This is a genomic window from Actinoallomurus spadix (assembly GCF_024055725.1).
In the GTDB taxonomy this organism is placed as follows: domain Bacteria; phylum Actinomycetota; class Actinomycetes; order Streptosporangiales; family Streptosporangiaceae; genus Actinoallomurus; species Actinoallomurus spadix.
This window is the reverse complement of sequence record NZ_JAMXMX010000012.1, coordinates 1-115,069: the sequence shown is the minus strand read 5'-3', so window position 1 is coordinate 115,069 and position 115,069 is coordinate 1. Positions and strand designations below refer to the sequence as shown.

At 72.0% G+C, this 115,069-nt stretch carries 106 protein-coding genes and 1 riboswitch; of the genes, 39 read left to right on the top strand and 67 right to left on the bottom strand.

Annotated features, from left to right (window positions below; all coding sequences use genetic code 11):
• Positions 1-291: 291 nt before the first annotated feature.
• The 3 genes from NE235_RS19670 (at position 292) to NE235_RS19660 (ending at position 3,431) form a co-directional block, all read left to right on the top strand.
• Complete coding sequence (locus tag NE235_RS19670) at positions 292-1,047, top strand: glucose 1-dehydrogenase (protein ID WP_252805002.1); 756 nt, start codon at positions 292-294, stop codon at positions 1,045-1,047.
• 203 nt (positions 1,048-1,250) lie between these two features.
• The gene (locus NE235_RS19665) at positions 1,251-2,360 is read left to right on the top strand and encodes a glycoside hydrolase family 3 N-terminal domain-containing protein (protein WP_252805000.1); all 1,110 of its coding nucleotides are present in this window, start codon (positions 1,251-1,253) and stop codon (positions 2,358-2,360) included.
• Positions 2,361-2,528: 168 nt separating this feature from the next.
• Positions 2,529-3,431, top strand: coding sequence for a sulfotransferase family protein (locus NE235_RS19660; protein WP_252804998.1), 903 nt, complete (start codon positions 2,529-2,531; stop codon positions 3,429-3,431).
• Positions 3,432-3,727: 296 nt separating this feature from the next.
• Here the strand turns inward: NE235_RS19660 and NE235_RS19655 are convergent, their stop codons facing one another.
• The 4 genes from NE235_RS19655 to NE235_RS19640 all read right to left on the bottom strand — a co-directional run bounded on the left by NE235_RS19655 (position 3,728) and on the right by NE235_RS19640 (position 7,177).
• Positions 3,728-4,150 carry a hypothetical protein gene (locus NE235_RS19655; RefSeq protein WP_252804996.1) on the bottom strand — a complete coding sequence of 141 codons (423 nt, stop codon included), beginning with the start codon at positions 4,148-4,150 and terminating at the stop codon, positions 3,728-3,730.
• 26 nt (positions 4,151-4,176) lie between these two features.
• Positions 4,177-4,656: a hypothetical protein gene (locus NE235_RS19650; protein WP_252804994.1), complete on the bottom strand. Its 480-nt coding sequence runs from the start codon at positions 4,654-4,656 to the stop codon at positions 4,177-4,179.
• A gap of 175 nt (positions 4,657-4,831) precedes the next feature.
• Positions 4,832-5,014 carry a hypothetical protein gene (locus NE235_RS19645; protein WP_252804987.1) on the bottom strand — a complete coding sequence of 61 codons (183 nt, stop codon included), beginning with the start codon at positions 5,012-5,014 and terminating at the stop codon, positions 4,832-4,834.
• A gap of 228 nt (positions 5,015-5,242) precedes the next feature.
• The gene (locus NE235_RS19640; RefSeq protein ID WP_252805275.1) at positions 5,243-7,177 is read right to left on the bottom strand and encodes an ABC transporter ATP-binding protein; all 1,935 of its coding nucleotides are present in this window, start codon (positions 7,175-7,177) and stop codon (positions 5,243-5,245) included.
• A gap of 278 nt (positions 7,178-7,455) precedes the next feature.
• On the opposite strand from NE235_RS19640, the gene NE235_RS19635 reads away from it, so the two are divergent.
• Entirely contained in the window at positions 7,456-9,324 is a 1,869-nt protein-coding gene (locus NE235_RS19635; protein WP_252804985.1) for a Xaa-Pro dipeptidyl-peptidase, read from the top strand.
• Positions 9,325-9,375: 51 nt separating this feature from the next.
• Here NE235_RS19635 and NE235_RS19630 read toward each other — a convergent pair whose 3' ends face one another.
• From NE235_RS19630 to NE235_RS19610, 5 genes are all read right to left on the bottom strand, one after another.
• Positions 9,376-10,170: an aldo/keto reductase gene (locus NE235_RS19630; protein ID WP_252805273.1), complete on the bottom strand. Its 795-nt coding sequence runs from the start codon at positions 10,168-10,170 to the stop codon at positions 9,376-9,378.
• A 165-nt stretch (positions 10,171-10,335) separates the two neighbouring features.
• Positions 10,336-11,394 carry a biotin synthase BioB gene (gene bioB / locus NE235_RS19625; RefSeq protein WP_252804983.1) on the bottom strand — a complete coding sequence of 353 codons (1,059 nt, stop codon included), beginning with the start codon at positions 11,392-11,394 and terminating at the stop codon, positions 10,336-10,338.
• A 193-nt stretch (positions 11,395-11,587) separates the two neighbouring features.
• Positions 11,588-12,373: an enoyl-CoA hydratase/isomerase family protein gene (locus NE235_RS19620; RefSeq protein ID WP_252804981.1), complete on the bottom strand. Its 786-nt coding sequence runs from the start codon at positions 12,371-12,373 to the stop codon at positions 11,588-11,590.
• A gap of 120 nt (positions 12,374-12,493) precedes the next feature.
• The gene (locus NE235_RS19615) at positions 12,494-12,706 is read right to left on the bottom strand and encodes a helix-turn-helix domain-containing protein (RefSeq protein ID WP_141961196.1); all 213 of its coding nucleotides are present in this window, start codon (positions 12,704-12,706) and stop codon (positions 12,494-12,496) included.
• A gap of 126 nt (positions 12,707-12,832) precedes the next feature.
• Complete coding sequence (locus tag NE235_RS19610; RefSeq protein ID WP_252804979.1) at positions 12,833-14,431, bottom strand: ABC-F family ATP-binding cassette domain-containing protein; 1,599 nt, start codon at positions 14,429-14,431, stop codon at positions 12,833-12,835.
• A gap of 278 nt (positions 14,432-14,709) precedes the next feature.
• Between NE235_RS19610 and NE235_RS19605 the strand changes: the two genes are divergently transcribed.
• The 4 genes from NE235_RS19605 (at position 14,710) to NE235_RS19590 (ending at position 18,097) form a co-directional block, all read left to right on the top strand.
• Entirely contained in the window at positions 14,710-14,949 is a 240-nt protein-coding gene (locus tag NE235_RS19605; protein WP_252804978.1) for a hypothetical protein, read from the top strand.
• Between the two features lie 313 nt (positions 14,950-15,262).
• A complete protein-coding gene (locus NE235_RS37540; protein WP_289848878.1) occupies positions 15,263-16,321 on the top strand; it encodes a DUF2330 domain-containing protein in 1,059 nt (352 codons plus the stop codon).
• A 56-nt stretch (positions 16,322-16,377) separates the two neighbouring features.
• Positions 16,378-16,773: an ABC transporter permease gene (locus NE235_RS19595; protein WP_252805271.1), complete on the top strand. Its 396-nt coding sequence runs from the start codon at positions 16,378-16,380 to the stop codon at positions 16,771-16,773.
• A 184-nt stretch (positions 16,774-16,957) separates the two neighbouring features.
• Positions 16,958-18,097, top strand: a complete 1,140-nt coding sequence (locus tag NE235_RS19590; RefSeq protein WP_252804977.1) for an EAL domain-containing protein — start codon at positions 16,958-16,960, stop codon at positions 18,095-18,097.
• 175 nt (positions 18,098-18,272) lie between these two features.
• Here the strand turns inward: NE235_RS19590 and NE235_RS19585 are convergent, their stop codons facing one another.
• Positions 18,273-19,619 carry an aminotransferase-like domain-containing protein gene (locus NE235_RS19585; RefSeq protein WP_252804975.1) on the bottom strand — a complete coding sequence of 449 codons (1,347 nt, stop codon included), beginning with the start codon at positions 19,617-19,619 and terminating at the stop codon, positions 18,273-18,275.
• 95 nt (positions 19,620-19,714) lie between these two features.
• On the opposite strand from NE235_RS19585, the gene NE235_RS19580 reads away from it, so the two are divergent.
• Positions 19,715-20,530, top strand: a complete 816-nt coding sequence (locus tag NE235_RS19580) for an alpha/beta fold hydrolase (RefSeq protein WP_252804973.1) — start codon at positions 19,715-19,717, stop codon at positions 20,528-20,530.
• Positions 20,527-21,288: an SDR family NAD(P)-dependent oxidoreductase gene (locus NE235_RS19575; RefSeq protein WP_252804971.1), complete on the top strand. Its 762-nt coding sequence runs from the start codon at positions 20,527-20,529 to the stop codon at positions 21,286-21,288. The genes NE235_RS19580 and NE235_RS19575 overlap by 4 nt, the downstream gene beginning before the upstream one ends.
• Here NE235_RS19575 and NE235_RS19570 read toward each other — a convergent pair.
• Together NE235_RS19570 and NE235_RS19565 are read right to left on the bottom strand one after the other, a co-directional pair.
• Positions 21,283-21,768 carry an SRPBCC family protein gene (locus NE235_RS19570; protein ID WP_252804969.1) on the bottom strand — a complete coding sequence of 162 codons (486 nt, stop codon included), beginning with the start codon at positions 21,766-21,768 and terminating at the stop codon, positions 21,283-21,285. The genes NE235_RS19575 and NE235_RS19570 overlap by 6 nt on opposite strands.
• Before the next feature lie 23 nt (positions 21,769-21,791).
• Positions 21,792-22,376 (bottom strand): HD domain-containing protein, encoded by a 585-nt coding sequence (locus NE235_RS19565; RefSeq protein WP_252804967.1) that lies wholly within the window; start codon positions 22,374-22,376, stop codon positions 21,792-21,794.
• A gap of 96 nt (positions 22,377-22,472) precedes the next feature.
• Between NE235_RS19565 and NE235_RS19560 the strand changes: the two genes are divergently transcribed.
• Positions 22,473-22,985, top strand: coding sequence for a hypothetical protein (locus NE235_RS19560; protein ID WP_252804965.1), 513 nt, complete (start codon positions 22,473-22,475; stop codon positions 22,983-22,985).
• A 19-nt stretch (positions 22,986-23,004) separates the two neighbouring features.
• On the opposite strand, the gene NE235_RS19555 is transcribed toward NE235_RS19560, so the two are convergent.
• The 10 genes from NE235_RS19555 to argF all read right to left on the bottom strand — a co-directional run bounded on the left by NE235_RS19555 (position 23,005) and on the right by argF (position 32,057).
• Entirely contained in the window at positions 23,005-23,325 is a 321-nt protein-coding gene (locus NE235_RS19555; RefSeq protein WP_252804963.1) for a metal-sulfur cluster assembly factor, read from the bottom strand.
• Positions 23,322-23,768 (bottom strand): Fe-S cluster assembly sulfur transfer protein SufU, encoded by a 447-nt coding sequence (sufU, locus tag NE235_RS19550; protein ID WP_252804961.1) that lies wholly within the window; start codon positions 23,766-23,768, stop codon positions 23,322-23,324. Before sufU ends, NE235_RS19555 begins: the two co-directional genes overlap by 4 nt.
• 40 nt (positions 23,769-23,808) lie before the next feature.
• Positions 23,809-25,089: a cysteine desulfurase gene (locus NE235_RS19545; RefSeq protein ID WP_308206113.1), complete on the bottom strand. Its 1,281-nt coding sequence runs from the start codon at positions 25,087-25,089 to the stop codon at positions 23,809-23,811.
• Complete coding sequence (sufC, locus tag NE235_RS19540) at positions 25,086-25,838, bottom strand: Fe-S cluster assembly ATPase SufC (RefSeq protein WP_252804959.1); 753 nt, start codon at positions 25,836-25,838, stop codon at positions 25,086-25,088. The genes NE235_RS19545 and sufC overlap by 4 nt, the downstream gene beginning before the upstream one ends.
• Before the next feature lie 7 nt (positions 25,839-25,845).
• Entirely contained in the window at positions 25,846-26,160 is a 315-nt protein-coding gene (locus NE235_RS19535) for a non-heme iron oxygenase ferredoxin subunit (protein ID WP_252804957.1), read from the bottom strand.
• Positions 26,157-27,272: a Fe-S cluster assembly protein SufD gene (gene sufD / locus NE235_RS19530; protein ID WP_252804955.1), complete on the bottom strand. Its 1,116-nt coding sequence runs from the start codon at positions 27,270-27,272 to the stop codon at positions 26,157-26,159. The genes NE235_RS19535 and sufD overlap by 4 nt, the downstream gene beginning before the upstream one ends.
• A complete protein-coding gene (sufB, locus tag NE235_RS19525; protein WP_252804953.1) occupies positions 27,272-28,684 on the bottom strand; it encodes a Fe-S cluster assembly protein SufB in 1,413 nt (470 codons plus the stop codon). The genes sufD and sufB overlap by 1 nt, the downstream gene beginning before the upstream one ends.
• Complete coding sequence (locus NE235_RS19520; protein ID WP_406567601.1) at positions 28,681-29,448, bottom strand: helix-turn-helix transcriptional regulator; 768 nt, start codon at positions 29,446-29,448, stop codon at positions 28,681-28,683. Before NE235_RS19520 ends, sufB begins: the two co-directional genes overlap by 4 nt.
• Positions 29,449-29,583: 135 nt before the next feature.
• On the bottom strand, positions 29,584-30,957 hold the full coding sequence (locus NE235_RS19515; protein ID WP_252804951.1) for an MFS transporter: 1,374 nt from the start codon (positions 30,955-30,957) through the stop codon (positions 29,584-29,586).
• Positions 30,958-31,040: 83 nt separating this feature from the next.
• On the bottom strand, positions 31,041-32,057 hold the full coding sequence (argF, locus tag NE235_RS19510; protein WP_319946970.1) for an ornithine carbamoyltransferase: 1,017 nt from the start codon (positions 32,055-32,057) through the stop codon (positions 31,041-31,043).
• Between the two features lie 99 nt (positions 32,058-32,156).
• Here argF and NE235_RS19505 point away from each other — a divergent pair, with 99 nt between their 5' ends.
• From NE235_RS19505 to NE235_RS19485, 5 genes are all read left to right on the top strand, one after another.
• Complete coding sequence (locus tag NE235_RS19505) at positions 32,157-33,068, top strand: ABC transporter ATP-binding protein (RefSeq protein WP_252804950.1); 912 nt, start codon at positions 32,157-32,159, stop codon at positions 33,066-33,068.
• Entirely contained in the window at positions 33,065-33,832 is a 768-nt protein-coding gene (locus NE235_RS19500) for an ABC transporter permease (protein WP_406567600.1), read from the top strand. Before NE235_RS19505 ends, NE235_RS19500 begins: the two co-directional genes overlap by 4 nt.
• Positions 33,833-33,835: 3 nt before the next feature.
• Positions 33,836-34,777 carry an EamA family transporter gene (locus NE235_RS19495; protein ID WP_252804948.1) on the top strand — a complete coding sequence of 314 codons (942 nt, stop codon included), beginning with the start codon at positions 33,836-33,838 and terminating at the stop codon, positions 34,775-34,777.
• 153 nt (positions 34,778-34,930) lie between these two features.
• Positions 34,931-35,518, top strand: coding sequence for a Uma2 family endonuclease (locus tag NE235_RS19490; RefSeq protein ID WP_252804946.1), 588 nt, complete (start codon positions 34,931-34,933; stop codon positions 35,516-35,518).
• Positions 35,519-35,559: 41 nt separating this feature from the next.
• Positions 35,560-36,567, top strand: a complete 1,008-nt coding sequence (locus NE235_RS19485; RefSeq protein ID WP_252804943.1) for a COX15/CtaA family protein — start codon at positions 35,560-35,562, stop codon at positions 36,565-36,567.
• Between the two features lie 66 nt (positions 36,568-36,633).
• On the opposite strand, the gene NE235_RS19480 is transcribed toward NE235_RS19485, so the two are convergent.
• The 3 genes from NE235_RS19480 to NE235_RS19470 form a co-directional block, all read right to left on the bottom strand.
• Positions 36,634-37,701: an alpha/beta hydrolase gene (locus NE235_RS19480; RefSeq protein WP_252804941.1), complete on the bottom strand. Its 1,068-nt coding sequence runs from the start codon at positions 37,699-37,701 to the stop codon at positions 36,634-36,636.
• Between the two features lie 221 nt (positions 37,702-37,922).
• A complete protein-coding gene (polX, locus tag NE235_RS19475) occupies positions 37,923-39,635 on the bottom strand; it encodes a DNA polymerase/3'-5' exonuclease PolX (protein WP_252804933.1) in 1,713 nt (570 codons plus the stop codon).
• 20 nt (positions 39,636-39,655) lie between these two features.
• Positions 39,656-40,273, bottom strand: a complete 618-nt coding sequence (locus NE235_RS19470) for a GntR family transcriptional regulator (RefSeq protein WP_252804931.1) — start codon at positions 40,271-40,273, stop codon at positions 39,656-39,658.
• A gap of 144 nt (positions 40,274-40,417) precedes the next feature.
• Here NE235_RS19470 and pdhA point away from each other — a divergent pair, with 144 nt between their 5' ends.
• Genes pdhA through NE235_RS19455 form a run of 3 tightly spaced genes read left to right on the top strand, consistent with a single transcriptional unit; the run spans position 40,418 to position 43,765 of the window.
• On the top strand, positions 40,418-41,476 hold the full coding sequence (gene pdhA, locus NE235_RS19465; RefSeq protein ID WP_252804929.1) for a pyruvate dehydrogenase (acetyl-transferring) E1 component subunit alpha: 1,059 nt from the start codon (positions 40,418-40,420) through the stop codon (positions 41,474-41,476).
• 10 nt (positions 41,477-41,486) lie between these two features.
• Positions 41,487-42,473 carry an alpha-ketoacid dehydrogenase subunit beta gene (locus NE235_RS19460; protein WP_252804927.1) on the top strand — a complete coding sequence of 329 codons (987 nt, stop codon included), beginning with the start codon at positions 41,487-41,489 and terminating at the stop codon, positions 42,471-42,473.
• An 8-nt stretch (positions 42,474-42,481) separates the two neighbouring features.
• Complete coding sequence (locus tag NE235_RS19455) at positions 42,482-43,765, top strand: pyruvate dehydrogenase complex dihydrolipoamide acetyltransferase (RefSeq protein WP_252804925.1); 1,284 nt, start codon at positions 42,482-42,484, stop codon at positions 43,763-43,765.
• Positions 43,766-44,028: 263 nt separating this feature from the next.
• On the opposite strand, the gene NE235_RS19450 is transcribed toward NE235_RS19455, so the two are convergent.
• The 5 genes from NE235_RS19450 to NE235_RS19430 all read right to left on the bottom strand — a co-directional run bounded on the left by NE235_RS19450 (position 44,029) and on the right by NE235_RS19430 (position 48,831).
• Positions 44,029-44,472: an aldo/keto reductase gene (locus NE235_RS19450; RefSeq protein ID WP_289848908.1), complete on the bottom strand. Its 444-nt coding sequence runs from the start codon at positions 44,470-44,472 to the stop codon at positions 44,029-44,031.
• 342 nt (positions 44,473-44,814) lie between these two features.
• Entirely contained in the window at positions 44,815-45,807 is a 993-nt protein-coding gene (locus tag NE235_RS19445) for an LLM class flavin-dependent oxidoreductase (protein WP_252804923.1), read from the bottom strand.
• Between the two features lie 163 nt (positions 45,808-45,970).
• The gene (locus tag NE235_RS19440) at positions 45,971-47,068 is read right to left on the bottom strand and encodes a glycosyltransferase family 4 protein (protein WP_252804921.1); all 1,098 of its coding nucleotides are present in this window, start codon (positions 47,066-47,068) and stop codon (positions 45,971-45,973) included.
• 3 nt (positions 47,069-47,071) lie between these two features.
• A complete protein-coding gene (locus NE235_RS19435) occupies positions 47,072-47,923 on the bottom strand; it encodes an ABC transporter permease (RefSeq protein ID WP_252804919.1) in 852 nt (283 codons plus the stop codon).
• Positions 47,920-48,831, bottom strand: a complete 912-nt coding sequence (locus tag NE235_RS19430) for an ABC transporter ATP-binding protein (RefSeq protein WP_252804917.1) — start codon at positions 48,829-48,831, stop codon at positions 47,920-47,922. Before NE235_RS19430 ends, NE235_RS19435 begins: the two co-directional genes overlap by 4 nt.
• A 133-nt stretch (positions 48,832-48,964) precedes the next feature.
• Between NE235_RS19430 and NE235_RS37535 the strand changes: the two genes are divergently transcribed.
• Genes NE235_RS37535 through NE235_RS19410 form a run of 4 tightly spaced genes read left to right on the top strand, consistent with a single transcriptional unit; the run spans position 48,965 to position 52,810 of the window.
• Positions 48,965-50,167 carry a sensor histidine kinase gene (locus tag NE235_RS37535; RefSeq protein WP_289848876.1) on the top strand — a complete coding sequence of 401 codons (1,203 nt, stop codon included), beginning with the start codon at positions 48,965-48,967 and terminating at the stop codon, positions 50,165-50,167.
• Positions 50,164-51,312: a sensor histidine kinase gene (locus NE235_RS19420; protein ID WP_252804915.1), complete on the top strand. Its 1,149-nt coding sequence runs from the start codon at positions 50,164-50,166 to the stop codon at positions 51,310-51,312. Before NE235_RS37535 ends, NE235_RS19420 begins: the two co-directional genes overlap by 4 nt.
• Positions 51,309-51,965 (top strand): response regulator, encoded by a 657-nt coding sequence (locus NE235_RS19415; RefSeq protein WP_252804913.1) that lies wholly within the window; start codon positions 51,309-51,311, stop codon positions 51,963-51,965. The genes NE235_RS19420 and NE235_RS19415 overlap by 4 nt, the downstream gene beginning before the upstream one ends.
• Complete coding sequence (locus NE235_RS19410; protein WP_252804911.1) at positions 51,962-52,810, top strand: carbon-nitrogen hydrolase family protein; 849 nt, start codon at positions 51,962-51,964, stop codon at positions 52,808-52,810. Before NE235_RS19415 ends, NE235_RS19410 begins: the two co-directional genes overlap by 4 nt.
• Positions 52,811-52,894: 84 nt before the next feature.
• On the opposite strand, the gene NE235_RS19405 is transcribed toward NE235_RS19410, so the two are convergent.
• From NE235_RS19405 to NE235_RS19395, 3 genes are all read right to left on the bottom strand, one after another.
• Positions 52,895-56,185, bottom strand: coding sequence for a GH92 family glycosyl hydrolase (locus tag NE235_RS19405; RefSeq protein ID WP_252804909.1), 3,291 nt, complete (start codon positions 56,183-56,185; stop codon positions 52,895-52,897).
• A 209-nt stretch (positions 56,186-56,394) separates the two neighbouring features.
• Positions 56,395-57,861, bottom strand: coding sequence for a PrsW family intramembrane metalloprotease (locus tag NE235_RS19400; RefSeq protein WP_252804907.1), 1,467 nt, complete (start codon positions 57,859-57,861; stop codon positions 56,395-56,397).
• A 16-nt stretch (positions 57,862-57,877) separates the two neighbouring features.
• A complete protein-coding gene (locus NE235_RS19395; protein WP_406567599.1) occupies positions 57,878-58,822 on the bottom strand; it encodes a heme o synthase in 945 nt (314 codons plus the stop codon).
• 362 nt (positions 58,823-59,184) lie between these two features.
• On the opposite strand from NE235_RS19395, the gene tkt reads away from it, so the two are divergent.
• The 6 genes from tkt (at position 59,185) to pgl (ending at position 68,035) form a co-directional block, all read left to right on the top strand.
• Positions 59,185-61,305: a transketolase gene (gene tkt / locus NE235_RS19390; protein ID WP_308206112.1), complete on the top strand. Its 2,121-nt coding sequence runs from the start codon at positions 59,185-59,187 to the stop codon at positions 61,303-61,305.
• A gap of 8 nt (positions 61,306-61,313) precedes the next feature.
• The gene (gene tal / locus NE235_RS19385; RefSeq protein ID WP_252804905.1) at positions 61,314-62,408 is read left to right on the top strand and encodes a transaldolase; all 1,095 of its coding nucleotides are present in this window, start codon (positions 61,314-61,316) and stop codon (positions 62,406-62,408) included.
• Positions 62,409-62,646: 238 nt separating this feature from the next.
• Entirely contained in the window at positions 62,647-64,281 is a 1,635-nt protein-coding gene (locus NE235_RS19380) for a glucose-6-phosphate isomerase (protein ID WP_252804903.1), read from the top strand.
• 385 nt (positions 64,282-64,666) lie between these two features.
• Positions 64,667-66,202, top strand: a complete 1,536-nt coding sequence (gene zwf / locus NE235_RS19375) for a glucose-6-phosphate dehydrogenase (protein ID WP_252804901.1) — start codon at positions 64,667-64,669, stop codon at positions 66,200-66,202.
• Position 66,203: 1 nt separating this feature from the next.
• A complete protein-coding gene (locus NE235_RS19370) occupies positions 66,204-67,262 on the top strand; it encodes a glucose-6-phosphate dehydrogenase assembly protein OpcA (protein ID WP_252804899.1) in 1,059 nt (352 codons plus the stop codon).
• Positions 67,259-68,035 (top strand): 6-phosphogluconolactonase, encoded by a 777-nt coding sequence (gene pgl / locus NE235_RS19365; RefSeq protein WP_252804897.1) that lies wholly within the window; start codon positions 67,259-67,261, stop codon positions 68,033-68,035. The genes NE235_RS19370 and pgl overlap by 4 nt, the downstream gene beginning before the upstream one ends.
• Positions 68,036-68,062: 27 nt before the next feature.
• Here pgl and NE235_RS19360 read toward each other — a convergent pair whose 3' ends face one another.
• Positions 68,063-68,827, bottom strand: coding sequence for a class I SAM-dependent methyltransferase (locus NE235_RS19360; protein ID WP_252804895.1), 765 nt, complete (start codon positions 68,825-68,827; stop codon positions 68,063-68,065).
• Between the two features lie 72 nt (positions 68,828-68,899).
• Here NE235_RS19360 and NE235_RS19355 point away from each other — a divergent pair, with 72 nt between their 5' ends.
• Positions 68,900-69,700 (top strand): (2Fe-2S)-binding protein, encoded by an 801-nt coding sequence (locus NE235_RS19355; RefSeq protein WP_252804894.1) that lies wholly within the window; start codon positions 68,900-68,902, stop codon positions 69,698-69,700.
• A 53-nt stretch (positions 69,701-69,753) separates the two neighbouring features.
• Entirely contained in the window at positions 69,754-70,962 is a 1,209-nt protein-coding gene (locus NE235_RS19350; protein WP_252804892.1) for a Gfo/Idh/MocA family protein, read from the top strand.
• Positions 70,963-70,985: 23 nt separating this feature from the next.
• Here NE235_RS19350 and NE235_RS19345 read toward each other — a convergent pair whose 3' ends face one another.
• From NE235_RS19345 to uvrC, 12 genes are all read right to left on the bottom strand, one after another.
• Positions 70,986-71,660, bottom strand: coding sequence for a ClpP family protease (locus NE235_RS19345; protein ID WP_252804891.1), 675 nt, complete (start codon positions 71,658-71,660; stop codon positions 70,986-70,988).
• Between the two features lie 43 nt (positions 71,661-71,703).
• On the bottom strand, positions 71,704-72,912 hold the full coding sequence (locus NE235_RS19340; protein ID WP_252804889.1) for a GNAT family N-acetyltransferase: 1,209 nt from the start codon (positions 72,910-72,912) through the stop codon (positions 71,704-71,706).
• 153 nt (positions 72,913-73,065) lie between these two features.
• Positions 73,066-74,331 carry a serine hydroxymethyltransferase gene (locus NE235_RS19335; protein ID WP_252804887.1) on the bottom strand — a complete coding sequence of 422 codons (1,266 nt, stop codon included), beginning with the start codon at positions 74,329-74,331 and terminating at the stop codon, positions 73,066-73,068.
• Between the two features lie 23 nt (positions 74,332-74,354).
• Positions 74,355-74,437: riboswitch (ZMP/ZTP riboswitch) on the bottom strand.
• Positions 74,438-74,535: 98 nt separating this feature from the next.
• A complete protein-coding gene (locus tag NE235_RS19330) occupies positions 74,536-74,907 on the bottom strand; it encodes an RNA polymerase-binding protein RbpA (RefSeq protein ID WP_308206111.1) in 372 nt (123 codons plus the stop codon).
• Positions 74,908-74,985: 78 nt separating this feature from the next.
• Positions 74,986-75,228, bottom strand: a complete 243-nt coding sequence (gene secG, locus NE235_RS19325; RefSeq protein ID WP_252786007.1) for a preprotein translocase subunit SecG — start codon at positions 75,226-75,228, stop codon at positions 74,986-74,988.
• A 129-nt stretch (positions 75,229-75,357) separates the two neighbouring features.
• Positions 75,358-76,164 carry a triose-phosphate isomerase gene (gene tpiA / locus NE235_RS19320; protein ID WP_289848901.1) on the bottom strand — a complete coding sequence of 269 codons (807 nt, stop codon included), beginning with the start codon at positions 76,162-76,164 and terminating at the stop codon, positions 75,358-75,360.
• Positions 76,161-77,351, bottom strand: coding sequence for a phosphoglycerate kinase (locus NE235_RS19315; protein WP_289848900.1), 1,191 nt, complete (start codon positions 77,349-77,351; stop codon positions 76,161-76,163). Before NE235_RS19315 ends, tpiA begins: the two co-directional genes overlap by 4 nt.
• A gap of 153 nt (positions 77,352-77,504) precedes the next feature.
• Positions 77,505-78,509 carry a type I glyceraldehyde-3-phosphate dehydrogenase gene (gap, locus tag NE235_RS19310; RefSeq protein ID WP_252804883.1) on the bottom strand — a complete coding sequence of 335 codons (1,005 nt, stop codon included), beginning with the start codon at positions 78,507-78,509 and terminating at the stop codon, positions 77,505-77,507.
• A 406-nt stretch (positions 78,510-78,915) separates the two neighbouring features.
• The gene (gene whiA, locus NE235_RS19305; protein WP_252804881.1) at positions 78,916-79,896 is read right to left on the bottom strand and encodes a DNA-binding protein WhiA; all 981 of its coding nucleotides are present in this window, start codon (positions 79,894-79,896) and stop codon (positions 78,916-78,918) included.
• Positions 79,897-79,929: 33 nt separating this feature from the next.
• The gene (locus tag NE235_RS19300; RefSeq protein ID WP_252804879.1) at positions 79,930-80,907 is read right to left on the bottom strand and encodes a gluconeogenesis factor YvcK family protein; all 978 of its coding nucleotides are present in this window, start codon (positions 80,905-80,907) and stop codon (positions 79,930-79,932) included.
• Between the two features lie 6 nt (positions 80,908-80,913).
• Positions 80,914-81,816 (bottom strand): RNase adapter RapZ, encoded by a 903-nt coding sequence (rapZ, locus tag NE235_RS19295; protein WP_308206110.1) that lies wholly within the window; start codon positions 81,814-81,816, stop codon positions 80,914-80,916.
• Positions 81,813-83,774 carry an excinuclease ABC subunit UvrC gene (uvrC, locus tag NE235_RS19290; RefSeq protein WP_252804877.1) on the bottom strand — a complete coding sequence of 654 codons (1,962 nt, stop codon included), beginning with the start codon at positions 83,772-83,774 and terminating at the stop codon, positions 81,813-81,815. The genes rapZ and uvrC overlap by 4 nt, the downstream gene beginning before the upstream one ends.
• Positions 83,775-83,927: 153 nt before the next feature.
• Between uvrC and NE235_RS19285 the strand changes: the two genes are divergently transcribed.
• Positions 83,928-85,004, top strand: coding sequence for a mechanosensitive ion channel family protein (locus tag NE235_RS19285; protein ID WP_252804875.1), 1,077 nt, complete (start codon positions 83,928-83,930; stop codon positions 85,002-85,004).
• Between the two features lie 294 nt (positions 85,005-85,298).
• Here the strand turns inward: NE235_RS19285 and NE235_RS19280 are convergent, their stop codons facing one another.
• A complete protein-coding gene (locus tag NE235_RS19280; protein WP_252804873.1) occupies positions 85,299-85,802 on the bottom strand; it encodes a Rieske (2Fe-2S) protein in 504 nt (167 codons plus the stop codon).
• A 65-nt stretch (positions 85,803-85,867) separates the two neighbouring features.
• On the bottom strand, positions 85,868-86,287 hold the full coding sequence (locus NE235_RS19275; protein WP_252804871.1) for a Rieske (2Fe-2S) protein: 420 nt from the start codon (positions 86,285-86,287) through the stop codon (positions 85,868-85,870).
• Between the two features lie 376 nt (positions 86,288-86,663).
• On the opposite strand from NE235_RS19275, the gene NE235_RS19270 reads away from it, so the two are divergent.
• Positions 86,664-87,392 carry a hypothetical protein gene (locus NE235_RS19270; protein WP_252804869.1) on the top strand — a complete coding sequence of 243 codons (729 nt, stop codon included), beginning with the start codon at positions 86,664-86,666 and terminating at the stop codon, positions 87,390-87,392.
• Complete coding sequence (locus NE235_RS19265; RefSeq protein WP_252804867.1) at positions 87,392-88,687, top strand: S8 family peptidase; 1,296 nt, start codon at positions 87,392-87,394, stop codon at positions 88,685-88,687. The genes NE235_RS19270 and NE235_RS19265 overlap by 1 nt, the downstream gene beginning before the upstream one ends.
• Positions 88,688-88,905: 218 nt before the next feature.
• Here the strand turns inward: NE235_RS19265 and uvrA are convergent, their stop codons facing one another.
• Both uvrA and NE235_RS19255 read right to left on the bottom strand, forming a co-directional pair.
• Positions 88,906-91,752: an excinuclease ABC subunit UvrA gene (gene uvrA / locus NE235_RS19260; protein ID WP_252804864.1), complete on the bottom strand. Its 2,847-nt coding sequence runs from the start codon at positions 91,750-91,752 to the stop codon at positions 88,906-88,908.
• 166 nt (positions 91,753-91,918) lie between these two features.
• Positions 91,919-92,737, bottom strand: coding sequence for an MBL fold metallo-hydrolase (locus NE235_RS19255; RefSeq protein WP_252804862.1), 819 nt, complete (start codon positions 92,735-92,737; stop codon positions 91,919-91,921).
• 128 nt (positions 92,738-92,865) lie between these two features.
• Between NE235_RS19255 and NE235_RS19250 the strand changes: the two genes are divergently transcribed.
• Positions 92,866-93,519: an MBL fold metallo-hydrolase gene (locus tag NE235_RS19250; protein ID WP_252804860.1), complete on the top strand. Its 654-nt coding sequence runs from the start codon at positions 92,866-92,868 to the stop codon at positions 93,517-93,519.
• Between the two features lie 205 nt (positions 93,520-93,724).
• Positions 93,725-94,180, top strand: a complete 456-nt coding sequence (locus NE235_RS19245) for a MarR family winged helix-turn-helix transcriptional regulator (RefSeq protein WP_252804859.1) — start codon at positions 93,725-93,727, stop codon at positions 94,178-94,180.
• 9 nt (positions 94,181-94,189) lie between these two features.
• On the opposite strand, the gene NE235_RS19240 is transcribed toward NE235_RS19245, so the two are convergent.
• The 11 genes from NE235_RS19240 to NE235_RS19190 form a co-directional block, all read right to left on the bottom strand.
• On the bottom strand, positions 94,190-94,693 hold the full coding sequence (locus NE235_RS19240) for a hypothetical protein (protein ID WP_252804857.1): 504 nt from the start codon (positions 94,691-94,693) through the stop codon (positions 94,190-94,192).
• Positions 94,694-94,783: 90 nt separating this feature from the next.
• A complete protein-coding gene (locus NE235_RS19235) occupies positions 94,784-95,968 on the bottom strand; it encodes a TerC family protein (RefSeq protein ID WP_252804855.1) in 1,185 nt (394 codons plus the stop codon).
• A 189-nt stretch (positions 95,969-96,157) separates the two neighbouring features.
• The gene (locus tag NE235_RS19230) at positions 96,158-97,387 is read right to left on the bottom strand and encodes a glycosyltransferase (RefSeq protein ID WP_252804853.1); all 1,230 of its coding nucleotides are present in this window, start codon (positions 97,385-97,387) and stop codon (positions 96,158-96,160) included.
• Entirely contained in the window at positions 97,387-99,096 is a 1,710-nt protein-coding gene (gene murJ, locus NE235_RS19225) for a murein biosynthesis integral membrane protein MurJ (RefSeq protein WP_252804851.1), read from the bottom strand. The genes NE235_RS19230 and murJ overlap by 1 nt, the downstream gene beginning before the upstream one ends.
• Entirely contained in the window at positions 99,093-100,004 is a 912-nt protein-coding gene (locus NE235_RS19220; protein ID WP_252804849.1) for a hypothetical protein, read from the bottom strand. The genes murJ and NE235_RS19220 overlap by 4 nt, the downstream gene beginning before the upstream one ends.
• A gap of 6 nt (positions 100,005-100,010) precedes the next feature.
• Positions 100,011-100,979 (bottom strand): copper transporter, encoded by a 969-nt coding sequence (locus NE235_RS19215; protein WP_252804847.1) that lies wholly within the window; start codon positions 100,977-100,979, stop codon positions 100,011-100,013.
• Complete coding sequence (steA, locus tag NE235_RS19210) at positions 100,976-102,205, bottom strand: putative cytokinetic ring protein SteA (protein ID WP_252804846.1); 1,230 nt, start codon at positions 102,203-102,205, stop codon at positions 100,976-100,978. The genes NE235_RS19215 and steA overlap by 4 nt, the downstream gene beginning before the upstream one ends.
• 100 nt (positions 102,206-102,305) lie before the next feature.
• Entirely contained in the window at positions 102,306-104,003 is a 1,698-nt protein-coding gene (gene recN / locus NE235_RS19205) for a DNA repair protein RecN (RefSeq protein WP_252805246.1), read from the bottom strand.
• Between the two features lie 269 nt (positions 104,004-104,272).
• Positions 104,273-105,172, bottom strand: a complete 900-nt coding sequence (locus NE235_RS19200; protein WP_252804845.1) for an NAD kinase — start codon at positions 105,170-105,172, stop codon at positions 104,273-104,275.
• Positions 105,169-105,981 (bottom strand): TlyA family RNA methyltransferase, encoded by an 813-nt coding sequence (locus tag NE235_RS19195; RefSeq protein WP_252804844.1) that lies wholly within the window; start codon positions 105,979-105,981, stop codon positions 105,169-105,171. Before NE235_RS19195 ends, NE235_RS19200 begins: the two co-directional genes overlap by 4 nt.
• 106 nt (positions 105,982-106,087) lie before the next feature.
• A complete protein-coding gene (locus NE235_RS19190) occupies positions 106,088-106,255 on the bottom strand; it encodes a hypothetical protein (protein ID WP_252804842.1) in 168 nt (55 codons plus the stop codon).
• 74 nt (positions 106,256-106,329) lie between these two features.
• On the opposite strand from NE235_RS19190, the gene NE235_RS19185 reads away from it, so the two are divergent.
• Complete coding sequence (locus NE235_RS19185; RefSeq protein WP_308206109.1) at positions 106,330-106,701, top strand: SCP2 sterol-binding domain-containing protein; 372 nt, start codon at positions 106,330-106,332, stop codon at positions 106,699-106,701.
• A gap of 155 nt (positions 106,702-106,856) precedes the next feature.
• Here NE235_RS19185 and NE235_RS19180 read toward each other — a convergent pair whose 3' ends face one another.
• Both NE235_RS19180 and NE235_RS19175 read right to left on the bottom strand, forming a co-directional pair.
• Complete coding sequence (locus NE235_RS19180; protein WP_252804840.1) at positions 106,857-107,837, bottom strand: HAD-IIA family hydrolase; 981 nt, start codon at positions 107,835-107,837, stop codon at positions 106,857-106,859.
• Position 107,838: 1 nt separating this feature from the next.
• The gene (locus NE235_RS19175) at positions 107,839-108,246 is read right to left on the bottom strand and encodes a tetratricopeptide repeat protein (RefSeq protein WP_252804839.1); all 408 of its coding nucleotides are present in this window, start codon (positions 108,244-108,246) and stop codon (positions 107,839-107,841) included.
• Between NE235_RS19175 and NE235_RS19170 the strand changes: the two genes are divergently transcribed.
• Positions 108,245-109,555 (top strand): DUF1015 domain-containing protein, encoded by a 1,311-nt coding sequence (locus NE235_RS19170; RefSeq protein ID WP_289848873.1) that lies wholly within the window; start codon positions 108,245-108,247, stop codon positions 109,553-109,555. The two genes, NE235_RS19175 and NE235_RS19170, sit on opposite strands and share 2 nt — an antisense overlap.
• 139 nt (positions 109,556-109,694) lie before the next feature.
• Here NE235_RS19170 and NE235_RS19165 read toward each other — a convergent pair whose 3' ends face one another.
• Positions 109,695-111,137 (bottom strand): serine hydrolase, encoded by a 1,443-nt coding sequence (locus NE235_RS19165; RefSeq protein ID WP_252804835.1) that lies wholly within the window; start codon positions 111,135-111,137, stop codon positions 109,695-109,697.
• Between the two features lie 164 nt (positions 111,138-111,301).
• A complete protein-coding gene (locus tag NE235_RS19160) occupies positions 111,302-111,736 on the bottom strand; it encodes a single-stranded DNA-binding protein (protein WP_252804832.1) in 435 nt (144 codons plus the stop codon).
• 117 nt (positions 111,737-111,853) lie between these two features.
• On the opposite strand from NE235_RS19160, the gene NE235_RS19155 reads away from it, so the two are divergent.
• Entirely contained in the window at positions 111,854-112,780 is a 927-nt protein-coding gene (locus NE235_RS19155; protein ID WP_252804830.1) for an MBL fold metallo-hydrolase, read from the top strand.
• Positions 112,781-112,836: 56 nt separating this feature from the next.
• On the opposite strand, the gene NE235_RS19150 is transcribed toward NE235_RS19155, so the two are convergent.
• Entirely contained in the window at positions 112,837-113,616 is a 780-nt protein-coding gene (locus NE235_RS19150; RefSeq protein WP_252804829.1) for a hypothetical protein, read from the bottom strand.
• Between the two features lie 47 nt (positions 113,617-113,663).
• Entirely contained in the window at positions 113,664-113,963 is a 300-nt protein-coding gene (locus NE235_RS19145) for a hypothetical protein (RefSeq protein WP_252804826.1), read from the bottom strand.
• Between the last annotated feature and the right edge of the window lie 1,106 nt (positions 113,964-115,069).

The following is a 115,069-nucleotide window of genomic DNA, read 5'->3' as shown; positions in this document are numbered from 1 at the left end:
GAGCATGGCACCAACAACCCCCGCAGCGGAAGAGGTCGGGTGTCGCGCGACCGAGCCCGCGTTGTCAGCTCACCCCTGACACTCTGCGGTCAGAACGTCCCCGATCGGCTCGCGGATCACGCGGCAAGGCGATCATACGGTGTTCGCCGTCTTCCTAACGATTCGGAACCCGCCGGTCACTCCCCGGCGGGCCCGGTCCGAGAGGGCCGGGGCCAGGCGGTGCCGCCGGCCTCCTTCCGGGCCGCTGACCTGCTCGGCCGGGGGGATGTGCCGGTGATGCATCATCGGGGAATGCGATTCTCAGGACGTTCGGTGGTGGTGACCGGCGGCGGCGCCGGGATCGGTCGGGCGATCGCCCTGCGCTTCGGCGCGGAGGGCGCGCGGGTCGTCGTCGCCGACGTGGACGCCGCGAGCGCCGGGCGCACGGCCGGCGAGGTCCCCGGCGCTCTCCCGGTCGCCGTCGACGTCACCGACCGGGAGAGCGTACGGGCGGCGCTGGCGGACCTGTCCGTCGACGTCCTGGTCAACAACGCGGGCGGCGCGACCGACGCCGCGTTCGAGACGCTGCCCGAGGACGCCTGGGACCGTGACGTGAACCTGTGCCTGAAGGGAACGTTCCTGTGCACCCAGGCCGTCCTGCCGGCGATGCTGCGGCGGGGCGGCGGCGCCATCGTCAACGTCGCCTCGGTCAACGGGATCACCCATCTCGGGAACGAGGCCTACAGCGCGGCCAAGGCGGGTGTCCTCAGCCTCACCCGCAGCGTCGCGGCGCGCTACGGCCCGGCCGGGATCCGCTGCAACGCGGTCGCGCCGGGCACGATCCGCACGAACGCCTGGGACGAGCGTGAACGCCACAGCCCGGGCGTCCTCGACCGTGTCGCCGGCTGGTATCCGCTGCGCCGGGTCGGCACTCCGGACGACGTCGCCGCCGCCGTGCTCTTCCTCGCCTCGGACGAGGCCGCGTGGATCAGCGGCGCGACGCTGCCCGTGGACGGCGGGCTGCTGGCGGGCAACCAGTGGATGACCGACGACATCATGGGCGGGTGAGCCGGCCCGGTCGTCTCCACCGGCCCGGTCGTCTTCACCGACATGGTCGTTTCGACCGGCCCGGTCGTCTTCACCGGCCCCGGTCCGGTCCTCGGCGCGGCGGCGTTCCACAATCGGAGGAGGAGCCCGCGGGCGGGCGGGCGGCGGACGGCCGCACGACCGCCCGCCCGAACGGGGAGGCGAGCCTCCGACGGGGGGACCTGATGGGATACCGGAGCCTGCCACCGACCCGGCGGGAGGCCATCCGCGCCGGCCTGACCATCGCGGCGCTCGCGCCGGTGCCCGCCGCCGTGCTGCGCTCACCGGCCGGCCTGACGCCAGAACAGCAGGCCGGGCAGCGCGTGATCTTCTCCTACTCCGGGACGGCCGTGCCGCCCGCGCTGCTGGCGCAGATCAAGGCCGGTACCACGGCGGGCGTGATCTTCTTCGCGGACAACGTCTCCGGCCTGGACCAGATCGCCGCGGTGACGCGGCGGCTGGAGGCCGCGCGGAGAGAGGGGCCCGTGACGGCTCCGCTGCTGCTGATGACCGATCAGGAGGGCGGCCGCGTCCGGCGGCTGCCGGGCGGTCCGGACGAGTCGCAGAAGGAGATCGGTCAGGCGCCCGATCCCGTCGGGGCGGCGGCCCGGGCCGGCACCGAGGCCGGGCGGCTGCTCGCGGGCGCCGGGCTGAACGTCAACCTCGCGCCGGTCCTGGACGTCCATCGGGCGGAGGGCGACTTCGCCGACCGGCTGAGGCGCTCGTACAGCACGGATCCGGCCGTGTGCGGCCGGCTGGGCGCCGCGTTCGTCACGGCGCAGCAGCGGGCCGGGGTCGCGGCGACCGTCAAGCACTTCCCCGGGCTGGGCGCGGCCGGACGGGATGAGAACACCGACCTTCGCCCGGTGACGCTGCACGTCTCACGTTCGGCGCTGCGGAGCGTCGACGAGCCGCCGTACGTCCCGGCGATCGCGGCCGGGGTCCGGCTCGTGATGCCGTCCTGGGCCGTCTATCCGGCGCTGGATCCGGCGCGGCCGGCGGGCCTGTCCCCGGTCGTGTTCGAGGACCTCCGCGGCCGCCTCGGCTTCCGGGGCGTGACCGTGAGCGACGCGATCAACGCGGGAGGGCTGGAGGGGTTCGGCACGTATCCGGAGCGGGCCGTCGCGGCCGCGCGGGCCGGGATGGACCTCATCCTCGTCTGCTCTCAACGGGTGAGCGACGGGCAGGCGGTGGTCTCCGGTCTCGCCGAGGCCCTGCGGACCGGGCGGCTGGACCGGCGTGGCTTCGACGCGGCGCGGGCCCGGGTCGCGAACCTGCGCCGCGGCTCCGGTTGAAACTCCGTGTTTCGGACACGCTCCTACGGCAAGATTCGGGTTCCTGGCATTACCATCCGATGTGTCCGTCAACCGGTCGTGGGCACGGCCGACGCATCCGGAGAGAGGCCCCATGAGCGGCGATCAGGGCGATGTCGACCTGACCGGGATGGCAGACTGATGGGACCCATGCGCACGACGTCCCCCCACATCCTGGTGGTCAACGGCACCAAGGTCCGCCGCCCGGTCTTCATCCTGGGCGCGCCCCACTCGGGGACGGACCTCCTCGCCCGCGTTCTCAGACGCTCGGCCGCGTTCCACATCACGATGGGGCGCCCCGGCGTCGTCCGCACGGTGTACGCCTTCGCCCGGCGTCCCTCGATCGCCACGGAGCGCGGCCAGGGCGCGGCCCGGGTCCTGCGCGACGCGTACGCCCACACCTGGCAGGTCACGCGCGAGGGCTGCGGCGAGTGCCCGGCGGACTGCCGCGAGCTGGGCCGGATCGGAGCCGACGGCACGTGCGCGGACCCGCGCGGCGTCCAGCGCTTCGCCGACGCGACCCCGGACCTGATCTACAGCACCGACGTGATCCTCGACGCCTTCCCGGACGCGCAGCTCATCCAGATCATCCGGGACGGCCGGGACGCCGTGGCCGGGATGCTCACCGACGAGCGCTGCCTGGCGTGGTTCCGGCCCGGGTTCGCCAACCTCGACGAGGTCTTCCCGAATCCCTTCTTCGGGGTCGAGGACGTCACCGAGCGCGCCCGCTGGCCACAGGCGGGGGTCGCGGTCAAGTGCGCGCTGCGCTGGCGGGGGTCGATCCGGCTCAGCGCCCGGCTCCGGGCGCAGACGCCCGAGGAGCAGCTGCTCACGATCCGCTACGAGGAGCTCGTCGCCCGGCCCCGCGAGGTCGTGTCCGCGCTGTCGGACTACCTCGGCCAGCGGCTACCCCGCACCGCGCTATACGGCATCCACGACGGAGGCGTCGGCCGGTGGCAGGAGGATCTGACGCCCAAGCAGGTGACCCAGGTGGAGAAGATCGCCGGAGCCGAGCTCGGCCGTCTCGGCTACCGGCTCAGCGATCGGGTATAGCCCGCGCCGGACTCCCGCGTTCGGCGTAGCGCCAGCCGATCGCCAGTCCGGCCGCACCGCACCCGACCAGGAGCGCCGTGATCCGCCGCATCCCGCGCCTGTTCCTCACCATCGCACTCACTCCGCAATGACGATCCGCCGCTCGTCCCACTCTGGCCCGAGCGCGCGACGGCGGCGTTGCGATGAGGATGCGCTCAGGTGAAACCCGCCGATCCGCGGCGTGCGTCCGGCCCCGGGAAGGCACCGCGCGGGCCGGGCGTTCGGGAACCTCGGCCCCGGAACGCCCGACGCGCGTCTCAGTCCTCGTCCTCCCCGTCGTCCCCGTCGCCTCCGTCCCCGTCGCCGGGATCGCTCCCGCTCAGGAACGCCTCGTGCGTGCGGTCGATGTCGTCTCCGGAGCCGCGCACGCAGCGCACGACGACGCCGTGGCCGGGCTCGTGGCTGGTGGCGCATCCGTTGGGGACGCGCACCGGCGGCCGCCGTTCCCCGCGAGCGGGCGCCGGCGCCGGGACGGGAGTGGCCCTCGCCCTGAGCGCCGCCATCCAGCGCCGGTGGTGCCGCCCCTCGCGCGTCAGCTCGTGCTGGGCGAGACCGGCGTGGACGGTCTGGTGGTGGGAGACGTTCACGTCCCGGTCCACCGGCTCGATTCTCTGACGGCAGCCGGTCGCCGCCACCGCGGCTCCTAAGACCGCGCCCACCATGACGATCGAACGTCTCATCTCGTCTCCCCCGATTCGCGTCCCGCTCAGGGACTGAAGTAATGCTGCATCCGGGTGATCCGGCCCCGGCCGTCGAACCACAGCTCGAACATGTGCGCCCGGTCCAGCAAGGGGTGGAGCCGCGTCTGCAGCCTGACCATCAGCGCGTGGAACTCCTCCGGTGTGAGCCGGATCCCGCGCACCCAGTCGGTGATGCCGTCGTTGGCGATCGGGGCGGACGCCCGGATCACCGCACCGGGCGCCAGCCGCAGCGGGACATAGCGCCCCACATCCGCCGGGCGGACCGTCTCCGGTCCTCCGGGCTGGACCTTGCGCGCCGGCGCGAACAGCACGGTGTCCGCCTTCGGACCGGCCATGACGAGCCCGAAGACGCGGGACCGGCCGGCGTACGCCGCGCCCGGGGCGCCCGTGTCCGGGGCCGCCGACGGGACGTCGGGTCCGGGCGGGTCGGTCCGCTCGTCGGTACGCGCGCCGGTGAGCAGCAGTGCTCCCGCGCAGGCGATCAACGCGACGACGGTAACCCAGGGTACTCGCCTGGTATACGCAACGCTCACGCGGTGGATCTACCCGGCTCCTCACCAGGTCATTCCTCTGCGCTGACCGAGCAACGGCAAGTCGCCACAAATAGCAAAAGGTCCATTGCGCCCGATTCAGCCACCACGAAGTCGCGGGCATCGGAGGTCACGGGCGGTCGGGGTCCTGCTCCGCGGCGGGGTTCTCGGGGTCCCGCCCTCGGGCGTGGGACGCCGGGCGTTCGAGTCCCTCGGCGACGAGCCGGCCGACCTCCCGGACCAGCTCGCTGCTCGGCCAGATCTCACGCGGCGGCGGAATGTGGGTACGGGCGCGGTCACCCGGCGTCGCCATCGACCGTTCCCTTCCTTCGTGGACGGATGATGTGTCCGTCTACCCGCGAACGGCCGTAGTACGCGGAACCGGACAGAGGACCGGCGCGGCCTGGACGGTCGCGGTGCAGGTGATGCCGCACCTCCCTGCCCATCATCGGCCCGCCCTGCTCCGGCAGGACCCGCGGCCGCCCCGGCGGGGCGGACCGGAGCGGCTCGCCCCGAGGGCCGCGCCGGCCGTCCGAAGCCCTCAGCGCACCGCGTCGGGCACGTCCTGCCGGGCGAACTGCGTGTGGTACAGCTCGCTGTACAGCCCGTCGTGGGCGAGGAGTTCGTCGTGCCGGCCCCGCTCGGCGACGCGGCCGTCGTCGATCACGAGGATCTGGTCGGCCTCGCGGATCGTCGACAGCCGGTGGGCGATGACGATCGACGTGCGTCCCGCCAGCGCCGTGCGCAGCGCCCGCTGCACCGCCGCCTCGGACTCCGAATCCAGGTGGGCGGTCGCCTCGTCGAGCACGACCACCGAGGGGGCCTTGAGCAGCAGCCGGGCGATGGCCAGGCGCTGTTTCTCACCGCCGGACAGCCGGTAGCCCCGGTCCCCGACGACGGTGTCGAGCCCGTCGGGCATGCTCTCGACGAGGTCCCAGATCTGCGCGGCCCGGAGCGCCTCGGCCAGTTCCTCGTCGGTGGCCCCGGGCCGGGCGTACACGAGGTTGGCGCGGATCGAGTCGTGGAACAGGTGCGCGTCCTGGGTGACGACGCCGACCGTGTCGCGCAGTGAGGCGAGGGTCGTGTCCCGTACGTCCTGCCCGCCGATGCGGACGGCGCCCTCCGTGACGTCGTACAGCCGGGACACGAGTTGGGTGATGGTCGTCTTGCCGGCGCCGGAGGGCCCGACCAGAGCGGTCATCGTCCCCGGAGCCGCCCGGAAGCTCACCCCGTGCAGGACCTCGCGGCTCGGCGCGGTGTCGGTCCGCGCGATCGACTCCAGGGAGGCCAGCGAGACCTCGGCGGCCGCCGGATAGCTGAAGACCACGTCGTCGAACTCGATCGCCGGCGCGCCGGACAGGTCGGGATCGGCCGGGCCCCCGGGCGAGGCCGGCTCGGGGGCCGGGCGCTCCGGCAAGGGCCGGGCGCCGGGCTTCTCGTCGACCATCGGCGCCAGGTCGAGGACCTCGAAGACACGGTCGAAGCTGACCAGCGCGGTCATCACGTCGACGTGCACGTTGGACAGCGCGGTCAGCGGGCCGTACATGCGGGTGAGGAGCGTCGCCAGCGCGACGAGCGTGCCGAGCTGGAAACTCCCGTCCACGACGAGCGAGCCGCCGACGCCGTACACCATGGCGGTCGCCAGCGACGCCACCAGCGTGAGCGCGGTGAAGAAGACCCGCCCGTACATCGCGGACGTCACCCCGATGTCGCGCACCCGCCGGGCCCGGTCGGCGAAGCCCGCCGACTCCTCCTCGGGGCGGCCGTAGAGCTTGGCGAGCATCGCGCCGGCGACGTTGAAGCGCTCGGTCATCAGCGAGCTCATCTCCGCGTCGAGCTGCATCTGCTCCCGGCTGATCTTCTGCAGCCGCCGGCCCACCCACTTGGCCGGGAAGATGAAGATCGGTAGCAGCACCAGCGCGACCAGCGTGACCTGCCACGACAGCACGAACATCGTGACGAGCACGAGGATCAGGCTGATCACGTTGGAGACGACGGAGGACAGGGTGGTGGTCAGGGCGCGCTGCGCGCCGATGACGTCACTGTTGAGGCGGCTGACCAGCGAGCCGGTCTGGGCGCGCATGAAGAAGGCGACCGGCATGCGCTGCACGTGGTCGAACACCTGGGTGCGCAGGTCGTAGATCAGCCCCTCGCCGATGCGCGCGGAGTACCACCGCTGGCCGAGCCCGATCAGCGCCTCCACGAGGGCGAGGCCCGCCACGGCGGAGGCCAGCGTGATCACGATCCCGGTCCGGTGCGGCACGATCCCGCGATCGATGATGCTCTTCAGGAGCAGCGGGTTGGCCACGACGATGACGGCGGCCACGGCGTTCAGCGCCAGGAAGAGCACCAGCTCCCGGACGTACGGGCGGGCGTAGCCGGCGATGCGGCGCACCGTGCCGGCCTTGAGTCTCTCCTTGACCACCGACCTGTCGCGGCGGAACGACGCCATCATCATCCAGCCGTTGTCCGGCATCCCCACGGCGGTCCTCCCGACGATTCATCGGCGTAATCATGTAAGCGCGTCGGCAAGAACGTACCGGATCGTTGGTTGATTCCTTCGAGGTCCCGGTTCGTCGCTCGCCGTCGTTCCCAGCCTGCGCCATCCGCACGGGTCTCCGCCATCCGCCGTCCGGCCGAGCCCGCCCCGGCCCGGAGTCCTAGTCCTACCTAGTCCTCTTCCAAAGGGGCTTGTGCCAGATGTCGATCTTGCGTGGAATGTCAGAGCCCCGATCGCCCCCCTACGGAGCCCCCATGCGACAACGCACGCTCGGCGTGATCCTCGCGATCAGCGCCATCGCGGCCGCGCCCGCCGTCACGGCGGGACCGGCCCACGCCGCACCGTCCCCCCACGTCACCGTGTCCGGCGGCGAGACCCAGCCGGTGTTCTCCCGCGCCGACGCCGTCACCCAGACGGTGAACATCGAGGTCCCGGTCGACAGCGACCACGACGGCGTCCGGGACCGGGTGCAGATGCGGATCATGCGCCCCAAGGAGACCGACCAGGGTCTCAAGGTCCCGACCATCGTCGAGCCCAGCCCGTACTGGGCCGGCGGCAACGACGTCCCGAACCACGACGTCGACATCGACGGCCTGAGCGCCCGCGGACTGCGGAAGAACCGGTCGGCCGGCGTCCTCGCCGGCGCCTTTCCCGGCTACTACGACAACTACTTCCTGCCGCGCGGCTACGCCGTCGCCGACCTCGACAGCCTGGGCACCGGCGGCTCGACCGGCTGCCCGACGTCCGGCGCGCGCAACGAGCAGGCCGGTGCCCGCGCCGCCGTCGACTGGCTGACCGGCCGGGCCCGCGGCTGGGCCCCCGACGGCACGCCCGTCAAGGCGACCTGGTCGACCGGGAAGGTCGGCATGATCGGCCAGTCCTACGACGGGACACTGCCGAACATGGCGGCCGCCACCGGCGTGCCGGGGCTCAAGGCGATCGTGCCGATCGCCGGCATCTCCTCCTGGTACGACTACTACCGCGCCAACGGCGGGGTGCTCGCGCCCGGCGGCTTCCAGGGCGAGGACCTCGACGTCCTGGCCAAGTACGTCTACACGCGAGCCGACCAGGAGATCTGCAAGAAGGTCATCGCCGACATCGAGGCGAGGCAGGACCGCGACACCGGCGACTACAGCCGGTTCTGGGACGAGCGGAACTACGTCCAGGACGCCCGGAAGGTGCGCGCCGCCGTGTTCGTCGTGCACGGCCTCAACGACTGGAACGTCAAGACCAAGCAGTCGGTGCAGTGGTGGAACGCGCTCGCCCGCGCCGGCGTGCCCCGGAAGCTGTGGCTGCACCAGGCGAACCACAACACGCCGTTCCGCTGGCGGGTCGAGGAGTGGCTGCGCCAGACGCACCACTGGTTCGACCACTGGCTATACGGGATCGACAACGGCATCATGCGGGAGCCGCGCGTCGACATCGAACGGGCGCCCGGGCGGTGGGAGCAGCACGCGGACTGGCCGGAACCCGGCACTCGCACCGTCGACCTGCACCTGAACGCCTCCGGCGACCTGGCCACGAAGGGACGGCGCGGCGCGGCGCAGTCGATGGTCGACGCGGGCCGCACCCGGACGGCCGAGGAGCTCGCGGCCGACCCGGCGACCGCGGACCTGAACCGGCTCGCCTACCTCACGCCTGAGCTCACCGAGCCGGTGCGGATGGGCGGCACGCCGCGCATCTCGCTGCGCGCCTCCCTCGACGGCCGTTCGCCGTACCTCACCGCGCTGCTGGTCGACTACGGCACCGACACCCGGCCGACCGGCGCGGTGGCGAGCACCGGCGAACAGGTCTGCTACGGCCAGGGGGTGCCGGGCGACGACGGCTGCACCACCCGGACCGCGCACGTCACGGAGACCAAGCCGTTCAAGATCGTGACCCGTGGCTGGCTGGACGCCCGCAACCGGCACGACCCTGCCCGCACCGAGCCGGTCAAGGCCGGGAGGACGTACGACTTCACCTGGGACCTCCAGCCGAACGACTACGTCTTCAAGGCCGGTCACCGGCTGGGTGTCGTCCTGCTGTCCACCGACTACGACTACACGCTGCGTTATCCGGCCGGCACGAGGCTGACCGTGCGGACCGGCGTGAGCGCCCTGCACCTGCCGGTCGCCCCGCGCTGAGACGACGGCGGGCGGGTGGCGTACGACGCCGCCCGCCCGCCGGGCGTCCGCTCACGCGCCGAGGTTGAACTCGTCCGGGTTCGGTCCGGTGCGCTCACCGCGGTCCAGGCCCGCGATGGCGGCCAGGTCGTCCTCGCTCAGGTCGAAGTCGAAGACCTCGATGTTCTCCTTGATGCGGGGCGGCGTGACCGACTTGGGGATCACCACGTTGCCGATCTGCAGGTGCCAGCGCAGGATGACCTGCGCCGGCGTCCTGCCGTGCGCGGCCGCGATCCGGGCGATCGTGTCGTCCTTGAGCAGGTCGCCACCGCTGCCGAGCGGGCTCCACGCCTCCGTGGCGATGCCATGCTCGGCGTGGAACGCCCGCAGCTCCTCCTGCTGGAGGTACGGGTGCAGCTCGATCTGGTTGAGCGCGGGAACGACGTCGGTCTCCTCGAACAGCCGCCGCAGGTGCGGGATGTGGAAGTTCGAGACGCCGATCGCCTTCGCCCGGCCCTCCTTGTAGATCTTCTCGAACGCCTTCCAGGTGTCGACGTAGGCGTCCTTGGCCGGAACGGGCCAGTGGATCAGGTAGAGGTCGACGTAGTCGAGCCCGAGCTTGCCGAGGCTGAGGTCGAAGGCCCGCAGCGCGGAGTCGTACCCCTGATCGTTGTTCCACAGCTTCGTGGTCACGAAGAGCCGGTCGCGGGGCACGCCGGCGGCGGCGATGGCCTTGCCGACGCCCTCCTCGTTCCCGTACGCCGACGCGGTGTCGATGCTGCGGTAGCCCGCCTCGATGGCGGTGGCGACCGCCGGGACGGCCTCCTCGTCGGGGACCTGCCAGACGCCGAAGCCCAGCTGGGGCATGGGGGCGCCGGTGTTCAGGGTGAAGTTCGGGACGGTTGGCACGAGTGTCCTTCCGTTGTCGTCGGGGTTATCGCCTCCGCAGGGTACGGACCCGGCCGGAACGCGCCTCCAGCCGGGTCCGTTTTACCGCCCAGAGGGCGGATTAGCCGCCGAGGGGGCGGACCATCACGTATTGCCCTCTATGTCGGTACCTATGCCTCGATCCCGGAGGACGACGAGATCGTGCCGCGCCTCCGGGCCGGACGGCCGTTCGGCGCCCTCGACGACGAAGCCCGCGTCCGCGATCATGCGCAGGTCGTCGTCGCCCGCCTGGCCCTCGCTCGTGAGATAGTCGCCGAGGAAGATCGAGTTCACGACGTGCAGCGCGAGCGGCTGCAGGCCGCGCAGGTGGATCTCCCGCCCGCCGGCCAGCCGCACCTCCACGTCGGGGAAGACCAGCCGGAACAGCGCGAGGACGCGCAGGCAGCGCAGCGGCGTCAGCTCCCACTTCCCGGCCAGCGGCGTGCCCTCGAACGGGATGAGGAAGTTCACCGGGACCGAGTCCGGGCTCAGCTCCCGGAGCGCGAACGCGACGTCGATGACGTCGTCGTCGCTCTCCCCCATGCCGAAGATCGCTCCCGAGCACGGCGACAGCCCGGCCGCCGCCGCCTCGTTGACCGTGTCGACCCGGTCCTGGAACCCGTGCGTCGTGCAGATGTCGCCGTAGCGGCCGGCGCTGGTGTTGAGGTTGTGGTTGTAGGCGAACGCCCCGGCCTCGCGGAGCTGCTCGGCCTGGCCCGGCTTCAGCAGGCCGAGGCACACGCAGACCTCGACGTCACGTGCGGCGATCTCCCGCACGGCCGCGCTGACCCGGTCGATGTCCCGCTGGGCGGGGCCCCGGCCGCTGGCGACCAGGCAGACCCGGCGTGCGCCGCGCGCGACCGCCTGGTCGGCGGCGCGGACCATCTCTTCGGTGTCCTGCCAGGAGTACTTAAGGATGTCGGCGTCGGACCCCTTGCGCTGGGAGCAGTAGAAGCAGTCCTCCGGGCACAGGCCGCTCTTCATGTTGACCAGGTAGTTGAGCTTCACCCGGTTGCCGAAGAACGCCCGGCGCACCCGGCCGACGGCCGCGACCAGGTCCAGCGTGTCCTCGTCGGAGACGGCGAGCACCGTACGGGCCTCATCGCGGGTCGGCGCCTCCCGGCGCATCGCCTTGGCCACGATCGGATCCACGAGATCGTCCATGAGGGCGAGTCTGCCGTGTCCCGGCCGGCGCGCGGAGGAGCCACCGGCACAACAGGGCGGACCGTGGCTTGTAGGCGCGGTCCACTTGACCGGCCGTGCTCCGGGGAGACGCCGTCGCGGGCGGGCACCGGGAAGGCCGCCGGGCGGGCCGCCGGGCGGGCCGCCGGGCGGGCCGCCGGGCGGGCCGCCGGGCTCAGGAGGCCGCCGGCGCGGCGGCCGGGCCGCCGAGGAGGGGCACCTGCTCGCGGCGCTCGGCCGCCGCCTGCTCCTCGAGGGTGTTGTGCGGCGCCTGCCGGATGAGCCGCTTGGTCGCCGCCGCGGTCTCCGGCCGGACCTGCAGGATCGCCGCGACGAGGTCGGCGACCGCGGAGTCGAGCTCGGCGGCGGGCACGACCAGCTCGGCCAGGCCGAGGCGCGCGGCCTCCTCGGCGAAGACGGTGCGCGTCGTCAGGCAGAGCTCCAGGGCCCGTGGCACTCCGACGATGTCGACGAGCGGCTTGGTGCCGGTGAGATCCGGGACGATGCCGAGCGCGGGCTCCTTCATGGCGAACTTCACGTCGTCGGCCACCACGCGCAGGTCGCAGGCGAGGGCGAGCTGGAAGCCGCCGCCGATCGCGTGCCCCCGCACGGCGGCGATCGAGACGATGTCGGGACGGCGCAGCCAGAGGTAGCCGGCCTGCAGTCCGGCGATGAAGGCCTCGTCGCGCGGGCCGGAGGTGTCCTCGCCGGGCACGCCCTCGGGGCTGAAGAGACGCAGGTCGATGCCGGCGGAGAAGGACGGGCCGTCGCCGCGTACGACGACGACGCGGACGGTGCCGGGCAGCGTCTCGCCGATGCGGGCGAGCGTGTGCCACGTGCTGAAGGTCAGGGCGTTGCGCCGCTCCGGCCGTGCGAGACTGATCGTCGCCACGGCGCCGTCGACGTCGAGGCGCAGGCCTGCTCGCTGAAGCTCGGCAGGGTCGAGCGGTGAGTCCGCCATGACGCTCCTTCCGCGTGTGCGTCGTGGCGGACGGGCCCGCCACCGTGCCCGACCCTAGCGGGTCGGGCACGGTGGCCTCTCATGCGGTCCGGCGCCGAGAGCTGGGGGGAGTAGTGTCCGTCAGGACTTCTTACCGCGGGTAGCCCCGCCGCGTCCGCGCAGGTTCACGCCGGACTCGGTGAGGATGCGGTGGATGAAGCCGTACGACCGTCCGGTTGCGGCAGCCAGGGCACGGATGCTCTCGCCGGAGTCGTAGCGCTTCTTCAACTGCTCCGCCAACTTGTCTCGCTCGGCACCGGTCACGCGGGTGCCCTTCTTTAGGGTCTCGGCCACGAGTACCTCCCGTAGTGATGCGGTGACCGCTGCGTTATCCCCAGCCATGATCAGACATCTGAGCGCGATCGGCTACCCACTACGCCAGAAAAGATCTGCTTCGTTGTGTCAAGGTTGCGCTGCAGGTCAGGCAAGTGCCACGAGATCGGAAAATTCGTCACTCCAGATGTCCTCAACACCATCCGGGAGCAAGATCACTCTTTCCGGTTGCAGCGCCTCCACCGCACCCTCGTCGTGAGTGACCAGAACGATCGCTCCGGTGTACGTCCGGAGGGCCGCCAGGATCTCCTCCCGGCTCGCCGGGTCGAGGTTGTTCGTCGGCTCGTCCAGCAGCAGCACATTGGCGCTGGACACGACGAGAGTGGCGAGTGCGAGGCGGGTCTTCTCGCCTCCGGACAGCACGCCGGCGGGCTTGTCGACGTCGTCGCCGGTGAACAGGAACGAGCCCAGGATCTTGCGCACCTCCGTCTCCGGGAGGTCCGGGGCGGCCGAGCGCATGTTCTCCAGGACCGTACGGCCGACGTCGAGGGTCTCGTGCTCCTGCGCGTAGTACCCCAGGCGCAGGCCGTGCCCGTCGACACGCTCGCCCGTGTCGGGCTTTTCGACGCCCGCGAGCAGGCGCAGCAGGGTCGTCTTGCCCGCTCCGTTGAGGCCCAGGATGACGACCCGACTGCCCCTATCAACCGCTAGGTCGACATCCGCGAAGACTTCCAACGAACCGTACGATTTGGACAAAGCTCGTGCCATGAGCGGCGTTTTGCCGCACGGGGCCGGCGCGGGGAACCGAATCTTGGCCACTTTGTCAGCTTGGCGCTCCTCTTCGACCCCGGCCAGGAGCCGCTGCGCACGGCGTTCCATCTGCTGGGCGGCCTTCGCCTTGGTCGCCTTCGCGCGCATCTTGTCGGCCTGGGCCTGCAGGGTGCCCGCCTGGCGCTCGGCGTTCGCGCGCTCCCGTTTGCGGCGCCGCTCGTCGGTCTCCCGCTGGGTGAGGTAGGTCTTCCAGCCGACGTTGTAGATGTCGATGACGCACCGGTTCGCGTCGAGGTGGATGACCTTGTTCACCACCGCGTCGAGCAGGCCGACATCGTGGCTGATCATGATCAGCCCGCCCTGGTGCGACTTGAGGTAGTCGCGCAGCCAGGAGATCGAGTCGGCGTCCAGGTGGTTGGTCGGCTCATCGAGCAGCAGCGTGTCGGCGCCCGAGAACAGGATGCGGGCCAACTCCACCCGGCGGCGCTGGCCGCCGGACAGCGTGCGCAGCGGCTGGCCGAGCACCCGGTCCGGCAGGTTGAGGCTGGAGGCGATGGAAGCCGCCTCGGCGTCGGCGGCGTACCCGCCGAGCACGTGCAGCCGGTCCTCCAGCCGGCCGTACTTGCGGACCGCCTTGTCGCGCTCGGCGCCCTCGGCCGTCGCCATCTTCACCTCGGCCTCGCGCATCTGCCGGATGACCTCGTCCAGGCCGCGCGCGGACAGGATGCGGTCGCGGGCGAGGACGTCGAGGTCGCCGGTGCGCGGATCCTGCGGCAGGTAGCCGACGGTGCCGGACCGCGTCACCTCGCCGGCGGCCGGCAGGCCCTCACCGGCGAGAACCTTGGTGAGGGTGGTCTTGCCGGCGCCGTTGCGGCCGACCAGGCCGACGCGGTCGCCGGGGTTGACGCGGAACGAGGCTCCCTCGAGCAGCAGACGGGAGCCGGCGCGAAGTTCGATGTCACGGGCGGTGATCACAGTGAGAACGCTCCTGGGGGGCGGGCTGGGAGAGGCGGGACGACGAAAAGGGCGCCGCCCGGAGGCCCGATGGCCCGGCCGCGCCCTTGGAGCGCCTGATCAGCTCGCAAGCATGCCTTCAGTGTAGGGGACGCCGCCCATGGATCTTGACATCATCGCGCGGGCGGCCCGGCTCGGTGATCTTGGACACGTGTGGCGGCCGGGATCAGGGGAAGCGTGTACGGCGAGCCGGCCCGCCGACGGACGGGCCGTCACCCACGACGAGAGGGAGGCGCGTGATGGCCGAGGCACGGTCCAGAGAGGAGCTGGAGGAGGAGCTCCAGGTGGTCGAGGACGACATCGCGTCCCTGCGGCCGACGCTGGAGGACCTGCGCCGCACGATCGGCCAGCAGGAGGACGGCCCCACCGACCCGGAGGAGCGGTCCGTCCAGCTGCAGAACGTCGAGGAGCAGGAGGCGATCCTGCGGCGGATGGAGGACAGGCGCGTGGAACTGCTCCGGCGGCTGGGCAAGGAGTGACCCCTCAACGCCCTCGTCCCGGTCCGATTCAGGTACCCGAACGGGGAGTCTCCCCGTGGTCGCGCGCCCGCTCGGAGACGAGAGTGGAAGCCGACCGTTCCGCCCCGCTCCCCATCGAGGATGAGGTCTTCTGATGCGTCGTATCCGGATCAAGGTCAAACGCCCGCGTCCGACTCCGGCCACCGACCTGGACCTGCGCACTCCCTCCGGCCGCCAGCTCCCGTACTAGACCCGGCTCCGGCCGTTGGCCCAGGGTGACCCGATCGTGATCAACGGGGCGCAACCGCGGTGCCACCGCCCCCGTCTGAGCGGCATGCGCATGCTCACCCGGATCCTGGTTCCCCTCGTGGTGGCCGCGGCGGCGCTCGGAGCCGTCCGGCCGTCCTGGGCCTGCGGCTGCGGAGCCCTGATCACCTCCAGGGATTCGGGGGTGAACGTCGCCGCGGAGACCTCGATCGTCCGCTACGACGGCGCGTCGGAGGAGATCGTCATGCGGCTGTCGGTGCGGTCGCGTGCCCGCGACGCCGCCTGGCTGATGCCGACCCCGTCCCGTGCCACGGTGACGCTCGGCGAGCACGGCTGGTTCGACCAGCTGGACCGGCTCACCGAGCCGAAGGTCGTCCGGCGCAGGCACTGGTTCCCGGAGCGCGATGGCGGCGACCGCGTGGCGGGCGCTCCGGCGCCGGCGGGCGGCGGGGTCGGGGTGCTCGCCCGGCAGCGGCTCGGCCCCTTCGAGGTGACGACCCTCTCGGCGGCCGACTCCCGCGCCCTCGCGGCGTGGCTCACCGCACACGGCTACCACCTGAAGGGCCGCCTGGGCCAGGCGCTCGCACCGTACGTGGCGAAGCGGTGGACGTACACGGCGATCAGACTGGCGCCCGAGAGCGGACCCCTCTCGGGCGAGCTCGACCCGTTGCGCATCAGGTTCACCGCGGACGCCCCGGTCTACCCGATACGACTGTCCCGGCTGGCGAGCACGCCCCAGGCCGTGCACCTGTACGTCCTCGCGCCGCACCGGGTCGGCGTCCGCGGCCTCGGCCTGTTCACCACCTACGCGGGCCGGGTGAGTCCCGCGCAGGTCGCCTCTCCCGGGTTGCGCTCGCTCCTGGGCGGCGGCGCGTTCCTGACCGAGTTCGTGCGCCAGGGGATCCCGCCGGCCGACTTCACCGACGACCTGGGCTTCGCTTACACCGCCGACACGCCGTACCGGCAGGTGCGGTACGAGGAGGGCGGCCTGGTGACGTTCCTCGGCCTCCCCGCCTTCCTGTGGTTCCTCGCGGTACCCGTCGCGGTGGCGGCGGCCCTGGGGGCGATCCTCCTGACCCGGCTGCGGAGACGCCGGGCACGGCGCTCCCTCCGGCCTGCCCCCTGATCGATATCTCCGTCACCCTCGGTTTGGGAACGGCCACGCGGCGGAAGGATGCCCGCATGTGGATCGCTCCCGAACGCCGGCGCGCGGGCCGGTGGATCGCGCCGGCGCTGGCCGTGACCGCCGGCGTGGCGATCGGGGCAACCGAGACCGCCCGAGGGCACGTGGCGACGGGTCTGGTGGGCCTGGCCGTGCTCCTCGGTTACGGCGCGCTGCTCGGGTACCGCCGGGGTGAGGCGGTCCTCACGCTCCATGAGGCGTTCGGGTTCGGACGGCGCTCCGGGATCCACCTGCGAGCCGCCGCCATGACCGGTGACGTGCTCGTGGGCGTGCTCGTGGCGGCGATGCTGGTCCAGGCGCTGCGCGGCGCCGAGATCGGGCTGCTCGCCGGCCTGGCCGCCGTCGCCGGAGTGACGTACTTCCTGTCCGTCCTGATGCTGAACCGCACCTACTGACCCTCGCGTCGTGCCGGCCGGCCGGGCGGCGCGCCGGAACCGCCTCGGATTCGGCAGGTTACGGAAGCCCCGTCGGCCGCGGCAGGGACCGCCCGATATCACAAGTGCGGCAATCGGGGGAATTCCCGATGAATACTGAGGTCAGCGGCATGCTGGAGCGTTAGGAACGTCGCAGAATCGTTCCGTGACCGCTTTCGCCGCCGCCCCTGGTGGCCCGGAGTCCGCGTTCGCGGGACGTTCGGACGTTCCGCCCCGGACCCATGTCACGTTCCATCCGATCGTCGACCTCGAGGCGGGCACCGTCGTGGCCGTGGCCCCCTCGGTGCCCGGAGCCCCGGTTCCCGATCCGGACGGCGAGGTCGACCGCGCGATCGAGGCCGCCCGGGCCCTGTCCAGCACGGAGACGCTGCTCCCCCTCCAGCTGGTCCTGCGGATGAGCACCCTCGCCTACGACCGGCCGATGGAACGCCTCCACCGGACGCTCGCCGGCCTGGGCCGCCGTCCCGGCGGCGTCATCGTCTCGGTGACGGGCGACTCCGCCGGGATGTCGCTGGACGAGGCCGCCGCGCGGCTCGGCGGACTTCGCTCGGCCGGCTACCTCCTCGCCCTGGAGGCGGGCGACCTGCCGACCCGGTTCGTCGCCGACATGGCCCCGACGGTGCTGGTCCTGGACCCCGCGGTGACCCGGCGGTCCGCGGCCGACCCCCGGCGCTCGGCGGTCGCGGAGGCGTTCGTGGCGCTGGGCCGCCGCATCGGCGGGCACGTGCTCGCGCCGGGCGTCGTCTCCGACGACCAGCTCACGCACCTGCGGGGACGCGGCGTGCGGCTGGCGCAGGGACCGCTGCTGGCACCCCGGGACTGGCGGCCCGGCATGCCGGTGACCGTCCCGGTGGGCTCCCGCGGCCTGGAGCGCGACCGGCTCGGCCCGCGCGTCACGGAGTTCATGATGCCGGCCACGGTGATGCCCGACACGGCCACCGCCGAGGAGGTGCTCTCGGTGTTCAACGCGCAGCCGGCCACCAGCAGCGTCGTCCTCGTCGACCGGACCGAACGCCCACGGCACACGGTCGACCGCACGCGTTTCCTGCTCCGCCTGGCCGGCGCGTACGGCCATGCCCTGCACGCGCAGAAACCCGCCGCCCGGCTGGCCGACCCGCCCCGCTCCGTGCCCCGGACGGTGCCCGCGATCGCGGCCCTCCGCGCGGCGGGAGATGACGCCGAGCGTGTCTACGACGATCTCGTGGTGACCGACGAGCTCGGCCGCTGCCTGGGCGTCGCCCGGGTCGGCGACCTCATCCGCAGCCTGTCCGCCCTCGACCACTGAGGCCCGGCCACGCGGCCGCGTCCGGCGGGCCGGACGGGGCCGCCGGCCCGGCACATCATCCGGGCCCGAAGGCTCTGGGACCGGCCGCTCGGGGCCCGGCCGCTCCCTGCCCTGAAGGCTCTCGGTCCGGAGGCGCTCCGCCCTGAAGGCACTCAGCCCCTGAAGGCCCCAGGCTCTACTCGATCTCGGCATCGTCGGGAGCGCTCCCGGCCAGCGCCGCCAGGGTCTCCAGGGCCGCGGCGAGAGTGCCGATCGGCGGTGCCGACAGGGCGAGCCGTACGGCGTTGGGCGCCTGAGCGGTGACCACGGTGAAGGCCGCGCCGGGGGTGACCGCGATGCCACGGCGAGCGGCGGCCGCGACGAACGTGTCGGCCCGCCAGGGTTCCGGCAGCCGCCACCAGCAGTGGAATGCCCGCGGATCGGCGTCGACGGCGAACTCGGCGAGATGCTCGCGTACGAGGCGCTGGCGGGCCACCGCATCGCGGCGTTTCAGCTCCTGGAGGGCCGTGACCGTGCCGTCGGTGAGCCACCGCGTCGCGGCCTCGACGGCGAACCGCGGCGCGGTCCAGCCGCCTGAGCGCAGCGCCGAGGCGACCCGGTCGCCGATCACCTCCGGTGTCACCGCGAACCCGACGGTCAGGCCCGGGGCCACCCGCTTGGACAGGCTGTCGACGACGATGACGTGGTCCGGCGCGAACGCGGCCAGCGGCGCGGGCCCGTCGTCGCGGAGGAACGTGTAGATGCCGTCCTCCACCGCGTAGATCCCGAGGTCCCGCAGAGCGTCCGCGATCTCGGAGCGCCGGCGTTCGGGCATGGTGACGCCGAGCGGGTTGTGCAGCGTCGGCTGGAGGTAGACGGCCCGCAGCGGCCCGGCCGACCGGATGGCCTCCGGCAGCACGCCGCACTCGTCCATCGCGAGCGGGACCAGCCTGATGCCGAGGCGGGCGGCGATGCCCTTGACCAGCGGGTAGGTCAGCTCTTCGACGCCGACGCGGTCACCGGCCGGAGCCAGGGCCGCGAGCGCGGCGGCGATCGCCTGCCGCCCGTTGCCCGCGAGCCGCAGGTGTCCCGGGTCGGGCGACCAGCCCGGACGGGACAGCATCGCGGCCGCCGCCTCGCGCATGGCGGACGTGCCGGCCGCCCCCATGGGGGCCAGCGCGCCCGCCAGCACGTCGGGGCGCAACATCCCGTCCAGGCTCTGCGCGAGGAGCGCCGGCTGCTCGGGCGGCACGGAGAAGTTCAGCTCCAGATCCACCCGTGCCCGGGCCGGCTCGGCGAGGGCGGGCTCGCTCGGCGGCGCCGCGGCACGGATGAACGTGCCGCGCCCCACCTCCCCGACCGCGAGGCCGCGGCGGATCAGCTCCCCGTAGACCCGTGCCGCCGTGGAACCGGCGATGCGATGCCGGCGGGCGAACTGCCGCTGCGGCGGGAGCCGGTCGCCGGGCCGGAGCCGCCCGGAGGCGATCTGTGCCGCCACCGCGTCGGCGAGCCGCCGGTAGTCGTCCATCACGTCCCCGCTCACGACTTTGCTCCGAGAGCAATTCTCTCTATTGCTCCGAGATATTGCTCCTCATAGCATCGAGCCGTCAAGCCCCGCACGTGAAGGAGAGCTCCGACGTGGGCACATTCACCAATGGTCCGGTCACCATCGCGTACGACGATCACCGTCCCGACGGCACCGGGCCGCCCCTGGTGCTCGTGCACGGCCACCCCTTCGACCGCTCGATGTGGGCGCCTCAGGTGGAGCACGTCGGCCGGACCGGGCGGCGAGTGATCGCCTCGGACCTGCGCGGCTACGGCCGGAGCACGGTCGTCCCGGGCAGGACGCCGCTCCAGGTCTTCGCTCAGGACATCGCCGATCTCCTCGACCGTCTCGGCGTGGATGAGATCGTGCTCGGCGGGCTGTCCATGGGCGGCCAGATCGTGATGGAGTTCCACCGTCTGTTCCCCGACCGGCTGCGCGGCCTCGTGCTCGCCGACACGACTCCCCAGGCGGAGACCGAGGAGAGCAGGCGGGCGCGGGAGGCGATGGCCGACCGGCTGCTCCGGGAGGGCATGGACGGCTACGCGAAGGAGGTCCTGCCCAAGATGGTCGCGCCGGCCAACCTCCGGCGGTATCCCGCGGTGGCCGAGCACGTCCTCGGGATGATGCGCGGGACCCCTCCGGACGGGGCCGCCGCCGCGCAGCTCGGCCGCGCCGAGCGCCCCGACTACGTCGCGTCACTGGCACGCGTCCGCGTGCCCGCGCTCATCGTCGTCGGCGACGAGGACGAGTTCACCCCGATCGCCGACGCGCGGCTCATGCACGAGCTCATCCCCGGTTCCACGCTCGTGGTGGTCGAGGGCGCCGCGCACATGCCCAACCTCGAACGGCCCGCCGTGTTCAACGAGGCGCTGAGCACGTTCCTCGACGCGATTCCCGGGGAGCGATGAGCCCGATGGTCACGACCGCGTTCGTCACCGGCGCGAGCACCGGGTTCGGTGCCGCGATCACCCGCCGCCTCGCCGCCGGCGGCACCCGCGTCGTCGCGTCGGCTCGGAGGGCGGGCCTGCTCGCCGACGTGGCGGCCGACCATCCCGGCCTGGTGCACCCGCTCGAGCTGGACGTCCGGGACCGAGCGGCCGTCGAGGACGCGATCGCCGGTCTCCCGGCGCGGTTCGCGGACATCGACCTCCTGGTCAACAACGCCGGCCTCGCCAAGGGCCTCGAGCCCGCGCAGGACGCCGACCTGGACGACTGGGACCAGATGCTCGACACCAACTGCAGGGGCCTCATGTACTGCACGCGCGCGATCCTGCCCGGCATGGTGGCGCGCGGCCGGGGTCACGTGATCAACGTGGGCTCGGTCGCCGGGACCTACCCCTATCCCGGAGGCAATGTCTACGGCGCGACCAAGGCATTCGTCCACCAGTTCAGCCAGAACCTGCGCAGCGACCTGCACGGCACGGGCGTCCGCGTCACCTGTGTCGAACCCGGCATGTGCGGCGGCACCGAGTTCTCCGCCGTACGCTTCGGCGGGGATCGGGAGAAGGCCGGCGCCGTCTACGCGGGGATGCGGCCGCTCGGCCCCGCCGACATCGCCGAGGCGGTGTCATGGGCGTCGTCACTGCCGGCCCACGTCAACATCAACGTCATCGAGCTGATGCCCGTCGCGCAGAGCTTCGCGGCGTTCCAGGTCCACCGGTCATGAGACCTCCAGAGCGGCCTTGATGCGGGCGAGGGTCGTGCGCATGCCCTGCCGGTTCACCTCGGCGCGCCCGTCGGCGGGGACGCCGGTGAAGACCCTGCCGAGGAGCGAGGCGAACGCCGCGCCCCGGCCCGCCCGCCGCAGGTCCTCCCAGCGCTCGGTCAACCGGGTCGAGCCGTCCCCGGCCGGTTCGACCCGGTAACCCCACACGGCGACCGGTATGCCGAAGGTCGTCACCCGGAACGCGAACGCCCTGCCCGGCACGGCCTCGGTGACCCGGCAGTTCGTGAACCACACGCGGGCGCCGACCCGGTTGAACCCGACGAAGGCCAGGCCGGGGACCACCCGGCGGCCGCGCACCCGGACCGCGAAGACCTCCGGGCTCCACTCCCCCATCCGGCGCGGGTCGGCGACCGCCGCGTACACGCGCTCCGGCTCCGCGTCGATGACGACGCTCTCCTCGATCGTCCACTGGCGTCCCATCGGACGATCATCTCGCACGACGGTCAGCGCAGGTGGGCGAAGCGCTCCTGCCAGGCGGCGAACCAGCCGGCGAACCAGGGCTCTGTCGCGGCCAGCGGCACGATGTAGGTGACCGTCTCGGCGTGGTAGCGGCGCTGGAAGTCCGGCGGCATGCGGTCCAGCGTCTGGACGTTGCTGACCCGGTCGGCGAGCTTCACGAGGATCGCCTCACGGGGCGCGTCGCGCAGGCGCCGCAGGTAGGAGACCTTCGCGGCGCGCTTGGCGGCCTTGCCCTCCACCGGCGGCTTGGTGACCCAGTCCACCAGCTCCCCGACCTCCGGGCCGAACGCGGCCTCGACGTCGGCGAGCGTCGCTCCGGTGTCCTCGACCGTATCGTGCAGCAGGGCCGTCACGAGCACGTCCGTGTCGGTGACGCCGGCGCCGCGGACCAGGACCTCGAGGGCCTCGAACAGGTGCTCGGCGTACGGCGCGCCGGTGGGCCGCCGCTGCTCGCCGTGCCAGCGCAGCGCGGCCTCGGCCGCGCGGTCCAGGGCCGCCACGTCGACGGGATGCGCCGCCAGGGCGGCGCGGGCCTGCTCCCAGGTCCGCCAGTTCGTGAAGGTCTCCACGCTGTCATCTCCTCTAGCTGACCGGGCACCGTCACGAGGTCGTCTCAATCGCCTCTGAGCGTGCGCCGAACCGTACCGTCGCGAGATGATCGCACGGTGAGAAATCCGCCCGACGATCACGCCGTCGCGGTGTGGATATGGCCCAGGGCGCTCCCGCTCGCCGCGATCTTCGGGCCGGCGTGGGACGGCGCGGAGGTCCGCGCCCGTTTCCTCACCCTGACCGGCCAGTGGCAGGCCCGCCATCCGGCGCCGTCGGCCGTGGGCCGGGCGGGCGGGCCACGGCCCGGGCAGTGGATGTGGCATCCGCCCGCCCGCCGCATCTATGACTGTCACACGTACGAGGCCGGGGACGACTGGCTCGAGGTGGCGATCCGGATGGAGTCGGTCGACTTCTACCCGGACCACTGCCGGCTCGGAGCCAGCCTGACCATCGCCTGCCGCTGCGAGATCCCGCACCCCGGTCATCACACGATCGTGGAGACCTCGTGGCGCACCGGCGGACCCGCCGGTGCGCTCGACGCGCTGACCGCGGTGCTGCGCTACACCGACCAGTGGATCGCCAACTCCCAGCAGCCGGCGGGCTGGCGCCGGCACGCCGGGCTGGACTGACGGCGGGGACCGAACGGGCTCAGACGTTGAAGCCGAGGGCGCGCAGCTGCTCGCGGCCGTCCTCGGTGATCTTGTCCGGGCCCCACGGCGGCAGCCACACCCAGTTGATCGTGACCTTCTCGACCAGGCCCTCCAGGGCGCTCGCCGTCTGGTCCTCGATCACGTCGGTGAGCGGGCAGGCCGCACTGGTGAGCGTCATGTCGAGGGTGACGACGTTGCCGTCGTCGATGTTGACGCCGTAGACCAGTCCCAGGTCGACCACGTTGATCCCGAGTTCGGGGTCGACGACGTCCCTCATCGCCTCGAGGACGTCGTCCTCGGCGACCTTCGTGTCGCTCATGAGTCGCTGCCTTCCATGGCTTTCGCGGTCGCGTCCTTCCACGCCATCCAGGCGAGCAGGGCGCACTTGATACGGGCGGGGTACTTCGACACCCCGGTGAAGGCGACGGCGTCCTCGAGGATGTCCTCGTCGGGCTCGACCTGCCCGCGCGACTGCATCAGCTTGAGGAACTCGTCGCCGGTCACCATCGCGTCCTTCACCGGCCTGCCGATGACGAGGTCGGTCATCACCGAGGCGCTGGCCTGGCTGATCGAACACCCCATCGCGTCGTAGGACACGTCGGCGACCTCGTCGCCGTCGAGGCGGACGCGCAGGGTCACCTCGTCACCGCAGGTCGGGTTCACATGGTGCACCTCGGCGTCGTACGGCTCCCGGAGGCCCTTGTGATGGGGATTCCGGTAGTGGTCCAGGATGATGTCCTGGTACATCGACTCGAGCTGCATCTGCTTCCCTTCTCCACAGCGGCCGATGGGGGGTGCAACGTCAGGCGCTGCCGAAGAATTTCTGCGTCTCCCGCAGGCCCTCGACGAGCGCGTCGACGTCGGCCGGGGTGTTGTAGAAGTACAGCGACGCGCGGGTGCTCGCGGTCACCCCGAAGCGCCGGTGCAGCGGGCGCGCGCAGTGGTGACCGGCGCGTACGGCGATGCCGTGGGCGTCCAGCACCTGGCTGACGTCGTGCGGGTGGATCTCGCGGCCGTCCGGTCCCTCCAGGGTGAAGGAGATCGCGGTGCCGCGGTCCTCGGCCTCGGTGGGCCCGAGGATCCGCACGCCCTCGACCGCGGTGAGCGACTTGAGGGCGTACGCCAGCAGTTCGTGTTGCTGGTCCGCGATGTCGTCGATGCCCACGGCGGTGAGGTAGTCGATCGCGGCGCCGAGCCCGGCGGCCTCGGCGATCGGCATCGTGCCGGCCTCGAACTTGTGCGGCGGCGGCGCGAACGTCGAGCCCTCCATCGCGACCGTCTCGATCATCTCGCCGCCGCCGAGGAACGGCGGCAGCGTCTCGAGCAGCTCGAGGCGGCCCCACAGCACCCCGATGCCGGTCGGGCCGCACAGCTTGTGCGCCGTGAACCCGTAGAAGTCGACGCCGAGCTCCTGGACGTTCACCCGCATGTGCGGCACGGCCTGCGCGCCGTCGGCGAGCACGAGCGCGCCGACCGCGTGCGCCCGGTCCGCGATGAGGCGGATCGGGTTGATGGTGCCGAGGACGTTCGACTGGTGCGCGACCGCGACGATCTTCGTACGCTCGTTGATGAGCTCGTCGATGTCGCTCAGGTCGAGGCGGCCGTCGTCGGTCACCCGGAACCAGCGGAGCGTCGCGCCGGTGCGCTGGGCGAGCAGCTGCCACGGCACGATGTTGGAGTGGTGCTCCATCTCGGTGATGACGATCTCGTCACCGGGGCCGACGCGGAACCGCTCGGCCTCCGGCCCGGCCGTCGCCGCGTTGCCCATGGCGTAGGCGACGAGGTTGATGCCCTCGGAGATGTTCTTGGTGAACACCACCTCGGACTCGCTGCCCGCGCCGATGAAGTTCGCGACCTTGATCCGGGCGCCTTCGTACGCCTCGGTCGCCTCTTCGCCGAGCTGGTGCGTCGCCCGGTGGATGTTGGCGTTGTGCCGGGCGTAGTAGTCCTCGATCGCGTCGATCACCTGGCGGGGCTTCTGCGAGGTGTTCGCGCTGTCGAGGTAGACCAGGGGCCGCCCGTCACGGACGGTCCTGGTCAGGATCGGGAAGTCCGCCCGGATCCGCTCGACGTCGATGCTCACGCGGAAGCGCCTGCCTTCGTGAACCGCTCGTAGCCTTCGTTCTCCAGCAGCTCGGCCAGCTCCGGGCCGCCCTCCTCGACGACGCGGCCGGCCGCGAAGACGTGCACGAAGTCCGGCTTCACGTAGCGGAGGATGCGGGTGTAGTGCGTGATCAGCAGCACGCCGGTCTCGCCGCCGGAGCGGAACCGGTTCACGCCCTCGGAGACGATCTTCAGCGCGTCGATGTCGAGGCCGGAGTCGGTCTCGTCGAGCACCGCGACCTTCGGCTTGAGCATCTCGAGCTGGAGGATCTCGTGGCGCTTCTTCTCACCGCCGGAGAAGCCCTCGTTCAGGTTGCGCTGGGCGAACGCCGGGTCGATCTGCAGCTCGGCCATGGCCGAGCGCATCTCCTTGGAGAACTCCCGCAGCTTCGGCGCCTCGCCGCGCACCGCGGTGACCGCCGTGCGCAGGAAGTTCGACACCGACACGCCCGGCACCTCGACGGGGTACTGCATGGCGAGGAACAGGCCGGCGCGGGCCCGCTCGTCGACGGCCATGTCCAGGACGCTCTCGCCGTCCAGGAGGACCTCGCCGCTCGTGACGGTGTACTTCGGGTGACCGGCGATGGCGTAGGCGAGGGTGGACTTGCCGGAGCCGTTCGGCCCCATGATGGCGTGGGTCTCGCCCGCCTTCACGGTCAGGTCGACGCCCCGGAGGATCTCCTTGTCCTCGACGGAGACGTGCAGGTCGCGGATCTCAAGCGTGGCCATGGTGGTTTCAGGACTCCTTGAGCGACACGTACACGTCGTCGCCCTCGATCTTCACTGGGTACGTGGGGACCGGCTGCGTGGCCGGCGGGTTGGTGGGCTTACCGGTGCGCACGTCGAAGCACGAGCCGTGCAGCCAGCACTCGATGGTGTTGTTGTAGACCTCGCCCTCGCTGAGGGCCACCTCGGCGTGCGAGCAGACGTCGCGCAGCGCGTAGACCTCGCCGTCGACGCGGACGACCGCCACCGGGGTGCCGTCGATCTCGACGGCGAGGGCGCCCTCGGCGGGCAGCTCGGACAGGCCGCAGGCGCGGGTGAAGCTCATCGGTCGATCTCCTCGTCGATGGCGGCCATGACCCGCTCCTTCAGCTCCGGCAGGTCGATCCTGTCGATGAGCTGTCCCAGGAAGCCGCGCACGACCATCCGCCGGGCGGTGTCGTACGGGATGCCCCGTGCCTGGAGGTAGAACAGGTGCTGGTCGTCGAGGCGGCCGGACGCCGAGGCGTGCCCCGCACCGGCGACCTCGCCGGTGAGGATCTCGAGGTTCGGCACCGAGTCGACCCGCGTGCCGTCGGTGAGCACGAGGTTGCGGTTCAGCTCGTACGTGTCGGTGCCCTCGGCCTCGGCCCGGATGATCACGTCGCCGATCCAGACGGCGTGCGCGTCCTCGTCCTGCAGCGCGCCGCGGTAGTCGACGCGGCTGCGGCAGTTCGGCTGGGTGTGGTCGACGAGCAGGCGGTGCTCCAGGTGCTGGCCGCCGTCGGCGAAGTAGACGCCGTACAGCTCCGCGTCGCCGCCCGGCGCGTCGTACGCGACGGAGGGGGCGACGCGCACCACGTCGCCGCCCAGGCTGACGGTGAAGCTCTTGAACCGCGCGTCCCGGCCCAGCTTCGCGTGCTGGTGCGACAGGTGAACGGCGTCGGAGGCCCAGTTCTGCAGGCTGAACACCGTGAGCGCGGCGCCGTCGCCGACGACGAACTCGACGTTGTCGGCGTAGGCGGCCGAGCCGATGTGGTCCAGCACGACCGTGGCCTGTGCGAACGGCTCGAGGATGATGGTGGTGTGGCCGTACGCGACGCCACCCTCGCCGCGCAGTGTGAGGACGGTCGGCTCGGTGGCCACGACCTCCTTGCGCACGGTCACGACGGTCGCGTGGGCGTACGAGGCGTACGCCTGCGCGCTGACGCGGTCGGCGGGGACGTACGCCTTGCCGATCCGCTCGTCGTCGCGGCCCACCGTCTCCACGGTGACCTCGGGCGCCGCGGCCACGTCCACGATCACCTTGCCGTCGGCCGCCGCGCCCTTGTGCAGGTCGCGCAGGCGGCGCAGCGGGGTGAACCGCCACTCCTCCTCGCGGCCGGTCGGCACCGGGAAGTCGGCGACGTCGTACGAGGCGTGCTCGTGGAGCGTGGTCAGCTGCTTGGTCTCGATGCCCATCAGCCCACCGCTCCTTCCATCTGCAGCTCGATCAGGCGGTTGAGCTCGAGCGCGTACTCCATCGGCAGCTCGCGCGCGATCGGCTCGACGAACCCGCGCACGATCATCGCCATCGCCTCGTCCTCGGTGAGGCCACGGCTCATGAGGTAGAACAGCTGGTTCTCCGAGACCTTCGAGACGGTGGCCTCGTGGCCCATCTCGACGTCGTCCTCGCGGACGTCGACGTAGGGGTAGGTGTCGGAGCGGCTGATCTGGTCGACCAGCAGCGCGTCGCACTTGACGGTCGACTTGGAGTGCTCGGCGCCCTCCTGCACCTGGACCAGGCCGCGGTAGCTCGTACGGCCGCCGCCGCGCGCCACGGACTTGGAGATGATGGTCGAGGAGGTGTTCGGCGCGGCGTGCACCATCTTGGCGCCGGCGTCCTGGTGCTGGCCCTCACCGGCGAAGGCGATGGACAGCGTCTCACCCTTGGCGTGCTCGCCCATGAGGTAGACCGCCGGGTACTTCATCGTCACCTTGGAGCCGATGTTGCCGTCGATCCACTCCATCGTGCCGCCCTCATAGCAGACGGCGCGCTTGGTGACGAGGTTGTAGACGTTGTTCGACCAGTTCTGGATGGTCGTGTAGCGGCAGCGCGCGTTCTTCTTCACGACGATCTCGACGACCGCGGAGTGGAGCGAGTCGGACTTGTAGATCGGCGCGGTGCAGCCCTCGACGTAGTGGACGTACGCGCCCTCGTCGACGATGATCAGCGTCCGCTCGAACTGGCCCATGTTCTCGGTGTTGATCCGGAAGTAGGCCTGCAGCGGGATCTCGACGTGCACGCCCGGCGGCACGTAGATGAAGGACCCGCCCGACCACACGGCGGAGTTCAGCGCGGCGAACTTGTTGTCGCCGACCGGGATCACCGAGCCGAAGTACTCCTGGAAGATCTCCGGGTACTCCTTGAGGCCGGTGTCGGTGTCGAGGAAGATGACGCCCTGCTTCTCCAGGTCCTCGCGAATCTGGTGGTACACGACCTCGGACTCGTACTGGGCCGCGACGCCGGCGATGAGGCGCTGCTTCTCCGCCTCGGGGATGCCGAGCTTGTCATAGGTGTTCTTGATGTCGGCCGGGAGCTCGTCCCACGACGCGGCCTGCTTCTCCGTCGACCGGACGAAGTACTTGATGTTGTCGAAGTCGATGTCGGAGAGGTCGGCGCCCCACGTCGGCATCGGCTTCTTGCCGAACAGGCGCAGGCCCTTCAGGCGAAGGTCGAGCATCCAATCGGGCTCGTTCTTCTTCCCCGAGATGTCGCGGACGACCTCTTCGGACAGCCCGCGACGGGCCGAGGCGCCGGCCACGTCGGGGTCGGCCCAGCCGAACTTGTACTTGCCGAGCCCCTCGAGCTCGGGGTGGGCTGCCGTGGTCATACGGAGGTGCCTCCGGACTCCTGCTTGTCGAACTTGACGGTCTTATCGGGTTTTTCGGTCAGTTCACGTGACGTCACGTGGGTCGTACATATTCCATCGCCGTGCGCGATCGTGGCCAGCCGTTGCACGGGGACGCCGAGCAGCCGCCCGAACGCCGCCGTCTCCGCCTCGCACAACTGCGGGAACCGTGCCGCGACGTGCGCGACCGGGCAGTGGTGCTGGCAGAGCTGCTGCCCGCCCGCCGGCGCCGTGCTGGCCGAGGCGGCGTAGCCGTCCGCGGACAGCGCCTCCGCCAGGGCGCGGACCCGCTGCTGCGGCGGCACGACCCGGATGGACGCGCCGTAGCGCGCCTCCAGGTCGCCCACCTGCCGCAGGGCGAACTCCACGACGGCCTCCTCGCCGAGCTTGTCGGCCAGGAACCGCAGGGCGTTGGCCGCCAGATCGTCGTAGGCGTGCACGAAGGCGCTGCGCCCGGCGTCGGTGATGGCGAACAGCTTCGCCGGGCGGCCGCGCCCGCGCCTCGACTGCGGACGGCTCCGCCGCTCCTCGATCATCTCCTCGGCGAGGAGGGTCTCGAGGTGGCGGCGCACGGCCGCGGGCGTGAGCCCGAGCCGCTGTCCGAGCGCCGAGGCGCTGATGGGACCATGTTCAAGAATCAGCCGTGCCACTCGAGCGCGGGTCGTGCGCTCGGCGTGATTTGGACCGAGCGCGGGCACGCCGGCGGCCGCCAGGTCGTCGCTCGTCGTCTCGGTCACGTTTTTCACAACATCAGTGTGGCCTAATTCCTTCCCCCGACACAAACCGTCCTCGGTAATCTGGCTCACTTAGGTGAGCCTTGCCTCACCTGCGTGGACGACGCCCGTGGACGACGCCCGTGGACGATGCCCGTGGACGGCGCCCTACGCCGGCCCCGCACCCCCGCCTCGCACCATGGCCGCCACCACGAGGGCGCCGGTCAGGAACGCCGCGCCCGCGCCCGCCATCGGCGCGGCCAGGTGACCGCCGGCCCCCAGCGTGCCGAGCAGCGCCACGCCGATCGTGCTCCCCATCTGCCGGGCCGTGTTGACCGCGCCGGAGGCCACGCCCGCCCGTTCCGGCGGGGCGGCCTCGATGACGGTGGTCGTCGCGGCGGGCATCGTGAAGGCCATCCCGAAGCCCGCCGCCATCAGCGGGACCATGAGCAGCGGATACGGGGTACCCGGGCCGACGGCCGTCAGCGCGAAGAGCCCGGCCGCCCCCGTGACCAGGCCGATCAGCATGGTCGTCCGGGTGCCGGACCGGCCCGTCATCCGCCCGGACAGGTACGACGCCAGCGAGACCAGGATCCCCTCGGGCACCAGCGCCAGCCCGGCGAGGGTGGGGCTCATCCGGCGTACGTCCTGGAAGAACAGGCTGAGCACGAACAACTGCCCGTAGAAGCCGAGGTTGATCAGCAACCCGACCGCGTTACCGCCGGAGAACGCCGCGCCGCGGAAGAGACCGAGGGGCAGCATCGGGTTCGCCGCCCGCCGCTCCGCCGCCACGAACGCGGCGGCGGACAGGGCCGCGACCGCGAGGCCGCCGAGCACGACGGGCGAGACCCAGCCGCGGGTCCGCGCCTCGATCAGCGCGAACGTCAGCAGGCCGAGCGCGCCGACCACCGCGAGCTGCGCCCCGAGGTCGAGCCCGCGCCGCCCGTGCCCCTCGGGCCGTACGACGTGCCGGACGGTGAACAGCAGACCGGCCAGGCCGATCGGCACGTTGATGAAGAAGACCAGGCGCCAGCTCGCCGCGTCGGTCAGCACCCCGCCGAGCACCGGGCCCGAGGCGGCCGCGACTCCGGCCACCCCGCCCCACACCCCGACGGCGCGGGCCCGCGCGCGGGCATCGGGGTGCGCCGCCTGCAGCAGCGCCAGCGAGGACGGGACAAGCACGGCGGCCGCGGCGCCCTGGACCAGCCGGGCCGCGACCAGCGCGCCCGCGTCCGGTGCCAGCCCGCACGCCGCCGAGGCGACGGTGAAGAGCGACAGGCCGGCGCAGAACACCCGGTGCGGCCCCACCCGGTCGCCGAGCGCGCCGGCGGACAGCAGCAGGGTCGCGAACGTGAGCGTGTAGCCGTCGACCACCCACTGGAGGACGCCCATCCCGCCACCGAGGTCACGGCCCAGCGCGGGCAGCGACAGGTTCACGGCGGTGGCGTCGATGATCACCAGGAAGTAGCCGAGGCAGATGGCGACCAGCGGCAGCGCTCCGGTACGCGGCCGGATGTCGGAGTCGGATCTCAGCGTGACCATGCCCCGATGCTCGCCCGCGATCGTTTCGACGAGCGCCAAAGCGTCCCCGGACCGTCACGGAGGTCCGGAAAGCGTCCCCCCGGTCAGTCCTCGCCGGCGAGGGTGGCCACGAGGACGGCCTTGATGGTGTGCAGGCGGTTCTCGGCCTGGTCGAAGACGATCGAGGCCTCCGACTCGAAGACCTCGTCGGTGACCTCCAGCCCGTCCAGGCCGAACTGCGCGTGGATCTCCTCACCGACCGTCGTCGCCCGGTCGTGGAAGGCCGGCAGGCAGTGCATGAACCGCACCGACGGGTTCCCCGTCGCCTCGAGGACCTTGGCGTTGACCTGGTACGGCGCGAGGAGCTCGATCCGCTCGGCCCAGACCTCCTTGGGCTCGCCCATCGACACCCACACGTCCGTGTGGACGAAGTCGGCGCCGCGCACGCCCGCCGCGACGTCGTCCGTCAGCGTGATCCGCGCCCCGCTGCGCTCGGCCAGGTCGCGGGCGGCGGCCTGGACCTCCGCGGACGGCAGCAGGCCCTCAGGGGCGACGAGGCGGACGTCCATGCCCAGCAGCGCGCCCATGACGAGGAGGGAGTTGCCCATGTTGTTGCGCGCGTCGCCGAGGTAGGCGAACGCGATCTCCTCGAGCGGCCGGGCCGCGTGCTCGGCCATGGTGAACGCGTCGCAGAGGCTCTGCGTGGGGTGCCACTCGTCGGTGAGGCCGTTCCACACCGGGACTCCGGCGTACGCGGCGAGGGTCTCGACGTCGTCCTGGCGCCGGCCGCGGTACTGGATGCCGTGGAACATCCGGCCCAGCACCCGCGCGGTGTCCTTCACCGACTCCTTGTGCCCGATCTGCGAGCCCGCCGGGTCGAGGTAGGTGACGTGCGCGCCCTGGTCGTACGCCGCCACCTCGAACGCGCTCCGCGTGCGCGTGGACGTCTTCTCGAAGATCAGCGCGATGGCGCGGCCGGTCAGGCGGGGGCGCTCGGCGCCCGCCCGGCGTGCCGTCTTCAGCTCGCCCGCCAGGTCGATGAGCGAACGGAACTCCTCGGCGGTGAAGTCGAGCTCCTTCAGGAAGCTACGGCCGCGCAGCATGTGACCTCCAAGAGACATGACAGGACTGTATCGCCATGCGCTTGAATGAATCAATATTCAGATCAATGTCAGGGGTGGCCACCTCGCCTCCGAGCACGCCCTCCTAGACTCAGGTCCATGGAGCCCCTCGCGGTCGCAGTCAATGGCCTGGTCAAACGCTATGGCATGACCGCTGCGGCCGACGGCCTGTCCTTCGAGGCCCGATCCGGCGAGGTGACGGCCCTGCTCGGCCCCAACGGAGCGGGCAAGACGACCACCGTCGAGATCTGCGAGGGCTACCGCCGCGCCGACGCCGGCAGCGTGCGCGTCCTCGGCCGTGACCCCCATGATCCGGAGCTCAGGACGCGCATCGGCGTCATGCTGCAGTCCGGGGGCGTGCCGACCCACGCCCGCGCCGGAGAGTTCCTGCGCCTCATCGCGAGCTTCTACGCCACCCCCCTCGACCCCGCCGCGCTGCTCGAGCGTCTCGGGCTGACCGCCTCGGCCCGGACCTCCTACCGCCGCCTGTCCGGCGGTCAGCAGCAGCGGCTGGCGCTCGCCGCCGCGGTCGTCGGCCGCCCCGAGCTCGTGTTCCTCGACGAGCCCACCGCGGGCCTCGATCCGCAGGCCCGCCACGCCACCTGGGAGCTCGTCGAGGACCTGAAGGCCGCAGGCGTCGCCGTCATCCTGACCACGCACCACATGGACGAGGCGGAACGGCTCGCCGACGAGGTCGTCATCGTCGACCACGGCAGCGTCATCGCCTCGGGCCCGCCGTCCTCGCTGACCGGCGCCGAGCGGCAGCTGCGCTTCCGTGCCCGTCCCGGGCTCGGCCTGGACGAACTGCTGTCCGCGCTGCCGCCCGCGACGATCGCCAAGGAGTCCCCCGCCGGCCACTACGTCATCGAGGGCGACCTCGTCCCCGAGCTGCTCGCCACCGTGACCGCCTGGTGCGCCTCCAACGGCGTCATGACCGAGGACCTGCGGATCGAGCGCCGGACCCTCGAAGACGTGTTCCTCGAACTGACCGGACGGGAGCTCCGCTCGTGACGGACCTGACGTTCAGCCCCTCCCCCGGTGCGGCGCCGCGGTCCCGCATGATCCGGGCGCAGACGGCGTACGAACTGCGCACGCTGCTGCGCAACGGCGAGCAACTGCTCCTGATCCTGATCATCCCCGTCGCCCTGCTGCTGTTGTTCAGCAGCGCGCCGCTGCTCGACCTGGGCGCGGGCCGGCGCGTCGACTTCCTGACGCCGGGCGTGCTGGCCCTGGCGGTGATGTCCACCGCGTTCACCGGCCAGGCGATCGGCACCGGCTTCGAACGACGGTACGGCGTGCTCAAGCGGCTCGGCGCCACGCCGCTCCCCCGATCCGGGCTGATCATCGCCAAGACGCTGACCGTGCTGGCCGTCGAGGTCCTGCAGGCGCTGGTCATCTGCGTGGTGGCCGCCGCGCTCGGCTGGAGCCCGCACGGGAACCCGGGCACCGTGATCCTGCTGCTGCTCCTGGGCACCGCGGCGTTCAGCGGGTTCGGCCTGCTGATGGCGGGCACCCTCCGCGCCGAGGCGACCCTGGCGGCCGCGAACCTCGTCTACATCCTCCTGCTGGCCCTCGGCGGCGTCATATTCCCGTTGACAAAGTTCTCCGGGGGCGTACGGTCGGTGCTCGAACTGCTACCGATCTCCGCGCTCGCCGACGGGCTGCGCCAGGTACTGCAGCACGGTGCCGGGTTCCCCGCTCGCGACCTGGTGATCCTCGCCGTGTGGGCGGTCCTCGGCCTCGCTCTCGCCGCGCGATTCTTCTCCTGGGAGTGACGCATGGCGCTCGCCGACGCCCCCGGCTCATATGAGGGGGCCGGGTCGCTCCCGCCCCGATCCACGGGTCTCCGGCTGTCCTTCGGCTCGATCCCGCCGCCCGCCCTGATCCTGCTCGGTATCGTCTCGGTGCAGGTCGGCGCCGGTCTCGCCAAGAACCTCTTCGACCGCATCTCACCGGACGCCATCGTGATGCTGCGCCTGGCCACCTCGGCCATCGTGCTCTCGGTGATGGCCCGCTCCGCGCTGCGCGACCTCCGGCGTTCGCACTCCCGGCGCGACCTCGCGGTCGCCGTGCTGTTCGGCCTCACCCTCGCCGGGATGAACTTCAGCTTCTACCAGGCGATGGCGCGGATCCCGCTCGGCGTCGCGGTGACGATCGAGTTCCTCGGGCCGCTCACCGTCTCGATCGTCGCGTCACGGCGCCGGCTGGACCTGCTGTGGGCGGTCCTGGCGCTGGGCGGGGTGGCGATGCTCGCCCGCGGCGGCGGCGACGTCTCCCTGACCGGCGTGGTGTTCGGGCTGCTCGCGGCCGTCGGGTGGGCCGCGTACATCCTGCTGAGCGGCGCGACGGGCAAGCGGTTCTCCGGATCGACCGGCCTGGCCATCGCGAGCGTCGTCGGCACCCTCGCCGTCATGCCCATCGGGATCGCCACCGGCGGTCCGCGGCTGCTCGACCCGGAGATCCTGCTGATCGGGCTCGGCGTCGGGCTGCTGTCGTCGGTCATTCCCTACAGCCTGGAGCTCGAGGCGCTGCGGCGCGTGCCCGCCCGGGTGTTCGGCATCCTCATGAGCGTCGAGCCCGCGGTGGCCGCCCTGGCCGGTCTCGTCTTCCTCGGCGAGGTGCTGGTGTGGCGGGAGTGGCTGGCGATCGGCTGCGTCATCGCCGCCTGCGTCGGCGCCACCCGCTTCCAGGACACCCCACCCGAAGCCCCCGAAGCCTGACCACCTCGGCCACCACTTGCCATCATCACGAAGCGCTATCACTCGTGTACTATCGGTGCCTGCGGTGGTCCTCTGGCGTTCGGCCGGTGACCTGACCTCCTGAAGAGGGGTCATGCCATGCCCATGGCCACGACGTCTCTACCGAGGACTCAGATGATCGCCGTTCCGGACTGGCCGTACGGCCCGTACACCATCGATGACCTGGACGCGCTGCCCGACGAGGGCGTACGTCGAGAGCTCGTGAACGGATGGATCATCGTGGCCCCCTGGCCGAGCACCTTTAATGATCACGCGGCCAAGAAGCTGGAGCGTGCGCTGGAGGACGCCGCCGCCGGCGCGGCGGCCGACGTGTACATCAAAGGCCCGCTCGACATCGACACCGGCCCGTCGATCCGTGTGCCGGACATCGTGGTCGTCGGGGGTGAGGCTGCGCGGGCGGCGCGCGCTCGCCGGGCTCGGGCCTACGACGCCGCGGACGTGCTGCTGGTCGTGGAGATCGTCTCCCCACGGAGCGGGAGTGAGCAGCACGACCGGGTGGACAAGGTCTTCGAGTACGCCCGAGCCGGGATTCCGCAGTACTGGCTCGTCGACCTGGAACCGGAGCCGTGCATCGTCATCCGCAGGCTCGGCGATGAGGGAAGGTATCACGTCACCGGCTCGGCCGATCGAGGATCGGCGCTGAAGATCGACGAGCCGTTCCCCTTCGGCTTCGGCGTCGCCTCGCTCGTCGACCGAAGGTGACGGCGGGACCCGGATCCGGGGCATGGCCGGGCGCTCGTACGATGAAGGGCGTGCGATCCGACAACCCGCTGATCCGGCTTCGTGACCTCGTGTGGCGTCCGACGCCCGCCGCCCTGCGCGGGCTCGCCCTCGCGAGCGTCGCGGGCAACGCCCTGATCATGGCGACGGGCGCGGCCGTGCGCGTCAGCGGCTCGGGGCTCGGCTGCCCCACGTGGCCGAAGTGCACCGGCACGAGCCTCGTGCCGACGCACACCCCGCAGCACTCGGCCGTCAACATGGCGATCGAGTTCGGCAACCGGCTGCTGACCTTCCTGGTGCTGGCGCTCGGCGTGGCGGTGTTCGTCGCGGCGCTGCGGCTGCGCCCCCGGCGCCGGGGGCTGGTGCGGCTGGCCGCGATCCAGCCGCTGAGCGTGGTGGCGCAGGCGATCGTCGGCGGGATCGTCGTGCTGACCGACCTGCACCCGGTCTCGGTGACCGTGCACTTCCTGCTGTCGCCGGCCATCCTGGCCGCGGCCGTCGTGCTGTGGGTGCGCGCGGGCGAGGGCGACGAACGCGCCCGGCCCGTCGTCCGCCAAGAGCTGGTCTGGCTGGGCCGCGCGCTCACCGGCGTGGTCTTCCTGCTCCTCGTGGCGGGCACCGTGGTGACCGGCACCGGCCCGCACGCCGGCGATCCCAAGGCCCGCCGCTACGACTTCCAGATCGAGCAGGTCGCCCAGTTCCACGCGGACATCGTCTGGGCGACGGTCGGGCTGACCTTCGCGCTGCTCCTGGGGCTGCGGCTGACCAACGCCCCGAAGCCCGCACAGCGGCGCGCGCTCGAGCTCCTGGTCGTCGAGCTCGCGCAGGGCGTCATCGGTTACGTGCAGTACTTCACCAACGTCCCCGGCGCGCTCGTCGTCGCCCACGTGCTCGGCGCGGCCCTGGTGTGGATCGCGACCCTACGCCTCCTGTTCGCCCTCCGCGACCGCGGCGTCATGCCGGCGTCCCCGGCCGCCGCGCCTCCGGCGGCGACGCTCGACGCCGCCCCGGCCGCCTCCCTCGGCGGCTGACCCGGCCGCTCACCGAGGTCCGGCCTCCCCGGTGGTCCTCCCCGGGTCCCCGGTCGCCCCGGGCCTTCAGGCGGCGTGGGTGAGCTGGGTGGTGAGCCACTGGAAGCACTTGGGGAGCATGGCCGTCCAGACGCCGGTGTTGTGGCCGCCGCGCGGCACGATGTACGTGTAGACGGTCGAGGGCGGGCGTGCCGCCTGCGCCATGGTGGTCACCGCCGCCGTGGTTCCCGGGTCCTGCCTGCTGGCGGTCAGCAGCAGGTTCACGGCCGGGTGCCTGGTCCGGAGCACGGTGGGGAGGTCGGCGCCCGGCAGCCTGGCCAGGGCCGGGTTGGAGGCGGTGAAGTAGCCGGAGAGGCTGACCCCCGCCCGGAACAGGCGGGGGTGTTCCGCGGCGAGCCTGGCGGCGCAGTATCCGCCCGTCGAGTAGCCCATCGTCCCCCAGGCGTCGCGGCCGGGCAGGGCGCGGAAGTTCTCGGTGACGATCCGCCGGACGTCGTCGGTCAGCCACGTGGCGACCTTCGGGCCGCGCGGCACGTCGGTGCACTCGGTGTCGTGTCCGGGGACGACGGTCATGGTGGGCGCGACGAGGATGTACGGCTGCGCGGCGCCCTTCTTCATCGCCTCCTGGAGTCTCTTCGGCCCCTGCATCGTGTGGAACCAGGTGATCGGGATGCCGGGGAAGCCGGGGAACAGCTCGACGACCGGGAATCGCTGCTGCGGGTACCGGTGATACTGCGGCGGCAGCCACACCCAGATCCTGCTCCGGATGCCGGACCTGGCGCCGACCAGTTCGGCGGACAACGCCTGGTCCTTGCGGTCGGGCCGGAAGTCGTTGCGGAGCCGCTTGGACAGGCCACGGGCCAGGGGCGGGGGTCCGCCGTTCTGCTGCTGGATGGGCGCGTCGGCGCCGTTCTGGCCGATCAGGTCGTCCCAGGAGGCGAAGAACTGAAAATGATCGTTGAGGCCGATGCCCGCCAGGAGGACGGCCGTCACCTGGCAGAGCAGGATCAGCACGATCCTGGCCGGCCAGGCCGCCATGCCCCGTACGCGTCCCCACAGCAGCGTGCAGCCGACCGGTGCGGCCAGGGCCAGCACGATCGACAGGACGAGCAGTGGCCAGCCCAGCAGACTCAACCGTGGCCTCCCCGAAGGCGTTGACCGAGCGTCGCCGCAACGCCACCTGAACGGTGGCTCCAGGCGCGCTCATCGCCGGCCGATCGTAGGGGGACCGGGGTTCACCCCGGCTTGAGGGAAGGTGTCGGCCGCGTGTACTCCGCGTTCACCTGGCGTGAAGGTGCCGCCGTTCGTCACCGCGATCGGGGGGCGCCGGTGCCGCGCCCCGCGTGCGCTCTCGGTCAGTCGCCTCGGAGGTAGGCGCGCAGGCGGTCGAGCGGCCAGGTGTTGACGACGTCCTCGGGGGCGAGCCAGCCGCGCTGCGCGGTGCCGACGGCGTACGGGAGGTTGTCGAAGTGGCCGGGGGCGTGGGCGTCGCTGTCGACGGCGAACTTGACGCCATGCCGCCGGGCACGCCGGATGAGGTCGGCGGGCAGGTCCAGCCGGTCGGGGAACGCGTCGATCTCCAGGATCGTGCGGGCCCGCGCGCAGGCGGCGAAGACGGCGTCCCAGTCGGCGTCGACGGGGGCGCGGCGGCCGATGCTGCGCGCGGTCGGGTGACCGAGGATGTGGACGTGGGGGTTCTCGACCGCGCGGACGAGCCTGCGGGTCATCGCCGCCCGGTCCTGGGTGAAATGGGAGTGGACGGACGCGACGCAGACGTCGAAGCCCGCGAGGAACCCGGCCGGCCAGTCCACCTCGCCGTCGGGGTCGATGTTCAGCTCGGTGCCGTGCAGCAGCGCCATGTGCGGATACCGCTCCTGCAGCGCGCGCACGGCCTCGCGCTGGGCGAGCATCTTCTCGTCCGTCATGCGCTGCATGAAGAGGTTCGGCGCGTGGTCGGTGATCGCGTAGTACTCGTTGCCGCGCGCGGCCGCGGCGGCGACCATGTCCTCCAGGGAGGCGACGCCGTCGGTCAGGTCGGTGTGGGTGTGCAGGTCGCCCCGCAGGTCGGTGAGCTCGACCAGGCGGGGCAGCTCGCCGCGCAGCGCCGCCTCGATCTCCCCCTCGTCCTCGCGCAGCGGCGGCGGGATCCACGGCAGCCCGAGCCGGGCGTATACGTCCTCCTCGGTGGCGGAGACGATCAGCTCGCCCGTCTCAACCGAGAACAGGCCGTACTCCGACAGCTTGAGCCCGGCGCGTACGGCGATCTCGCGGGTGCGGACATTGTGCGCCTTGGAACCGGTGAAGTACTGCAGGGCGGCGCCCCAGGACTCCGGCGGCACGACGCGCAGGTCGACCTGGAGGCCCTTGAGCGTACGGACGGAGGTCTTCGTCTCACCGCTCCCGATCACCTCGGTGACGAACGGGAGGGGGGTGAAGGCCGCCATGAGCGGGCCCGAGTCGTCGGCGGTGGCGAGGATGTCGATGTCGCCGATCGTCTCCCGGCGGCGCCGCAGCGATCCGGCGACCGCGCAGCGGCCGGCGAGCGGGGAAAGCGCGGCGACGATCTCAGTGGCGAGTTCGGTGGCGACGTCGATCAGCGCCCGCTCTCCCTGGCTCCGCAGCAGCTCGATGCCGTGGAGGATGTTCTCCTCGGTCTTGGCGCCGAACCCCTTGAGCCCGGTCAGGCGGCCGGCCGGGATGGCCTCGGCGAGCTGCTCCACCGAGGAGATGCCGAGCTCCTCGTACAGCAGCATGGCCTTCTTCGGCCCGAGGGTCGGGATGGCGGTCAGGGCGCGCACGCCCGCCGGGATGCGCGCGCGCAGCGCCTCGAGCTGCCGGATCGTCCCCGTCTGCTGGTAGTCGAGGATCTTCTTGGCGATCGCCTCGCCGACGTTCGGGATCTTCCGGAGGCCCTTGAGGTCGAGGGCCGTGACGTCGTCGGGGTGACCGCCGATGGCGCGGGCGGCCTTCTCGTAGGCGCGGATCTTGTAGGCCGCCTCCCCGGTGATGGAGAGAAGATCGGCGAACTCCTGGAACAGAGCCGCGACGTCGTCGTTAGGGCGCCCCATGCCTCCGATCCTAGAGTCGGTCAGGGGGCGTAGCTCATGACGTGGTCGTGCACCATGCGGCCGACGCCGAGGTCGCGGCGGCGGAACGCCTCGGTGATGTCGGTGTGCTCGACGGCCTTGCCGCACAGCTCGGTACCCCGGCGCCGCAGGGACAGGGCCGTCCACACCTCGATGCCCAGGGACTGCCACACCGAGCGCAGCAGGCGGTTGCCGGACGCCTCCACGATCTCGCGGTGGAACGCGATGCTGTGCCGCATCTCCTCGTCCGGGTCGGTCGCGGCGGCGAGACGTGTGATGTGGACCTCGAGCGCCTCGACCCGGCCCTCCAGCCGCTGGACGGCGAGGTCGGCGGCGGTCTCCTCCAGGCCGGCGCGGACCGGGAAGACCTCGGCGAGGTCCTCGTCCGTGAAGTCGCGCACTCTCGCTCCCCGGTTGGGCAGCGTCTCGATCAGGCGAAGCGCCTCGAGGTGGCGGAGCGCCTCCCGGACGGGGGCCTGGCTGACGCCGAGCTCCGCCGCGATGCGTCGCTCGACGATACGCTCGCCGGGCGCCCAGCGGCCCGAGGTGATGCCGTCGATCAAGACCTGGCGGATCTGGTCGCCGAGGCCGGTGCGCACCAGCGCGGGAGACGCGTTCATGTTACTCAATGGTAGCCGCCCCCTACGTGGTAAAACCGTTCTCATCACTGATCTATGATCGATCATAGATAATCGCCTCCTGATTGTATGGGCGTGGGTCGTGGGAACCCCATCGAAGCGCCCGGACACGAAGGGAACACCTCGATGGGTGACACCAAGACGAGGACCCCGGCACGACGGGCCAAGACCCGCGCGGCGCAGCCCGAGCCGGAGACGCTTGTCGCGTACTACCGGCAGATGCTGCTCATACGCAGGTTCGAAGAGCGCGCCGCCCGGGCGTATACCGAAGCCAAGATCGGTGGCTACTGTCACCTGAATCTGGGTGAGGAGGCGACGGTCACCGGGCTGATGGCGGCGCTGCAGCCCCGTGACTACCTGTTCACGAACTACCGGGAGCACGGGTACGCCCTCGCCCGTGGCATCGACGCCCGCCGCGTCATGGCCGAGCTGTACGGCCGGAGCACCGGCGTCTCCAAGGGCTGGGGCGGGTCGATGCACATGTTCGACCTGGAGTCGCGGCTGCTCGGCGGGTACGGCATCGTCGGCGGCCAGCTCCCTCTCGCCACCGGCGCGGCACTCGCCGTGAACTACAAGGGCGGCGACGAGGTCGTCATGTGCCAGATGGGCGACGGTACGACCAACATCGGGGCGTTCCACGAGTCGCTGAACATGGCCGCCCTCTGGGACCTGCCGATCGTCTTCGTCGTCATCAACAACGGCCTGGGCATGGGCACGACCGTCGAGGCGTCCTCGGCCGAGCCGGAGCTGTACCGCCGGGCCTCGGCGTACCGCATGGAGAGCGCCCGCGTCGACGGCACCGACGTCGTCGCCGTACGTGACGCCGCGCAGGCGGCCGTCGAGCGGGCCCGCCGCGAGAGCAAGCCCTTCCTGCTGGAGACGACGAGCCCGCGCCTGCGCGGCCACTCGGTCGTCGACCCGGCCCGTTACCGCACGGCGGAGGAGAAGGAGGCGCTCAAGGAGGCCGACCCGCTCGCCCACTTCGGGCTGACGCTGGAGGAGGCCGGCATCCTCGACGCCGAGGCGCGCACGAAGCTGGACGCCGAGGTGAAGGCCGAGGTCGACGACGCGGCCGCGTTCGCGGACGACAGCCCGCACCCGGACGTGTCGACGCTGTTCGACTACACCTACGCCACGCCCGTCCGCGGCGTGCCCCGCCGCCTGCCGGCCGACCCGGTCTTCTGAGGAGATTCACATGGCGACCATGACCTACCGCCAGGCCCTCCGGGACACCCTGCGCGACGAGATGCTGCGCGACGAGAACGTCTTCGTCATGGGCGAGGAGATCGGCGTCTTCGAGGGCTCGTACAAGATCACTGAGGGGCTGCTCAAGGAGTTCGGTCCTAAGCGCGTCCGCGACACCCCGATCGCCGAGGAGGGCTTCGTCGGCGCCGCGATCGGCGCGGCCATGCTCGGCCTGCGCCCCGTCGTCGAGATCATGACGATCAACTTCTCGCTGCTCGCGCTGGACCAGATCGTCAACCACGCGGCCAAGATCTACGGCATGTTCGGCGGGCAGTGCAGCGTGCCGATGGTGATCCGCACGCCCGGCGGCGGCGGCCAGCAGCTCGGCGCCACGCACTCGCAGAACGTCGAGCTGTTCTACTCGTTCATCCCCGGCCTGAAGGTCCTCGCGCCCAGCACGCCCGCCGAGGCGTCCTCGATGCTGCGGGCGGCGATCCGCGACGACGACCCGGTGCTGTTCCTGGAGAACCTCGCGCTGTACAACACGCGCGGCGAGGTGCCCGACGATCTGGAGCCCGCCGAGATCGGCCGGGCCGCAGTGACCCGTCCGGGCACGGACGTCACGATCATCGCGTACTCCCGGATGGCCCACGTCGCAGCCGAGGCGGCCGACAAGCTCGCCACCGACGGCATCAGCGCCGAGATCGTCGACCTGCGCAGCCTGCGCCCGCTGGACCGGGAGACCGTCGTCGAGTCCGTCCGCCGCACGGGCTGCGCCGTCGTGGCCGAGGACGACTGGCTCACCTACGGCATCGGCGCCGAGATCGCCGCGACGATCCAGGAGGGCGCGTTCGACCACCTCGACGCCCCGGTGCGCCGGGTCGCGATGGCCGAGGTACCGCTCCCCTACTCCAAGCCGCTCGAACTGGCCGCCCTGCCGTCGGCCGAGTCGCTCGTCACCGCCGTTCGCGACACCGTACGCGCGACCGGACGTTAGGAAGATTCATGTCCGAGATCCTCATGCCGCGCCTGTCCGACACCATGGAGGAAGGCGTCATCAGCGCGTGGCACAAGAAGCCCGGCGACAAGGTCAGCGCCGGTGAGGCCCTGGTCGACATCGAGACCGACAAGGCCCTGATGGAGTACGAGGCGTACGAGGACGGTGTCCTCGGCGAGATCCTGGTCGCCGAGGGCCAGACCGCCTCCATCGGCGCGCCGATCGCGATCCTCCTGGGCGAGGGCGAGTCCGCGCCGCCGAAGGCACCCGCCGCCCCCGAGGCCGCTCCGGCCGCGAACGGCCAGGCGGCCGCCCCGCAGCAGCCCGCCGCCGCGCCGGCCCCCGCCGCGACCGCCACCGTCCCGGCACAGGGCGCCCCCGCCGAAGCCTCGAACGACACCCGGTCCCGCCCGCCGTCCTCCCCGCTCGCGCGCAGGCTGGCGCGCGAGAACGACCTCGACCTGACGACGATCACCGGTTCGGGCCCCGGCGGCCGGATCGTCCGCGCCGACATCGAGGCCGCGCTGAAGAACGCCCCGGCCCCGGCGCCCGCGGCCCCGCAGGCGCCCTCCCCCGCGACGACCGCTCCCGCGGCCGCCGAGGACCCGGACGTCGAGCGGGTGCCCCTCAGCCGGATCCGGAAGGTCACCGCCCGCCGGCTCACCGAGAGCATGCAGTCGACGCCGCACTTCTACCTCACGCGGGTCGTCGACGTCGGCGCGCTCCTGGCCTTCCGCAAGACGCTGAACGAGGCCCTCAACCCGGCGAAGGTGAGCGTCAACGACCTCATCGTCAAGGCGTGCGCCACCGCCCTGCGGGCCAACCCGGTGCTGAACGTCTCGTTCACCGAGGACAGCCTCCTCGTGCACAAGCGGGTGAACGTCGGCGTCGCCGTCGCGCTCGAGGACGGCCTCGTGGTCCCGGTCATCCGGGACGCCGACCGTAAGACCGTGTCGCAGATCGGCGCGGAGACCCGCGAGCTGGCCGGGCGGGCGCGCGAGCAGCGCCTCACCCCGCAGGAGATGTCCGGCGGCACCTTCACGGTCAGCAACCTCGGGATGTTCGGCATCGACTCCTTCACGGCGGTCATCAACCCGCCGGAGGCGGGCATCCTCGCCGTCGGCGCGACCCGCAAGGACGTCGTCGTCGGCGACGACGGCGAGTTCACCGCGCGGGACCGGCTCACGCTGACCCTGTCCGTCGACCACCGCGCCTGCGACGGCGCGACCGGCGCGAAGTTCCTCGGCGAACTGGCCGAGCTCCTGGAGAACCCCCTCCGCATCATCGCCTGACCCGGCTCGGGACAGATACGACGATGCCCCGTCGTCCTCATGACGAGGACGGCGGGGCATCTCGTATCGTCTGACCAAGCTTTCGGCGGCGTTGAGCTCCTCCAGTTGCTCGTCGCCCTCGGTTTCCGCCGAGGGTTCTGGTTGTGCGAGCGACCGAGATCCTCGGCGGCGAGACGCCGGTGAGAGTGGCCCCACCCGGCCCAGCCCGGGACCAACCGGGCGGGTCCGCCGAGCCGGGCGCCGGCGGCCTCTGGCGTGGTCGTTCAAGTCCGCACGGACACCCGCTCGTCGAGAAGGCCCTCCGCGACCAGATCGGCCCATACCTGATCCGGCACCTCCGCCCCGTACGCGGCGGCGTTGTCCCGCACCTCGTCCGGTGAGCGCGTGCCGACCACGATGCCGGCGACCGCCGGATGCAGCAGGGGGAACGCCATCGCCGCCTGAGGGAGGGTCACACCGTGTGCCTCACACACGGTCACGATCCGGCGTACCCGCCGCAGGATCTCCGGCGAGGCGGGGGCATAGTCGAAGGTCGCTCCCTCGGCAGGGCGGGGCGTGGCGAGCAGGCCGGAGTAGAAGATCGAGGCGGCGAGCACCGACACGCCGCGTGCGGCGCAGGCCGGCAGGAGGTCGTCGAGCGCGCTGTGGTCCAGCAGCGTGTAGCGGCCGGAGAGCATCACCGCGTCGACATCGGTCTCCTCGACCAGTCTGCAGCCACTCGACGAGCACAGCGCGGACCCGGAGATCGCCGGACCCGGCTGCGCCCGCTACGTGGCGTACGCGAAGAAGGCGCTGCGGGACTTTGGTCCACTGCTGAAGCTCGACGAGATCGACATCAACGACTATGTCGCGGTCGTCCTCCCCGGTGGTCACGGCCCGGTCGTCGACCTCTACCGGGACGTCGGCCTCGGCCGTCTGCTGACCGAGGCGGACCACTATGCCCGGTACAGGCACGCGTTGCCGTTCCCGGCCTCGCCCGAGCGTTCCGGGAACGGTGGCCTCCCCCCACTGTTCGACCTGAGGGTTCCTCCGGACCCACGGGCTTCGGTTCAGTCGCGGGGGGCCAGGGCGCGGGCGAGTGAGTCCAGGGAGGTCAGAGCGTCGGGGCCGGTGGGAGCGAGGACGACACTGGTCGCGCCTGCCGCGTGGCGGGCCTTGATCGCTTCGCGTGCCTGGTCAGGGGTGCCGGCGATGCTCAGCTGGCGCACCCAGGTGTCGGGCATGGTCTCGGCGAATCGCCGGGCGTCGGCGCAGGCGGCGCGGTGTTCGCGTAGCCGCGTGGCGAACGGCAGGGGATCGATGTGAGCGGCCCAGGCCGGTTCGCCGATGACGGTCAGGCCGCCGCGGACGCGGGCGAGAGCGGCGTCCTCGTCATGGTCGACGGCGGCGGCATCGTAGGTGACGACTTCGAGGGCGCTCGCGTCGGAGGCGCTGCCCAGATGCCGCAGCGAAGAGGCGACGTAGGCGGGGGCCGCGGGTTCGGCCAGGAGGAGCCCGTCGGCCACCTCGCCTGCGGCGGCCTGTGACTTAGGACCCCGCACGCCCAGGACGACGGGCGGGACGATGTCGGGGGTCTCGGTGATGACGACGCCTTCACAGCGCACGTAGCGGCCGCCTGCCGGACCGGGCTCGCCACGCATGAGGAGGCGGAGCGCGGTGGTGTACTCCTTGATCAGGGTCAGGGGGCTGGCGGGCCAGGCTCCGGCCTGGCGCATCCAGTCGGGCATGCCGTGGCCGATCCCGGCGATGAGGCGGCCGGGATAGAGCTGGGCGAGGGTGGCCAGTTCCATCGCGGCGAAGCACACGTTGCGGGCGCCGGCGGGCATGATGCCGATGCCGACGGTGATGTCGGCGGTGCCGGCGAGGACGACGCCGGCCTGTGCGAGTCCGCCGCGCCAGCCGAGGTCCTCTACCACCCATACCTGGTCGAATCCCAGCTCTTCGGCTCGCCGGGCGTAAGGCACCATGTCCCGGACGGGCAGGTCGCGGGGCAGCATGACACCGACGCGCCCGCGCGCGGGAATGGTGTCCGTCTCGGGCATCACGGGCTCCTTCTTCTTCCGCACCGAATTCTTCCGCACCGAACCGGTGACCGGCCGTGGTGGGCGGGTTTCCGGTGCGGCATGGTGTCCGGTCGGTCTCCTCCGCAGGGCATCCACGCGCGACGCATAGAGTGTCGCGGCACCGGGTCCGCGTGACCAACTCTCACCGCGCGGCCGCGCGCTCCAGCAGGTCACGGAGGTGTTCGTACGAGCGGTCCCAGGTCCACTCGGAGCGCACCCACGCGCGTCCCTTCTCGCCCATCGGCCCGGGATCGGTGAGCAGTTCGATCAGGCGGTCGGCGATGGCCGGCACCGAGCGTCCGTCCACCACGTGCCCGGTCTCCCCGTCCCGTACGGTCTCGGGGGCACCGCCGGAGTCCCCCGCCAGCACCGGCAGCCCGGCCGCGGCGGCCTCCAGGAACACGATGCCCAGCCCTTCGACCTCCAGCCCGCCCAGCCGGCTCCGGCACGGCAGCGCGAAGACGTCCGCCGCCGCGTAGAAGGGCGGCAGCGCCTCGTGGGGACGCGATCCCGCGAACACGACCCCCTCCCCCGCGAGCCGGCGCAGGCGGCCCTCGTACGGGCCGGCCCCGACGATGAGCAGGGTGGCGTCCGGCACCGAGCGGCGTACGAGCGGCAACGCCTGGATCAGCCGGTCCTGCCCCTTGCGCGGCACCAGGCGTGACACGCTGAGGATGACGGGCCGGTCGCCCAGTCCGTGGCGTTCGCGGATCGCCGCGCCGCCGGCGTCCGGGCGGAACACCGACGTGTCCACGCCCGGCACCAGCCGGGTCGTACGCGGCCGTGGACCGAACGCCCGGGCGATCCGGCGGCGCGTGTACCCCGTCAGGTAGGTGACGGTGTCCACGTGGTCGCCGATCCGGCGCAGCAGCTGCCGTGGCCCCGGCAGCGACGCCCACCAGACCTCGTGCCCGTGCGTGGTGGCGACCGACGGCAGGCCGAGTGGTCCGGCGAGCAGCCCGAGCGGCGCGGCCGCGCCGAACCACACCCGGTCGCAGCCGTACCCCTTCACCAGCGCGGCGGCGGTCTCGGCCACCGTCCGCGTCGGAAGCAGCGTCCGGGCCGGGTCGCGTACCACGGTGAACGGCAGTCCGGCGTCGAACCGGTCCCCGCCCGGCTCCCGCGACGTGTAGACCACCACCTCGTCCGGAGGGAAACGGCGCGCGATCTCGTAGACGAACGTCTCGATACCGCCGAGCCGTGGTGGGAAGTCGTTCGTGATGATGAGCATGGCGGCCATGGTTCACACGTCGCGGCGGTCGACGACGGTCACGGCGACGGCCGCCGCGGCGACCGCCCAGATCGCGAGGGTGATCCACGCCTCGGTGGTCGTCGTGGGGTGGCGCACGGTGAAGCCGAAGCGGCCGTAGCCGACGTCGACCAGCCGCTGCCAGGCGGTGGAGGGCATCGCGTGCTTGATGTCGGCCGTCCAGCGGTAGTGGTCGGTGAAGCACGGGGGCAGCAGCAGAAGCACCGCCGTGGTGATCGCCATGGTCGCCGCGCCGTGCCGGATGATCGCGCCGAGGCCCATGCCGAGGAGCGCGCAGACCGGTGCGAGCAGCGCGGACGCAGCCACCGCCTGGAACGCTCCCGGGTAGCCGATCGACATGCCGACGTGGTGGCCCGACAGGATGGCCTGGGTGGCCCAGAAGGAGACACCGGCGACGACCGTCCCGTAGCCGAGCATGACGACCGTGACGTCGATCAGTTTGGCGGCCACCAGTGAGCGGCGGGCGGGAACGGCCGCGAAGGTGGTACGTATCAGTCCCGTGCCGTACTCACCGGTGATGGTGATGGCGCCGATGCTGCCGGCGACGAGCATGATGATCATGCCGCTGATCAGCGTGAACGCGTCCCGCATCGCCCAAATTGGGACGAAGATGGCGCGGATCCCGGCGTCGTAGTGCGGCCAGTTGTGGTGGTCGGCGACGGCCGCGTTGATGTTGATGCCGATGATGACCAGCCCGCTGAGGAGCAGGGTCCAGTGGGTCGAGCGGAGCGACCAGAGCTTGGCCCACTCGGCGGCGAGGAGGTCGCGGAACCGGGCGGACGGCTCGGTGACGGCGGGGCGGACGGTGGTGGTCGGTGCGGTCATCGGGCGTCTCCGGCGAGGTATTCGACGCTGTCGGCGGTGAGTTCCATGAACGCCTCCTCCAGCGAGGCGGTACGGGGGGCGAGCTCGTGGAGCAGCACGCGGTGCTGGAAGGCGAGTTCGCCGATGCGGGCGGCGCTCAGGCCGGTGACCGTGAGCGCCTGGTCGCCGTCCGGTCGTACGGATCCGCCCTCGGCGGTCAGGATCGGCGTCAGCTCTGAGGCGTCGGGCGTGCGCACGGTCACGCTCTGCGGTGTGCCGCGAGCGGCGAACTCGGCCAGGCTCTCGTCGGCGATCAGTTCGCCCCGGCCGATGACGATGAGATGGTCGGCGGTGTGCTCCATCTCGCTCATGAGGTGGCTGGAGACGAACACGGTCCGGCCTTCCGCGGCCAGGCGGCGGAACAGGCCGCGGACCCATCGCACGCCCTCCGGGTCGAGGCCGTTGATCGGCTCGTCGAACACCAGGACGGGCGGGTCGCCGAGCAGGGCGGTCGCGATGCCGAGCCGCTGCCGCATGCCGAGGGAGAAGCCGCCGACGCGGCGGCGCGCCGCCTCCGTCAGCCCGACCTCGCCCAGGACCTCGTCCACCCGGCGGCGCGGGATCCGGTTGGCGCGGGCCAGGGCGGACAGGTGCGCGTACGCGGTGCGGCCGCCGTGCACGTCCTGGGCGTCGAGCAGCGCGCCGACGTGGCGGAGTCCGCGCGGGCGGTCACGGAACGGACGGCCGGCGACGGTGGCGGTGCCGCCGGTGGGCCTGTTGAGCCCGAGGATCATCCGCAGGGTGGTGCTCTTGCCCGCGCCGTTGGGGCCGAGGAACCCGGTGACGTGCCCCGGGCGCACGCTGAAGGTCAGTCCGTTGACGGCCGTCTTCGCGCCGTACCGCTTCGTCAGTCCGCTCACTTCGATCACGAGGCAACGGTGTCGCGGGCCGGGCCCGGCTCACATCGGGCCGTCGTCGGCATTCGCGGGCCGCCGATGCCGACCGTGGTCGTACACCCGTGGTCCGATGCCCCGGAAGTCTCGGGCCAATACGATTCGGGACATGTCCGCCGTGCCCCCTTCTCCCCTGCTGAGGCGCGTACCGCCGGGCGCATGGGCAGCCCTGGCCTGGTGCGCCGGCACGGCCTTCACGTTCCTCATCCGGATGAGACTGCCCGGTGAGAGCATGAACTCGGCCTACCCCGGGGTCCTCTTCCACCGGTGGGACGGCCGGACGACGCTGGCGCTGGCCACCGCGCTCACCCTCGTCGGCAGCGGCCTGCTGCGCCGGCGGCCGCTCACGGCTCTCGTCCTGGTGCTCGCCGGCGCCGTCCTCGGGACGGTCCCGCTGAGCGTCGACGCGATTCCGGTGCCGCAGTTCCTGTCCGTCGATGTCGCCCTGTACTTCATCGCGGCCACCGGGCGACGCGGAGTGTCCCTCACCGCCGCCGGTCTGGTGTTCGCCACGCTCACCGCGTACCTGTCGGTCCGGCTTGCCCATGCCTGGACCATCGGCACGTCGACGGAGCTGGCCGTGGCGATGACGGCCCTGGTCGCCTGGCTGATCGGCAACTCGGCGCACCAGGCCCGCGAGCACGCGGAGGCCGGGCGGGCCCGGACCGCCGCCGAGGCGGTCACCGCAGAACGGCTCCGCATCGCGCGCGAACTGCACGACATGGTCGCGCACAGCATCGGCATCGTCGCCCTGCAGGCCGGCGCGGCGCGAAGGGTCATCGACACGCAGCCCACCGGAGCGCGCGACGCCCTGCGGGAGGTGGAGCTGGCGAGCCGGGAGACGCTGTCCGGCCTGCGACGGATGCTCGGCGCCCTCCGGCAGGCGGAGCTGAGGGACGGGGCCCCTGGGTTCGATGAGATGCCCGGCCTGGCGGACGTCGACCGGCTGGCCGCGACGACGACCGCCGCCGGCGTCCGCGTCGACGTCCAGTGGCGAGGCGAGCGGCGCCCGCTGCCCCCGGAGGTCGACCTGTCGGCGTACCGGATCATCCAGGAGGCCGTCACGAACGTGGTACGCCACGCCGGCGCCCGCTCCTGCACCGTCTCGATCGACCACCGGGACGAAGAGATCTCGATCGAGGTCGTCGACGACGGCCGCGGCCACGGGCTCACCCCCGGCACCGGCTACGGCCTGGTCGGCATGCGCGAACGCGCCGCCCTGCTGCACGGCGACCTCACCGCCGGACCACGACCCGAGGGCGGCTTCCGCGTCACCGCCCGTCTCCCCCTGCCGGTGGAGGTCAGGCGATGAGGAGGACGATCGCCGTCTGGGGCGGAGCCGCCCTGTTCCCTCTCGCGCTGGCCTGGTCGCAGCTGGGTACGCCGCGCACGGGGCCGTTCGACCCCTACAACCCTGTCCTGGCCGTCGCGGCGATGCTGTCGATGAGCCTGCTCATCGGCGTGCTCCGGCGGGTTCCGCTGCTCGCGCTGCCCATGATGCTCCTCGGCTGCGTCGCCGTGGTCGTGCTGGCGGGCCCCCGGCACGGGACCGGCCGCGCCCCGTTCCTCCCCTTCCTGGCGGTGGATCTGGCTCTGGCGTTCGTCGTCGCGACCCGGACCACCCGGGTCTCGACCGTCGCCGTCCTCCTGTGCCTCGTCGTGCAGTCCGGGACCGTCGTGGTCTTCTCCGACGGAACGGACGTGGGCGTCAACGCCGAGATGGCGCTGCTGGCGCTCGCCACGACGTACATGGTCGGCAGGCTGATCCGCGAGCGCCGCGAGCACGGGGAGGCGCTGCGCACGCGCGCGGTGGCCGACGCCGTCACCGCCGAGCGGCTCCGGATCGCGCGCGAACTGCACGACATGGTCGCGCACACGATCGGCATCGTGGCGCTGCAGGCGGGCGCGGCCAAGCGAGTGATCGACACACAGCCGGCCCGGGCGCGCGAGGCGCTGGGCGAGGTCGAGACCGCCAGCCGGGAGACGCTGTCCGGCCTGCGCCGGATGCTCGGCGCCCTCCGGCAGGCCGAGCTGGAGAAGGGAGCCGAGCCCGCGCCGCTCGACGAGATGCCCGGCCTGGCGGACGTCGAGCGGCTCGCCGAGGCGACCACGGCGGCCGGGGTCCGCGTCGACGTCCACCACCGAGGTGAACGGCGCCCGCTGCCCCCGGAGGTCGACCTGTCGGCGTACCGGATCATCCAGGAGGCCGTCACGAACGTGGTACGCCACGCCGGCGCCCGCTCCTGCACCGTCTCGATCGACCACCGGGACGAAGAGATCTCGATCGAGGTCGTCGACGACGGCCGCGGCCACGGGCTCACCCCCGGCACCGGCTACGGCCTGGTCGGCATGCGCGAACGCGCCGCCCTGCTGCACGGCGACCTCACCGCCGGACCACGACCCGAGGGCGGCTTCCGCGTCACCGCCCGCCTTCCCCTGCCGACAGGAGTCCGATGACCGTCCGCGTTGTCCTCGCCGACGACCAGCCGCTGGTGCGCACCGCACTGCAGATGGTCATCACCGACGCTCCCGACATCGAGGTCGTCGGAGAGGCCGGAAACGGCGCCGAGGCCGTCGAACTGGCGCGCAGCCTCGAACCGGATGTCGTCGTGATGGACATCCGCATGCCCGGAATGGACGGCATCGAGGCGACCCGGCGGATCACCGGCGAGCACGGCTCCACGCATATCGTCGTCCTCACCACCTTCGACGATGACGACTACGTCTACGGCGCCCTGCGCGCCGGCGCGGCCGGGTTCCTCGTCAAGGACATGGCGCTGGACGACATCCTCGCCGCCATCCGCGTCGTCGCCGCCGGGGACGGCCTGATCGCGCCGAGTGTCACGCGCCGCCTGATCGAGGAGTTCGCCGGCCGCCCGGGGCCCGTTCCCGCCCGGCGCACGCTCGACGGCATCACCGAACGCGAGCACGAGGTGCTGACCCTCGTCGGGCGCGGCCTGTCCAACGCCGAGATCGCGGCCGAGCTGGTCATCAGCATCGCGACCGTCAAGACCTACGTGACCCGGCTGCTGACCAAGCTGGACGCCCGCGACCGGGTGCAGCTCGTCATCATCGCCTACGAGACCGGCCTGGTGACCACCGCGCAGTGACCACCCTGACCATCGCCACCGCGCAGATTCCGGTCGGCTGCGATCCAGCGGCGAACGGCGCGGCCGTCCGGGAGATGATGACGGCGGCGAGTTCGGCGGGCGCCCGGCTCGTCCAGTTCCCCGAGGGCGCGATCTCCGGTTATCCCGGCGATCGGGCGGCGAAGCAGGCCCTGGCCGACTGGAACGTCGGCTGGGCCGCCATCCGGGAGCAACTGGGGCGCGTCGCGGCGCTGGCGGGTGACCTCGGTCTGTGGGTGGTGGTCGGGGGTGCCCACCGTCTGACGCCGCCGAACCGGCCGCACAACAGCCTGTACGTCATCTCCGACCGCGGAGAGCCGGTCGGGCGGTACGACAAGAGGCGGTGCTCGCACACCGAGATCGGCGAGTGGTACTCCCCCGGCTTCGAGCCCTGTGTCTTCGACGTCGACGGGTTCCGGTTCGGCTGTGCGCTCTGCATCGAGATCAACTTCCCGGAGCTCTTCCTCGACTACGCCGCCTCGGGCGTCGACTGCGTGCTCTTCTCCTCGTACTCACACGACCCGATCTTCGAGGTCCTCGCGCGGGCGCACGCCGCCGCCTGCACCGTCTGGATATCCGTGTCCGTGCCGGCGCAGTGCGGCGCCGCCATGCCGTCGGGGGTGATCGGGCCGCACGGGTACCGGCTCGGGAGCCGTACGGCGGACGGTGCGCCCGGGCTGGTGTGCGTCGAGCTGGATCGGGACGATCCGGCCCTCGACGTGGCCCTGCACAAGGCCCGGCCGTGGCGGGCGAGGGCCCGTGCGGGTGACGTGTACGAGGCCCGCCGGGTCGACGACCCGCGCAGCGCCGACAAGAGCCGCTTTTGAGCGGCGATGCCGCCCCGCGCACGAGCACGAGGCGGCACCGTCGGTCCGTGTTCCCGGTGAGCCGTTGGGCTCACCGGGGACGGGTCAGGAGGAGAAGGCCCAGGCGAAGACGTGCAGGGAGCCTCCGCTGGACGGCGTGTTGAGGGTCACACTCTGCACCTGCTTGCTCGCGTCCAGTGCGATCGGCGTGGCCGCGAACACGTAGATGTTGAGCTTCTGGGTGCCACCGTCGGAGGTGTTCCGGTACGGCGTCTTGGCGACGATCTCGTTGCCGAACTTCGGCGGGTAGGCGTCGGCGCCGAGCGCCCAGTCGCTGAGCTCCAGCTTGGCCGTCGCCGTCGACCCGTCGGTGTACGTGATCTTCACCGTCGACGAGGCGTCGCCGTTGCCGGCCGCGCCGAGGAACGCCAGCTGCGACGCGCCCTTCGGCGCGGCCGGCAGGTCGACGACCTGGCCGTTCGCCTGGACGTTGTCGAGCTGACCGGGCGTGCGGTTCGGCCAGGTGAAGGTGAAGCCCTTCCACGCCACCGGCTGGCCCGGCTTGAGACCGGCCGCGGCCAGGGCCTGCGCGGAGTAGCTCCAGCCGCCGCCGTCGAAGTTGGCGGTCCCGGCCTTGCCGTCGTCGGAGATGCCGGCGTTGTTCTGGTACCACTCGATGGTGCCGCGCCTGGCGACGTTCAGCGCGATGCCGGTGGCGCCCACCGACTGCCCGGAGGCGGTCAGCTCGAACGGCACCGAGTAGTAGTCCGGCTTCTGGTCGGCGGCCACCGACACGGTGACCTTCTGGTCGGCGTGCCCGGCGTCGGCGATCTTCAGTGTGCCGGACGACGGCGTGACGGTGATGCCCGCCGGCGGCTTGGCTGCCCAGGTGACGGTGTCACCCGCGCCGACGGCCTGCACGCGCAGGGTCGCCTCGGTGGAGCCGCCCGGCTCGACCGACGCGGTGCCCGGCGTGAGCGCGGACAGGAATGGCCGCGCGCCGGTGCCGAAGGACGGCGGGGCGTCCTTCGGGTCGCTGCCGAACGTCGTGTTCGGCTGGGCGCCGAGCGTGTAGTCCAGCCGCCCGCCGGAGGCCACGAAGGACTCGGGCAGCCAGGCGCGGCTCGTCGCCTTGCCGCCGACCTTCAGCGACTGGACGTACTTGTTCGTGTCGGAGGCTCCCGGCGCGTTGATCGTGATCTTCTGGCCGCTCGACCGCTTGACGGTGATCTGCGGGAACTCCGGGCTGTTCAGCACCATCTCGGCACGGCCCGGGATCGCCGGGTACATGCCGAGTCCGGCGAACACCCGCCACGCCGACATCGTGCCGAGGTCGTCGTTGCCGACGAGGCCGTTCGGGGTGGGCTTGAAGAGCTCGTTACGGGCCCGGGCGACGACGTCCTGGGTCTTGTACGGCTGCCCGGCCCAGGCGTAGAGCCACGGTGACTGCAGGGACGGCTCGTTGCCCAGGTAGGCGTACGCCTCGTGCGAGCCGGCGTTGAGCTTGGTGAAGAACGTGTCGAGCCGCTTGGCCGCCTGGTCCCGGCCGCCCATGGCGTTGAACAGCCCGGCCACGTCCTCGTAGACCATCCAGTGGTACTGCGACCCGTTGCCCTCGACGTACCAGTTGGAGTCGGCGGGGTCGAACGGCGTGAGGAACGAGCCGTCGCCGAAGCGCGGCTGGATCCAGTCGTTCTGCGGGTTGTAGATCGTCTCCCAGCCGTGCGCCCGCTTCATGAAGTCCTGGTAGGTGTCCTTGTCGCCGAGGCGCTGGGCGAGCTGGGCGATGCCGAAGTCGGCCATGCCGTACTCCAGCGTCGTTGCCGGGTCGCTCGGGACGTAGCCGAGCTTGAGGTAGTCGGCGTTGCCGGGCCGCTCGGTGTAGCCGGTGGCCTTGTCCTCCCCGACGCGGTTCGCGCCCTTGACCATGGCGGCCAGCGCGCCGTTCGCGTCGAAGTCCCGCGCGCCGAAGGCGTACATCGTCGCGATGATCGAGTGGTACGGGTCGCCGTTCATGACGCCGGTGATGGTGTTCTGGTGCGACCAGCGGTCCCATACGTCACCGACGGAGTGCGCGTCGTTGTACATCGACTGTGCGATGTCCGCGCCGACGTCGGGGGCGAGCAGTGCGATCAGCTGCGCCTCGCTGCGGTAGATGTCCCACCCGGAGAAGGTCGCGTACTGGTGGTGGCCCTTCTTGACCTTGTGGGTGCGGTAGTCGAACCCGGTGTAGGTCCCGTCCACGTCGTCGAAGACGTACGGCTGCAGCAGCGCGTGGTACAGCGCCGTGTAGAACGTGCGCAGCCGGTCGGCGGCACCGCCGCTCACCGTGATCTGCCCGAGCCGCTTGTTCCAGGCGGCACGCGCGGCGGACCGTACGGAGTCGAAGCCCCGGCCGCCGATCTCCTTCTTGAGGTTCTGCTTCGCGCCGTCGATGCTCACGTACGACACCGCGGCGCGCATCTGCACCGGCTTGGCCTTGCTGGTGTCGAACTGCAGGTAGACGCCCGAGCCGGGGCCCTTGACGGTGACGTCGCGGGTCTGCGCCTGGAGCGAGCGCTGCGGCATCGGCCGGCCCTCGGGACCGTTGTTGATCCGCCCGAAGGTCTTGCGCGTCTGCTGCGGGATCTTCGCCGGGGAGCTGCCGCGCACGGCGTCCTCACCGGGCTCGACCGAGTCGTTCTTCCACGTGCCGTACGTCTGGAACGGCCGGTCGAAGGTCGCGGTGAAGTAGACGTAGTACTTGGCGTCGGTGCCGCAGAATCCGCCGGTCTTGGCCCAGCCCGACACGGTGTTGCCCTTGACGGTGGCCTCGGCGTCGTCCGCGCCGTTGATCGACCCCGTCACGTTGAGCAGCAGCGTGCCGACCTTGTCGGTCGGGAAGGTGAACCGGGCGACGCCGGCCCGCTGCGTCGCGGTCAGCTCCGTCTTGACGCCGCTGTCGAGCGTCACGGCGTACGACCCCGGGGACGCCTGCTCGTTCTCATGCTTGAAGGTCTGCACGTAGTCGGTGCCGTGGGTCGCCGGGGAGTTCTTGATCGGGCCGGAGAACGGGATGACCGGGAAGTCCTGCGCGCCCGTACAGCCCGGCCCGGAGATGTGGGTCATGCTGAAGCCGCGCAGGCGGTTGTCCTCGTACTTGTAGCCGCCGCCGGACGAGCGGACGGTGTCGGGACTCCACTGCATCATCCCGAACGGCGCGACGGCGCCGGGAAAGTCCATCCCGGCGCCGCCGCCGTGGCCGAAGTCGGGGCCGCCGTCCTGGGTTCCGACGAACGGGTTCACGTAGGAGGCGAGGTCGGGGGTGGCCGCTCGGGCCGGTACGGCCGAGACGGCCAGGGAGGTCAAGGCGAGGCCGAGCAGGCCTGCCAGTCGGGGGCGGACGCGTCTGAACACAGCTGCTCCTCGGGGGAGGTCACCGGTTGCGCTGGCGGAGGACCATCGCGCGCGCCATGACAACGTTGTCACGACTATCGGCATTGTTAATCCGCGCAACTCTGGAGTCAATGGTCAAAATCGGTCACAGGCGTTTCAGCCGATCACGTTGTGTGATGACTCCTGGTCGCCTGGGTGACCACCGGGCGGAGCCGGATGCGGCGCCCGCCTCAGCGCCCGTACGGTCCCGGCGGGTCCTGAGGGCCGTGACCACCCGGACCGTCGTGGGGGCCGGACGGGCCGGACGGGCCCCAGGGTCCTCCCGGCCCGGCGGGACCGGGCGTACCGGGACCCTGGTGGCCGTAGGGACCCGAAGGACCATGAGAACCCGATGGGCCATGGGGACCCGGCGAGCCGTAGGGACCGGCGGGACCGGGCGGGCCCGGCGGTCCATATCCGCCGGCGGGCGGATCGTACGGCCCGGGACGGGAGAAGGGGCCCGGCGGCGGCGGGCCGTAGGACGCGCCCGGGGACAGGAACCCGGAGCCGCCCTGCCCGGCCCACGGCGGGACGAGAGGCCGCGGCTGACGGCCCTGGAACGCCTGGCGGGCCAGGTGCATGAGGTTCAGCAGGTCCTGGCGGCGCCGGTAGAACCAGGCGGGCTCGGCGACGTGCCGCTCGACCCGCTGGTGCAGCAGCGCCAGCTCCGTCGCGGCGAGCTGGTAGTCGGCCATCGCCCGGCCCGCCCGGGTCCCCCCGGCCATGCGGGCCCACTGGCGGGCCCGGCGGCGCAGCTTGAGGTTGCCGAGCATCTGGACGTCCTGCGGCGTGACGAGGCCCGTGCCGGCGTACATCGGCAGGTGCCGCTGGATCAGCCGGACGGTCTGGCGGCGCTCCCAGCGGACGATGACGATCAGCCCGACCAGGATGCAGAAGTCGATGCCGTAGGCGATCATCAGGCCCTTGAGCCCGAAGGCGGTGGAGAAGTTCCACGCGCCGTGCAGCAGCATCGCCGTGCAGAGCCCGGCGACGGGCGCCGCGACCCGGGCGGCGCCCCGGTGCAGTGCGGCGTACGCGACGCCCAGCCCGGTCATCGAGGTGAACAGCGGGTGCCCGAACGGCGAGATCACCCCGCGCATGATGAACACGGCCTCGAGGTTGTGCTGGTGGAAGGCCCGGATGTAGTAGCCGACGTTCTCCATCATCGCGAAGCCGAGGGCGACCATGGCGGCGTAGATGATGCCGTCGGTCAGGCCGTCCAGCTCGTTGCGCCGGAACCACAGGAACCCGAAGAGCACCGCGCCCTTCAGCGACTCCTCGACCAGGGGCGCACCGACGGACGCCGTGACGAGTTCACCGCGCTGACCGAAGACCGGTTTGGTCAGCAGCTCGTATCCGGCGGTGTTGAGGATGAGCGCGCCGAGCACCGCCACGCCCGCGCCCCACATGAAGGCGAACACCAGGGCCCGCCAGGGCTCGGGTTCGAGCCGGTCCAGGGTCAGGACGAGCGCGACGAGCAGCGGGACGGGCAGGATGGCCAGGACTAGGCCGACGAGGAACGGCGCTCCGTTCATCGCGTCCAGGCCCAGGACGACGATGGCGCAGGCCGACGAGACGACCAGGCCGATGATCAGGCCGACCGGTGCCCGGCCGGGCATCCGCCCTTCGAGGATCGCCTTGGGATCGACACGCGCCATGCCGCGAGATTAACCGTCAGTGCAGCAGCGGGTCGATCGCCACCGCGAGGAAGAGCAGCGCCAGGTAGGCGTTGGACAGGTGGAAGTATCGCATCGGCTTGAGCACCGCGCCGGTGATCCCCGCGCGGATCCGGCCGAGGAGGCGGTACGCCTCGACGAGGCAGGCGGCGCCCAGGACGGCCGCGGCGATCGGGTAGAAGACCGTGGTGTGCGCGATCGGCCACAGCGCCAGCGAGCACGCGATCGTGATCCAGGTGTAGGCGATGACCTCGACGGCGACGCGGCGCTCGGTGGCCACGACCGGCAGCATCGGCACGTTGGCGGCCGCGTAGTCCTCGCGGTAGCGCATCGCCAGCGTCCACGTGTGCGGCGGCGTCCAGAAGAACACGACCAGGAACAGCACGATCGGGGTCCAGGACACGCTGTTCGTGAGGGCGGACCAGCCGATCAGGACGGGCATGCAGCCGGCGATCCCGCCCCAGACGACGTTCTGCTTCGTCCGCCGCTTCAGCACCATCGAGTAGACGAAGACGTAGAACAGGATCGCGAACACCGACAGGCCCGCGGACAGCGGGTTGACGGCGAGGGCGAGGAAGACGGTGGAGGCGACGGCGAGGGTGATCCCGAAGACCAGGGTCTCCTTCGGCGTGACCTGCACCATCGGCAGGGGCCGGCGGCGGGTCCGGCGCATCTTCGCGTCGATGTCCCGGTCGATGTAGCAGTTCAGCGCGTTGGCGCTGCCCGCCGACAGCATGCCGCCGACGAGGGTGGCGATGACGGGCCACAGGGGCGGCAGGCCCCCGGCGGCCAGGAACATCACCGGGATCGTCGTGATCAGCAGGAGCTCGATGATGCGCGGCTTGGTCAGCGCGACATAGGCGCGCACGAGTGCGCCGAGCGGTCGGCGGCCGGGCGCGGGCGGCGCAGGGGTCCTCGCCGGACGGTTGATGACCACCGTCACCGGATGTTCACCTGCGCGTTCACGACGTTAAGGGACACTGTGTCTGATCCTCGGATTTCCTGCCGCCAGTCGGCTCTGATCGGGCACCGGCCACGTGGGCTCCACCGCGCAATCACTGTAGTGCCGGTCCCCGTGTACCCCGTCACCGGGGGTGGGTGCGGCAGAACGGGTTAACGCCGGGCGCATGCGGGAAATTCGGGACAAGGTCGCGGTGTTCCTATAGAGGAGCACCTGTCAAAGGGGCGGGGGGGCGGGCGATAGGCTCGCATTCGGGCCCCCGGCGTGGCCTGGTCACAGGCTCTTTTTCAGCTGGGGATCGGGTCTGGGGACATGAAGAAGTCGAGAGGAGCCTGGAGCGTCTCGTGAGTACGCAATCCGATAAATCATTCGAGTGGACCGACCTGGACGGGCGGGCGGTCGACGCCGTCCGCGTGCTGGCCATGGACGCGGTGGAAGAGGCGGGCTCCGGTCACCCGGGCACCGCGATGAGCCTCGCCCCCGCCGCCTACCTGTTGTTCCAGCGGGTGATGCGCCACGACCCGACCGACCCCGACTGGACCGGCCGGGACAGGTTCGTCCTGTCGGCCGGCCACTCGAGCCTGACCCTCTACATCCAGCTGTACCTGTCGGGCTACGGCCTCACCCTTGACGACCTGAAGCGCCTGCGCAAGTGGGGCAGCCTGACGCCGGGTCACCCCGAGCACGGGCACACCGCCGGCGTGGAGACCACCACCGGTCCGCTCGGCCAGGGCCTCGGCAACGCCGTCGGCATGGCGATGGCGGCGCGCCGTGAGCGCGGCCTGTTCGACCCGGAGGCGGCGGCCGGGGAGAGCCCGTTCGACCACTACGTCTACTCGATCGTCTCCGACGGTGACATCGAGGAGGGCATCAGCCACGAGGTGAGCGCGCTCGCGGGCCACCAGAAGCTGGGCAACCTCGTCGTCATCTACGACGACAACCACATCTCGATCGAGGACGACACCAACATCGCCAAGTCCGAGGACGTGGCGGCGCGGTACGCCGCGTACGGCTGGCACGTCCAGACGGTCGACTGGACCGCCGACGGCGAGTACAAGGAGGACCCGGAGGCGCTCTACCGCGCCATCGAGGCCGCCCGCGAGGTGACCGACCGGCCGTCGTTCATCGCGCTGCGCACGATCATCGGCTGGCCCGCGCCGAACAAGCAGAACACCGGCAAGATCCACGGCTCGGCGCTCGGCGCCGACGAGGTCGCCGCGACCAAGCGCATCCTCGGCTGGGACCCGGACAAGACCTTCGAGGTCCCGGAGGACACGCTCGAGCACGCCCGCAAGGTGATCGAGCGGGGCCGCGCGGCCCGCGCCGAGTGGGAGCAGGCGTACGAGGCGTGGCGGGCCGCCAACGCCGAGCGCGCCGCGGAGTTCGACCGGATCCGCGCGCGGCGGCTGCCGGACGGCTGGACCGCCAAGCTGCCGGAGTTCCCGGCGGGCAAGGACCTGGCGACCCGCGCGGCCTCCGGCGAGGTGCTGAGCGCCATCGGCCCGGTGCTGCCGGAGCTGTGGGGCGGCTCGGCCGACCTGGCGGAGAGCAACAACACGACGATGAAGGGCGAGCCGTCCTTCATCCCCGACGAGTACCAGACCAAGGCGTTCCCCGGCGGCCGCTACGGCCGGACCCTGCACTTCGGGATCCGCGAGCACGGCATGGGCGCCATCCTGAACGGCATCACGCTGCACGGCGGCACCCGCCCGTACGGCGGCACGTTCCTGGTGTTCAGCGACTACATGCGCCCGTCGGTGCGGCTCGCCGCGCTGATGAAGCTGCCGGTCACCTACGTCTGGACGCACGACTCGATCGGCCTGGGCGAGGACGGCCCCACGCACCAGCCGATCGAGCACCTGTGGGCGCTGCGCGCCATCCCCGGTCTCGACGTCGTCCGCCCGGCCGACGCCAACGAGACCGCGGTGGCCTGGCGGACGGTCCTGGAGCACACCGACCGTCCCGCGGGCCTGGCGCTGACCCGCCAGAAGGTGCCGACGTTCGACCGCGGCGAGTTCGCCTCCGCGGAGGGTGTCGCCAAGGGCGGGTACGTCCTGGTCGACGCCTCCAACGGGCAGCCCGAGGTCGTCCTCATCGCCACCGGCAGCGAGGTGCAGATCGCCGTCGCGGCCCGCGAGATCCTCGAGGCCGACGGCACGCCGACGCGCGTCGTGTCCATGCCGTGCGTCGAGTGGTTCGAGGAGCAGGACGACGCCTACAAGCAGCAGGTGCTGCCCCCGGGCGTGCGCGCCCGCGTGTCCGTCGAGGCCGGCATCGCGCTCGGCTGGCGCGCCTACGTCGGCGAGGCCGGCGAGAGCGTGAGCCTCGAGCACTACGGGGCCTCCGCCGACTACCAGACGCTGTACGAGCAGTTCGGCTTCACCGCCGAGCGGGTCGTCGCGGCCGCGCGCGCCAGCATCACGAGGGCGAACGCCGGCGGCCGGGGTTCGACGACCGGCAACTGAGGAGAGAGATGAGCGACATCCTGAAGAAGCTCTCTGACGAGGGCGTTTCCATCTGGCTGGACGACATCAGCCGGGAGCGTCTCCGCACGGGCAACCTCGAGTCCCTGATCCGCGACAAGCAGGTCGTGGGCGTGACCTCCAACCCCACGATCTTCTCGAAGGCGCTGAGCCAGGGCTCGGCGTACGACGAGCAGGTCCGTGAGCTGCGCGTCCGCGGCGTCGACCTCGAGGAGGCCGTCCGGGCCATCACGACGTACGACATCCGCTGGGCCGCCGACGTGCTGCGCCCCGTCTACGACCGCACCGAGGGCCTCGACGGCCGCGTGTCGATCGAGGTGGACCCGCGGCTGGCGCACGACACCGAGAAGACCACGGCCGAGGCCAAGGCGCTGTGGTGGCTGGTCGACCGGCCGAACACCATGATCAAGATTCCGGCGACCCTCGCGGGCCTGCCGGCGATCACCGAGACGCTGGCGCAGGGCATCAGCGTCAACGTCACGCTGATCTTCTCGCTGGAGCGCTACGGCCAGGTCATCGACGCGTTCTTCGCGGGCCTGGAGAAGGCGCGCGAGAACGGCCACGACCTGTCGAAGATCGCGTCGGTCGCGTCGTTCTTCGTCAGCCGCGTCGACAGCGAGATCGACAAGCGTCTCGACAAGGCGGGCCGCTCCGACCTGGCCGGCAAGGCGGGCATCGCCAACGCCCGGCTCGCGTACGCGCTGTACGAGGAGAAGTTCGGCACCGACCGCTGGAAGGCACTCAAGGACGCGGGCGCCCGCGTCCAGCGTCCCCTGTGGGCGTCGACCGGCGTGAAGAACCCGGACTACTCAGACACGATGTACGTCGATCAACTGGTCGCCTCGAACATCGTGAACACCATGCCGGAGCCGACTCTCGACGCGACCGCCGACCACGGCGAGATCACCGGCGACACGGTCCACTCCTACGAGGACGCGCGGGCGCACATGGCCGCGCTCAAGGAGGCCGGCGTCGACTACGACGACGTCGTCCGGGTCCTGGAGGAGGAGGGCGTCGAGAAGTTCGAGGCGTCCTGGACCGAGCTGCTCGACACGGTCAAGGGCGAGCTGCGCGACAAGGCCTGAGCACCTCCGAGGTGCCCTGCGCCGACGTGCCCGGCCGGCCCCGCCTCACGGCGGGTGACCGGCCGGGCACTTTCGCGTTCACCGCCGTGCCGTGAGTGACACGCGCCGGGCCGGGTATCGCCCGACGCGAAGGAGCGACCAGGACACGTCACGACCGGCGGTGCGCGCGACCCGCCCGGTGGCTCCCGGGCGGCGGCACCGCGCGGACGTGGCGGAAGGATCGGGGCCGGGAGACGCCGTGACCTTGCGAGTGACCGCCGGACAGCTGTCCGTGACCATACGAGGCGACGCCGTCGCGCCCACCGAGGAGGCGCTGGACCGCCTCACGTACGACGGGGTGCCGGCGGCGCTGATGGCCGGGAACGCCGGCCTCTGGGGGCCCGACGCGGCGGGCCGGGCGGCCGGGCGGCTCGGGTGGGTGAACGCGCCGGAGACGTCCCGCCGCCTGCTTCCCGAACTGTCCGAGGCGGCCCGTCGTTTCGCGGGTCTGGACCGCGTCGTGCTGGTGGGCACGGGCGGTGCGGTGCGCGCCGCCGAGATCGTCGCACGGGCGCACGGCGCGGACCTGACCGTTCTCGACGGCGCCGACCCGCAGGAGGCACGCCGCGTGCTGGACGACCGGCCGGATCGCACGGGCCTGGTCGTGCCGGACGCGAGCGGCCGTTCGATCGAGGCCGACGCGCTGCGCCGGATCTTCGAGCACGCGTTCCGGGCCGCGGGCGCCGGCCCGGCCGAGCGGATCGTCGTGGTCACGGACCCGGGTTCGCCGCTGGAGGCGACGGCCAAAGAGCTCGGCTACCGGGTGGTCCCGTCCGATCCGGAGATGAACGACCGGTTCGGTGCGCTGTCGGCGGCCGGGCTCCTCCCGGCCGCGCTGTGCGGCGTGGACGTGGAACGGCTGCTGCAGGAGGCCGCCGCGGTCCTCCCCGCGCTCCGGCTGCCGTACGACAACGCGGGCCTGGCCCTGGGCGCCGCGCTTGGCGCGGCCGCGACCCACGGCAGGGACAAGCTGATCATCGCGGAAGGCGATGGGGAGCTTCCCGGGCTCGGTGGCTGGGTCGAGCAGCTGGTCGCGGCGGTGACGGGGAAGGACGGCAAGGGTCTCGTGCCGGTCGTCCTCGAGGATCCGGCCGCGCCGGGCGCCGAGGCGGCCGGCGATCGGCTGCCGCTGATCCTGGGCGGCCGTTCCGGCGGCACCGCACCGGACACCGGGCTGGCGGTCGCCGGGCCACTCGGCGCTCAGCTCGCGCTGTGGCAGTTCGCCGTCGCGGTGGCGGCCCGGGTGATCGGCGTCGATCCGTTCGACGAGCCGGCGCTCCGGGAGACCCATACCGCCGTAGCGGCGCTGCTCCGCGGCACGGGGGACGGCACGGCCCCCACACCGGTCGCCGGGGAGCCCGCGCTGGTGGACGGCGACGTCGAGGTGCACGGCCCGGCCGAGCTGTTCCACGGGGTCAAGGACCTGCGCGGCGCCCTCGACGCGGTGCTCCGCGCGGTTCCCGAGCGGGGCCATCTCGCGGTCGCCGCCCACCTGGACCGGGTCGCGGACGCGGCGGCCGAGCGCCTGCGGCCGCTGCTCGCCCGGCGGCTGCGCACGGCCCCGGTCGCCTTCGGATGGGGTCCGCGGGTGCTGCACTCCACCGGCCAGGCGCACATGGACGGTCCTCCCGGGACCGTCGTCCTGCAGCTCACCGGCGCGGCGGACGAGGACGTGCCCGTGCCCGGCCGGCCGTACGGCCTGTCGGCGCTGCAGCTCGCCCAGGCGTTCGGCGACCTGCGGGCGCTGCGCTCCCGTGGCCGCACGGCCGTACGGCTGCACCTGCGGGACCGCGCCGCGGGTCTCGCCCGGCTGGAGAGCGCCCTCGGCGACTGAGGCGGACCCCGGCGTGCGATCCTGGGATCTATCGGGGTACGCGGGTCCATCGGCTGCTTCCCGGCGTCTTCTGGAACGATCGAAGCATCGCGTCATTTCGGTTCACCGGGCCTCCGGCGGAGAATGAAGCAGGCGAGGAGCCGAATACGGACCGTGTGAATCCTCCGGTGATGGGAAGATCGCGCACCGTACGCCGGTTACCGAAGGTGGCCGTCGTCTCGTCACCGACGCGGATGACCGGTCTCGAAGCGAGAGAGAATACGTACGCCGAGCGGCCCGCCGCCCGGCCGGAGCGCCGTCCGGCGCGCCACTAGGAAGGACGGGGAACCTTGGGCATGAGATGGCCCACTGGGACACATGAAGCCCACGGGAACGGAGACATGCGATGAACACGGGCCCACAGCCGCTGAACCCCCTCCGCGACCCCAGGGACAAGCGGCTGCCGCGAGTGGCCGGGCCGTGTGTGCTCGTGCTGTTCGGCGTCACCGGTGATCTGTCCCGCAAGAAGCTGCTGCCCGCCATCTATGACCTGGCCAACCGCGGCCTGCTGCCACCGGGCTTCTCCCTGGTCGGCTTCGCCCGCCGCGACTGGGAGCACCAGGACTTCCGGCAGCTCGCGCATGACGCGGTGAAGGAGCACGCCCGTACGCCGTTCCGCGAGGACGTCTGGAACCAGCTCGCCGAGGGCATTCACTTCGTCCCCGGCACGTTCGACGACCCCGGCGCGTTCGAGGCGCTGGCGATGGCCGTCAAGGAGCTGGACGAGCAGCGCGGCACCGGCGGCAACTACGCGTTCTACCTGTCGATCCCGCCGAAGTTCTTCCAGGAGGTCGTCCAGCAGCTGCAGGCCAGCGGCCTGTCGCAGCCGTCGGAGGGCTCCTGGCGCCGCGTGGTGATCGAGAAGCCGTTCGGCCACGACCTGGCCAGCGCGCAGGAGCTGAACGCCATCCTGCACGAGGTCTTCCCCGAGGAGTCGATCTTCCGGATCGACCACTACCTCGGCAAGGAGACGGTGCAGAACATCCTGGCGCTGCGCTTCGCCAACAACCTGTTCGAGCCGATCTGGAACCGCTCCTACGTCGACCACGTGCAGATCACGATGGCCGAGGACATCGGCATCGGCGGCCGCGCCGGCTACTTCGACGGCGTCGGCACCGCCCGTGACGTGATCCAGAACCACCTGCTGCAGCTCCTGGCGCTGACCGCCATGGAGGAGCCGGTGTCGTTCGCGGCCGAGTCCGTGCGCGCGGAGAAGGCCAAGGTCCTGTCCGCCGTGCGCCTGCCCAAGGACCTGGGCGCCAACACCGTGCGCGGGCAGTACTCCGCCGGCTGGCAGGGCGGCGTCAAGGTGCGCGGCTACCACGAGGAGGAGGGCATCCCGCCGAACTCCCGTACCGACACGTACGCCGCCGTCCGGGTGGACGTCGACACGCGCCGCTGGGCGGGCGTGCCGTTCTACCTGCGGACCGGCAAGCGGCTGGCGCGGCGCGCCACCGAGGTCGCCCTGGTGTTCCAGCGCGCCCCGCACCTGCCGTTCGCCGCGACCGACACCGAGGAGCTCGGCCAGAACGCCCTGGTCATCCGCGTGCAGCCGGACGAGGGCGTCACCATGCGCTTCGGGTCGAAGGTCCCCGGCACCTCCATGGAGGTCCGGGACGTCAACATGGACTTCGACTACGGCGAATCGTTCACCGAGTCCTCCCCCGAGGCGTACGAACGCCTGCTGCTCGACGTGCTGATCGGCGACCCGCCGCTGTTCCCCCGGCAGGAGGAGGTCGAGCTGTCCTGGGAGATCCTCGACCCGATCGAGGAGTACTGGGACAAGCACGGCAAGCCCGAGCTGTACAAGGCGGGCAGCTGGGGACCGAAGGCTGCGGACGAGATGATGGCCCGCGACGGCCGGGCGTGGAGGCGACTCTGAGATGAACATCGACCTCACCAACACCACGACCCGGAAGGTCCTGGACGCGCTCAGCGCGGCGCGGCACCGGATGGGCGGCCCCGCCACCGGCAAGGTCCTCACCCTCGTCGTCCTGACCGAGGAGGCGTCCCAGTACGACGCCGTGCGCGCCTCGACCGAGGCCGCCCGTGAGCATCCCTGCCGGATCATCGTCGTCATCGGCCGCAGCCCGCACGGGGAGTCCCGGCTGGACGCGGAGGTCCGGGTCGGTGAGACCGGCCCGGGCGAGACCGTGGTGCTGCGGCTGTACGGCCAGCTGATCGAGCACGCCGACTCGGTGGTGCTGCCCCTGCTCGTGCCCGACACGCCCGTCGTGGCCTGGTGGCCGGGCATCGCCCCGGACAAGCCCGCCGAAGAGGCGCTCGGCGCGCTGGCCCAGCGTCGCGTCACCGACGCGCGGGGCGGCAGCGACCCCCTCGGTACGCTGAAGAAGCTGGCCGAGGCGTACGAACCGGGCGACACCGACTTCGCCTGGACCCGCATCACCGGGTGGCGCACGCTGCTGGCCGCGACGCTCGACCAGCCGCACGACGACATCACCGGGGCCCGGGTCGAGGCCGACCCGCACAACCCGAGCGCCGCGCTGCTCGCCGCGTGGCTGTCGGACCGCCTCGCGGTGCCGTGCACGGTCACCGAGTCGCACGGGCCGGGCATCACCGGGGTCCGCCTCACCACCACGGTCGGCGACATCGCCATCACGCGCCCCGACGGCCGCGTGGCGACGCTGTCGCGTCCCGAGCAGCCGGACCGCCAGGTCGCGCTGCACCGCCGGCCGACGTCCGAGCTGCTGGCGGAGGAGCTGCGCCGCCTCGACCCGGACGAGGTGTACCGCGACGCCGTCCTGCGGTTCGCCAAGGGTCTCGACGGGCCCGCCCAGACCACGCCCGAGGCCGAGGAGGCCGGCGGCGAGGCCGAGGCCGGCGGCGGTGCGGCCAAGGGCGGCGGTGCGGCCGGCAAGACCACCGAGGCCGCGGCCGCGCCGGCCAAGGCCCCGCGCGGCGGCAGGGGCAAGAAGTCGTGACCGCCCCGTCCGTACTGGTCCACCACGACCAGTCGCTGCTGGCCAAGGCCGTCGCCGCCCGCTTGGTGACCCGCCTGGTCGACGCCCAGGCCGCCACCGGAGGGGCGCACCTCGTCCTCACCGGCGGCGGTGTCGGCACCGCCGTGCTGGAAGAGCTCGCGGCGGCCCCGGCGCGGGACGCGATCGACTGGGGTCACCTGGACGTCTGGTGGGGCGACGAGCGCTACCTGCCCACGGGGCACGAGGAGCGCAACGAGACGGGCGCCCGCAAGGCCCTCCTCGACCACGTCGACATCGATCCGAAGCGGATCCACCCCATGCCCTCCTCGGACTCGGGCCTGAGCCCGGAGGACGCGGCCGAGCAGTACGCCGCCGAGCTGCGGGCGGCGACCCGGCCGGAGGACCACGGGGTCGTCCCGTCGTTCGACGTGCTGATGCTCGGCCTGGGCCCGGACTCCCACGTGGCCTCGCTGTTCCCCGGCATGCCCGCGCTGTACGAGGAGGAGCGCCCGGTCGTCGCCGTGCACGGCGCGCCCAAGCCGCCGCCGACCCGTATCAGCCTGACGCTGCCCGCGATCCACACGGCCCGTGAGGTCTGGGTCATCGCGGCGGGCGAGTCGAAGGCCGGCGCCGTCCACCTCGCGCTGTCCGACGCCGGGCCCGTCCAGGTCCCCGGCGCGGGCGCTCGCGGTCGGCAGCGCACGCTGTTCCTGCTCGACCGGACGGCCGCGGGAAAGCTGCCGCCCGGGCTGGGCCGCATCGCCTCGCCGTGATCACGGGCAGGGGTCCTCTTCCGGTGCTCAGCCGGATGAGGACCCCGCGCCCGGTGCCCTGCGCAGCAGCGTGAGCATGCGCCAGGCCTCGGAGGAGTTCAGCGGCACGCCCGGGTCGAAGTCGCCGAACTGCGCCTCCACCGTCAGTCCTCCGGCGAGGCGGAGGGCCGCGTCCAACTCTGTCGCGGTCCAGAACCGATAGGGCACCACGCCCTGGATCACGTCCCCGCCGTCGATCGCGATCGTGACGTGGTCGTGCACGATCTGCGTGATCGGGTCCATCTCGTCCGACGGCTCGCCCCAGCGCACGCGGGCGCTGACGCCGTCCTTCTCCACCGCCCACGCCCCGGAGACGCGGGGCGTCTCGCTGAGCCGGTCGGCCGGATGGCTCATCTCGATCACCGCCAGCCCGTCGTCGGCGAGGTGAGCGGCGACGCAGCGCAGGTACGCGACGAAGGCGTCCAGGGTCATCAGGTGCGCCGTCGAGTCCAGCATGGTGATGACGAGGTCGAAGCGGCGTCCGAGCCGGAAGTCGGTCATGTCGCCCTCCACGACCTCCAGCGGCAGCCCGCTCCCCCGCTCCCGGGCGTAGGCGCACATCGCCGGGCTGAGGTCGAGGGCGGTCGCCGCCACGCCCCGGCGGGCGAACTCCCGTGCGTGCTCGGCCGGCCCCGCCGCGAGTTCGAGGACGTTACGCGCGTCACCGGCCCAGCGCCGCAGCACGTCGACCTCGGCGCGCACGTCACGGAACGAACAGGCCAGCTCGTACACCCATGGATGGTCGTAGATCACATCCCCATGCTCCCAGACGCGGGGAGCGGCGTGGTTTGACCGGGCGGGGCGTGCCCGGCAGGCTCGGCGGCGATGAAGCGCCCCGAAGACGTGACGATGGACGACGCCCTGGCCGACGTGGCCCGGGTCGGGCCGTACTTCGCCGTCGGCACCGACCCCGGCATCGCAGACCATCCGCTGTGGCGGCCGCTGACCGCGCTGTACGGCCCGGCGCTGCCCGACCAGATCGCGACCGTGCGCGTGCGCCTGGGCACGGCCGAGGAGCGGGTGGCGGCGTCCCTGCTGTTCCAGGGCGTCGCGGGCCGCCTGTGGTCTCCCGCTCTGGCGACCGCCGTCCTTCACGGTCGCGTTCCGGAGCTGGACCCGGCCTCGACGTACTGGCGCGCCGCCTCCCCCGGCCCGGTCCTGCTGGCGGCACCGGGCGCGCCGGCCTCCGCCGCGGACGCGGCCGCGCTGCGGCGGGTCATCGTGGACGGCCACCTGGTCCCGCTGGTGCGCGCCGTCCGCGCGGTGACGCCGGTCGCGGAGGGCCTGCTGTGGGGCAACGCGGCCTCCGCCCTCGCGGGCGCGCTCACCGTCCTCGCCCTGGCCCGCCCGGAGCGTTCGGCCGCGGCGTCCCGGCTGGTCGGGGAACTCCTGGCGACGCCGCCGCTCAGGGCGGCCGGCGACCTCGGCCCGTACGGCTTCCGCCGCCGTAGCTGCTGCCTGTACTACCGCGTCCCCGGCGGCGGCAAATGCGCCGACTGCGCCCTCCTGTCGACGGCCACTGTGACGCCGCCTGTGACGTCCCAAGACCGGCGAATCGGTCACCCGCCCGGCAACGTCGACGCCGAGCAGGCCACAACGACGGCACGGTGCGTCGGCGATCAGTGATTCCGCAATCGGCGGACGACGCGGCTGCACCCGCAGAACGGGACAATATGGCCATGACGGATGGAAAACGGACGACGCTCGGCGTCGGCATGGTCGGCCACGCCTTCATGGGACGGGCCCACTCACACGCCTGGCGAAGCGTCAGCGCCTTCTTCGACCTCCCCCGCGTCCCCGCGATGGTCGCGCTCGCCGGCCGCTCGCGCGAGCGGGCCGTCGCGGCCGCCGACCGGCTCGGCTGGCGTTCCGCGGAGACGGACTGGCGTGAGCTGATCCGACGCGACGACGTGGACATCATCGACATCTGCACGCCGGGCGACACGCACGCCGAGATCGCCATCGCGGCCCTCGAGGCCGGCAAGCACGTGCTCTGCGAGAAGCCGCTCGCCAACACGGTCGAGGAGGCCGTGGCGATGGCGGAGGCGGCCGAGCGCGCCCGGACTGACGGCGTGCGCTCGATGGTCGGCTTCAGCTACCGCCGGGTGCCCGCGCTCACCCTCGCCCGCAAGCTCGTCGCCGACGGCAGGCTGGGCACGATCCGGCACGTCCGCGCGCAGTACCTGCAGGACTGGATCGTCGATCCGGAGTTCCCCCTCGTCTGGCGGCTCGACAAGGACAAGGCCGGCTCGGGGGCGCTCGGCGACATCGGGGCGCACATCATCGACGCCGCCCAGTTCGTCACCGGGGAGCAGATCCTCGGCGTCTCCGCGCTGATGGGGACCTTCGTCGAGGAGCGCCCCCTGGCGGACGCCTCCGCCGGCCTCGGTGCCGCCCCGGCCGGCGACCGCGGCCGCGGCCGGGTCACCGTCGACGACGCGGCGCTCTTCATCGGCCGCATGTCGGGCGGGGCGCTCGCGTCGTTCGAGGCCACCCGCTTCGCGAACGGACGGCGGAACGCGCTCCGCCTGGAGATCAACGGATCGGCGGGCAGCCTGGCGTTCGACCTCGAGTCGATGAACGAGCTGTACTTCTACGACGGCACCGAGGACTCCGAGACCGCCGGATTCCGGCGGATCCTGGTCACCGAGCCCGTCCATCCGTACGCCGGCGCCTGGTGGCCGACCGGGCATCTGCTCGGGTACGAGCACACGTTCACGCATCAAGCGAAGGACTTCCTCGAGGCGATCGGCACGGAGACCGACCCGTCGCCGTCCTTCGCCGACGGCCTGCAGGTCCAGGAGGTCCTCGACGCCGTCACGCGCAGCGCGGGCCGGAACGGGACCTGGACGGCCGTGGGCGACTCCCGCGCCCCGGCCGAGGCCTGAGACCGGGCGTGGAGGGCGAGTGCCTACGGCCGGGCCACGACGGCGTCGACCAGGCCGTAGGCGACCGCCTCGTCGGCGGTGAGGAGACGGTCCTCGCGCGCGTCCGCGCGGATCTCGCCGACCGCGCGGCCGGTCGTCTCGGCGATCCGGTCGTAGAAGGCGTCGACGAGGCGCCGGTGCTCCTCCTCCCGCGCCGCGACGGCCGAGGCCCCGCCGGCCGGAAGGCTCGCTCGCGGCTCGGCCAGCCGCAGCACCGCGTGGGGCGTCATCTCACGCCGTCGCCCGGCGGTCAGCACGGCGAGCGGTGGCCCGCCGACCTGGCCGATGACGACGACGTGGACCGGGCAGGAGAGCGCGCCCACGGTGTCCGCGGCGGCGAAGGCCGCCTCGAGTTCACCGTCCGGGGTCTGCAGGTGGAGCCGGACCGGCTCCTCCCCCGCGGCGTCGAGCGTCACGAGTCGCGCGCACAGCTCCGAGGCGCGCGCGCCGTCCAAGTGCCCGGTGGCCAGGATGATCCGGTGCTCCAGCAGCCGGTCACGGAGCGGGTCGGCCTCATCCGGTGCGGACGACCCGCCCGGTGGCGACGGCCCGCCGGGCGGGAACGGCGGCCTCGGCCAGGACGGCACCGACGGCACCGACGGCCCTGATGGGCGGGCCGGGTCGCCGGGGAACTCCGGTGGAACGGGCGGCATCGTCATCGGGCACCTCCTTCGCGGGCTCCCTACGACGATAGCCGCCGCCTCACCCCACCGATCGCACCCGGACCGGCCGCGAGCCCTCCGCACGATCCCGGACCACGACCGGCCGCGAGCCCTCCGCACGGTTCCCGACCACGACCGGCCGCGGGCCCTGCGCACGGTCCCGGACCACGACCGGCCGCGGGCCCTGCGCACGGTCCCGGACCACGACCGGCTGCGGGTCGTCCGTACGGGCGGGGCCGAGGGCGAGCCGCGCTTCGAGCAGCCGCGGGTCGTCCGACGCGCGGAACCGTGCGCCGAGACCGCCGAGGAGGCCGCGCATGCGGGAGTTGCCGGCGAGCATCGTGGCGCGGACCTCGGCCAGCCCCCGCTCGTCGGCGACGGCGACCAGATGACGCGCCAGTGCCGACCCGATGCCTCTGCCCTGCCACCCGTCCTCGACGAGGAACGCGAGTTCACCGACTCCCGGGTCGAGGGTGTACATCAGGTGGGCGAGCGCGAGGATCGACCCGTCGGGGCCCTCGGCGGCCATGGTGAGGCCGTGCGCCCGGTCGCAGAAGACCCGCAGGAGCCGCTCGGGAATGTCGTGGCGCGCGCTGAAGTAGCGCCGCCGGCGGCTCTCCGGCGAACACCGGGCGTGCAGATCCCGTACCTCCTCCGCGTCGAGCGGCGTCAGCGGCCGTACGGTGATCTCGGTGCCGTCCCCGAGGACCAGCCGCTGCCGGGTCGGGGCCGGGCCGTGGGACGGGAGGAGCGAGCGGACGAGCGCGTTGGCGCGGGCGATCTCGGTGAGCGTGAACGGCAGCCCGTCGCGGCGCAGGAGGACCCCGTGGTGTCCCGCGGCGATGGTGACCGCCGACGGATCCGGGTGGTCGCCGAGGGCGGCGGGGCCGGCCGCCCACTCCGCGCTGTCGGCGCGGAGCAGTTCGGCGAGGATCTCCGGCAGAGCACGCGGGTTCGACCGCAGCCGTACGGCGAGGGAGAGGGCACGGCTCGGCTCGTCGATCAGTTCCTGCGGGGTCGCCGGAACGACGCTGGTCCGGCGACCCGACGCGGCCGCGACGGCCGCGGTGAGCGCCTCCGCGGTGACTCCGGTGGGCACGTCCACGACGAACTCGTCCACCACGCCGTCCGCGTCGACCTGGACGGACAGGTCGAGGATGTTCGCGCCCTGCGCCGCCAGGGCGGCGGTCAGGACGGCGAGCCGGCCCGGCCGGTCGTCGATCTCGGTGCGTACGCGGAGCAGCGGCATGTCATCCCCTTCGGCGACTGAACGCGGAAAGCCTCCCGCATCACTGTTACGGGGCCGCTACGTGGTCGTTTCCACCGGATCAGCACCTCCGCGGCAAAAAGAAAGGACCCGGCATTCCGTCGGCTGCCGGGTCCTTCCTCACGCAGGGGCGGGTCAAGGCGTCGCGGCCCAGCCGGGCATCGGGAAGCCCGCCAGCAGCTCGCGGATCTCCCCGGCGATCTTGTCGAGGGTCGCCTCGTCGTCGGCGGCCGCGATCGCCTGGTCGATCGACGCCGCGACGAACGCCATGTGCTCCTCGGTCAGGCCGCGGGTCGTGATCGCGGCCGTGCCCAGGCGGATGCCCGACGGGCTCCACGGCTTGCGCGGGTCGAAGGGCACCGTGTTGAAGTTCAGCTCGATGCCCGCGCGGTCGAGCGCCTTGGCCGCCGGCTTGCCGGCGATGTCCTTGTTGGTCAGGTCGATGAGGATGAGGTGGTTGTCGGTGCCACCGGAGACCAGGTCGAACCCGCGCGCGGTCAGCGCGGCGGCCAGCGCCCGGGCGTTCGCCACGATCTGACGGGCGTACGTCTTGAAGTCCTCCTGCGCGGCCTCCTTCAGCGCGACCGCGATCGCGGCGGTCGTGTGGTTGTGCGGGCCGCCCTGCAGGCCGGGGAAGATCGCCTTGTCGATCGCGGTGGCGTGCTCCTCGGTCGTCAAGATCATGGCGCCGCGCGGACCGCGAAGGGTCTTGTGCGTCGTCGTGGTGATGACGTCGGCGTACCCGACCGGGGACGGGTGCGCGCCGCCCGCGACGAGCCCGGCGATGTGCGCGATGTCCGCGACGAGGACGGCGCCGACCTCACGGGCGACCTCGGCGAACGCCGGGAAGTCGATCGTCCGCGGGATCGCGGTGCCGCCGCAGAAGATGACCTTCGGGCGTTCCGCACGGGCGAGGTCGCGCACCTGGTCCATGTCGACCCGGCCGGTCTCGCGGCCCACGCCGTAGTGCACCGGCCGCAGCCACTTGCCGGTGATCGAGACGGGCGACCCGTGGGTGAGGTGCCCACCGTGGGCCAGCTCCAGCGACAGGAACGTGTCCCCAGGGTTCAGGAACGCCAGGTGCACGGCCAGGTTGGCGGGCGAGCCGGAGTACGGCTGGACGTTGGCGTGGGCGGCGCCGAACAGCTCGCGGGCCCGCGCCTTGGCCAGCTCCTCGATGGGGTCGACGACCTGCTGGCCCTCGTAGTAGCGCTTGCCGGGATAGCCCTCGGAGTACTTGTTGGTGAGGACGGAGCCGGTCGCCTCCAGCACGGCGGGCGAGACGTAGTTCTCCGAGGCGATGAGGCGGACCTTGTCGTGCTGCCGGCGTGCCTCGGCCTCGATCAGCCCGGCCAGATCGGGGTCGGCGGCAGAGAGATGGGACAGCGGTGGCTGGTGCATGGGGCCTCCATTACAGGCTCGGCTCCCAGCACCCAGGCGCGCGGTGCCAGATCTCTTCGCTCCCCGGTGGTGAACTCCACCTCATGCGCCAGTCGCGATCCACATCCTAACGGACCGCGCAGCCGATGATCGGGAGGTGCAACGCGATCGGCCCGGCGCCCGCCGTGGCGGGGACCGGGCCGATCGCTGCTGCGATGCGCGGAGCTAGTTGCGGGCGCGCTGCATCGCCGCCTGGATCGCGGCGCGCTCGGCGCGCAGCTTGGCCAGCGCCTCCTCGAGGATGGCCTCGCCGTCGGCGTCGCTGCGCCGCTCCTTCACGTAGGCGAGATGCGTCTTGTACGGCTCGTTGCGCGGCGGCGCCGGCGGGTTCTCCGGGTCCTTACCGGCGGGGAACCCGCACCGGGGGCAGTCCCACTGGTCGGGAACCGCGACATCGGTCGCGAAACTCGGCCGGGACTCATGCCGGTTCGCGCAGTAGAAGCTCACCCAGACGCGCGGGGCCGCCTCACCACGCTCGGCCTCTCCCATCGGGCCGGCGCCGACGCGACTGCCTCGAATAGCGTTGCCACTACCCACGGACTACTCCTCGTTTCCTTGGCCGCCGCGGCGCGAGGCGCGCGGCGACCGTCAACACACTGCGGGTCTTCGTCGTACTCAGCCGTGGTGGCCGTGCTTGAGCAGCAGACCCAGCGCGATGATCGACGCGAACCAGATCACGCCCGTGCCGATCGTGAACCTGTCGAGGTTCCGTTCGACGACGGACGACCCGCCGAGCGACGAGCTGATACCGCCGCCGAACAGGTCCGACAGGCCACCACCCTTCCCCTTGTGCAGGAGGACGAGCAGCACCATCAGCGCGCTCGTCAGGATGAGCACGATGGAGATTGTGATGATCACAGCAGTTCAGCGCTTTCGTGATTCACCCCGCTGCTCGCGGGGAATGTTCGCGTATTCAGGTCATCCGCTACCGAGGGTACGACGTTCTACCGCGTGGTTCAGCAGAAACGCGCAGTCTGATGCGCAAGATCACACCGGCAGCTCGCGATACCGGCAGATCTTGACGAACTCCCCGGCGTCCAGGCTCGCTCCGCCGACGAGTGCTCCGTCGATGTCCGGCTTCGCCATGATGCCGGCGATGTTGTCGCCCTTGACGGAGCCCCCGTAGAGGACGCGGACCTGATCGGCGAGGTCTCCACTGTACAGCTCGGCCAGCCGCGTGCGGATCGCGCCACAGACCTCCTGCGCGTCTTCGGGGGTCGCGACCTCGCCGGTGCCGATCGCCCAGACCGGCTCGTACGCGATCACGACGCGCTGCGCCTGGTCGGCCGGGACCTTCTGGAGGCCGCCCTCGACCTGGGCGAGCGTGTGGGACAGGTGCTCCCCGGCCTTGCGGACCTCCAGGCCCTCACCGACGCACAGGATCGGGATCAGGTCCTCCTTGAGGGCCGCCTTCACCTTGGCGTTGACGAGCGCGTCGTCCTCGTTGTGGTACTGGCGGCGCTCGGAGTGCCCGGCCAGGACGTAGGCGCAGCCGAGCTTGGCGAGCATCGCGCCGGAGATCTCACCGGTGTAGGCGCCCTTCTCGTGCGGCGAGATGTCCTGCGCGCCGTACACGAGCTTGAGCTTGTCGGCGTCCACCAGCATCTGGATGCTGCGGATGAAGGTGAACGGCGGCAGCATCGCGACGTCCACCGCCTCGTAGTCGGCGTCCTTGAGGCCGAAGGCGACCTTCTGGACGTGCGCGATGCCCTCGAAGTGCGTGAGGTTCATCTTCCAGTTGCCGGCGATGAGCGGCTTCCGCTGCTGCGACGCGGGTTTCGATGCCACGATCAGTCCTCCAGTGCGGACAGGCCGGGCAGCGTCTTGCCCTCGAGGTACTCGAGGCTCGCGCCGCCACCGGTCGAGATGTGGGAGAAGCCGTCCTCGGGCAGGCCGAGCCTGCGTACGGCCGCGGCCGAGTCGCCGCCGCCGACCACGGTGAACGCGCCGGAGGCGATCAGGGCCTCGGCGACGGCGCGGGTGCCGCCGGAGAAGGCGTCGAACTCGAACACGCCCATCGGGCCGTTCCAGAAGACGGTCGCGGCGTCGGCGAGCTTGCTCGCGAACAGCTCGCGGGTGCGCGGGCCGATGTCCAGGCCCTCGCGGTCGGCCGGGATCGCGGTGGCGTCGACGACCTCGTGCGGCGCGTCGGGGCCGAACTCGGTGGCCGCGAGCACGTCGACCGGCAGCACCAGGTCGACGTCGCGCTTGGCCGCCTCCTCGATGAACCCGCGGACCTGGTCGAGCTGGTCCTCCTGCAGCAGCGAGTTGCCGACCTCGTGGCCCTGGGCCTTGAGGAAGGTGTACGCCATGCCGCCGCCGACGATGAGGCGGTCGACCTTGCCGAGGAGGTTGGCGATGACGCCGAGCTTGTCGGAGACCTTCGCGCCGCCCAGGACGACGGCGTACGGCCGGGCGGGCTCGCCGGTGAGGCGGCGCAGCACGTCGACCTCGGCGGCGATGAGGCCACCGGCGGCGTGCGGGAGCCGCTGCGGCACGTCGTAGACGCTCGCGTGCTTGCGGTGCACCGCGCCGAAGCCGTCGCCGACGTACAGCTCGGCGAGGGCGGCGAGGCGGTCGGCGAACGCGCCGCGCTCGGCGTCGTCCTTGCTGGTCTCGCCAGCCTCGAAGCGGAGGTTCTCCAGGAGGGCGACCTCGCCGTCCTGGAGGGCGTCGGCGGTGGCCCGCGCGGAGTCGCCGACGGTGTCGGTGGCGAAGCGGACCTCGCGGCCCAGCAGCTCGCCCAGGCGCTCGGCGACGGGGGCGAGGGAGAACTCCGGCTTCACCTGCCCCTTGGGGCGGCCGAGGTGGGCGCAGACGATGACGCGCGCGCCCTTGTCGGCGAGCTTGTTGATGGTCGGGACGCTGGCCCGGATCCGGCCGTCATCCCCGATCACGCCGTCCTGCAGCGGAACGTTGAGGTCCGAGCGGACCAGCACCCGCTTGCCGCGCACGTCGCCGAGATCGTCGATCGTGGACATGCTCATTGATCGCACTCCTGGTCGTGTCGGAACGAGCGCAGCAGGTCCGGGACCTGCTGCGCTCGTTCGTGTGTTCGCCGTCACCGGGCCGGGCGGCGGCTCACGGGCGCACGGCCCGCCGGGGCCGGTGGCCGGTGCCGCCCACCGCTCGGCTCAGAGGCGGGAGCCCACCAGCTTGGTGATGTCGACGAGGCGGTTGGAGTAGCCCCACTCGTTGTCGTACCAGCCGACGACCTTGACCTGGTCGCCGATCACCTTGGTGAGACCGGAGTCGAAGATGCAGGACGCCGGGTCGGTGACGATGTCGCTGGAGACGATCGGGTCCTCGGTGTAGGTGAGGATCCCGCGCAGCGGGCCCTCGGCCGCCTCACGCAGCGCCGCGTTGACCTCCTCGACGCTGGTCTCGCGGCTCACCGTGACGGTGAGGTCGGTGGCCGAGCCGGTCGGCACCGGCACGCGCAGCGCGTAGCCGTCGAGCTTGCCCTTGAGGGCCGGCAGCACGAGGCCGATGGCCTTGGCGGCGCCGGTGCTGGTCGGAACGATGTTCAGGGCGGCGGCGCGGGCGCGGCGCAGGTCCTTGTGCGGGCCGTCCTGGAGGTTCTGGTCCTGGGTGTAGGCGTGGATCGTGGTCATCAGACCGCGCTCGATGCCGAACGTGTCGTTGATGACCTTGGCCATCGGGCCCAGGCAGTTGGTGGTGCAGGACGCGTTCGAGATGACCGTGTGGAGCGCCGGGTCGTAGGCGTCGTCGTTCACGCCCATGACGATCGTGACGTCCTCGTTCTTGGCCGGCGCGGAGATGATGACCTTCTTCGCGCCGTTCTCGACGTGGACCTTCGCCTTGTTGGCGTCGGTGAACAGGCCGGTCGACTCGATGACGATGTCGACGCCCAGGTCGCCCCAGGGCAGCTTGGCCGGGTCGCGCTCGGCGAAGGCCTTGATGGTCTTGCCGCCCACGGTGATCTCGTCCGCGCCGGCCTTCACCTCTTCGGACAGCCGGCCCAGGATGCTGTCGTACTTGAGCAGGTGGGCGAGCGTGGCGTTGTCGGTGAGGTCGTTGACCGCCACAATCTCGACGTCGCCACCGGCGGCGTTCAGCGCTCGCCAGAAGTTGCGGCCGATGCGGCCGAAGCCGTTAACGCCAACCCGGATGGTCACGGCACCGTCTCCTCATGCTTGCGCCCCCGGGAGCGCCCGGGGGCCTGTGAACCTGATGTGTGCTCTCGTGGTCGACCCTACCGAACCCGTCGTGATGTGACTGTAACCACCGGGCCGGAACGACCGGTCCGCCGCCCTGCCGGGAGCCAACATCCGATTGGCGGACGGCGGACCATGGCCAGGGTAATTGGTCTAGACCTAATGGTCTAGACCAAATCGATACAGAACGCGGCTTTCGTGGGTAAGTGATCCCCGTCACGCCGGTCCGCCGGCCGGCCGCCGGACCGCGCGAACCGATCGTCACGGCGACGCGCCCGTGAGCGCTCCCGGCGACGCGGGCCCTCCCCCGGGCGCCGCGGACGCCGGCCGGGCCCGCCCGCCTCAGGGCGCGAGCGCGTCCGCGCGATCAGGGCGCGAGCATGTCCGCGGTGACGTTCGCCTCGGTGCCGGCGATGCCCTGGTCCATCGCGCGCTTGTCGGCCATGGCCAGCAGACGCCGGATGCGGCCGGCGATGGCGTCCTTGGTCAGCGGCGGGTCCGCGAGCTGGCCGAGCTCCTCCAGCGACGCCTGCTTGTGCTCCAGCCGCAGCCGGCCGGCGGCCACGAGGTGCTCCGGGGCGTCGTCGGCGAGGATCTCCAGGGCGCGCGCGACCCGTGCCCCGGCCGCGACCGCCGCCCGCGCGGAGCGGCGGAGGTTCGCGTCGTCGAAGTTGGCGAGCCGGTTCGCGGTCGCGCGGACCTCCCGGCGCATCCGGCGCTCCTCCCAGGCGAGCACCGAGTCGTGCGCGCCGAGCCGGGTCAGCAGCGCCGAGATCGCGTCGCCGTCGCGGACGACGACGCGGTCCACGCCGCGCACCTCGCGCGCCTTGGCGTGGATCCTCAGCCGCCGCGCCGCGCCGACCAGGGCCAGGGCCGCCTCCGGCCCGGGGCAGGTCACCTCCAGGGACATCGACCGGCCGGGCTCGGTCAGCGAGCCGTGCGCCAGGAACGCGCCCCGCCACGCCGACTCGGCGTCGCAGGCACCGCCGGCCACGACGTGCCGGGGCAGGCCCCGGACCGGGCGTCCGTTGTTGTCGATCAGGCCGGTCTGGCGGGCCAGCGACTCACCGTCGCGGAACACCCGGACGACGTACCGGTTGCCCTTGCGGAGTCCGCTCGGTGCCAGCACCACCACGTCGGAGCTGTGCCCGAAGACCTCCGCGAGGTCCTTGCGCAGGCGTCGCGCCGCGGCTCCGGTGTCGAGCTCCGCCTCGATCACGATGCGCCCGCTGACAATGTGCAGTCCCCCGGCGAAACGCAGCAGCGTCGACACCTCGGACTTGCGGCAGCACGGCTTCATGACGGACAGCCTGCTCAGCTCGTCCTTCACCACGCCGGTCATCGCCATGGATGTGATCCTCCCCCTGTAGCCATCATCCCGTCAGGGCAGTCTCGCCGAATCTTGCCGGGGACAGTGGCCGCTGACAAAGATCTGTGCGAACGCTTGGGCCAACCGTGCCGGATCATGCCGTGGAGATCCATCTCCGGCCGCGACGTCGGCCAGCACGAGCGTCCCCCCGAGGGTACGCGCCGCCTTTTCCACGACATCGGGCTCCTCCACGACATTCCGGTCGGCGAGGACCACATCGACTCTCAGGTCGGGGGCGTGCGCGCGGAGCACCTCCAGGTGACGCTGCGGCGAGAAGTCGTCGGTCTCGCCGGGCTGGGGTTCGAGGTTGAGCGCGACGATCCGCCGGGCCGGCGTGCGCAGGAGCGCCTGGGCCAGCTCCGGCACCTTCAGGTGGGGCAACACGCTGGTGAACCAGGAGCCGGGGCCGAAGACGACCCAGTCGGCCTCCTCGATCGCGCGCAGGGCCTCGGGGGACGCGGGCGGGTCCGGCGGCACCAGCGAGACGCTCAGGACCTGCCCGGCGGTCTTGGCACAGGCGACCTGACCCCGCACGTGGGTGATCTCCTGCGGGCACTCCGGGTCTGCGCCGCGGACCTCCGCCACGATGTCGAGCGGCACGGACGCCATGGGCAGCACCCGGCCCTGCGCGCCCAGCAGCCGTCCCATCCAGTCCAGGCCCGCGACCGGATCGTCGAGCAGCTCCCACAGCGCCACCATGAGCAGATTGCCCACCGCGTGCCCGTGCAGCTCGCCCTCGCTGCGGAAGCGGTGCTGCACCACCTCGCTCCAGGTGCGTCCCCAGTCGTCGTCACGGCAGAGCGCGGCCAGCGCCATGCGCAGGTCCCCCGGCGGCAGGACGCCGAGCTCCCTGCGCAGCCGGCCGCTGGAGCCGCCGTCGTCGGCGACGGTCACGACGGCCGTGACCTGGTCGGTCACCCGGCGCAGCGCGGACAGTGAGGCGGACAATCCGTGCCCTCCGCCGAGGGCGACGACCTTGGGGGAAGACACCTGTCGTTATTCCCGTCCGAGATCCCGGTGGACGACCCTTACCTCGAGCCCCTCGTCGGCGAGCCGGGCGCCGAACTGCTCGGCCATCGCGACACTGCGGTGCTTGCCGCCGGTGCAGCCGACGGCGAGCGTGACGTAGTGCTTGCCCTCGCGTTCGTACCCCTCCGCGAGCAGCCGGAGCACCTCGGTGTAGGCGTCGAGGAACTCCTTGGCCCCCGGCCGGGACAGCACGTAGTCGCGCACCGCCGGGTCCCGGCCGTTCTGCGGGCGCAGCTCCGGGATCCAGTGCGGGTTCGGCAGGAACCGGCAGTCCACGACCAGGTCCGCGTCGACGGGCAGGCCGTACTTGTAGCCGAAGGAGACGACGGTCGCGCGCAGGCTCGACTCCCCCGCCTCGCCGCCGAAGAACTCGACGATCTTGGCGCGCAGTTCGTGGACGTTCAGCGCGCTGCTGTCGAGAACGAGGTCCGCCTCGGCGCGGACGTCGCGCAGCAGCTCGCGCTCGCGGGCGATGCCGTCGACGATCCGGCCGTCGCCCTGCAGCGGGTGCGGCCGTCGTACGCTCTCGAAGCGGCGGACGAGGACGTCGTCGGACGCCTCCAGGAACACCACCCGGGGGTGCGCGCCGCGCGCCTCCAGGTCGTCGAACGCCGACTGCAGGTCGGTCGTGAAGGCACGGCTGCGCACGTCGACGACGACCGCGATGCGCGGCACCGCACCCTGGCCGCGCTGGGCGAGATCGGCCATCGTGGCGAGCAGGCCGGGCGGCAGGTTGTCGACGACGAACCAGTCCAGGTCCTCCAGCGACTTGGCGGCCGTGCTCCGCCCCGCTCCGGACATCCCGGTGATGATGACGATGTCGGGCACCTGTGGGCCACCCGGCAGGTTGGCCCCTGTTGTGGGTTTCACGTTGTTCCTCCCCCGTCCTGCGCGCCTGCCGCCGCCCCGTCGTCGGCGTGCAACGCCGCGACGATGTTCTCAGCCGTACGGCGCCCGATGCCAGGAACCTCGGCGATCTGGTCGGGGCCGGCCTGCTTGAGCATCTTCACGGAACCGAAGTGCTTGATCAGAGCCTTGCGGCGGCCCGGTCCCAGGCCGGGGACGTCGTCGAGCTCACTGACGAGCATGCCCTTGCTGCGCTTGGTCCGGTGGTACCGGATGGCGAAGTCGTGCGCCTGGTCGCGGAGCCGCTGCACGAGGTACATCGCCTCACTGTTGCGTGGCAGGATGACCGGGTCCTCCTCGCCGGGCAGCCAGATCTCCTCCAGCCGCTTGGCGATGCCGCACACGGCCACGTCGTCGATGCCGAGCTCGTCGAGGGCCCGCTGGGCGGCCGCGACCTGGGGAGGACCGCCGTCGACGACGACGAGGTTCGGCGGATAGGCGAACTTACGGGGCCGGCCCGTCTCCGGGTCGATCGGCCCGGCGGCCTCCGACTCGCCGAGGACGTCCAGCTCGCCGGTCTTCTCCGTCTCCTCCAGGTACCGCTTGAAGCGGCGGCGGATCACCTCGTGGATCGAGCGGACGTCGTCCTGGCCCTCGACCGTCTTGATGGAGAACCGCCGGTATTCGCTCTTGCGCGCCAGGCCGTCCTCGAAGACGACCATCGAGGCGACGACGTTGGTGCCCTGGAGGTTCGAGACGTCGTAGCACTCCATCCGCAGCGGCGCCTGGTCGAGGTCGAGGGCGTCCTGCAGCTCCTGCAGGCCCTTGCTGCGGGTGGTCAGGTCGGTCGCCCGGCGCGTCTTGTGCTGCTTGAACGCCTCGACGGCGTTGCGCTCGACCGTCTCCAGCAGCGTCTTCTTGTCGCCGCGCTGGGGAACGCGCAGGTCGACCCGGCCGCCACGGTGCTCGGCGAGCAGCTCGACGACCGCGTCGGTGTCGGGCGGCAGCGCGGGGACCAGGATCTCGCGGGGCACGGACTCCGGCGTGGCCTCGCCGTACATCTGCAGCAGGAACTGCTCGACGAGCTCGCCGGTCGTGACGTCCTCGACCTTGTCGACCACCCAGCCGCGCTGGCCGCGGATGCGCCCGCCGCGCACGTAGAAGACCTGGACCGCGGCCTCGAGCTGGTCGTCGGCGAAGGCGACGACGTCGCAGTCGGTCGTGTCGCCCAGCACCACCGACTGCTTCTCCAGCGCCCGCTGCAGGGCCCGGATGTCGTCGCGCACCCGGGCGGCGCGCTCGTACTCCTGGTCGGCGGCGGCCGCCTTCATGTCCTTCTCGAGCGCCTTGATGAACCGGGCCGTGTCGCCCGCCATGAAGTCGCAGAAGTCCTCGGCGAGCTCCCGGTGCGCCGCCTCGGTGACCCGGCCGACGCACGGCGCCGAGCACTTGCCGATGTCGCCGAGCAGGCACGGCCGGTCCATCCGCCGCTGCCGCTGGAACACCCCGGCCGAGCAGGTGCGCACCGGGAACACCCGCAGCAGCTGGTCGACGGTCTCCCGGATCGCCCACGCGTGGGAGTAAGGCCCGAAATAGCGGACGCCCTTCTTCTTCGCGCCGCGCATCACCTGCACGCGCGGGACGTCCTCGTGCATGGTCACCGCGAGGTACGGATAGGACTTGTCGTCGCGGTACTTCACGTTGAACCGCGGGTCGAACTCCTTGATCCAGGAGTACTCCAGCTGCAGGGCCTCGACCTCGGTGCGCACGACCGTCCAGTCGACGCCGGTGGCCGTCTGCAGCATGGTCTGGGTGCGGGGATGCAGGCCCGCGAAGTCGGCGAAGTAGGAGTTCAGGCGGGCACGGAGGTTCTTCGCCTTGCCCACGTAGATGACCCGGCCGGTCCCGTCGCGGAAGCGGTACACCCCGGGAGACTCGGGGACGGAGCCGGGCGCGGGCCGATAGGTCGCCGGATCTGCCACGCCGTAAGCCTAGTCGCGTCACGCGGCGACGTGGCTTGTGTGACGAATTGTGGTGACTCGGGTCACTTGTGCGGATTGATGATTTGTGGGAACGACGGCGTTCACGGGGAGCCCAGGGTTCAGTACTCGATCGGATCAAGGGGGATTTTGCTCGTGTCGACCGTCACCGCGCTGGCCGTGCTGGTCGGTTCCATACTCATCGGCCTGCTGGTGGTGGAGATCCTTCGCCGCGCGCTCACGAGCCGGCTCGTCTCACGCTGGCCCCTCGCCCCGCCCATCGTCCGGCGCTGTGTCAAGCCGGGCTTCACCCTCGCGTTCGCGGCCGGGGCGACGGCCGGACTGCCGCCCCACCAGGTCCTGGGACGGAGCGCGCCCGACATCCGCCACACGCTGTCACTCCTCGTCATCGCGTCGCTGACCTGGCTGATCATCCAGGCGGCCTACGCCGCGACCGACGTCGCCCTCGAGCACCTCACCCGGATCGAAGGCGACCGGAACGTCCGCGCCCGGCGCGTGCGCACCCAGGTGATGCTCCTGCGCCGGACCGCGGCGGCGGTCGTCGTGATCATCGCGGTGTCGTCCATGCTGTTCACGTTCCCGGCCGTACGGACGATCGGCGCGGGCCTGCTCGCCTCCGCGGGGATCGCCGGCATCGTCGCCGGCATCGCGGCCCAGTCGACGCTCAGCAACGTCTTCGCCGGGCTGCAGCTGGCGTTCAGCGACGCCCTGCGCATCGACGACGTCCTCGTCGTCGAGGGCCAGTGGGGCCGCATCGAGGAGCTGACGCTCACGTACGTCGTGATGCGGCTGTGGGACGAACGGCGGCTGGTGCTCCCCGTGTCGTACTTCGTGCACAACTCCTTCGAGAATTGGACGCGGCGAACCGCCCGGGTGATCGGCACGGTGCTGCTGCACGTCGACTGGAGCGTTCCCGTCGAGGAGCTCCGGACGGAGCTGTACGGGTTCCTGCGCGAGCATCCCCTCTGGGACCAGAAGGACTGGGTGCTGCAGGTGACCGACGTGCTGCCGAACGGCCTGGTCCAGGTACGGGCGCTGATGAGCGCGCACGACTCCGCGAGCGCCTTCGACCTGCGGTGCGACGTCCGCGAGCACCTCATCGCCTTCATCCGGGAGAAGTACCCGTCGGCCCTCCCCCGTTTCCGCGCCGACACGGGAGCCCTCCCGTCGAACGCCGCGTGGACCGACGGCAGATCCGCCCCGCACGCCTGAGGCCCGATGACCGGCCCGCCCGAGCTTCCGGCTCCTGGCCGCTCCGGAGCCCGCCCGAGAACCGGAGGGTTCGGGCAAGAGCCGGAGGGGCGGGCGAGCTTCGTCCCGCCCCTCCGCGACTCCGCCGCGGCCGTGGCCACGTCGCCGTCGTCCTGGTCACCACGCCGTCGCGGTGGCGCATGTATGACCGGTTCGCCGGGATTCGTCCGTCACCACCGACGTCACAGTGGGCAATCGGAGCCGGCCGAAGGAACTCCGCGACCGGGCCCCCGCCGCGGGAAAGGCGCCGACGCGTCAGGCGAGCTTGATCTCGCCGTTCTGCACCGTGACGGACTTGCGCGGCAGCGGCTCCGAGGCCGGGCCGTTGGCGACGGACCCGTCGCCGATCTTGAACTTGCTGCCGTGGCAGGGGCAGTTGATCATCCCGCCGCTGACCGAGCCGACCGTGCAGCCACGGTGCGTGCAGACGGCGCTGAACGCCGCGAACTGCCCCTGCGTGGGCTGGGTGACGACGACCTTCTGGTCCTTGAAGACCTTGCCGCCGCCCACCGGGATGTCGGCGGCCTTGCCGAGCGCGCCGTCGCCGCCCGCCGGGGCCGTCGCTCCGCCGCCGTTCCCGGAGCCGCCCTGCTTCGAGCCGTCGGAGTCGTCCGAGGAACTCCCGCAGGCGGCGAGCGCTCCGGCGGCGCCGACCAGGCCGACACCGAGCAGCATTCCGCGCCGCGTCGCCCCTGCCTCGGGACGGGGCGTGGTCTCGTCTGCGTCGCCGGCCGGGGCGATCGAGGGATCGAACGACATGTGGTCCTCCTCGTGTTCGGGTCTACATCCGGGTTCCACGGAGGAGGGGTCCGTTCGGTTCAACGTTACTCGACGACGATTCCGTCACCCTGCACGCGTACGGTGAACTCCTGCAGCGGGGCGCCGGCCGGGCCCTGCTTGACCGAGCCGTCAGTCGCGTCGAACTCGCTGCCGTGACAGGGACAGGTGATCACCCCGTCCTTGGGGCTGCCGACGGTGCATCCCTGGTGCGTGCAGGTCGCGGTGAACGCCTTGAACGTCCCCTGCGTCGGCTGCGCCACGACGATCTTCCACTTGTCGACGACCTTGCCGCCGCCGACGGGGATCTCGCCGGTCCGGGCGATCACCTTGCCTTTGATGCCCGGCGGCACGATGGCCTTCGCCGGCCGTGTCGCACAGGCCCCCAGGCCGAGCATCCCCACGCCCGCCAGACCCGCCGTGCCCAGCAACCGCCGCCGTGAGCAGCCGACCGCTTCGTCAGTCATCGATCTCCCCGGAACAGATCATCTACTACACGCCGTAGTACTGGTCCGCCATGGTATCGCCGGGTTCCTCCCCGCACCCCGCCCCCGCCCCGTCCGCCGGGCGCCGAGAGGGAACCCGACACGGCGATAGTCAGGGATCGGTAAAGTCGGTCGCCCGTTATGCGCTTTTCGGAGAGTCCCTCCGTCGGTCGCCGCCGAGTGCCGGGTTCCGGCCTCGGCCGCGACGGCGCATGATGCCCCCACCGGTCCGTACCACAGGAGAACGATGCATCACGGCCCCTCCCCGGGTGCGCCCCTTCCGCCCCCGGGGAATCCCCATTTCGGTCCTACGCCGGCGCCCGCCCCACGCCGAGGCGGCCTCCGGGGCTGCCTCGGCGTGCCGCTGGTCCTCGGAGGCGTCTTCGCCCTTGTCCTCGGGGCCGCACTGACCTGGCACACCTATGGCAACAGCCGCCAGACGATCCCGAACACCCACGCCTATGGGCCGGTGATGTGGCGGGACGAGCCGGCCGACCAACTGTTCCCCGCACGGATCGCCGGCAAGGAGAACGGCACGACGGACCAGCAGGATCCCAAGATCACCCAGTGGCTCCGACTCGGCATCGCGCCGAACACCTCCTGCGCGAACGGGCTCACCGGCGGGCTGGCCGGGTTCGCCGCCCGGCAGGGATGCAAGGCGGTCGTCCGCGCCACCTACGTCGACCCGAGCGGCTCTGCCGTCGCGACCGTCGCGGTGATCGTCCTGCCCTCGAACGACGCCAGGATGAACGTCATCGAGCACATGAGCGAAGTGAAGACCGCGGATGAGCCCGATCTCGGAGTGCGGGCCTTCGCCGTTCCCGGAACACCGGCGAGCCGATGGACGGACGACGCCCGCAACGGAACGTCCGCCTGCCAGGTGTTCGACGAGGACATCCCCTACGCCGTCGCCGTCACCGCCGGTGCCACGGACGGCCGCCGCGCGGCCCGGCTGCCCGCCCCCTGGGGCGCGCGCCTGTCCACCAACTCCGGACGCGAGGACCGGATGGCCTGGGCCTACCCCGCCGACGACCTGGCCAAGGCATTCGGCGTCTACCTGGCCGACCTGGCACGGAAGGGGACCTGATGAGGCATCCCAGGATCCGCGCGGCCCTCGCGGCCGTCGCGACGAGCGGCGCACTGGTCGCCGCGGCGGCGTCTCCCGCGCAGGCCGCGCCGGCATGGGAGGACGCCGTCCTCGGGCTGGCCGCGGCCCAGCGGAGCACGCAGGGCGCTGGTGTGACCGTCGCCGTCATCGACACGGGCGTCGTCGACAGCCACCCGGCCCTGCGGGGCAAGGTGACGACCGGACCGGACTTCGCCCAGAGCAGCGCCCGCCGGGGGATGTCCTACTGGGGCGAACACGGCACCGCGATGGCCTCCGACGTCCTGCACGTCGCCCCGAAGGCGCACATCCTGTCGATTCGGGCGATTACCGACAAGAAGGATCCAGCGCGCAAGAACACCAAGGAGGTCTGGCACAAGCCGCCGACGCCGATCACCAAGGCCGTCCGGTACGCCGTCGACCACGGCGCACAGGTGATCTCCATGTCCCTGGGCACTGCGGACTTCGGATTCATCGACTACAACGACGAAGAGGCCTCGGCGATGGCATACGCGGTCAGCCACGGCGTCACCGTCCTCGCCAGCGCCGGCAACTCCGGAGACCTGAATGAGAGCGACAACACCGCCTCGAACCCGGCGGGGTACCCCGGAGTGATCGCGGTCGCGGCGACGGCCCCCGGCCCCCGGCGCGCCGCGTTCTCCACCGTGCACACCTACAACACCATCGCCGCTCCCGGCTTCGGCATCGTCAGTGCGACGAACACCGGCGGCTACGCGCCGGTCGACGGCACCTCTCCCGCCTGCGCGCTGGCGGCCGGCGTCGTGGCTCTCATGCGATCCCGCAACCCGAAGATCACCCCGGCGCAGGTCCGGGCGATCCTCACCCGGACGGCGCTGCACCCGGCCGGTGGCTGGGACGCACTCGTGGGGTACGGGCAGATCAACGCGGCCGCCGCGGTGTCCGCAGCCGCCTCGCCGCCCGCGGATCTCGGCGCGCCCATGCCGTACCGGGGCAAGAAGACCCTCGCTGCCCCGGATGGGACCCAGAAGTCACGGCATGCGCCGATGGAGCAGTCGCTGCTCGCGATCGGCCTGGGCGGCATCGTGGTCGGCCTCCTGCTGAGCGCCGGCGGAATCCTGCTGCTGCGGCGGCCCAAGAGGCCGGCGGGGCCGGCCGGGCCCGCCGGTGCCGCCCCACCCGGCGCGACGGGCCCGTCGTACGGCGGCGCTCCCCCCGCGGGCGGCCTCCACGGACCCGGTCCGGCGCCCGGACCAGGCCCCGGTGGTCGCCCACCCTTCGGAGGCGCCTCCCAATAGCCGTTCCGTTCTCCCGCACGAGGGCGGTCACGGCCTCAGCCGCGGTGCCGGGCCCGACGCCAGGGCCTGGCACCGTACGGCGTGGTTCCCGTCCTGCGGCGACCGCGCGCCGACGTGGCCTGCCGCCCGGCGGCCTCCTCCGCGCGGTCACTCGTCCCGGCGGCGATGAGCGATCCCCTCCCGGGGAGACGGCGACCCACGGGGCCGCAAGCGACGCCCTACCGCTGGATGCCGAGGATCTGGGCGAGGAACTGACCCGTGTGGCTCTCGCCGACCCTCGCGACGTCCTCAGGTGTGCCGGACGCGACGACGGTGCCGCCGCGGGAGCCGCCCTCGGGGCCCATGTCGATGATCCAGTCGGCGGTCTTGATGACGTCGAGGTTGTGCTCGATCACGATGACCGAGTTGCCCTTGTCGACGAGGCCGTTCAGCACGCCGAGCAGCTTGCGGATGTCCTCGAAGTGCAGGCCGGTGGTCGGCTCGTCGAGCACGTAGATCGTGCGGCCGGTGGAGCGCCGCTGCAGCTCGGAGGCGAGCTTGACCCGCTGCGCCTCGCCGCCCGACAGCGTCGGCGCGGGCTGGCCCAGCCGGACGTAGCCGAGACCGACGTCGTTGAGCGTCTGCAGGTGGCGGCGGATCGCCGGGATCGCGTCGAAGAACTCCAGGGCCTCCTCGATCGGCATGTCGAGGACCTCGGAGATCGTCTTGCCCTTGTAGTGGACGTCGAGGGTCTCCCGGTTGTAGCGGGCGCCGTGGCAGACCTCGCACGGGACGTACACGTCGGGCAGGAACTGCATCTCGATCTTGATGGTGCCGTCGCCGGAGCACGCCTCGCAGCGGCCGCCCTTCACGTTGAAGGAGAAGCGGCCGGGCTGGTAGCCGCGCACCTTCGCCTCGGCGGTCGCCGCGAACAGTTTGCGGACGTGGTCGAAGACGCCGGTGTAGGTCGCCGGGTTGGACCGCGGGGTGCGGCCGATCGGCGACTGGTCGACGTGCACGACCTTGTCGAGCTGGTCGACGCCGTTGATCCGCTTGTGCCGGCCGGGCACCGTTCGAGCGCCGTGCAGCTGCTTGGCCAGCGACGTGTAGAGGATGTCGTTGACCAGTGTCGACTTGCCCGACCCCGACACGCCGGTGACGGCGGTGAAGACGCCGAGCGGGAACGCGACGTCGATGTCACGCAGGTTGTGCTCCCGGGCCCCCTTGACGACCAGCTCGCGCCCGCGCTGGCGCTTGCGGCGCGTCGCCGGAACCGCGATCTCCTTGCGCCCGGAGATGTACGCGCCGGTCATCGAGCCCTCGTTGGCCAGGAGCTCCTCGACCGTGCCGCTCACGACGACCTGGCCACCGTGCTCACCGGCGCCCGGGCCGATGTCGACGACCCAGTCGGCGGCCCGGATGGTGTCCTCGTCGTGCTCGACGACGATGAGGGTGTTGCCGATGTCACGCAGCCGGATCAGCGTCTCCAGCAGGCGGTGGTTGTCGCGCTGGTGCAGCCCGATCGACGGCTCGTCCAGGACGTACAGCACGCCGACCAGGCCGGAGCCGATCTGGGTGGCCAGGCGGATGCGCTGCGCCTCGCCGCCGGCCAGCGTGGCCGACGCGCGGTCGAGGCTGAGGTAGTCGAGGCCCACGTCGAGCAGGAAGCCGAGCCGGGCGTTGATCTCCTTGAGCACCGCCTCGGCGATGTGCTTCTCCCGCTCACTCAGCTCCATGTTGAGCAGGAACTTCGCGCACTCCCCGATCGGCATGGCGGCGACGTCGGCGATCGACCGCTCGTTGACCGTGACGGCCAGCACGACCGGCTTGAGCCGCTTGCCGTCGCAGGACGGGCACGGGATCTCCCGCATGTAGCCCTCGAACCGCTCCCGGCTCGAGTCGCTCTCCGCCTCCGAGTGCCGCCGCTGAACGTAGGGAATCACGCCTTCGTACGTCGTGTAGTACGACCGCTGGCGGCCGTACCGGTTGCGGTAGCTGACGTGCACCTGGGTGTCGTGGCCCTGCAGGATCGCCTTGCGGGCCTTGGCCGGGAGGCGCTCCCACGGGGTGTCCAGGTCGAAGCCCATCGCGTCGCCGAGCGCGCCCAGCAGCCGCAGGAAGTAGTCGCTGATGTGGCCGTTCGACCAGGGCGAGATCGCGCCCTCGCCGAGGGTCTTCTCCGGGTCGGGGACGAGCAGTTCCGGGTCGACCTCCATGCGGGTGCCCAGGCCGGTGCAGTCCGGGCAGGCGCCGTACGGGGAGTTGAACGAGAACGAGCGCGGCTCCAGCTCGTCGAACGACAGGTCGTCGTACGGGCAGTAGAGGTGCTCGGAGAACATCCGCTCGCGCTGCTCGTCGTCCTCGGGCAGGTCGACGAAGTCGAGGATGACCGTGCCGCCGGACAGGCCGAGCGCCGTCTCGATCGAGTCGGCGAGCCGGCGGCGGGCGCTCTCCTTGACGCTGAGCCGGTCGACGACGACCTCGATGTCGTGCTTCTCGTACTTCTTGAGCTTCGGAGCCTCGTCGAGGCGCACGATCCGGCCGTCGACGCGGGCGCGGGAGAAGCCCTTGGTCTGCATCTCGCGGAACAGCTCGACGTATTCGCCCTTACGGCCGCGGATGACCGGGGCGAGCACCTGGAACCGGGTGCCCTCGTCGAACTCCATGACCCGGTCGACGATCTGCTGCGGCGTCTGCTTGGAGATCGGGCGGCCGCAGACCGGGCAATGCGGGTGGCCGATGCGGGCCCACAGCAGCCGGAGGTAGTCGTAGACCTCGGTGATCGTGCCGACCGTCGAGCGCGGGTTCTTCGAGGTCGACTTCTGGTCGATCGACACCGCCGGGGACAGGCCCTCGATGAAGTCGACGTCGGGCTTGTCCATCTGACCGAGAAACTGGCGGGCGTACGCCGACAGCGACTCGACGTAACGGCGCTGGCCCTCCGCGAAGATCGTGTCGAACGCCAGGCTGGACTTCCCGGAGCCGGACATGCCGGTGAACACGATCAGCGCGTCACGCGGGAGATCGAGTGAGACGTCTTTGAGGTTGTGTTCACGCGCTCCGCGCACGATGAGACGGTCAGCCACGGCGTATCGTTATCCCCTAGAGCCCGGTTGAGGCAGTCGGCTTCAGGCTAACGAGCGGACAGGCCGGTTTTCTTCCAAAGCCCCATCACGGCGGTCCCTCGTCGCACCGAAACCGTACACGTGTTCGAACCCAGATCGCCACCGAAACGCCCGAGGCCGTGGTGGCCTACTCGGGCTCGTCGTCGAGGGCATGGGTGAGATAGCGCTCAGCCGACCGCCGTACGGCGCCGACCCCGTCCGTGGCGACGACCCGGCCCCACCAGCCCCCGTACACCCGCTCGAACGCGAACGGCTCCATCCTGCGCAGGGCACGGCGGATCACCCGGGGACGCTCGGGGATCAGGTTCGGATAGCTGTACATGAAGCCGACGTACCGGCGGTCGGAGACCACGGTGAAGATGTCGCCGGTGAGCAGCGCTCCCCTGCCGTCCTCCCCGTCGCGCCAGTGCAGCACCTGGCCGCCCGCGAAGTGCACGCCCGTGTTGACCAGGGTCAGCCCGTCGCCGATCTCCCGGGTCTCGCCCTCCCAGAAGACGATCGAGTCGTCCGGCCGGGCCACCCACTCCCGGTCGGCGGCGTGGATGTAGACGGGCGCGTCGAACGCGTGCGCCCACTCGACCATCGAGCCGTAGAAGTGCGGATGGCTGATCGCGATGGCGTCGACGCCGCCGAGCCCGGCGACCTGGGAGACGAGATCGTCGTCGAGGTAGGTGATCATGTCCCAGAGGACGTTGCCCGCCGGGGTCCGTACGAGCAGCGCGCGCTGGCCGATCGAGGTGGGCGGATCGGCGCCGATTCCGACGATGCCCGGCCCCTCCTCGGCGACCTTCCCCCGGTGCCCGCCGGCGCGCAGCTCGGCCAGGGTCGTCCAGCGCTGGCCGTCCCATCCGACGTACTGCCGCTCGTCCTCGCAGATCGGGCAGTCCGGCCGGGGCGCGGCGTACTGCACTCCGCACGTGCGGCAGATCGGCAACTCGTCGTCCATGATCGAAGCGTACTTCCGGAGTGCCCGGGCCCGGTGGTCTCCTCGTCCGCCGGACCGCGCGGCGCGTCACCGGAGTGAAAGGATGGAACGCAGGTGAGGTGATCCGATCACCGATGGGAGGAGAGTGCGTGTCCTACACAGGCAACGTCGAGGTCGGTGGCCCGCCCGACGTACGCGAGCTGCCCGGTCTGACCATCACCAAGCTGGCGGTCGGGCCGTTCGACAACAACGCCTATCTCCTGCGCTGCACGGCCACCGGGGAGCAGGTGCTGATCGACGCCGCCAGTGAGCCGGAGCGTCTCCTGGAGCTCCTCGGCGACGCGCCGCTCTCCCGGGTCGTGACGACCCACCGGCACCAGGACCACTGGGGCGCGCTCGGCGCGGTCGTCGACGCGACCCATCCGTCGGTCGTGGCCCACCCGGACGACGCCGAGGCCCTGCCGCTGCCGGTCACCGAGCCAGTGCGGCACGGCGGCACCGTACGGGTCGGGCAGCACACGCTGTCGGTGATCCACCTGCGGGGTCACACGCCCGGGTCGATCGCGCTGCTGTACGACGACGGCGACACGCCGCACCTGTTCACCGGCGACAGCCTGTTCCCGGGCGGCCCGGGGAACACCTGGGGCGACGCGACGCTGTTCACCCGGCTCATGGGCGACCTCGAGGAGCGGGTGTTCGGCGTGCTCCCGGACGAGACCTGGGTCTACCCCGGCCACGGCAAGGACACCACCCTCGGCCGCGAACGCCCGCACCTTCCGGAGTGGCGCGCCCGGGGATGGTGATCCTGATCACATCGCGCCACGATCATCCTTCCTCGGTCGTTCGCCCCGATACATCCCACTAACGTCCGCGGCTCGGTGTGACCGGCGCCCGTTCTCCTGGTTTCTCGGGCGTCCGGGCACGCCGGTCGCCGCAGGACGGGATGATGGAAGGAGACGCGCGCGAGCGCGTCGGAGACGCGAGCCGGATAAGGAACCTATGACGGGCGTGACCAGGCCGGCGGCCGAGGCCGAGGCCATGACGGACGTGGAGCTCGCGGCGCGGCTGCGCATGACGCTGGGCCGGCTGAGCCGTCGCGTTCGCCAGTACGGCCCCCGGACGCTCACGTCGAGCCAGGCGTCGACCCTGTCGAGCCTGGAGGCACTCGGGCCGGTACGCCTCGGCGACCTCGCCGCCCACGAGGGCGTCAGCGCGCCCACGCAGAGCCGGCTGGTCGCCTCGCTGGAGGCGCAGGCCCTGCTCCGCCGCACTCCCGACGTCGACGACCGGCGGGCGACCCTCCTGGAGATCACTCCCGAGGGCCGCCGCCAGCTCGAACGGCTGCGCACCGAGCGGTCGGCGTTCCTGGTCGAACGGCTCGGCACGCTCTCACCCGAGCAGCGTGCCGCCCTGGTCGGGGCGCTGGACGTCCTGGAGAGCCTGGCCGCCAGTCCGGGCGAGTGACGTCCCCCGTCACGCCTTGTGGTAGGTCGTCTGCGTGCCGGCGAAGAACAGTGACCTCCCCCCGCTCACCAGCCTGACCTGCCAATAGGACGCGCCCTGCCCGCTCCGGTCGGACAGGTCGAAGGTCGTGGCGTTGCGCGGAGTGGCCTTACCGGTCCAGAGCTTCTGGCCGAACGCCACCCACTCACCGGTGCCGTCGGGCCGGAACTCGAAGTAGTTCTTCCGCGCGTCCTGGGTCCACGTGCCGGCGAGCGCCCGCAGCCAGGTCCTGGCGTCGGCGGCCCGCACCCGTGGCGTGGCCGGTGCGCTGGTGGGCGGCAGGTCGATACTGCCGGGCATCGTCGACTCGGCGACCGGCGTCGCGGGCCGGGACGGCGCCGCCGCCGTTCCATGGCCGCCCCGGCCGCCCTGCCGGTCTGCGAGGGCGGTGACCACCAGGACACCGACGGCCGCGACCGCCAGCACGATCGAGATCGTCCGCGTCACCGCGGGCGCCACCGAGGGCAAGCGCATGCGAACCTTCCCCTGATCCATCCCCTGCGATCACGGTACAGGGGCCGGGGAGTGATCCGCCGGAAAGCCCCCGAGGTCACCACCCCGCGCTCAGCGCCGGGTGTGTCCCGCTCCCGCGTCAGCGTCGATCTGGCCGGCGTGCGCGTCGGTCTCCGTCCCGTAGGCGGGACCGGGTGACTGCGACTCGGCCTCCGGCTCACGCTCCGCCGCGTCCGGAGCGGAGGGGCCGGGAACGGGACCGATCTCGCCGGTGCCGCCCGGCCCTCCGTCCCCTTCCGGGCCCCGCTCCTGCCCGTCGTCGCCGGCCGCCGTGCCCCCCGAGCCGCCGGGCGCGGAACGGCGGGGCGTCTTGACGAGGCTGGCCACCGTGGTCACGAGCATCGTCGCGCCGATGACGGCGAGGGACATGAGGGTGGAGATCTCCGGCACATTCTCGAACCAGGTCGTGTGCAGGGCCTCCATGACGAGCTTGACGCCGATGAAGGCCAGGATGACCGCCAGCCCCTTGCTGAGGTACACGAGCCGATCGAGCAGTCCCCGCAGGAGGAAGTACAGCTGCCGGAGGCCCATGAGCGCGAAGGCGTTGGCGGTGAAGACCAGATAGGACTCCTTGGTGAGCCCGAAGATCGCCGGGATGGAGTCCAGGGCGAACAGCAGGTCGGTGGAGCCGATCGCGATCATCACGATCAGCATGGGTGTGATGAGGCGCTTGCCGTCGATGCGGACGGTCATCCGGTGCTCGTGGTAGTCCTCCGTCGTCGGGACGACTCGGCAGATCCAGCGGACCAGGATGTTCTCTTCGTACTCGTCCTCGTCGGGCTCGCCGCGCACCAGTCCGTAGGCCGTCCAGATGAGGAAGGCCCCGAAGATGTAGAACAGCCACTCGAACCTGGCCAGCGCGGCGGCTCCGACCGCGATGAACATCCCCCGCATCACCAGCGCGATCATGATGCCGATCAGCAGCACCATGTGCTGGTTGGCGCGGGGGACGGCGAACCGCGCCATGATCACGTAGAAGATGAACAGGTTGTCGACGCTGAGGCTGTACTCGGTGAGATAGCCGGCGAAGAACTGGGTGGAGTAGTCGGCGCCCTCGAACAGCAACAGGCCGACGCCGAAGGCGATCGCCAGCAATACGTAGAACGTCACCCAGGTGGTCGCCTGCCGCATGGAGAAATCACGCGGCTTTCCGCGGTCCACCACCCACAGGTCGAACAGTATGAACGCGAGAAGACCCAGCAGGGTGAGACCCCAGGCCCAGAAAGTGACGTTCACGAGTTCATTTCCTCCGGTGGCAGGCAGCGGCCCCGGAGGTCTCTTCCGCCCTCACCCATGGTGTGAGCCGACAGCACCGGGCCGCATACGACTCCTGGGACCGTGGTGACGACACTGCCGCGAAGGAATACTCCCCTCCTGCGAACCGACTATATACAAAGGCAAACCTTCCTCGTACCCGAGACGTCGTCAGAAGACCGTTCGCATTACCCGGTCGTACACCGACAGCAGCTGATCGACGGCGTCGTCCTCCGTCGGGAGCCGGGATGCCCGCTCCACGGCGGCGGACGCGAGCCGATCGGCGAGCGCCCGGTCCTCCAGCACCCGGCGCACCGCGCGTTCGAGCTCGCCGGCGTCCCCCGGAGGCACGAGAAGCGCCGCGTCGCCCACCATCACGGGCACTCCGCCCACCCTGGTGGCGACGAGCGGCCGTCCTGCGCGCAGCACCTCCTGCACGATCAGCGGCTGGCCCTCCCAGATGCTCGGGAGGACGGCGACGTCGGCCGCGGCGAGGAGGGCCGGCACGTCCGTACGGTGGCCGAGCAGCCGCACCGGGAGGTTCTCCTCGGCGATCCGGTCACGGAGCCCGGCCTCGAGCGGCCCGTCCCCGGCGATCACCACGAGCGCGGGCGGGTCCAGCCGGGCCCATCCGGCGGCGGCGTCCAGCAGGGTGGGCAGCCCCTTCTGGTCGGCCAGGCGCGCCACCGTCAGGATCAGCGGGGCGTCCCCGGCGCCGAGCTCGGCGCGGATCCGCTTGGCCGCGGCGTGGTCCTCCGGCGGCACCGCGGCCGCCCGGGACGGTGCCGCGGTGCCCTGGGAAGGCCTGGCGTCCTGGGACGATTCGGGCTCGTGGGACGGCGCGAGGTCCGGGGACGGTGGCGTGGCCGGGGCGGGCACCAGCGCGAGACCCACCGAGCGCGCGCCGAGCGCGCGCATCCGCTCCTCCAGGTCCGGGGAGACCGCCAGGACCTCGGCCGCGCCCCGGGCGACGACCCGCTCGAGCGTCGCGTACGCCGCGCCGGTCAGACCACCCGCGATGGACGCGTTGTGCAGGGTGACGACGAGCGGCGGAGCGGCCGGGCCGAGGCGCAGCGGTGCCGGCGCCGTACGGAGACGGGCGAGCGCGGCGAGCCCCCCGGCCCGCAGCCCGTGCGCGTGCACGACGTCGGCGTCCCGGGTCAGGCGACGGATCCGGGCCACCGCTCGCACATCGCCGAGCGGGTGCGGCCGGTCCGCGATCTCCACCGGAACGAACCTCGCACCGGACTCGGTGAACCCGAACAGCTCGTCGGCCGAGGCGGGTCCGAGCACGACGACCTTCGCGCCACGCTCCCGCAGGCCGTCGGCGACCGACCGCACGTGCCGTCCCACGCCGCCGGCGCTCGTGGCGAGCACCAGGGCGACCTTCGAACCGTCCATCACAGCCTCCGCCTCATCAGGCCTCGTAGATCGCCGGGGTCCCCCAGGAAGGCGACGGCCGCGAACGCGACCGCGGCGGCCGGCGCGGCGAGCACGCCCACGCCCAGGCTCCCGGCCGTTCCCGTCGGCCCGAAGGCGGCGACCACACCCGCTCCTGCGGCGTACCCGGCCACCGCGCCGGCCAGCCCCGTCACCGCCGCCCGGCCGACGCCCCGGAGGGCGCCGCCGCCCCTGGTCCGTGCCAGCATCAGCAGCAGGAGGACGCCGGCGACCGTCATGCCGATCGAGTTGCCCAGCCCGAGGGCGGCGACCGCGTCGCGCCTCCCGGCCGCCAGCACCAGCGTCACCTCCGCCGCGATCACCGCGACCCAGCCGGTGACCTGGGCGGCCGCCGAGGCCCGGCCCTTGCCGGCGGCGAACAGCGTGCGGCCGACGTGCGCCATCAGCCCGTAGCCGACCAGGCCGGGCGCGAACGCCACGATCGCACGCGCCAGGTCGATGGGCGGCACCTGCCCCTTGGTGTGGAGCAGGAACACCCGTGCGACGGGGAGCGCGGTCGCGGCCAGGACGGCCGCGCCGGCGCACGACAGCAGCAGGATCGCCCGGGTCGTGCTCGCGGCGGTGCGGTCGAACGTCTCGTCGTCGCCTTCGCTCGCGCGGGCCGACAGGAGCGGGAAGGCACTGGTCGCCAGGGGTACGGCCAGGACGGCGTACGGGAGCTGGAAGAGCGACCAGGCGTACTGGTAGACCGGCAGCGCGCCGCCTCCGCCCCTCCGGTTGGCCAGCGCGATCACGATTCCCCAGGCCGCCTGCTGGGCGACGAGGGTGGCCAGCCCGGCGAGTGCCAGCCGCCGGATGCGCACGGCGACGCCGGGCGGGAAGGTCAGGGCCGGCCGCAGCCGGAGCCGCAGCCGGGCGGTGGGGCCGACCACCGTGGCGACGAGGGCGACCACCCCGAGCGTCGTCCCGACCGACAGTGTCAGCTCCGCCGAGCGGGTCACGGTGGACAGGTCGTGCTGGTCCGCGACCTGTCGGTAGGCCGCGCCGGTGGACAGGAACATCAGGTACGCGCCGATGACGACCAGGCTCGACACGAGTGGCGCCAGCGCGGGGCCGAGGAACCGGCGGTGCGCCTGCAGCACGCCGTACATCACGACGGCGAGACCGTAGAACAGGATCTGCGGGGCGAAGACGACGAGCATCCGGGTGCCCGCGTCGACGACCTGGTCCCGTGAGCAGCCCGGCACGTGGTCACCGACCAGGACCGAGATCACCGGGCGGGCCGCCAGCGCGGCGAGAAGGGTGAGGGGCACGAGGATCAGCACGGTCCACGTCATGAGCGCGGAGGCGATCCGGCGGGCCTCGGGCGCCCGGCGCGCCGCCGGGCCCGCCAGGACGGGCACCACGAGGCCGGCGAGCGCTCCCCCGGCGACGACCTCGAACAGGATGTTCGTCACCTGGTTGCCGGTGAAGTACGCGGTGCTCAGGCAGTTACTGCCGACCGTGTGGGACAGGACGAGGCTGCGGGAGAAGCCGACGACCCGGGCGAAGACGGTGATGACGCCGATGAGCACGGCGGCGCCCGCGAGGCCCGCGCCCCGGCCCGCGGCGGCGGGCCCGGCCCCCTCGGTCCCGCCCGGCCCGGCTCCGTCCCGTCCGGTCACGTCCGGCTTCGTCACGTCCGGCTCGGTCACATCGGGTCTGCTCACATCGGGTCTGGTCGTGAGGTGCCCGCCGGCCGCGTCTGCGGCGCCGCGGGCCGGCGGCCCAGCTGGTCGAGCCGGTTGAGCGGCGGCGTCGCCTGGATCACCTTGGTGAAGCTGACGACCTCGCTCGCGGCGTTCAGCGCGGTGACGCCGGCGAGAACGGCCAGGCGTGATCGGCGGCTCAGGCCGGTCGCGGCCAGGCCGATGAGCGCGCCGAGGGAGTTCGCCCCCGCGTCGCCGAGCATCGCCCGCTCGCCCAGGTCCTCAGGAAGCAGCGCGAGCGCGGCGCCGAGCGGCGCGGCGGCGACCGCCGACCCGCTGAGCAGACCGGCGAACCGGCCGCGTGGCAGCCCGGGCGCGGGCGGCGCGAAGACGAGCGGGCTCGCCAGCAGCCCGGCCTTGATCGCCCGGCCGGGCCGCAGGTCGAACAGGTTGAGCAGGTTCGCGGTGCCGGCGATGAGCGCTCCGTTGATCAGCACGTCGAGCGCCGCACCGCGCCGCGTCGGCGCGCCGGTGCCCGCGAGCACGGCCGCCGTCAGACCGGCCGCGCCGATGCCCAGGATCTTCACCGCGCCCGTGGTCACCTCGCCGCGGGCCAGGGCCGACAGGTGGCCCTTGAATCCCCGGCGGTCGCCCGATCCGGCGAGGTCGTCGTAGCCGCCGAGGGCTCCGGTGACCCCGCCCGCGACGATCGCGGCGGCCCGCATCCGCGCCGGCACTCCCGGCACGACGGCGATCGCGGTGACCGCGCCGACCGCGAACGCCGGCCCTTCGAGCAGCGTCACCGGCTCACCGCGGTGGTTCGTCCGCACCCAGAGCTTCTCGTCCCGGGGCGGGCGGCGGGTCAGCCCGATGTACGCGGCCCGTGCCACCGCCGCGCCCAGCGCGGCTCCCGCCACTGCCTTACGCATGCCGCCTCACTTCTTCTTCGTCATCGTCGGCGTGGGCGTCGGAACCGGGGTCGGCAGCGCGCCGTCCACCTTCGACCCGATGCCGTAGTCGCCGGCCTTGCCCTGCTTCGCGGCGGCCAGCGCCAGCACGGCCGTCAGCCGCCCGGCCGGGGAGTCCGCCGTGTCGACCGTGGCGACGTGGCCCTTGACGTCGTCGTCGCGGAGCGCCTTGATCAGCCCGCCGTCGGTCGCCGAGTCCGCATCACCCGCCACGACCGCGCCCTCGCCGTACGTGGACAGGGCCTTGGGCAGCGCGCCGAGCGCCTTGTTGTCGGCATCGGCGTTCTTGTCGCTGCTCGCGGCGGCGGGCGCGATCACGATGGCGAGTGTCGCACGGGTGGCCGGCTGCCCGCTGTAAGTCAGGAAACCCGCCGCCTTGAAACCGGGCAGCACCTGTCCAGCCGCAAGGTCCTCCTGGCCGCTTCGCGCCGCCTGCTTCGTCACCAGCACCCACGCCAGCTCGCTCGCCGTCCGCTCGGCCGACGTCGCGTCCGCGGAGAAGGTCAGGCCGGCCGGTTTGAGCCGGTCGGTCAGCTCGCTCAGCGTGGCCTGCTGGTTCGGGTCGAGGTACTTGCTCTGCAAGGTGACATAGCCGCTGATCCGGGCACCCGCCTTGCTGACCATGTCGGCGGTCTGCGCCCGCATCTGGTCGTCGGCGCCGGGGGCCTCGACGAACACGACGCTCTCGTCCTTGAGCCGGCCGGCGACCATCTGGCCCGCGGCCGCGTTGATCACCTGGTCGTTGTAGGTGTTCACCTGGCCGGCCGCGTCCTTCTGCCGCCGCAGCGTCTCGTTGTTGTTCTTCAGCCGGTTGGAGGTCTCCTTGAGCTGGTCGACCAGCGGGCCGCGCAGCGCCGAGGCGCCCACGACGAGCCCGAGCGCCAGCGAGAGGAACACCGCGATGATGGAGACGAGGTGGTACCGGAAATCGATCACGTGAAGAGTCCGTTTAGCCAGTAGACGAATTGGTGCCACCAGTCGGCGACGGCGGGCTCAAAGGCCTCACCGGCCGGCGAGGAGACGATCGCGGCGACCATCGCGACGAGCGTGGCGGCGATCAGCAGGATCAGTGAGGATCCCTTGATGCGGCTGCGGTAGAGCCGGCTGACGCCCTTGGCGTCGACGAGCTTGCTGCCGACGCGCAACCGCGTCAGGAACGTGCTGGCCATGCCGGCGCGTCCCTTGTCGAGGAACTCCACCAGTGTCGCGTGGGTGCCGACGGCGACGATCAGCGTGGCGCCCTTGTCGTCGGCGAGCAGCATCGCGATGTCCTCGCTGGTCCCGGTGGCAGGGAAGACGACGCCCTCCCGCCCGAGGTCGTGGACGCGGCTCAGGCCGGGCGCCCGGCCGTCGCGGTAGGCGTGCACGACCAGCTCGGCCCCTGACGTGAGCGCCTCGTCCGACACGGAGTCCATGTCGCCGACGATCATGTGCGGCCGGTAACCCGCCTCCATCAGCGCGTCGGCTCCGCCGTCCACGCCGATCAGCACCGGGCGGTACTCGCGGATGTAGGGCCGCAGCGTCGCGATGTCCTCGCGGTAGTGGTAGCCGCGCACGACGATGAGGACGTGGCGGCCCTCGAGGTTCGTCGTGATGTCGGGCACACCGACGCCGTCGATGAGGAGGTCGCGCTCCCGCTTGAGGAACTCCATGGTGTTGGCCGCGAACGCCTCGAGCTGGGCGGGCAGCTCCGCCCTGGCCTCGGTCATCGCCGCCTCGACCGACTCGACGGTCTGCCGGATGCCCTTGGCTGCGACCTGCTCGCCGAGGTAGACGGCCTCGCCGTCAACGCGGACGACGTCACCCTCGTGCACCTTGGTGAACACGTCGGGGCCCACGTCGTCGATCAGCGCGATCCCCGCCTCGACGAGGATCTGGGGGCCGAGGTTCGGATAACGCCCCGAGATGCTGCGCGCCACATTGACCACGGCGGCGACCTGGCAGGACGCCAGCGCCTCGGCGCTGACCCGGTCCAGGTCGACGTGGTCGATGATCGCTATGTCGCCGGGTTCGAGGCGCTTGGTCAGCTTCTTGGTCCGCCCGTCGAGGCGGGCGACGCCGGTGATTCCCGGCTCCCCCTCGCGGCGGTCACGGCGCAGCCCGCGCCGAAGCGGCACCCGCAACCGGGCGCCGCTCTTGATCCTCGGGGAGACGTCGTTCATCGTTGCCAATCCTGCCAGAGCCCGGACGGTGCCATTGGTAACGACGACCGAAATGGCGTGTTCGTTCGCTCACCGCCGGTGGTGGTACGGGCGAGGCGGGTCAGCGCTCCGCGGCCGCGATGGCCAGGAGCTCCTCGGCGTGCGCCCGGCCGAGCTCGGAGTCCTCCAGGCCCGCGAGCATGCGGGACAGCTCGCGGACCCGCCCGCCGGCGTCCAGGGCCGTGACGCCGCTGCGGACCACACGCCCGTCGTTGGACTTCTCGACCACCAGATGCTGGTCGGCGAACGCCGCGACCTGCGGCAGGTGGGTGACGACGATCACCTGCGCGGACCGGGCGAGCCGCGCCAGCCGCCGGCCGACCTCGACGGCGGCCTTGCCGCCGACCCCCGCGTCGACCTCGTCGAAGACGAACGTCGGCACCGGGTCGGCACCGGCGAAGACCACCTCGATGGCCAGCATGACGCGGGACAGCTCGCCGCCGGACGCGCCCTTGTGCAGCGGGAGCGGCGTCGCGCCGGGGTGGGAGGCGAGCCGCAGCTCGACCTCGTCCACGCCGTACGGGCCGAAGTCCTCCTGTGGCGTCACGGCGACGACCACGCCGGCGTGCGGCATGGCCAGCGCGGCCAGCTCCGCCGTGACCGCCTCGGACAGGCGCTCGGCCGCGGCCGTGCGCAGCGCGGTCAGCTCGGCGGCCAGCTCGCCGAGCTGGCGGGTGAGGTCCTCGTGCTCGGCGCGCAGCTCGTCGATGCGATCGTCGTCGGAGTCCAGCTCCAGCAGGCGCGCGGCGGACCGCTCCGCCCACTCGAGGACCTCGCCGATGGTCGTGCCGTACTTTCGGGTCAGCCCGGCGAGGGCCGCGCGGCGCTCCTGCACACTGGCGAGGAGTGCGGGATCGGCCTCCACCGACTCGGCGTAGCCGGCGAGCTCGGCGGCGACGTCCGACACGACGTACACCGCCTCGGAGAGCCGGTCGGCCTGCCCGGCGAGCGCCTCGTCGTGGGCGCGGACGGCCTCCAGGGCCTGGCGGGCCGCGCTCAGCAGCCCGATCGCGTCGACGACGCCGGTCGTGGCCGTGGGGTCGCCTTGCAGCGCCTCGTGGGCGGTCGTGGCGGCCGTACGGAGCGCGTCGGCGTGCGCCAGGCGCTCCTCCTCCGCCGCCAGGAGCTCGTCCTCTCCCGGCTTGGGATCGACCTTCTCGATCTCGTCCAGGCCGAACCGGAGCAGGTCGGCCTCCTGGGCGCGCTCCCGCGACCGGGTCGTCAGCTCCTCCAAGAGCGCGGAGACCTCGCGGTGCCGGCGGTACGCCGCGGTGTAGGCGCGCAGCGGCTTGGCCAGGTCGTCACCGGCGAAGCGGTCCAGGGCCGCCCGCTGGCGGCCGGGCTGCAGCAGCCGCTGCTGGTCGGACTGACCGTGCACGGCGACGAGGTCGTCCGCCAGGTTGATCAGCACCGAGACCGGCGCCTGCCGGCCGCCGACGTGGGCCCGTGACCGGCCCTCCGCCGAGACCGACCTGGTCAGGATGAGCGCGCCGTCGTCGAGCTCCCCGCCGGCCTCCTCGACCCGCGCGGCGACCTTGCCGTCCTCGCTCAGGACGATGCGGCCCTCGACGGTCGCCCGGTCGGCCCCGGGCCGGACCCGCTGCGGGTCGGCGCGGCCGCCGAACAGCAGGCCCAGGCTGGTGACGACCATCGTCTTACCGGCCCCGGTCTCGCCGGTGACCACGTTGAAGCCCGGGGACAGCTCGAGGACGGCTTCCTCGATCACCCCGAGGTTCTGGATCCGTACTTCCTCGACCATGGGCCGTACCCGGCTTGGTGCGTCGGTCACGAAGGCCCTCCTGTCCGCAGACACCCGGCGCGCCCGAGGCTACTCGGTCATGATGGCCCGTCGGCCGCGTTGTGCGGGACCGTGACCGGACCTCCCCGGGCGAACACGTGTTCGGTTCAGCGTAGAGGGCTCTTCACCCCGGAGGAAACCTCCGGGCGTGTCGTCCCGCCCCCAGCAGAGGCTACGAACGGGAAGTCATCCCATGTCGAAGGGGATGAGGCGGGTCGTCCGGCGCGGCGTCACTCGTCCCGGACACGGCCGCGCCAGCCGGCGACCGGCAGGCCGAACTTGGTGACGAGCCGGTCGGTGAACGGCGTCTGGTGCAGCCGCGCCAGCCGGACCGGCCGCTCTCCGCGCCGGACCTCCACGCGCGCGCCAGGGGGCAGGTCGATCGGCCGGCTGCCGTCGCACCACAGCACGCCGCCCGAGCTGTTCGGGATCAGCTCGACGGCGACCACGGACCGGGGCGAGACCACCATGGGCCGCGAGAACAGCGCGTGCGCGCTGATCGGCACGACCAGCATCGCCTCGACCTCGGGCCACACCACGGGACCGCCGGCGGAGAAGGCGTACGCGGTCGACCCGGTCGGGGTGGCACAGACCACGCCGTCGCACCCCCACCGTGACAGCGGCCGCCCGTCGATCTCGGCGACGACCTCCAGCATCCGCTGCCGGGAGGCCTTCTCGACGGCCGCCTCGTTCAGCGCCCAGCCGGTGCTGGTGACGGTGCCGTTCTGCCGGACGACCACGTCGATCGTCATGCGCTCCTCGACGTCGTAACGGCGCGCGGCGACCTTGTCGACCGTGGCGGCGAGGTCCTCTCGCTCGGCCTCCGCGAGGAAGCCGACGTGCCCGAGGTTCACGCCGAGCAGCGGGGTGCCGGACCGCCGGGCCAGGTCGGCGGCCCGCAGGATCGTGCCGTCCCCGCCCAGGACGATCACCATCTCGGCGCCCTCGGCGGCGGCCGCGGACACCGGCATGACGTCGGCGCCGGCGCACTGCAGGTCCTCGGCCTCGCTGTCCAGCACCCGAACGCAGATGCCGGCCTCGCTCAGCCGGTCGATCACCAGGTGCGAGCTGCGCACCGCCGCGCTGCGGCCCGTGTGCGTCACGACCAGGACGGATCTCTTGTCTGTCATGCGGGCCCTTCTGCCACGGCCTTGTCCAGCCGTGCGTCGTCGAGGGGCGGAGCGCCCGCCCGTAGCCAGAGGAAGTATTCGACGTTCCCGGATGGACCGGGCAACGGACTCGCCGTCACTCCGCGCACTCCCAGGCCGAGTGTCTCGGCGTGCCGGGCGACGTCGCGCACCGCCTCGGCGCGCAGCGCGGGGTCGCGTACGACGCCACCGGCGCCGACGCGCTCCTTGCCCACCTCGAACTGAGGCTTGACCATCATCGCGTAATCGGCGCCGGGGGCGACGCACCGCTGGATCGGGGCCAGGACGAGACGGAGCGAGATGAACGACAGGTCCGCCACGACCAGGTCGGGCGGCTCACCACCGGCCGAGACGACCTGCTCCGGCTCGAGGTCGCGGATGTTGACGCGCTCCAGGACCGTCACGCGCTCGTCCGTGCGCAGCGACCAGGCGATCTGGCCGTATCCCACGTCGACCGCGACGACGTGCGCCGCGCCCGCGCGCAGCAGCACGTCGGTGAAGCCGCCGGTGGACGCGCCGGCGTCGAGGCAGCGACGGCCCTCGACCCGCAGGTCGGCGAAGGCCTCGAGCGCCCCGGCGAGTTTGTGCCCGCCGCGTGAGACGTACTCGGGGCCGGTCTCCGCCGGCCGTACGACGATCGCCGCGGAGGTCTCGACCTGGGTGGCGGGCTTGGCGGCGGTACGGCCGGCGACGGTGACGCGCCCCGCCGTGACCAGGTCCACCGCCTGCTCCCGCGACCGGGCCAGACCGCGCCGGACCAGCTCACTGTCCAGCCGCCTGCGAGCGCTCACGGCGCGCCCGCCGAGACCGGGTCCACCGAGGTCGCGCCCGGCGACACGCGGGCGGACCGGAGCGACGACGCCGCCGACCGGCCCGACGAGGACGCGGATCGGCCCGTCATGAAGCCGCCTCGTCGAGACCCGTCAGGGCCTCCTGCAGCCGCCGGTGGACGTCCGCGAAGACCGCGGGGTGCTCGGTCAGGGACGCCTGCTCCAGTGCGGTGAGGCGGGCCAGCGCGGCGTCGACCCGCTCGTCGCCCGTGGTGTCCCCTTCGATGCCGTTCACCTGTACCCTTCCCTTCGCCGCCGGTCGCGTCCGGCTCAAGAAGAACGCTACCGTCCGCTGACGACAGCGGTGTCGTGGACGACGACGGGGGAACTGACCAGACGATGGCCACCGCCCAGGAAGCGCGCTCGGCGCTTGAGCGCATCGCCGCCCGGCTCACCGAGGTGGACGCCGACGACCTCGCCAGGCACGTCGTCGAGCGGACCATCAGCTGCCGCGTGCCCGATCTCGGCCTGGTCTTCCTCACCCGGATCCACCAGGGCGGCCTCGACGACTTCCGGACCGCCGGTGACGCCGACTCCGCCCAGGTACGGCTGACGGTGAGCAGCGACGACCTGGTGGCGCTCGCCACCGAGGAACTCCACGTCGCCAAGGCGTGGGCGACGGGCCGCCTCAAGATCGAAGCCAGTCTGGGCGACCTGCTGCGGCTCCGGAAGATCCTCTGAGCCGGGCCGGACCGGTCCACTCGACCTGAGCCGGGCCGGACCGGTCCACTCGATCGACCCCGAACCGGCGCCGGCGAGACGCCCGGCGCCGCGCGCCCGCGTCACCGTCCGCGTCCGCTCCGCGGGACGGGCGGCCCGTGCGGGCGTCCGTCGCGTCACGACAGACTGTCCCACGCCTTCCGCGCCCGTGCGGCGTCGCCGGTCTCCCAGGCGGCCGCGCAGAGCGCGCGCAGGGCGTCGATGCGGTCCCCCGAGCCTCCCATCGAGAAGTCGGGGCCGACCGTCCAGCCTCCGCACGCGTACGAGCCGCCGGCCCGCCGCACCTCCGGGTGCGGCACCAGGAGGCCGGTGAGATCCTCGGCGACGTACGTCGGGCGCTCGCGCTCCGGCGCGCTCAGCAGTGCCCGCGCGTCGGCGACGCCGGTCAGCACCAGCAAACTGTCGGCCCCGCCGTTGTTGGCGCCCTCGATGTCGGAGTCGAGGCGATCTCCGACAATCAACGGCCGCTGTGCGCCCGTGCGCAGGATCGTCTCCCGGTGCAGCGGCAGTTCGGGCTTGCCGGTGACGATGGGGTCCACGCCGGTGGCGGTACGGATCACCTGCACCAGCGATCCGTTGCCCGGCCTCGGCGGCCCGCCGGGGCTCGGGATCGTGCTGTCGGCATTGGACGCGACGAAGAGCGCGCCCGCCGCGACCGCGCGGCCCCCCTCGGCCATCAGGTCGTACGACAACCCCGGGGCGAACCCCTGGACGACGGCCACGGGCCGCTCGGCGGCCGTCGACACCGGCCGCAGGCCCGCGGCCCGCAGCGCGTGCCGCAGTCCGGTGCCCCCGACCACGAGGACCTTCGACCCGGCCGGCAACCGCTCCCCGAGGAGGCGCGCGGCGGCCTGCGCGGACGTCACGACGTCCTCCGCCTCCGCGGGGACCCCGACCTCGGTGATCAGCGCGGCCGTCGCGCTCGGCGTCCGTGACGCGTTGTTGGTCGCGAACGCCAGGCGCATGCCCTCCGCCCGTGCCTTGGCCAGCGCGTCGGCGGCACCCGGAACCGGGTCGTGGCCGATGTAGATCACGCCGTCCAGGTCGAGGACCGCCACGTCATAGACCTCGGCGAGCGGCCGGTCACTGCCTCGCATCTCATCCCTTCCGGGCTCGCGCGTGCCGCAGCGCGGTCGCGTAGTGCTTGTTGTCAGGGCGCATCGCGCAGGCGAGCGCCAGGTGCTCGACCGCCCCCGTGAGGTCTCCCGTCCGGGTCAGGGCCATGCCCAGGCCGAACAGCGCGTAGTCCTCGGCCGGATCGGCCTCGACGATCATACGGAAGTTGGCGGCGGCGTCGGCGTACCGCTTCGCGCCGTACTGGGCGCGTGCCAGCGCCTCCCGGACGCTCCTGGACGACGGCTCGGCGGCCGCCGCGTGCTCAAGGAGCTGGATCGCGGCGGCCGGGCTGCCACCATTGAGGAGTTCGAGACCGCGCTGGTACCACTCGTAGACGCCGCCGGCCGGGACACCCGGGGAATCAGGACCGTGATCCGCACCTTGAACCATGTGTGACTCCGTTCGTCGACTCCACTTGTGTCCCAACAACGACGCGGTATCTAACATGCCCGATGTGACGATTGATCCCGGACTTACACTTCGTCCGTTCCGAGCCGTGCGGTACGACACCGCGCGAGTGAACTCGCTCGCCGCCGTGACGTCTCCCCCGTACGACCTCATCGACGAGGAGTCACTGGCGCGGTTCATGGCCGAGGAGCCGCACAACGTGGTCCGGCTGATCCTTCCGCAGGCCGATTACCGCGACGCCGCGAAGACGCTGCGCTCCTGGCTGGCGTCCGGCATCCTCACCGTCGACGGCGAACCCGCGTTGTACGTCTACGAGGAGCTCTCCGGGGCGGTCGTCCAGCGTGGCCTGATCGGCGCGGTCGCCGTACACGAGGACGGGTCCGGTGTGATCCTCCCGCACGAGCACGTCTATCCCGGTCCGGTACGGGACCGGCTCGCCCTGATGACGGCGACCGAGGCGAACCTCGAGCCGATCTTCCTGCTGTACGAGGGCGGTGCCGGCTCGGAGGCCGCCCGGATCGTCGACGAGGTGGCGTCGTCCCTGCCTCCGGTGCTGGAGGCGAGCACCGGTGATGACGTGCGGCACCGGCTGTGGGCGATCCGCGACCCCGCCGAACAGGCGAAGATCGCCGAAGACCTGCGCGGACGGCAGGCGCTGATCGCCGACGGCCACCACCGCTACGCCACCTACCAGGCGCTCCGCCGCCGGCACGACGGGCCGGGTCCCTGGGACTACGGCCTGGCGTTGCTCGTGGACTCCGTCGAGTATCCGCCGCGGCTGGGCGCCATCCACCGGGTGCTGCCCGGGCTCCCGCTTCCGGAGGCGGTACGGCGGGCGAAGGCGGCGTTCCGCGCCGAGCCGGTGGGGCCCGACCTGGCGGCCGGGCTCGAACGGCTCGCCGCCCACGAGGACACCGCGTTCCTGCTGGGCGGTGATGGGGAGTTCGTCCTGCTCACCGACCCGGATCCGGCCCAGGTGGAACGCTCCATGCCGGAGGGGTCCTCCGACCGGTGGCGGCGGCTGGACACCGCCGTACTGCATCGGCTGCTGATTTCCCGGGTGTGGGGCGTCGAGGACGACGAGCGCAACGTGCGGATCGTTCACCACGACGCCGCCCGCGCCGTCGCGAAGGCCCGGCGCGACGGCGGCACGGCGGTGATCCTCAATCCGCTGAAGGTCCCGGACGTGCTGGCGGTCGCGGCGAACGGCGAGAAGGTCCCGCGCAAGTCCACGTCCTTCGGGCCGAAGCCTCGTACGGGCCTGGTCATGCGGACCTTCGCCGCCGGCTGACGGGGCGAACCAGAGTCCCCGGGCCGGGGCCGGTGGGGCCGGGGCCGGGCCCTGGGCCTGGACCGGGCCCTGGGCCTGGACCGGGCGGGGACCCTGGACCTGGACCCCGGGCCGGGCGGGCCGGCCCGGGGTCCGTCGGCTAGCGCCGCGAAGCGAAGTAGTGCCGAGCCTCGTACTGGTCGATGGCCAGCCCGAGCTGGGCGTACTTCTCGCTGTAGGCGACCGGGTGGGCGCCCGGCGCGGTCGGCGGGCGGTTCGGGTCGATGTACTGGTTCCCCAGGTTGGAGAACACCACGATGATGTAGTTGCGGGCGGTCTTGCCGGGCAGTGACCGGACGATGCCGGCGTCGCTACCGGAGTTGGAGACCAGGCCGGTCTTGTGGGCGAACGTCACCTCGGCCTTGGCGTTGCAGGGCCGCACGTCGTGCTGGTAGGCGTCGCCGTCGACCGTCACGGTGCCGTCCGCGGCGATCCACCGGGACGGGACGAGCTGCGGGATCCCGGGCGCCGGGTAGTCCGCGCCGCACCAGTTCACCGTCGACAGGACGTCGTTCATGCCCTGCTGGGCGAGCTCCTTCTTGAAGAACTCCCGTGAGGCGGGGCTGAGCACGTCGCTGGTGACCGCCTTGCCGTTCGGGGTGGTCCAGACCGTACCGGGCGCGCCGTTGATCAGCGCCAGGAGCTTGGCGGTGTCCAGGGAGCTCATCGTGACCGGGTTGCTCCAGTGCCCGCCGTTGGCCGGGTTGGTCTCCTTGACCTGCAGCGTCTCCAGACCCAGGTCCTGGAACGTCTGGTTCAGGTCACTGACCGCGTCGTGGTCCCACAGCATCTTCAGCAGCGCGCACGAGGCCCCGTTGGAGGACCAGGTCAGCGACGCGTCGATGTAGTTGCGGATCGTGTCGCTGCTCGCCCCGCCGCACAGGGAGCTGATGCTGGTCGGGTTGTAGGCGTAGGTGTCGTCGAGCTTGACGACGCCCTTGTCCACCAGCCGCAGCACCCCGAAGTTGATCATCAGCTTCAGGACCGAGGCCGGGTAGGGCAGCATGAAGTCGGTCGAGGCGTTCTCCCGCCCCGGAACCACGTCGATCGTGCCCTGACCGTGGTTGGTGTACCAGCCGGAGTCGTCCCACTGCCGCCAGCGCACGTCGCTGGTGTGGAAGTTCCGGTCGACCGGGACGACCTTGCCGTGCGGGTACTGCGGACTCATCAGCACTGTGCCCGACGAGATCGGCCGGTTCTGCTCGTCCAGCTCGATGACGGTGGCGTCGAGCTGCGGCTGCTGGGAGATCGGCTGGGCGTCCGCGGCGGCGGCCAGCAGCCGCGCCTGCTGCTTCGGCGTCTGCGCGTCCTTGTCGACCGCGTTCGCCGTGAGGGTACGGGCCGCGGCGGTCGTGGTCACCGGGTCGGTGTCGAGGACGTCCTGGAGCCGCAGGCCGTCCATCGTCTGCTGAAGCTTGTCCGCGATGGCGCTGATGGGCGGCGGGTCCGTATCGGCCCGGGCCGGTGCCATGGACGATCCCAGCAACGCGCCGGCTGCCAGGAGACCGACCACGCCCCGGTTACATAGGCGGGAGATGTGCATGATCGACAGGCTAGACGAGCAAGATCATCTTTCGGAGGCCCTTTGATGATCTTGAAAAGTGATCTAAATCCTGCGCCGGGCGTGCAATGAAACGCCGAGACCACCGTTCACCTCGGGCTTCGGCGTCGCCCGCCGCGCGCGGACGGGGCGCGGCGGGCTCGCCGTCACACCGGCACCGCGTCGCCGGGGCCCCTGCCGTCGCGGCGGAGCGCGACCGTTGCCTCCACTTCGTACAGCCCCCGGGGGCCGCCGTCCGGGCCACGCCAGAAACGGTGGCGCAGGGCTCCGCGGACCTCGATGACGTCTCCGTGCCGCCAGTCACGGACACCCTCCTGAACCGAGGGGTCATAGGTGACGCAACGGATCGTGTCGATGGCGTCCTGGGGCGACCGGGCATCCCGATGCTCGACGATGAGCCGCCAGACCGCGACCTGCCCGCCTCCGGGTAACGGCTTGCACTCCGGCGCGCCGGAGAGCCGCCCGACCAGAATGATCTCGTTGACGTGCGCCACCGCGTCGGCGGCGCCGTGCGGGCCGGAGCCCGTCGCGACGACATCGGGCGTGCCGCCCTGCGGCAGTGGCCTCTCGCTCTGATCCATGACCTGCTCCCCTCGCGACCGCCACGCGGTATGCCCGTGGCGCTGTCTTTACGATGGGGCGATCGGTCAGGACGGCGTAACCCCGCCCCTCGCATCTGTGGAAAACCGGAGGCACACGTGGACTCGATCACCGACCTGGGCAACGACGTCTTCGAGATCGATACCAGGATGGCCGGATATACGGGGATCACCGCGGGGTATCTCATCCGCTCCGACCGGCCCTGCCTGGTGGAGACCGGCGCGGGCAACTCCGCCCCGGTCGTACGTGACGCGCTGGCGGCCGCCGGGGTCGGCCCGGCGGACCTGGCCACCGTCGTCGTCACGCACATCCACCTCGACCACGCGGGCGGAGTCGGCGACATCGCGGAGATGTTCCCCAACGCCGAGATCGTCGTCCACGAGAAGGGCGCCCGCCATCTGGCCGACCCGAGCCGGCTGATGCGGAGCGCCCGGATGGTCTGGGGCGACGCATTGGACACCCTGTTCGGCGACCTCAAGCCCACCGACGCCGTACGCATCCGGGCCGTGGAGGACATCGGCGAGGTCGACCTCGGCGGCGGGAGACGGCTGGAGAGCCACTACTCCCCCGGGCATGCCAAGCATCACGTCGGCCTGCTGGACTCACTCACCGGAGACCTGTACGTCGGGGACGCCGCCAGGGTCTACATCCCGGAGACCGCCGACCTGCGCCCGGCGACGCCGCCTCCGGACTTCGACCTGGACACCGCCCTGGCGTCGCTGGAGCGCTTCCGCGCGCTACGGCCGTCACGCCTGTTGTTCAGCCATTTCGGACCGGTCGAGCCGGTCGACGAGACGCTCGACCGGTCGGTGGAGGAACTCCGGCTCTGGGTGGAGCTCGTCGCCGAGGCCCACGACCAGCGCTTGGACCTGGACCACGCGGTCGCCATGGTCCACGAGCGCACGGCGGGCCGGTACCACGCGTTCACGCCGGACGCCGACCCGCGGGCGGCGGAGAAGGTCGAGATCATCAGTTCGGCTCGCAACAACGTCGCGGGCATCATGCACGCGCTCGACGAACGCTGAGGGCCGCGTCCGCCCGTGCAGGGACGGACGGCGGCCCTCGCGTCTCAGTCGTCGTCTCAGTCGCCCTCGGCGTCTCCTCGCGGCGCCTCGGAGTCGGCGACCGCCTCGGGCTCCCCGCCAGGCTCGCCTCCGGTCTCCGCCGGGGCGCTCACGTCCGTCTCCGCCAGGGCGGCCGCATCGGACGGCGTACCGGTGCCCGATCCGGGCGTCCCCGCCGAACCCGCATCGGCGTCGACTCCGGCGTCTCCGCCGAAGTCCGTGTCGGCGAACTCGGTGTCGATGATGTCCAGACCCTCGAGCTCGGCATAGCGCTCCGCCGCGTCCGTCTCGCCATCGCGGTCGGCCGCAGAGGCCCGTGCGAACCAGTCGACGGCCTCGTCCTCCCGGTCCGCTGCGGCGAGCGCGTCGGCGTACGCGTAGAACAGCCGGGCCGACCACGGCCGCCACCGGTCGTCCTTCAGCTCGGGAACCTGCAGTGCGAGGACCGCCGCACCGGGCTGACCGAGATCGCGGCGAGCCCCCGACTCGACGATGCGCATCTCGATCGCCTCGGCCTGTGGGAGACGGCGCGCCTCGTCCGACTTGGCCAGGTCGAGGGCGCGCTCAGGCCGGCCGAGCCCTCGTTCGGCATCGGCCATGATGGCGAGATACGCCTCCTGGCCGGTCAGGCGGCGCGCCGCCCGGAGCTCTGACAAGGCGACGGACCACAGGCCCGCGTGGTAGGCCGCGAGCCCGCAGGCCTCGCGGACGATACCGACCCGGGCCGCGCGTCCACGTGCGGCGAGCGCGTGCTGGTAGGCCAGCTCGGGATCCTCGTCGATCAACCGGCCGGCCATCACCAGATGGCGGGCGACCTCTGTCGCGAAATCCTTCGACAGCGTCCTCAGCTCGGCCCGAGCCGCCGCGTCGAGTTCCGCGCCCGTGACCTCTTCAGGGACGGGCGGGCCGGGCTCACGGCGCGGTCGCGGAGCATCCGACGGCCCGCCGTCACGACCCGGCCGACGCGCACCCCGCTCGGCCGGTCCCCGTGCGCCTTGAGCGTCGTCGCGCCGCCGGAAGCCACCTTTCTGGCCTTCGCCACGGCCGTCGCGCGGACCGCCGCCCTGCCTGTCGCGGAGGTCCCGGCGGCCTCCCTCACGGCGCGGACCACCACTCGCGCCTTCATCCCGGCGCTGGAACCCACTCGCGCCCTCGTCTCGGCGCCGGCCCCCGCTCGCGCCCGCGTCACGGCGCTGGAACCCGCTTCCACCCGCGTCACGGCGCTGGAAACGTTCCTTGCCGCCCTCGCGGTACCCGGAGCCCTCCTGGGACCGATCCCGAGGGCCGGATCCCTCCTTGGATCGGCGAAACCCTCCCGCGCCGCCCGCAGGCCGATCGTCTCGGCGCGAAGCGCCACCCGCACTCGTACGACGCTGCGTGCCTTCACCGCGCGAGAAGCCACCGCGGCCACCGGTCCGGCCCTCGTCCCGCCGACCCGAATCGCGCGGTCCGGCCGGGCGGCCGTCCCGTGTGTGGGAGTCGCGGGTACGGGAGTCACGCTCTTCCCGACGTTCATTCCCTTCGGCGTCACGCCTCGGGTAACGATCGGCAGGACGCTGGGACGTGCGGCCGTCTTTGTCGCGCCAGCCGGCTGGCCGTCCGTTCTGAGGTCCACCGCGCTCGTCGCGGCGGTTTCCGGCAGAGGACGGACGGCCGCCTCCGGTCCGGGGGGTGCCGCGTCCGCCGGAGTCATCCCGCCGCTGGAAACGGCCGCGTCCGCCCGTGCCCTCCGCGTCACCGCGGAAAGGCTTGGGCCGGCGAGGCTGAGGCCGGCCCTCGGTCTCGTCGTCCCGAGCGCTGAAACCGCCTGGTCGCTGCGCACCGCGCTGCCGCTGCGGGTCCCCGGGGGGCTTCCGGAAGCCGCCCGGACGGGCGGCGCCGGAGCGACCGCCTGCGGAGGCCGAACGCTCGCCACCGTATCCACCGGCGGAGTCGTCCCGCCGTGGCCGGCCTGCCCTGCGGCCGGCGAAGCCACCGGACGATCCCTGCTGACCGCCCTGACCGCCACGAGATCCACTCGAGGAACCGCCGGCGCGGTCCTGGCGTCCCGGCCGTGGACGCCGATCACGCCCCTCGCCGTCGCGTTGATCTCGTTCCGCGCTCATCACATCAAACCGTTTCACTGGGGGAGCACTGTCGGCTCCATTGTGCCCTGTAAATACAAAAAGGGCCGCCTCGGAAGGCGGCCCTTTTTGTGTAAGTGTCCGGCGGCGTCCTACTCTCCCACACCGTCTCCAGTGCAGTACCATC

Bases quoted from the DNA above. Each gene is read 5' to 3' on its own strand.
- NE235_RS19670 (WP_252805002.1), top strand. From the start codon at position 292: ATGCGATTCTCAGGACGTTCGGTGGTGGTGACCGGCGGCGGCGCCGGG.
- NE235_RS19665 (WP_252805000.1), top strand. From the start codon at position 1,251: ATGGGATACCGGAGCCTGCCACCGACCCGGCGGGAGGCCATCCGCGCC.
- NE235_RS19660 (WP_252804998.1), top strand. From the start codon at position 2,529: ATGCGCACGACGTCCCCCCACATCCTGGTGGTCAACGGCACCAAGGTC.
- NE235_RS19655 (WP_252804996.1), bottom strand. From the start codon at position 4,150: ATGAGACGTTCGATCGTCATGGTGGGCGCGGTCTTAGGAGCCGCGGTG.
- NE235_RS19645 (WP_252804987.1), bottom strand. From the start codon at position 5,014: ATGGCGACGCCGGGTGACCGCGCCCGTACCCACATTCCGCCGCCGCGT.
- NE235_RS19640 (WP_252805275.1), bottom strand. From the start codon at position 7,177: ATGCCGGACAACGGCTGGATGATGATGGCGTCGTTCCGCCGCGACAGG.
- NE235_RS19635 (WP_252804985.1), top strand. From the start codon at position 7,456: ATGCGACAACGCACGCTCGGCGTGATCCTCGCGATCAGCGCCATCGCG.
- NE235_RS19630 (WP_252805273.1), bottom strand. From the start codon at position 10,170: ATGCCCCAGCTGGGCTTCGGCGTCTGGCAGGTCCCCGACGAGGAGGCC.
- bioB (WP_252804983.1), bottom strand. From the start codon at position 11,394: ATGGACGATCTCGTGGATCCGATCGTGGCCAAGGCGATGCGCCGGGAG.
- NE235_RS19620 (WP_252804981.1), bottom strand. From the start codon at position 12,373: ATGGCGGACTCACCGCTCGACCCTGCCGAGCTTCAGCGAGCAGGCCTG.
- NE235_RS19605 (WP_252804978.1), top strand. From the start codon at position 14,710: ATGGCCGAGGCACGGTCCAGAGAGGAGCTGGAGGAGGAGCTCCAGGTG.
- NE235_RS37540 (WP_289848878.1), top strand. From the start codon at position 15,263: ATGCGCATGCTCACCCGGATCCTGGTTCCCCTCGTGGTGGCCGCGGCG.
- NE235_RS19595 (WP_252805271.1), top strand. From the start codon at position 16,378: ATGTGGATCGCTCCCGAACGCCGGCGCGCGGGCCGGTGGATCGCGCCG.
- NE235_RS19575 (WP_252804971.1), top strand. From the start codon at position 20,527: ATGAGCCCGATGGTCACGACCGCGTTCGTCACCGGCGCGAGCACCGGG.
- NE235_RS19570 (WP_252804969.1), bottom strand. From the start codon at position 21,768: ATGGGACGCCAGTGGACGATCGAGGAGAGCGTCGTCATCGACGCGGAG.
- NE235_RS19555 (WP_252804963.1), bottom strand. From the start codon at position 23,325: ATGAGCGACACGAAGGTCGCCGAGGACGACGTCCTCGAGGCGATGAGG.
- sufU (WP_252804961.1), bottom strand. From the start codon at position 23,768: ATGCAGCTCGAGTCGATGTACCAGGACATCATCCTGGACCACTACCGG.
- sufC (WP_252804959.1), bottom strand. From the start codon at position 25,838: ATGGCCACGCTTGAGATCCGCGACCTGCACGTCTCCGTCGAGGACAAG.
- NE235_RS19535 (WP_252804957.1), bottom strand. From the start codon at position 26,160: ATGAGCTTCACCCGCGCCTGCGGCCTGTCCGAGCTGCCCGCCGAGGGC.
- sufD (WP_252804955.1), bottom strand. From the start codon at position 27,272: ATGGGCATCGAGACCAAGCAGCTGACCACGCTCCACGAGCACGCCTCG.
- sufB (WP_252804953.1), bottom strand. From the start codon at position 28,684: ATGACCACGGCAGCCCACCCCGAGCTCGAGGGGCTCGGCAAGTACAAG.
- NE235_RS19515 (WP_252804951.1), bottom strand. From the start codon at position 30,957: ATGGTCACGCTGAGATCCGACTCCGACATCCGGCCGCGTACCGGAGCG.
- argF (WP_319946970.1), bottom strand. From the start codon at position 32,057: ATGTCTCTTGGAGGTCACATGCTGCGCGGCCGTAGCTTCCTGAAGGAG.
- NE235_RS19505 (WP_252804950.1), top strand. From the start codon at position 32,157: ATGGAGCCCCTCGCGGTCGCAGTCAATGGCCTGGTCAAACGCTATGGC.
- NE235_RS19495 (WP_252804948.1), top strand. From the start codon at position 33,836: ATGGCGCTCGCCGACGCCCCCGGCTCATATGAGGGGGCCGGGTCGCTC.
- NE235_RS19490 (WP_252804946.1), top strand. From the start codon at position 34,931: ATGATCGCCGTTCCGGACTGGCCGTACGGCCCGTACACCATCGATGAC.
- NE235_RS19485 (WP_252804943.1), top strand. From the start codon at position 35,560: ATGAAGGGCGTGCGATCCGACAACCCGCTGATCCGGCTTCGTGACCTC.
- polX (WP_252804933.1), bottom strand. From the start codon at position 39,635: ATGGGGCGCCCTAACGACGACGTCGCGGCTCTGTTCCAGGAGTTCGCC.
- NE235_RS19470 (WP_252804931.1), bottom strand. From the start codon at position 40,273: ATGAACGCGTCTCCCGCGCTGGTGCGCACCGGCCTCGGCGACCAGATC.
- pdhA (WP_252804929.1), top strand. From the start codon at position 40,418: ATGGGTGACACCAAGACGAGGACCCCGGCACGACGGGCCAAGACCCGC.
- NE235_RS19460 (WP_252804927.1), top strand. From the start codon at position 41,487: ATGGCGACCATGACCTACCGCCAGGCCCTCCGGGACACCCTGCGCGAC.
- NE235_RS19455 (WP_252804925.1), top strand. From the start codon at position 42,482: ATGTCCGAGATCCTCATGCCGCGCCTGTCCGACACCATGGAGGAAGGC.
- NE235_RS19445 (WP_252804923.1), bottom strand. From the start codon at position 45,807: ATGCCCGAGACGGACACCATTCCCGCGCGCGGGCGCGTCGGTGTCATG.
- NE235_RS19440 (WP_252804921.1), bottom strand. From the start codon at position 47,068: ATGGCCGCCATGCTCATCATCACGAACGACTTCCCACCACGGCTCGGC.
- NE235_RS19435 (WP_252804919.1), bottom strand. From the start codon at position 47,923: ATGACCGCACCGACCACCACCGTCCGCCCCGCCGTCACCGAGCCGTCC.
- NE235_RS37535 (WP_289848876.1), top strand. From the start codon at position 48,965: ATGTCCGCCGTGCCCCCTTCTCCCCTGCTGAGGCGCGTACCGCCGGGC.
- NE235_RS19420 (WP_252804915.1), top strand. From the start codon at position 50,164: ATGAGGAGGACGATCGCCGTCTGGGGCGGAGCCGCCCTGTTCCCTCTC.
- NE235_RS19415 (WP_252804913.1), top strand. From the start codon at position 51,309: ATGACCGTCCGCGTTGTCCTCGCCGACGACCAGCCGCTGGTGCGCACC.
- NE235_RS19400 (WP_252804907.1), bottom strand. From the start codon at position 57,861: ATGGCGCGTGTCGATCCCAAGGCGATCCTCGAAGGGCGGATGCCCGGC.
- tal (WP_252804905.1), top strand. From the start codon at position 61,314: ATGAGCGACATCCTGAAGAAGCTCTCTGACGAGGGCGTTTCCATCTGG.
- zwf (WP_252804901.1), top strand. From the start codon at position 64,667: ATGAACACGGGCCCACAGCCGCTGAACCCCCTCCGCGACCCCAGGGAC.
- NE235_RS19370 (WP_252804899.1), top strand. From the start codon at position 66,204: ATGAACATCGACCTCACCAACACCACGACCCGGAAGGTCCTGGACGCG.
- NE235_RS19355 (WP_252804894.1), top strand. From the start codon at position 68,900: ATGAAGCGCCCCGAAGACGTGACGATGGACGACGCCCTGGCCGACGTG.
- NE235_RS19350 (WP_252804892.1), top strand. From the start codon at position 69,754: ATGACGGATGGAAAACGGACGACGCTCGGCGTCGGCATGGTCGGCCAC.
- NE235_RS19345 (WP_252804891.1), bottom strand. From the start codon at position 71,660: ATGACGATGCCGCCCGTTCCACCGGAGTTCCCCGGCGACCCGGCCCGC.
- NE235_RS19340 (WP_252804889.1), bottom strand. From the start codon at position 72,912: ATGCCGCTGCTCCGCGTACGCACCGAGATCGACGACCGGCCGGGCCGG.
- NE235_RS19335 (WP_252804887.1), bottom strand. From the start codon at position 74,331: ATGCACCAGCCACCGCTGTCCCATCTCTCTGCCGCCGACCCCGATCTG.
- NE235_RS19315 (WP_289848900.1), bottom strand. From the start codon at position 77,351: ATGTCCACGATCGACGATCTCGGCGACGTGCGCGGCAAGCGGGTGCTG.
- whiA (WP_252804881.1), bottom strand. From the start codon at position 79,896: ATGGCGATGACCGGCGTGGTGAAGGACGAGCTGAGCAGGCTGTCCGTC.
- NE235_RS19280 (WP_252804873.1), bottom strand. From the start codon at position 85,802: ATGTCGTTCGATCCCTCGATCGCCCCGGCCGGCGACGCAGACGAGACC.
- NE235_RS19275 (WP_252804871.1), bottom strand. From the start codon at position 86,287: ATGACTGACGAAGCGGTCGGCTGCTCACGGCGGCGGTTGCTGGGCACG.
- NE235_RS19265 (WP_252804867.1), top strand. From the start codon at position 87,392: ATGAGGCATCCCAGGATCCGCGCGGCCCTCGCGGCCGTCGCGACGAGC.
- NE235_RS19255 (WP_252804862.1), bottom strand. From the start codon at position 92,737: ATGGACGACGAGTTGCCGATCTGCCGCACGTGCGGAGTGCAGTACGCC.
- NE235_RS19240 (WP_252804857.1), bottom strand. From the start codon at position 94,693: ATGCGCTTGCCCTCGGTGGCGCCCGCGGTGACGCGGACGATCTCGATC.
- NE235_RS19230 (WP_252804853.1), bottom strand. From the start codon at position 97,387: ATGGACGGTTCGAAGGTCGCCCTGGTGCTCGCCACGAGCGCCGGCGGC.
- NE235_RS19220 (WP_252804849.1), bottom strand. From the start codon at position 100,004: ATGCGTAAGGCAGTGGCGGGAGCCGCGCTGGGCGCGGCGGTGGCACGG.
- steA (WP_252804846.1), bottom strand. From the start codon at position 102,205: ATGAACGACGTCTCCCCGAGGATCAAGAGCGGCGCCCGGTTGCGGGTG.
- recN (WP_252805246.1), bottom strand. From the start codon at position 104,003: ATGGTCGAGGAAGTACGGATCCAGAACCTCGGGGTGATCGAGGAAGCC.
- NE235_RS19200 (WP_252804845.1), bottom strand. From the start codon at position 105,172: ATGACAGACAAGAGATCCGTCCTGGTCGTGACGCACACGGGCCGCAGC.
- NE235_RS19180 (WP_252804840.1), bottom strand. From the start codon at position 107,837: ATGCGAGGCAGTGACCGGCCGCTCGCCGAGGTCTATGACGTGGCGGTC.
- NE235_RS19170 (WP_289848873.1), top strand. From the start codon at position 108,245: ATGTGTGACTCCGTTCGTCGACTCCACTTGTGTCCCAACAACGACGCG.
- NE235_RS19175 (WP_252804839.1), bottom strand. From the start codon at position 108,246: ATGGTTCAAGGTGCGGATCACGGTCCTGATTCCCCGGGTGTCCCGGCC.
- NE235_RS19165 (WP_252804835.1), bottom strand. From the start codon at position 111,137: ATGCACATCTCCCGCCTATGTAACCGGGGCGTGGTCGGTCTCCTGGCA.
- NE235_RS19160 (WP_252804832.1), bottom strand. From the start codon at position 111,736: ATGGATCAGAGCGAGAGGCCACTGCCGCAGGGCGGCACGCCCGATGTC.
- NE235_RS19150 (WP_252804829.1), bottom strand. From the start codon at position 113,616: ATGGCCGGCCGGTTGATCGACGAGGATCCCGAGCTGGCCTACCAGCAC.